This is a genomic window from Rhodococcus sp. IEGM 27, from assembly GCF_033142305.1.
GTDB lineage: Bacteria > Actinomycetota > Actinomycetes > Mycobacteriales > Mycobacteriaceae > Rhodococcus_F > Rhodococcus_F oxybenzonivorans.
This window is the reverse complement of sequence record NZ_JAWLSG010000004.1, coordinates 12,483-95,364: the sequence shown is the minus strand read 5'-3', so window position 1 is coordinate 95,364 and position 82,882 is coordinate 12,483. Positions and strand designations below refer to the sequence as shown.

The window sequence follows — 82,882 nt, the reverse complement described above, 5'->3', positions numbered from 1 at the left end:
GGTTACGCCCAGGCTCGTTCCTACGCCAAGGTGAGTGTCTCGACCGAGTCGGTCGATGGCACCGTCACCCTGTGGGGGCAGCCCTTCAGCCTCGGCTGACTTCTTCTGTCGCGCTGAGACGTCGGGCCCGTGCACTGGACTGTGCACGGGCCCGCGTCCGTGTGGTGACGGAACTTATTGTCGTGTCTTCTCCAGGTTTGCGGCCTTCTCTGCGGGCATGGAGTGCGCGCCGCCGGCAGTGGTTCCCGAGGAGTCGGTTTCGAGGCTCGCCTCGAGGATGTCGCGAATCTGAATCAACAGGTCGGCCTCGCTCGCCTTCTTGTCGGCGGGTTCGGTGATGAACCGTTTCTTCGCGGCGTTGGCAGGAACTATCAGAATGAAGTAGACCACCGCCGCGATGATCACGAAGTTGATGACGGCAGTGATCACGGCCCCGACATTGATGAAGGTTGCGGGGTTGTCCGAGAGGACCTGGTAGCCCCACCCGAGATCGTTGGCTCCACCCGCGACTGCGATGAGCGGGTTGATGACGTTGTTGGTGAACGAGGTCACGATGGCGGTGAACGCCGCCCCGACGACTACTGCGACGGCGAGGTCGAGGACGTTCCCCCGAAGCAGGAAGTCCTTGAATCCCTTGAGCATGTCGATGTCTCCTCCAGTGGGTGGCACGTCGGTCAGCACTCTTCGCGCAAAAGCCTAGATCAGAGGCGGCGCAGGTGGCGGATCACTGGAAGGTCACGGTGATCGCATTGGTGAGCGATGCAGCGGCCACCGTGGTGGCCTCGGTTGCCGGCAGGGCCAGCATCACCACGCGATCGCGCTGGTCACGGCCGTTCCCCGACGGAGTGACCAGCACGACGACGGCGTCGGAGGCCAACACGGTGGCATTCTGCGGCCGCCCCGAGTGTGCTGGTGTGTCCGAGTCGACGGTCAGGACATCGACGCGATCACCTTCCCTGAGAAGTTCCGCCACCGCCGGATCAGCGAGGCGAACCGGAACGATGCGTGCATCCTCGATACCCGCGGCCGTCGCTGCCAGGCGTGGTCCCAGCACTCGCACGTCCGTGAGCGTCTCGCCTGCGCGAGCTGGGCTGGCGAGTGTGCGACCACTGACATCCGACAGTGCGCTGACTGCTCCGTCGGGAAGGCTCCGCACTTCGAGTTGCCGTACCTCGAGATCGGTATCGACGAGGATTCGTCCCGGTTGAAGATCGCGCACAGCGACCACGACGGGAGAGTGAGCAGAGTCGGGGTCGCCTCGGATTCCGAGCGCGACGGCAAGGCACGCCAGACCGGCTGCTGCTACGCGTCGTGCGACGAGGGTGCGTGCCCAGCTCGGGTGGGTGAGGTCGGACAGGCGATCGAACCAGGAGGGACCGAGGCTTCGGTGCGCCCGGGTGACCCGATTCCGGGCGGGGTTGCGTGACATGATTCGACGCTAGGACCCCACCCGGCCCTCGAGGGGCAGCGAACGGCCTGCCTGTGGATAGGCGAGAAGTTGTGGATAAAGAGGTTCCGCGAGTGAAGTTAGCTGGCTGCAGCCTTGGCCGGCGCAGCGGTCGCGGTGCTCGTCGAGCTAGAAGACGCCGTTGACGAACTTTCCGCCTTCGCGGCGGGCGCGGACTCGGTCTTGGCGGGCTCGCTGGCGGCTCCCGAGGATCCGCGGCTGTCGGTGCGGTAGAAACCGCTGCCCTTGAAGACGATTCCGACGGAGTTGAACAGCTTGCGAAGCTTGCCCGAGCATGCAGGGCAGACGGTCAGCGAATTGTCGCTGAACGACTGAACGATGTCGAAGCGGTTATCGCATTCCGTGCACGCGTATGAATAAGTGGGCACTGGGGCTCCTCCGCACTGTGTAGTCAAACCGCAGGTGTTAGCACTCTACAGTCGACAGTGCCAACAACGCTAATCAGCACCTTATTCCGCGGCATTTCTGCGCGGGTAGGACTCGACGTCCTCGCCCAGGCGGACGAGTCCGGAACCTGGTGTGAGTGCCCAGCCCATCCGCACGTCATGAGGATCTTCAGGGAGTTCTGCCACCAGTTCTTCGTCGCGGACCACCGTGATCAGACGGGTCTGCGGTGTCGCGAGTCCGAGCGTGCGGTCGTAGAAGCCGGCTCCTCGCCCGAGGCGGACGCCCCGGAGGTCGACTGCCAGAGCGGGCACGAAAACGATCTCGGCCGTCCGGATTTCTTCGGGATCGAGGACGGCTCCGGTCGGCTCGAGCAGGCCGTATGGTGCATCGACCAGCTGCCCGGCCCCGGTGTATTCGGACCAGAACAGTGGCCCGGGACCGCGGGTGACCGGGACGAGGACGCGTCGAACGATGCCGGCGAGGGCGTCGAGCAGATCCACCGACCCCGGCTCGAGTGCCGTGGGAACGTACGCACAGACCACCGAATCGGCCGCGCAACCGACTGTGACCAGTTCGGCGAGTGCCCGATCCTCGGCCGCTCGCACGCCCGAGTCCAGTGCACGTCGGCCGGAAAGTACCTGTTCCCGCCACTCGGTCTTGCTTCGCGCCTGCATGCGACCACTGTAGGAGCACCCGAGCAGGCATTCTCGGCGGGTTCTCCGTGGCCGTTCGGGGCCGCTTGGTGACTGCTGAGTAGCTCTACACAGTTATGGTGTGGGGCATGACAGATGCCGTTCCGCCCACCAACAGCGCCTTTCGCACCGCGGTCGTGCCCGCAGCAGGAATGGGTACCCGATTCCTGCCGGCGACGAAGACCGTGCCGAAAGAGCTGCTCCCGGTGGTCGACACCCCGGGTATCGAGCTCGTCGCCGGTGAGGCTGCTGATTCCGGGGCCGGACGCCTCGTGATCGTGACGTCGCCGGGCAAGGACGGTGTGGTTGCCCACTTCGTCGAGGATCTCGTCCTCGAGAGCAAGCTGAAGGAGAGCGGCAAGTATCACCTTCTCGAGAAGGTTCGGAAGGCTCCGGGCCTCCTCGAAGTCGAATCCGTCGTCCAGGATCAGCCTCTCGGGCTCGGTCACGCCGTCAGCTGCGCAGAATCGGTTCTCGACGACGACGAGGACGCCATCGCCGTACTCCTGCCCGACGACCTGGTGATGCCCCGGGGCGTACTGGAGACCATGGCCCGGGTGCGCCACAAACGCGGCGGCACCGTCCTGTGCGCGATCGATGTACCCAAGGATCAGGTCAGCTCCTACGGCGTCTTCGAGGTCGAAACGGTGCCTGATGCCGTCAACCCGGACGTCCTCAAGGTCACCGGAATGGTGGAGAAGCCTGCCATCGAGGACGCGCCCTCGACCTTCGCGGCAGCCGGCCGCTACATCCTCGACCGGGACATCTTCGACGCCTTGCGCCGTATCGAACCGGGAGCGGGTGGTGAACTGCAACTCACCGACGCCATCGCCCTCCTCATCAAGGACGGCCATCCCGTGCACGTGGTCGTGCACCGCGGAACGAGACACGACCTCGGAAATCCCGGCGGGTACATCCGCGCTGCTGTTGACTTTGCCTTGAACAGCGACGAGTACGGCCCGTCGCTGCGTGAATGGCTGACCGACCGATTGAAGCGGGCGGATTCCTAGAAGCTCGGGAGGCACGAACTACATGCGGTCGGTCGAGGAGCAACAGACCATTGTGACCGCGGCTGCGGTGGCGCCGCGGCCGGTCCGGGTCGCGATCTCCGAAGCGCAGGGACTGCTGTGTGCCGAGGAAGTGGTCACCGAGCGGCCGCTTCCCGGTTTCGACCAGGCGGCCATCGACGGGTACGCCGTTCGTAGCGTCGATGTTCAGGCCGCCGGCACCGATCTTCGTGACGACGACGGCGCCCCCGTCGAGCTGACACTTCCCGTCGTGGGGGAAGTGTCAGCCGGCTCCCGGCAGCCCATCCGTCTCCAGCCGCGACAGGCGGTCAAGGTGGACACGGGGGCCCCGCTCCCGACGCTCGCCGACGCAGTGCTGCCGCTCGACCGCACCGACAGCGGCCGCGCACGCGTCAAGATCTACAAACCGGTCCGCTCCGGCGACTACGTGCGTCGAGCGGGCGACGATGTCCAGCCCGGAGATGTCGCCGTTCGGGCCGGCACGATCATCGGAGCGGCTCAGGTCGGACTACTTGCGGCAGTCGGTCGCGACAAGGTCTTGGTGCACCCACGGCCGCGGTTGTCCGTCATTTCCGTGGGCGGCGAACTCGTGGACGTCGATCGGACCCCCGGGCCCGGTCAGGTATACGACGTCAACTCTTATGCGCTTGCCGCCGCCGCGCGTGATGCGGGCGCCGACGTCAATCGCGTCGGCATCGCGAGCGCCGACGCGCGGCGCCTACGCGAGGTGGTCGAAGGGCAATTGATTCGCTCCGAGATCGTGGTGATCGCGGGTGCGGTCGGGGGAGGGGCCTCCGAGGATGTCCGCGACGCACTCGCCGATCTCGGCAATCTCGAGGTCGACCGGGTCGCGATGCATCCCGGGTCGGTGCAGGGATTCGGCCAGCTCGGCCGTGACGAGGTCCCGACCTTTCTTCTCCCGTCGAACCCGGTGAGTGCGCTGGTGGTCTTCGAGGTGATGGTCCGTCCCCTCATTCGGATCGCGCTGGGACGTCGGCAGCCGATGCGCCGCGTCGTCACCGCGCGCACAGTCGCACCCATCACGTCGATCGAGGACCGCAAGGGATTCCTGCGGGGCCAGCTCATGCGCGACGAAGCCACCGGTGAATACCTGGTCCAGGCGCTCGGCGGTGCGCCCGGAGCGTCCTCGCATCTTCTCGCCACGCTCGCCGAAGCCAACTGTCTCGTGCTGATCGACCCGGAAGTCACCGAGGTGCGTACCGGTGATCAGGTGGACGTGGCCTTCCTGGCGCAACGGGGATGACCCAGCATCCGGGCTGGCCGCCGCACCTCGGCCCACTCCGCGTCAACGGCGGAGTGGTGACCGTGCGTGCCATCAGACTGCGCGACGCCGCGGCGTGGAGTCGACTGCGCATTCGCGACCGTGCCCATCTCGAGCCGTGGGAACCGACCGGCGAAGCGCCATGGGATGCGCGGCACCATATTTCGGGGTGGCCGGGACTGTGCAGCAGCCTGCGCTCCGAGGCGCGTAAGGGTCGCATGTTGCCGATGGCGATCGAACTCGACGGAAACTTCTGCGGGCAGATCACGATCGGCAATGTGGTTCGCGGTGCTTTGCGTTCGGCGTGGATCGGGTACTGGGTGGCCAGCGACGTCAACGGACTCGGCGTGGCCACGGGAGCCCTCGCGCTGGGGCTGGATCACGCGTTCGGTCCGGTGGGACTGCATCGTATCGAGGCCACCGTGCGCCCGGAGAACCTGGCAAGCCAGGCGGTGCTCCGCAATGTCGGATTCCGTGAAGAGGGTCTTTTGAAGAGGTACCTCGACGTCGACGGCCAGTGGCGTGACCACATCCTGGTCGGCATGACGGTCGAGGACGTGATGGGCACTGTCGCCGACTCTCTCGTCCGCAGCGGCAAAGCGACATGGGCGTAATGGCCGCAAAAGCGTCTGGACAATCGTCCAGCTACACAGCAGTTATCTGACGGTATCAAACGTTGCCGGTCGAGGTCGCCGTTTCGGGCACTCCCGGCGGAAGAAGAATTCACGTCGCTTTCGAGCATGTCGAGCGCCACATTTTCGCGTTACGCATGTGACACCTGAGTATGGTGAGATCGGCGCGTCTGCGAAGATGTGCGTGTCCATGCGGTTAGCCTGGGAGTGTCAACAGCGGTATCCGTGCTGGTAGACGATTGGGAGGAGGCTGCCGTATGCCGAACTCTTTTCTTTGGATCGGGCTCGTCGTCGTGTGGCTCTTCGTCCTGGTCCCGATGCTGGTCAACAACCGCCCCCGGATCCGGCAAACCAGTGACGCTGCCCTCGCGACGCGCGTGCTGCACCGCGGTGACGAGCGCCCCGTGCAGCGCGGTCCCGCGGCAGGACACCGCAGCGACCCGTACTGGCAACCGGAACCGGACCACTACGGCTACGACGCGGAGGACCTTGTGGATACTCACGCAGACGAAGACGATTTCGACACCGGCCGGGCCCCGGTCGGTGACTACGTGCCGGTGCGACGTGGGCGTGGTGGCTTCGACCCGGAGGCCGATGCGATCGCGCGGGAGGCCCGATACGCCTTCCGCCAGCGCTCGGTGCTCGGCCTCGTGTTCGGCACGATCATGTCCGCGGCGCTCGCGCTGATCATTGCCCCGGTGATGTGGTGGATTTTCGTGGCCGGCGTCGTCGGCCTCGTCGGTTATCTCGCCTACCTCCGCCGTCAGGTCCAGATCGAGCAGGAGATCCGGAGGCGCAGAACCGCGCGGCTCAATCGCTCCCGGCTGGGGGTCGAGTCCCGTAGCGACGAGGAACTGCGTCTCATCCCCGCCCGGCTGCGGCGTCCGGGCGCCGTTGTGCTCGAAGTAGACGACGAGGACCCCGAGTTCGATCATCTCGAGCGCTTCGACGACGAGCGCATGCAGCACGCCACGATGCGTCGTGCCGCCGGTGAATAGTCCGTCGCCGGAGCCGAAAGCCGCAATCGGATAGGCGATTCGCCCCCTGTGTGGGTGGCCTGCTAGAGTTTGCCGAGCAGATCGCAGGGTCTGCATCAGGGGCTGTGGCGCAGTTGGTAGCGCGCTTCGTTCGCATCGAAGAGGTCAGGGGTTCGATTCCCCTCAGCTCCACCATCGCAAGAGCACTTCCTCCCTTCGGAGGGAGTGCTCTTTTGTGTGTTCGCACTCTTTGTGTTCGCACTCTTTGTGTATCGCAGTGCTTCTTCGTGTCGCCGTGCTCTTCCGTATCGGGGGAGCCGGTGTGCGCCAGAGCGTCGTGCGGCAGTGTGCCGCGTCACGTTTGGGACAGGTAAGTTGCTAAATAGTAACTGGGCAAGGTCTACTGATCACAGGTCATCGAGGGGTCAATCGATCGGGGTAAAGAACATGCAGGCAAGGCGGAGAATCTCGGATGCGCTCGCGTCAGCGACCGTGGTGGCGACGATTGCTGCGACGATGTTGCTGGTGAACGTGCTGTGAACGTGAGGCGCTCATCCGGTGCCGCCCGTGCTGCGCTCACTGCAGCGGCGAAAGCCGTCGTAATAGGCACGGCGGCGGCGGCCGTCGCAATGGGTGCGGGGGCGGCGATGATGGGCCACGCCAGCTCGTTCGCGACCGATGTCCAGCCGACACCGAACACTGCCGTGCAGCCGTCCGAGGTGACGGTCGCCGGGACGTTCTGACGTCGACGTTCCGGGGCGGCCGACCGACGCTGTCCCTGCGACGAACCATCCGACGCACGCGTGCCTTCGGTGGTTCACCGAGAAAGCCGCCCGAGTCCCACCTGGCTCGGGCATCGCTGGTGGTGCCGGCCCCCGACTCCGGCACCACCAGCACCCTCCGGACCGTCCGCTCGTTACCATGGCAGCGTCGACGCCGCCTGAGGTGTTGGATCGATACCAGAGGGGGGTGCGCAGTGGCAGCACGTCGTGTGATCCGGAACCTGATCATGCTGGGGCTCGCGCTGGCCTTTCTCTCCGTTCTCGGATGGGGCACTTTCTCGGTGTTCCCGTCGACAGCATCTGCAGATCCCGACGTCGGCGGCGGCTCGACGCATCCAGGTATGGGGTCACACCCGTGCGAGGGATATCACGACTGCGGCCATAACCCCCACACCACCGAGCCTTCCGAAACCACCGAGCCTTCCGAAACCACCGAGCCTTCCGAAACCACCGAGCCATCCGAAACCACCGATCCTCCGGAGACGACGGAGCCGTCCGAGACCAGTGAGCCGTCGACCCCTCCCGCTCCACAGGTGGTCGTTCCCCCGTACGGGCACCTACCGTCGGACCCGGTGCCGAGCATCACCCGTCCCGACACGTCGAGCGATCCCGAATCCGGCGACGGAGGTGGGGCAGTAGGGGTACCCCCTGCCTCGGGAAGTGGACCGGAAGGTCCCGGGCCTGGCACCTCGCCGGGAGGTCCCCAGGGCCCGCCGGTGGCGGACGCGCCACCACACTCCGATGGAACGAGCCTTCCCGGCGATGCGGCGGATGGGAACGTACCGTCGCAGGACCGAGTGCCGCCCGACGTGCGACCGGCACCCGCCGCAGTTCCGGACTCCGCACCGCCGGCAGTCGCGCCGGTCGTCCATAGTGGGCCACTACCTGCGTTTGCAGTGCTCGGCGGTGTGGGACTCCTTCTCGGCTGCGCGGGTGGGGCCGGTGCGCTGACCTTCAAGGGTGCGCGCGCACAGCAGGCGCGCATCGCGGCCGCCCGGGCGGAGTTCTTTCCGCCCGCACCTGCGGGAGGGATGTAGTCGTGGCAGGAAGCCGTTCTCATCGACGGGTGGCAGCAGCCGTGGATGCGGTCTGTGACGCTGCCGCCCGGGCAGAAGCGGTCTCACTCGGGGATGTCGTAGACGCAGTTGCCCGCGAACGGCAGCGTCCCATCGAACTCGACTTCACGACACCGATGGCACCGGGAGTCTGTGGTCAGCGACGCGCCTATCAGGACAGGGACGTCATCGTGCTCGCCCCGGGACTTCCCGACGTCGAACGAACTCTCGCACATGAACTGGGGCACATCGTGTTTCGGCATGAGGGTGCCGAGATTGTCGCGGCAACGCTCGAAGCCGGCGACGACTTGATCGCGTACATGCTCAGTCAGCGCTCGCGAATGCGTGGCGGCGAGCAGGCTTCCGGTGACGTGGCGGAGTGGGAGGCGGAGACCTTCGCGTCCATGTTGCTCCTGCAGCTCAGGACGATGAAGGGCAGGGGAACGCCGGTGTCGGTGCTCCGCTACGACGAGGCGATCGGCTGATGGGCTGGGTTGTCGCGCTCGTCGTCTGGATCGCAGCCGGCGCCCGCACAGGCAGGGTCGCGGCACGCCAGCCGACACCGCTGCGGATCGCAATGGTGATCGCGGTGTCCAGCGCCGCGTGCGCGTCTACGTTGGCCGTCCCGGATGTCGCCTTGCGTCTCGACGCGCTGGCGCCGACGGCCGGGCTGTCGGAGATCCTCCTCGAGTTGGCGTGGACCCTCTTCGCTGCCGCGAGCGCCGTAGGTGCGGTGTCGGTCTGGCCGATTTTGCCGCGCCGCGCCCTACGCGCTGTCGCCACCGTGATCTATGCGGCCGCGGTCCTGGTCGGAACGGCCCTGGCCGGTGGTTACCCCGTCCCGGCCTTGGTGTTCATCGTGCTCGCGCTGGCATCGGTGGTGATCACCGGTATCTGGCACGTCGCATGGACCCCTCTCGGCCGCGGCATCGCCCTTGTCGTGGTGGGATCGGCGATGGTTCTCGTCGCCGCGGTCGTGGGACTCGTCCGGGAGGTGGCGGGGGAGACGTGGATCATCGGATCCTCCGGTGCGTACACGACCGCCGCTGTGGTGGTTTCGGCCGGCACGGTGTGGGTGCTGGTGGAGACCTGGCTGCGCGCACGCCGCGATCTTCGCCGGATGAGCGCGTTGCATTCTGTGCTCGTCTCCCGATTCCCCGAAGTCGTGGAGGGCGACGGCAAGGGCAGCACCACCGTTCTGCGGGCGTCTGATTCGATCGCTCACGTCATGGACGCGCTGTATCTGCAGGCGGGCGCGGGCATGTTCGAGACGCGGGCGCAGAATCTGCCGGAGTCGACTACCGAGCGCAGCAGAATTCTGGCCCGCTGGATCGACGACCCAGCCGGTTCCGAGGTGCTCGACACCGAGTGGATAGCTCCACCGCAGGGGATGTCACCGCGCCGATGGGTGCTGCAACTCGCGGAGGTGTACGCCGAAATCCGTCACTCGCCCGTGCCGGTCGCGGCCACGGAGCCGGCATCGGAAGAGTCGGTGCCCTGACCGTTTCTACTGGAGGTAGTCCTCGACCTCCGACGCCGGACGGACCGAGGCGTCGTCCGGGTTCTGTCCTGCGTCGAGACGAGCCCGGCGTCGGCGCAGAAGGTCCCAGCACTGATCGAGTGAGGTTTCCAACGCGGCCAGCTGTGCGCGTTCCTCCTCGGGCGCCAGCTCGCTGTCCTGCAACTGCGCCCGCAGTTCGTGCTCCTGCTCGACGAGAGCCTGAATACGCTTTTCGATCTCTTCGTTGTCCATGTCGTCTCCTCTTCGGTCCGAGTCCACTTGTCGCGGAGGGCGGCTCATCCGGTCGACTGCGTGACCAGCCATCCACACGGCGAGGCGAGCTTGTCGGCCTCCGGCGGTCCCATGGATCCCCCCGGATACAGCTTGACGGCGGGCGGCCTGTTCAGCAACGGGTCGGCGACGTCCCAGACGTGGGCAAGTCCGTCCGGGCGGGTGAAGAGCGACCGGTCGCCGTGTAGCACGTCCAGGACGAGGCGCGAATACGGTGCGAGAGCATGGCCGAGTGGCACCGTGTCGAGAGGCAGACTCAGGTGGCCCACCGATAGTTCGTCGTCGGGCCCGGGCTCCTTGACCACCATCGACATGTCGATCTCGCCGTCCCCGGACAGATCGAAGGTCAGCACGGCGCCGTCCGGCGGGATGTCGGAAAGAGGGCCTTCCGGGCTCCGGAACACCAGGCTCACGCGTTGCTTCGCGACGCCCAGCATCTTGCCCGTCCGAAGCAGGAACGGCACACCCCGCCAGCGGTCGGTGTCGACCCACAACCGTGCGGCGACGAAAGTTTCCGTCTCCGAATCGTCGGCGACACCGTCGACGTCGCGGTAGCCCTCGTACTGGCCGAGGACCACTTCGGCGGGGTCGAGCGGGCGGAACGCTCCGATCACCGATTCGCGCGCAGACTGGAGGTCGTCGGGGCCCAGGCTCTGCGGCGGCTCCATCGCGATCTCCGCAGCGACCTGGAACAGGTGAGTCACGAGCATGTCGAGGACCGCACCGGTGGCATCGTAGAAGCGGGCGCGGTCGTCGATGTCCAGCGTTTCGGGGACGTCGATCTGGACCTGTTCGACGTGTTCGCGGTTCCAGACTCCCTCGATCAGCCCGTTGGCAAATCGCAGGATGTGCAGATTCTGGGTGCTTTCCTTGCCGAGGAAATGGTCGATGCGATAGATCTGCTTCTCGTCGAGAACCTCGTGTACTGCGGCGTCGAGTTCACGGAAAGCGGATTGTGAGGTACCGAATGGCTTTTCGTAGACGACCCGGGAACCGCGCGCCAGGTCGTGCGCGCCGAGAGCTCGTGTGGTGTCGGCGAAGGTGCTCGGGGGAAGTGCCAGATAGTGGACGAGTTGAGCGTCGGGAACGCCGAGCGAATCCCGCGCGTCCTGCACGGTGCTCGGTAGCGTCCCGGGGTCTTCGGGCGTGAAACCGCCACCGGCGAATCGCAGGCGCTGCGCGAAGTCGTCCCAGCCGTCGTCGGTGTGCCCGCCGCCGAACTGGGTGAGGGAGTCCCGCACGTGGGCGCGGAAGTGATCATCGGTGACCGTGCCCCGCCCGGTGCCGATCAACATCCACCGAGAACCGAGAAGACCTGATCGTGCGAGCTGGAAGAAGGCCGGGAGCACCATCCGTTTGGACAGGTCCCCGGTGGCGCCGAAGAGCACGAAAATCGTGGGACCGAGCTGCGGTCTGTCAGGCATTGCTCCATCATGCGCCAACGGGAGTCGCCGCGCGTGCGATTCCCGGGTGGGCTCAGCGCTCAGACAGGAAGGTCGGTACCCGGGCTCGGCTCGTCCAGTACGCTCGGCATACGAGCGGCGTGGTCATGTATAGCGCAGTGCCGGAAGAGGTTCCGTATCCGGCGCGAAAAATCGGTGCTACCGGGACGCGTCCGGCGGTACTTCGGGCAGACCCTCGCTGGCGCGAAGCTTCTCGGCCATCGTGGTAAGCAGATTCTGCGACTCCTCGGACAAGTCGAAGGCGCGGCTCGACAGTTTGCGTAGTCCGTAGCCCTGGAGCTGCGACAAGAGTTCAAGGTCGTGGTCGATCTTGGCTGCGTAGATGTCGTTGAAGAAATATTCGGGCTTCACCTTGAAGAAGCGGGCGAATGCCGCGACGGTTTCGTCCGAAGGATTTGTGCGCTGCCCGGAGCGGAGCTGCGAAATGTAGGGCTTCGAGATTTGATGCCCGTCGGCAATGAGCGCCGAAGCTACCTCTGCGTTGGTGTGCGGTTTACGTCCCGGAGGGTGGACCGTGTCGAAGAGCTTGTTCAACCGCGCAGCAAAATCTGCCATTGTGAGCCGCCGGGTCCTCTCTCGTGCGCGCGTCAGTCGTGTGAACGACACAGTACCATGATGATAACCGATTGATAACTCACAGCCAGACGTGCGAAACGGTGCGCTTTCGCTCGCTGACGGCGTCATGCAGGTTTCGACGACGGTCGGCGCATCGCGCACTTCTCGCTGCTCAGCCGTTCGGACTCCGTGCAAGTCATACCGGCGCGTCTCCTGGCGGTTCAAGGGCCGAGTGTCCAGTTGATCGTTCCAGCAGATGTGGCGGATCGGCTGCCCGGCCGCAAATGCTGATTGCTCTTTCAATCACTGGGAGTTTGCTGACGGCCTCGAGTCGCCGGCATCCGGCAGTGCGTGGGGCCTGTACTCGCAGTTCAGGGCCATTGTGTTGCGTTGTGCATTGCAACTACGGCAGGTCGCTCGGCCGCGACGGCGCCGTGAACACTACTGCGAATGGGGTGTGTCTGCACCGCCCGACCGCCGTGCGGCGGCGCCAGAAGCCTTCCGGTGTGGCCTCCGCAGGACGGCCGATCATGCGGTCTGACTGGTGCGCTCGCCGGCAGCGGCTCTACCTCGGTGTCTTCGGTGACCGCCCGCGATGCCTGGCCAAACCGGAAGTCGTCGGGAATGATTGTGATATGGAACACAGAATGAGTGACGCCGAGCTTCGGAAGGCGATTCGAGTTCTGCGCGAGCGCGCCGACGATGCCCGGCACAGGGGACGGGAAGAAGACGCCAACGGAATCGAACGGACGATCCGGACATATCAGGAAGAAATGGCGCAGCGGTTGTGAAGTGGGCCGGCTCGGGGAGAGCCGGCTCAGCTCTGTCGCGACGCTGCCGAGGACCCGGGTGATCCCGCCTCGGGGCGTGCGCGCAAACGTTGTGCGTGCGTAGACTTCCAGCCGACACGGATCGGTGAGGACGGGGGCTCGCACGACAATGGCGATCACGACGCTGGACGGCAAGAAGTGCCTGATCACAGGTGCTGGTAGTGGGATCGGGCACGCCACGGCGTTGGCGGCCGCCGCGGAAGGCGCCGAACTCTTTCTCACCGACATCAATGAAGTCGGCTTGGCTCACACGGTGGAGCAGGTCGGAAATCAGGGCGGAACCGTGAGCTTCTCACGAGCGCTCGACGTGTCTGATTACGACGCGGTGACGGCGTTCGCAGCAGATATTCACGATCAATTCGGCAGCCTCGACGTCGTGATGAACGTCGCCGGTATCTCCGCGTGGGGCACGGTCGAAAACCTCGAGCACCGCCACTGGAAGTCGATGATCGACGTCAACCTGATGGGGCCGATCCACATCATCGAAAGCTTCGTCCCTCCGATGGTGCGGGCGGGGCGGGGTGGTCACCTTGTCAACGTGTCCTCTGCTGCGGGACTGCTGGCGCTGCCCTGGCATGCTGCTTACAGCGCAAGCAAATTCGGGCTCCGCGGGGTGTCCGAGGTTCTGCGATTCGACCTGAAGCGGCACGGTATCGGCGTCAGTCTCGTGGTTCCGGGTGCCGTGAAGACTCCGCTGGTGGGCACTGTCGAGATCGCCGGGGTGGATCGGAACGACCCGCGGATCGAGAAGGCGATCCACCGATTCGAGAAGCGAGCGGTCAGCCCGGAGAAGGTGGCGTCCTGCATCCTCACGGGAATCAAGAAGAACCGCTATCTGGTGTACACCTCGCCCGACATCCGGTTCGGATACTGGTGGGCCCGTAAGTTCTCGCCGCCATACGACTTCGTGATGCAGAAGGCCAACGACCAGTTCAGCAAGTTCTTGTAGCGACTAGTTCTCGAGGCTGCTGCTCGGTGCCAGCACTGTGCCGTCCGTGAATCGAATGCCGTCGGTGCAGCGACACTCCACCTGGCCGCCGCCGAACTGTTCGGCATGCAGTCTCGCGTAGAGGCCTTGACGTGCAAGGAGTTCGGTGTGGGTGCCGCGTTCCACCAGGCGACCCTCGTCGATCACGAAAATGACGTCGGCATGCTGAATCGTGGATAGCCGGTGCGCGATCGCCAGTGTGGTTCGCCCGCGCATCACCTCGGCGAGTGCTCGCTGGACGAGCCGCTCGGACACGGTGTCGAGTGCCGAGGTGGCTTCGTCGAGAATGAGAACGCGCGGGTTCTTCAGCAGCACTCGTGCGATGGCCAGACGCTGCTTCTCGCCGCCGGAGAGCCGGAAGCCACGTTCGCCGACGAGCGTGTCGTAACCGTTGTCGAAAGCGAGAATGCGGTGGTGGATGTTGGCCGCGGTGGCCGCATCGTGCAGTTCGGCGTCGGTGGCATCCGGCTTGGCATACCGCAGGTTGTCTGCGATGGAGGCGTGGAACAGATACGGGTCCTGGGTGACCATCCCGACGGCGTCGGCAAGTGAACTCATGGTCAGGTCGCGTACGTCGTATCCGTCGACGAGGACGGCGCCGCGGTCCACTTCGTACAGCCGCGGTACCAGGTAGCAGAGGGTCGTTTTGCCCGCGCCCGATGGTCCGACGAAGGCGGCGAGTTGACCCGGCTCGATCTCGAGAGAGGTGCCCGCCACCGCCCAGCGTCGAGGGCGGCGCGGCTCGATCACCTCCTCGTCGGCCACTACGGGGGTGCGGGTGGTCGGTGCCGAGAAGCCGCGTACCCCGCCGCCGACTCCGCCGCGTCCGAGGCTTCGCAGAGCCACGGGATCCGGGTCGGCGGTGGCCAGGCGCACCGGAGTTGGGTAGGCGAAATAGACGTCGTCGAGTTCCACCTTGCCCGGGGAGTCGGCGGGTAGCGCGACGGCGCCGGGACGATCGACGATCGCCGGCTGCAGGTCGAGATACTCGAAGATGCGGCGGAACAACGCCATCGACGTCTGGACGTCGAGCGTGACCCGCATCAGGGACACGAGCGGCTGCAGCAGTCTGGCCTGCAGGGTCGAGAACGCGACAAGGGTCCCTGCCGAAATGGCCGGGCCGTACCCACCGCTGATCAGATAGCCGGCGAGCAGATACACGAGGGCCGGGGTGATGGCCATGAAGGTACCCACCACGGCGAAGAATCCCTGGCCTGCCATGGCCTGACGTACTTGGAGCTCGGTCTGCCGGGCGTTTTCCGCGCTGTAGCGCGCGAGTTCGGCCTGCGACTGGTTGAAGACCTTGGTCAGGAGAACACCGGAGACGCTCAGTGCTTCTTCCGTGATGGCGGTCATGTCCGACAGCGACTCCTGGGTTTTTCGGGCCAGCGCCCGCCGCCGCGCGCCGACGCGGCGCTGGAGGTAGACGAATCCGGGTAGCAGTGCCACGGCGAGAAGCGTCAACTGCCAGGACAACAGCACCATCGCGATGAGGGATGCTGCGACGGTGACCGCGTTGGACAGGATGCTCGATGCCGTGGAGGTGAGCACGGAGCGGACCCCGCCGACGTCGTTGGCCAGTCGCGATTGGATCGACCCGGTCTTGGTGGAGGTGAAGAAGGCCAGTTCCATCTTTTCGAGGTGCGCGAAGAGCCGCTCGCGCAGATCGGCCATCGACAGGTTGCCGACCTTGGTGGTGAGGTAGCTCTGGCCGACGCTGATGAGCGAGCTCACCAGTGTCACCCCGATCATCGCGAGAACAAGCCACATCAGCAGCGTGAGATGGACGCCGCTGCCGTCGGTGGGAAACAGTGCGCGGTCGAAGACTGCCCTGGTGAGGAACGGCGGGACGACGCCGAGGAGTGACGACACGACGATCGCCGCGCCGACAAGGACCAGCCAACCCCGATAGGGCCGCAGCAGCGCCCAGATCCGGGGCAGCAGCGAAGACTCGGAGTCGGAGATCTCCGGGGAGGACGTCGGTGGGGCGGAGCGCATTCGTCCATCGTGCCCACCTGTCGCGATTCTGGCGAGGCGATTCGGGTGGGCTGTGCGCGAGGGCTGTATGAAGTGCTGTCTCAGCCCGATTCAGTGACACCGAGCCGGGCCACCTGCGCGGCGAGGTACTGCTGCTCGGGGACGTTGGTGGTGCGCCGCGCCGCCGCACGGTAGTGCGCCGCCGCCGATCGAGTGTCCCCGGCCATGTCGAGGAGATGCGCGCGGACGGCATCGAGCCGGTAGTGCCCACGGAGTGGGCCGTCGAGCTCTTCGAGCATCGCCAGTCCGGTGGCCGGACCGTGCACCATGGCTGCAGCGACGGCGCGGTTCAATCGCACCATCGGATTGTCGGACATGCGCACGAGCAGTCCGTACAGCGCGAGGATCTGGGCCCAGTCGGTGTCCTCGACACGTTCCGCGTCGTCGTGGACGGCCGCGATTCCCGCCTGCAGCTGATACTGGCCCACCGCCCCTCCGGCCACGGCGTCCATCACCACCCGCTGGCCTTCGGCGATCAAGTCGCTGTTCCACAGGGTGCGATCCTGTTCGGTGAGCGGGATCAGCTCACCGTCCGGACCGGTGCGTGCCGGGCGGCGGGCATCGGTGAGCAGCATGAGCGCCAGCAGACCACCGACCTCGCCGTCGCCGGGCAGTATCGCGTGGACGGCGCGGGTGAGCCGGATCGCCTCCGAAGACAGCTCGGTGCGGTGCACATCGTTGCCGATGCTGCTCGCGTAGCCCTCGTTGAAAACGAGGTAGAGCACGTGGAGAACCGAGCGCAGCCGCTCCGTCCACTCTTCTTCCGTCGGCCGCCGGAAGGGGATGCCCGACGCGGTGATGCGTTGCTTCCCGCGGCTGATGCGTTGTGCCATGGTCGCTTCCGGGACCAGAAAGGCGTTCGCGATTTCGGCGGTGGTGAGTCCCCCGACGGCACGCAGGGTCAGCGCGATGGCCGACGCCGGCGTCAGCGCCCGGTGGCAGCACATGAAGAGCAATATCAGCGTGTCGTCGCTGTCGACGGTTTCTGCATCGGTCTGCGCCTGCCGGGCGACCGTGTGCTCCCTTGTGCGTCGGGCGATCTCGCTGCGGATGAAATCGGTCATCTTGCGCGTGGCGGTCTGGATCAGCCAGCCGCGGGGGTTCGCGGGCACGCCGTCGCGCGGCCAACGCTGCGCCGCGGCGAGTAGCGCCTCCTGAACGGCATCCTCGGCGGCGTCGAAGTTGCCGGTACGCCGGACGAGCACACCGAGGACCTGCGGCGCGAGTTCGCGCAGCAGGTCCTCGAGTGCGGCTCCGATCTCCATCGTCGGGTGGTCTCAGAAGTCGGTGTCCGGTGCGCCCATCACCTGACGAACCTCGATCGGCTGCTGGATGGGCACGCCGTTCGGTCCGGGTGAGGCCGAGGCCTTCGCGGCGATCTCGAGTGCGCGGGTTTCGGACTCCACATCGATCAAGCGATATCCCGCAAGCAGTTCCTTGGTTTCGGGGAACGGGCCGTCCGTCACCACAGGAACGCTTCTGCCGTCGAATGTGACACGCTTCGCGACGTCGGGCCCGGCGAGGCCCTGCGCGTCGACCAATTCACCGTTGGCGGCGAGTTCGGCATTGAGGTCGTGCTGGAATTGGATATGGGCTTTGATGTCGGCCGGATCCCAGTCGCTCATCGGCACCGTGCACCCGGGTCCGCCCTCGTAGTTCTGCAGCAGCATGAACTTCGGCATTGTTTTCTCCTCATCTCGTGGCGCCCATTGTGACGCCTTTCGCGAAGAGGACGGAGCACATTCCGGTTTCTCTACATCCAGCCGAAGTATTTCTGAAGAATCTTGTCAGCGGTGCCCGCCGTGCAGGCACTCGTCGAACAGGGAGCGGACTTCCTCGACGTGTTTGTCCAGGTCGGAGGTATCCCACCCGTCAGTGGGGACGGGTTCGAGCACGTCGACGTAGACGGTCCCGGAGTGTGCGACCAGCGAGTTGCGCCACATCAGCTCTCCGGCGTTGTGGATGACGATCGGCACGATCGGCACCCCAGCCGAGATCGCGAGATGGAACCCACCCTTCTTGAACTTGCCGAGACGAGGAGTGGGGGTGCGCGTGCCTTCGGGGGCGATGGCGATGGAGATGCCCGAGTGCAGCTTCTCCACCGCCGGTTGCAGCGCGGCCCTGGCCTTGGCGCTGTCCGACCGATCGATGTACGCGACGTCGAGCAGTGCACCGACGGGAAGAAATCGGGGGTCGCGTGCGGCCTCCTTCTTGGCGACACCGGTCACGTCGTGACGGATGACGCTGCCGACCACCAGCATGTCGAGTGAACTCTGGTGATTGAACATGAACACCGCAGGTCGTGCGGCTTCGGCGTTCTCCTTGCCACTCACCCGCAGCCCGATACCACAGATCGCCAGGGCGATATCGGGGCCGAAGCTACCGACCAGGTTGGCGGCGGTCTGGCGGTTCCTCGTGACCAGACCGGCCGAGACACCGAACGCGGCGGCGCCCATCAGCGCGCCGATTGCCGTGGTGGTGCGCGCGATCGACACCGGGTCGTTGCCGCTCTGCGGTGGCCGCAGATTCACCGAAGGCCACCCGTTCTGCCGGGCGGTGGCCGCCAGCTTCCGATCCGGATTCAGGGCCACCGGATGACCCACCGACGTCAGCATCGGAAGGTCCTCGGCACCGTTGGAATACGCGAAGCTGCTCTTCAGGTCTGCGCCGTGCTGTTCCGCGTACGTGCGCACGGCCTCAGCTTTCGCCGGACCCCACAGCGGAGGGGACGCCAGCTGACCGGTGAGCATGCCGTCGAGGACTTCGGGGCGAGTACACAGGACGTCCTCGATGGCGAGGTCCTCTGCCACCGACTGCGCCTGGTAGGGAGTAGCCGACGTGGCCATCACCACCTGGTGTCCCGCGTGCCGGTGCGCGGCGAGTAGCCCGCGGACCTCGGAGTAGATCATCCGGGCAATCTCCTGCCGGAAGAGGCGCTGCCCCCATTCCTGCATTTCGTCCTCCATGCGCCCGGCCAGACTCTGCACGCCGATACGCATCAGGCCGCTCACATCGGCGCCCCGAAATCGGGTCTCCATGGCGGCCCCGGTGGTGCGCAACAGTTCTGCGACACTGATGTCGAAGCGCCGCAGACGATCCCGGTAGACCACACTGGCCGAATACCCACTGATGAGAGTCCCGTCCAGGTCGAAGGCGGCAAGCGTTCCGGGTCCGGGCGGGGCGGCGGCGATGGCATCGTGGAGGCTGCGCAAATCAGTCATCTACTCACCCACCACCTGGTCGAGGGTGTCGTGAGCAAGGGTCCGGATGCGCAGGACCCGGTTGACCTGGGTGCGGATCTCGGCGTCGAACTCGATTCGCCGAGCCTCGAGATTCTCCGCACCCGGTTCGACGAGGCCCCGGTTACGCGCCAATTTCAGTGCGGTCGTGAAGAGTTCGGCAGAGATCGACTCCCGGCTTCCGATCTGCTGGCGTAACCGGCGCTGCTCGGCCAGCGAAAGGCACTCGGTGATGAATACTTTCTCGTCGAACCTTTCGTCGGTCGGTGTGCGTAACAGCTGATCGGACACCACCGCGTAGGCCTCGAGGAAGGGTTGCAGGACGCGGTGGGCCAAGTGGATCTGCGCTGTCGACAGTAGCTTCTCGGCATGCGCGGGGTCACGCATGTTCTCCCGCCACAGGGGGTCGATGATCTCGAGTTCGGTCCGGAGTTGGTCGCGGAAGGCGTCCTTGTCGCTGAAGAAGAATTCGAACTTCAGCAGGTCACGGATGCGCAACGCCTCCTCCCACCCGTCCTCGAGCGGATTACCGAACGGCTGGTCCGCCGCGGCGCGCAGAACCATTTCTGCGATGGCTCTCATCACCAGGAAGTGAATGGTGTTGTTGCGGTAGAACGCTGCGACGAGGTGCTGGTCCCGCCCGAGGTAGAACACACGCTCGCTGCCCCGGTCGAAACAGCGCAGCACGCCGGAGTCGAGGTGGGTGCGCAGCGCCGTGCGAATGACCTCGGGGTTGGTGAGGTCGACATCGCCTGCCGTCGGTAGCCGCCGGACGGTGATGTAGTCGACGAGCGGTCCGAGGATGGCGCGTAGTTCAGAAACGGTGAGCGCACGGTCCTCGATACCCAGGAACGCGAGCATCACCAGCGACGTGGCCGTCACCGGTGTCACTTCGTTGATGCGGTGCGACACCTCGAACGCGGTCTTCTGCACGGCCAGCCGCAGGTCGTCCTCCTGGCGGAGATACTCCGCCAGCGACATAGGTCTGCCGAAATTGACATGGGCCACCCCGTGCCGCTGCCCCTGGGCGCGCACATATCCGACGAGCCAGCGAAGTCCTTCCTTCGTCTTGGCCTCACCGTGGGCCTCGGCCGCCATCGCACCGACCTCGTACAGCTGGTCATAGGTGAGGGAGACCGGAATGAGGTAGACATCGGACATCCCACTGGACTGGAATGCCTTCGCCAAGTAGGTGAGGAGCCCGAAGCGGGGCGGCCGCAACTTTCCGGTACGGCTGCGGCCGCCCTCGATGTACCACTCGAGGTTGAACCGCTTGGTGAGCAGGTAGCGCATGTACTCGCGCAGCGACCACTTGTAGATTTCGTCGTCGTCGAACTTGCGCCGAATGAAGACGGTGCCACTGCGCTTGCTGATCGGACCGATCGGCCAGAAGCTGACGTTCAATCCCCCCATCACGTGATTGAGGGGGAGGTCGTTCGCGAGGAGAGCAGGACGCAGCACCAGAGGATCGAGATAGGAGCGATGGCTGGGCAGGAACACCAGAGAGTATTCCTTGTTCAGCTCGCGGAGTTCGTCGAGGCGCGAGGTGTCGACGTCGAGTCGGTACGCACGCGAGAAGTAGCGGCCAAGTTGATCCCACAACGCGATCGCGCGTCGGCTCTGGGCGGCAACCATCTCGTCGAGGGCGCCCCGAGCGCGACGTTCGACTTCCGCGGCGGGGAGGTCCAGGCGCGCAGCCAGTTCGTGGATGCCGGTGTGGAACCGGCTGGTGTCGGTCATCTCGTCGACCACGAACCGCGACACCTTGTATTGCGTTCCCAGCAAGGATCGTTCGGCACGCTCGAGGGTCAGCGCGGCCTGGCGGCGTACGAAATCGGGCAGCGATCCGCCACCCTTCTCGGCAAGCCGGCGACGGAGATCGCTCAAGGGGGCCGGGGCACCTTCGATCACCTCGCAACGGCCGGGTTCTCGACGCAGGATCTTGCGCTGCATGTTCGGGCCGGGATGAAGGGGATCACGCAGAAGTGACTCCCGGACCCGCTGCAGACCTTCGGGCTGATCGGTCCTCGGCCGCCACACCACCCGGAGCGGGACCAGAAGGGGATCGTCCTCGCGTCGGCACACGTCGGCGAATTCGTCACCCGAGACGCGGACGGCCTGCGGCGGACGCCCGTCGCTTCCATCCTGTCGTTCCAGCCACGCGCGCAGGGTCGTCTCCTCGATGTCGCTCATCGACTCGATGAGGTAGACGCGTGGCCGTGTCGTCTGCTCGTCCATTCGTGTGGTCCTTTCGTTCATCCACGGCCGAGTTCGACGATGTCGTCGAGGCTCTCCTGTAGGCACATCATGAAACGGGCCGGTTCGGTCACCGCGGCGGTGTCGAGATTGACGCCGATGCAGCACGTGCCGACGTGCGAGACCAGTGTGGCCATGACGGCACAACCGGGTGCGGGACCGAAGGGGAACATCCTCTCGATCCGGGCTCCTGCGAGGTAGACCGGCACCGGTACACCGGCGACGTTGCTGGCCTGCAGGTCGAGACCGCTCGACTGGGAGAGATACCAATTTGCCAGCACCACCGTCGGCATCCGAACCAGAATCGGCGCCGCCGAGTCGAGGAGGCCGAGCGCCGGCTCCTGCCGTAAGCCGAGGACGATCGCGCGTACCTTCTTGATCCGCTCGATCGGGTCGACCTCACCGACGGGTCCCGCAAAGCGTGCTGCGGCGAACCGATTCCCCCCGGTCGAATCCGACGCCACCCGCAGGCTGACCGGCATGCCGACCGGGATCGTGTCGATGTCGTGGCCGAAGGACTCGTGGTAACGCCGGAATCCACCCAGCAGGGCAGCGATATAGGCGTCGTTGAGTGATCCTTCCGCTCGGTGCGCAGCCGACCTCAGCTCGTCGACGCCTACCTCGAGCACGCCGAACCAGCGGCCGAGGCCCCGGTCTCGCAACAACGGTGAGCCGGTAGCCGGGGGAGGAGTGACCACCCGGCGGATCGAGTTGGCGTAACCGACGACGTCGGTGACCGCCCCGATCGGGTTCGTGACGGCGGTGATCGCCGTGCGGGTGGCGCCGCGTACCAGGCCACCGAGCCGACCCGGCGCCCGGCGAACGTTCCCGAGCGCCTGCTCGAAGAACGCACCGCCGCCCGACATCCGCTCCGGCAGAGGTGGCGGGCGGTCCGGCTTGTCCGGCGACGGCTCGGGACGTCTGCTGTGCAGCAGCGTCATCAATTGGATGCCGCCGAGACCGTCCGTGATGCTGTGATGCGTCTTCACCACGTAGATGGCGCGACCGTCGTCGAGCCCCTCGATCAGCATGGCGCTCCACGGCGGCCGGGCGCGATCGAAGGGTTCGGTTGCCATCCGCCGGCACATCCGCAGGGCGTGGTCGAAGGTCGCGGGTTCGGGTAGGCGCACCCGGGTGAGGTGATAGTCGAGGTCGAATTCCGGGTCGACCGACCACATCGGGTTACCCAGCCGCAGCGTGGGCTCGACCACGCGCATCCGGATCCGGGGCACCATGTGCGAGGCCCACTCGTGCGCGCGCACCAACCGGTCCCAGTCCGGCGGTCGGTCGAGTACATCCACCGCGACGATCGGCGAACGCAGCTTCGGTTGTACCTCCTCCATCCGCCACATCCCGGTCTCGAAGTCGGACATCGTACGGTCCGCTCCCCAGGCGATGTCGGAGAAATCGACGTCGACGGCACTCGGTGGTATCAGCGGTTCGCCATCGGCCATGCCCACCCTCATTCGGTTGATCGAGTTGCCTCAACTGGTGCTTTTCCAGTGTGGACCCGACGCGTAGTTCACACCCCTGATTCGACGGATTGGCCCGGACTCGGCGGGTGACGCCTTCACACCCCTGCTCGACGAGTGTGCTTGTCGTAGGCTGCCGTCATGGCGAAACGCTTCGAATATTCGGAAGACATCGGGTACCCCGTGGACCGCGTCCACGCGACGCTGACCGACCCGGTGTTCTGGCGGCACCGGTTCGAAGAGGCACCCGAGAAGCTGACCCTGGACGAGAGTGGCGGGCCCGGAACCCTGACGGCGACGATGCGCGACAGCATCAGTGCCTCTTCGCTTCCCGGGCTGGTCCGCAAAGTGGTCTCGGGCGAACTGAGGGTCGAACGCGCCGACGAATGGGGACCTCTCGACGGCAACCGGGCCGACGGACGGATTCGCGGCAGTTCCACCGGCATTCCGGTCCGCATCGAGTGTGCCTCGGTGCTCCGTGCGTCGGGGGAAGGCTCGGTGTTGGAGCTCATCGGGTCGGTCGAGGTGAAGATCCCTCTGGTCGGTGGTCAGATCGAGTCACTCATCAAAAAGCTCGTCCGCGACATGGTGGGTCAGGACCGCGATGCCGTCGAGAAGTGGCTCGGCGACAGCTGACCACGTCGACTAGGTACAGGTGTTCAGCTCGACGTCGAGCGTCCGCGCCCCGGGCCCTGCAGTACCGAGTCGATCGTGACTGTTGACGATCGCGCAACTGCCCAGCGAGAGGCATCCGCACCCGATGCACCCCGTCAGGTTGTCGCGTAGGCGGACCAGTTGCTCGATTCGCTGATCCAGGTCCGCATGCCACCGCGTCGACAACCTCTCCCAGTCCTTGCGGGTCGGCGTCCGGCCCTCCGGCAGAGTGGCAAGGGCGTCCCGGATCTCGGCGAGGGGTATTCCCACCCGCTGGGCGATGCGAATGAACGCGACCCGCCGGAGCGTGTCCCGACGGTACCGCCGCTGGTTGCCGCTGGTGCGGCGACTACTGATGAGGCCTTCACGCTCGTAGAAGTGCAGAGCGGACACCGCCACACCGCTGCGCTCCGACAGCTGGCCGGGTGTGAGCTCCTTGGCTTTCCATTCGGGCATCTCCACATCGGGCACCTTTCACCAGGAATACCCGAACAATACTCGAGGTCAGTCGAGGCGGAGGTGACCGTGCAGGTGGTGGGTGAGCGGAGTGGGACCGTGCGCCATCCACAGGTCGTACGTGAGGTCGCCACCGCGCACCGACAATTTCCTCCGCACACTGTGCACCGGCTTCGCGTCCGGAGACGCGCACAGCGACAACATCGACAACTCGATGGTCCCCTCCCGAATCTGGCCCCGATGAATCTCGACGAAACCGGTGGGCTGGGCAAGAAGCAGTTCTGCCTCGTCCTCGGCGACGAGCCGCAGGAAACCGGACTCGGAATGCAACGGACGCCCGTCGTCGGCCGCCCACGTCCGGGACCGATACGCGAGGAACGGCTTACCGCTCGCCGTGAACTCGATCTCCTCGGTGTAGCCGAAGTCGTCGATCGTGGGATAGGCACCTTCGCCGGCTCCCACCCACCGTCCCGCGAACGGGGCCAAGGCAGGTGGCACAGCCGGTCCGGCAGCGGTCGCCGAAACCGGTGGACCGGCCGTCGCAGTCGATCGCCTCGACTCTTCCTCCATGAGTTACCTCCGCCGTCTCACGCTACTCGCTCCGGCACGCTGTGACGTGCTCGGCGGCGGAGTGTTTGACGTGCCTACGGGGCCCTGCCGCATTACCGTCTAGGCATGAACGCGTCCGGTTCTGCGCCGTTGGGAGCCAACTCCGAAGTGGGGCAGCTTCGTGCCGTCCTTCTACACCGGCCCGGCGACGAACTGAAGCGGCTCACGCCCCGCAACAACGACCAACTGCTCTTCGACGGGCTGCCCTGGGTCGACCGCGCGCAGGAGGAACACGATGCGTTCGCCGACGTGCTGCGCAGCCGGGGTGTCGAGGTACTGCTGTTGTCCGAACTGCTCACCGAGACCCTCGCCGCCAGTGGAGCGGCGCGCATGCAAGGGATCGGTGCTGCGGTGGATCCCCGCAAGCTCGGGCACATGCTCGCCCAGGAACTGGCCGCCCACCTGCGCGGTGTGCCTGCCAAGGACCTGTCCACCATTCTCACCGCGGGCATGACCTTCGACGAACTACCGGTCGCGGCGAGCAGTGCGTCGCTGGTCCGGCGCATGCATCACGGCGGCGACTTCGTCATCGACCCGCTGCCCAATCTGCTGTTCACCCGGGATTCGTCGGTCTGGATCGGCCCGCGGGTGGCCATCACCTCGCTGGCGTTACCGGCACGTGTGCGGGAAACGTCGCTCACCGACATCATCTACGCGCACCACCCGCGGTTCCGTGGCGCCCGGCGCGCCTACGAATCCCACACCGCCCCCGTCGAAGGCGGCGACGTCCTGCTGCTCGCGCCCGGTGTCGTCGCCGTGGGGGTCGGGGAGCGCACCACCCCGGCCGGTGCGGAGGCACTGGCGCGCAGCGTATTCGAGGACGAGCTCGCCCATACGGTACTGGTGGTGCCGATCGCGCAGTCGAGGGCGTCGATGCATCTCGACACCGTCTGCACCATGGTGGACCACGACGCGGTCGTGATGTACCCCGTCATCCAGGACACGTTGTCGGCGTTCACCATTCATCGCGAAGACAAGGGTGTGTCCATCCGGGGGGCCGACCCCTTCCTCTTCGCTGCCGCCGATGCCATGGGCATCGGGAAGTTGCGGGTCATCGATACCGGCCTCGACAACGTCACCGCAGAACGCGAACAGTGGGACGACGGAAACAACACCCTCGCGCTCGCCCCCGGCGTCGTCGTCGCCTACGAGCGCAACGCCGAGACCAACGCCCGCCTCGAAGCGTCGGGCATCGAGGTGCTGCGGATCGCCGGCTCCGAACTGGGGTCGGGCCGCGGTGGGCCGCGCTGCATGTCCTGTCCCGTGGCCCGTGACCCGCTGTAGGCCCTCCGGGCTCGTGAGTGGTTAACGAGTCTCTGCACTCGCTAACCACGCACGGGCGCGCAGCGCCTACAGGACCTCGGTGACCTTCGTGGCCGGGCGAGCCAGGACAGTGCCCTTGTCCGTCACGACGATCGGACGCTCGATGAGGATGGGATGCTCCGTCATGGCATCGAGCAGTTCGTCATCCGACGCCTGAGCCAGCGACAACTCCTTGTAGATCGCTTCCTTCTTCCTGATCGCCTCGCTCGGCTTCAGCCCGGCGTCGTCGAGCAGCTTGCGCAAACCGTCCCGTGTGGGCGGCGTCTCGAGGTACTTCACGACGGTGGGTTCGATGCCGGCGTCCCGGATCAGTCCCAGGACGGTGCGGGAGGTGTTGCAGCGTTGGTTGTGGTAGATCGTCGCGGTGTTCGCCATGCAGAACATTCTGCACCCGGGAACAAATGAGCCGGTACCGTGCGCTGCACTGTGCGTCAATAGACACTGTGCGTCAGTGGAACAGTCGCATACGTGGATCAGTCGACGACAGAGGGAGATCGACCATGGCCGAGCACTCGAACAGCACACCCCGCCGCATCGTCATCGCGGGTGGGCACGGGAAGATCGCCCGCCACCTGACCAAGCTGCTGACCGCGAGAGGAGACCGCGCGGTGGCCCTGATCCGCAATCCGGATCACGAACACGCCGTGGCAGCGCTGGGCGCAGAGCCGGTAGTCATCGACCTCGAAAACTCGACCGTCGACGACGTCGCGAAGGTGCTGCTCGGCGCGGACGCCGCCGTGTTCGCGGCCGGCGCCGGCCCGGGCAGCGGAGCGGAGCGCAAGGACACCGTCGACCGCGGCGGCGCGGTGCTGCTCGCCGAAGCCGCCGAGAAGGCCGGGGTGCGCCGGTTCGTTCAGGTCAGCTCGTTCGGTGCCGGTGAGCCGATTCCGGAGGGCACCGACGACGTGTTCGCCGCCTACCTCGTCGCCAAGACCTCGGCCGAAGAAGATCTACGGGCGCGCACCTACCTGGACTGGACGATTCTGCGGCCCGGTGGGTTGACCGACGACGAACCGACGGGGCACGTCACCCTCGCCGCCCCACCGCTCGAACGTGGCACCGTGCCGCGTGCCGATGTCGCGGCCGTGGTCGTGGCGCTTCTCGACGATCCGACTACTGCGAGGAAGACCCTCATGTTGACGTCCGGGCCGACCCCGGTCGAGGACGCTGTCGCGGCGCTGTGACCGGTGGCGTTCGCCGCCAGCCATTGCGGCGCCGTGCCCTCCCCACTACGGTCTGATACAACGCCTGGAACAACGGAGGTGGCGGCGGCCGTGCACATCGACATCGATCCGGATTCGTCGACCGCCCCGTTCGACCAGTTGCGGCTACAGATCATCGAGCAGGTGCGCACCGGTCGGCTGATCGCCGGCACGAAGATCCCGACGGTCCGCGCCCTGGCCGTCGAGGTAGGGCTGGCCCCCAATACCGTCGCGAAGGCGTACCGCGAACTCGGTGAGCAGGGTGTGATCGAAAGCCGGGGCAAGCAGGGCACCTTCATCGCAGGCGGTGGCGACCCGATCCGTGTCGGTGCCGAGAAGGCGGCCACCCGATATGTGCAGGAACTGCGCAAGCTGGGCGTCTCCGACGACGAAATCCTCGACTTCGTGCAGTCGGCCCTCCGCGGCGCCGGTTGAGCTGGCTTCATCCAGAAGGAGCGATTCCAGAAAGGGGAACACTCAGTATGGCCTCCGCACTGTTCCGTGACCTCGCGATCCTGATCGCACGCATCGGTCTGGGCGTCGTTTTCGTCGCGCACGGCTGGCAGAAGTTCTTCGAATTCGGGGTGAACGCGACGCAGGAGTCGTTCGCCGACATGGGAGTACCGCTTCCCGACATCTCGGCGATAGCGGCAGCGACGATCGAACTTGCGGGCGGATTCGCGCTCATCGTGGGATTGGCCACACCGGTGGCCGGGTTTCTTCTGTTCCTCGACATGCTCGGTGCGCTGATCCTCGTGCACGCCGACAAGGGTGTCTTCGTTTCGGAGGGCGGTTACGAACTCGTGGTGGCATTAGGTGTGGGCTCGCTGCTTCTCGCCGTCATCGGCGCGGGGCGCCTCGGTATCGACGGCCTGATCGGGCGGGGTTCGGGATGGGGCAAAGCCGCGGTGTGACTGCACGCGCACGGCGGCTCTCGTTCAGGGGTCGGCGCGCACCCCAGCTTGCATTTACTTCCGTCAGTGACCAACGTAGTTGTTCATGGCGATGAATACTGATCTGCCGGATCAACCATCCGAGTCTCCGAATGTGCTTGCATCCGGTGGGCTGAAGCGGATCGGTGTTCGCACCGACTACGTCGTGTTTTCCGTCGCTGCCGCGGCGGTGGCGCTGATCGTCGTGTGGGGTCTCGCGGCCCCCGACAATCTCGATTCGACCACCGGCAAGGCCCTTTCGTGGTTGGTCACCGATCTCGGATGGCTGTTCGTTCTGTCGGCGTCCGGCTTCGTGCTCTTCTCGTTGTGGCTCGCATTCAGCCGATTCGGCCACATTCCGCTCGGCAAGGACGGCGAAAGGCCGGAGTTTCGGACGGTCAGTTGGATCGCGATGATGTTCAGCGCGGGCATGGGTATCGGGCTGATGTTCTTCGGTGTCGCCGAGCCGCTCGCGCACTATGTCACGCCGCCCCCCGGCAGCGACGGTGGAATCGGAACCGCGATGGCTACCACCATGTTTCATTGGAGCCTGCACCCCTGGGCGATGTACGCCGTGGTCGGCCTGTCGATCGCGTACGGTTCGTATCGGAAGGGTCGCAAGCAGCTGTTCAGCTCGGCGTTCATACCTCTGCTCGGTCGGCGCGCGGAAGGTCCGATCGGCAAGTTCATCGATGTGCTCGCGATCTTCGCGACACTGTTCGGTACCGCTGCCTCGCTGGGTCTGGGGGCCCTCCAGATCGGCTCTGGTTTTCAGGTCGTCGGGTGGATGTCGGAGGTGAGCACCTTCCTGCTCGTCGCGATCGTCGCACTGCTGACTTTGGCGTTCGTCGCCTCCGCGGTGTCGGGTGTCGCGAAGGGCATCCAGTGGCTGTCCAACACCAACATGGTGCTCGCCGTCGTGTTGGCGCTGTTCGTGTTCGTGGTGGGTCCGACGGTCCTGATCCTGAACCTGCTGCCGACGACGATCGGTGCCTACGCTGCCGAACTGGCGCAGATGTCGGCGCGAACCGGTGCGTCCTCCGATCCAGCGACCGGTGAGTGGTTGTCGTCGTGGACCATCTTCTACTGGGCGTGGTGGATTTCGTGGACCCCGTTCGTCGGCATGTTCCTGGCACGCATCAGCCGCGGCCGGACCATTCGCCAGTTCGTTTTCGGAGTCATTCTGGTTCCGAGTGTGGTCAGCCTCGTCTGGTTCGCCATCTTCGGCGGCGCTGGTATCGGTGAGCAGCGCGACGGTATCGACCTCGCCGGGCAGGACACCCAGGAAGGGCAGCTGTTCGGGATGCTCGACCACCTGCCGCTCACCGGCATCACCACCGTTCTGGTGATGGTGCTCGTCGCCATCTTCTTCGTGTCCGGCGCGGATGCCGCATCGATGGTGATGGGTACGCTCTCGCAGCGCGGTTCGCTCGATCCGCAGCGCTGGGTGGTCGTTTTCTGGGGTTCGCTGACCGGTGGGGTGGCTGCCCTGATCCTGTGGACCGGTGGTGATACCGCCCTCGACGGCCTGCAGACGATGACGATCATCGCGGCCGCACCGTTCGTGATCGTGATGATCGGTCTGTGCGTGTCGCTGTACAAGGATCTCTCGCGCGACCCGATCGTGGTCGACGCCAGGGAGATGCGGCGGGAACTCCGGAAAGCGGTGGCGAAGCGACGCCGCTCGCCCAGTTCCGTGAAGAACCGACGCGGGGGTTCCGGTTCAGCGCCAGCTGGGTAGCCAGAGCTGGTTTTGCCACACCTCGGGTGTGATCGGCAAACCGGTGAGGATGGGCCACAGCCAGATGAAGTTGGCCACCACCAGTCCCACGTAGAGGCAGACGGCGAGGAGACCGGTGCCGCGTCGTTCGTAGGACGACGTGGCCCTGCCGAGGATGTCGCCGAGAACGAGGGCGATACCCATCACCATGAACGGCGCAAGGGCTACTGCGTAGAAGTAGTACATCTGGCGGTCGAGGGTGGTGAGCCACGGGAGGAAGGCGGCGCCGTAGCCGGTGAGCACGGTGGCATATCGCCAGTCCTTGCGGATCACTGCTTGCCACAGCGCCCAGGCGAGCATCGGCACCGCCAGCCACCACATCGCGGGCGTGCCGACGAGCATGACCGCCTTGACGCAGCTGGACGCGCTGCATCCGGACACGTGGCCGCCCTCGGCGAAGTAGTAGAGCATCGGGCGAAGACCCATCGGCCACGTCCACGGTTTCGACTCCCACGGGTGATGGTTGCCCGCTGAGTTGGTGAGACCTTCGTGGAATTGAAGGACGTTGCCGCTGTAATACCACAGCGACCGCAGCGCGGACGGGAGGAACGACCAGGTTCCACCGGTTCCGATCTCGTTGCCCACTGCGTGCCGATCGACCCCGGTCTCGCTCACGAACCATGCCCAATAACTGCCGAGATAAACGAACAGTGGGACCACGACGAGCGCGTACAGTGCGGGGCCGACGTCGCGGAGAGCGGCGCCGAACCATGGCCGCTGCACCCCGTAGGTCCGTCGGGCCGCTACATCGAACAACACGCTGAGCAACCCGAAGAAGACGATGAAGTAGATGCCCGACCACTTGGTTCCGCACGCCAGGCCCAACATGATTCCGGCACCGAAACGCCACCACCGCACACCCAGACGCGGCCCCCAGTCGCTGTCGCCGATCCGTCCTTCGTCGTGCACGCGGGCCATTCGTTCGCGAACCTGGTCGCGGTCCACGACCAGACAACCGAGGGCGGCGACGGCAAACAGGGCCAGGAAGATGTCGAGCATGCCGAGCCGGGAGGACACGAAGGTGACACCGTCCGCGACGAGCAGGATGCCCGCGAGACCGCCGAGGAGTGTGGACCGGCTCAACCGCCTGACGATGCGAATGACGAGCAGAACCAGGATCGTGCCCGCCACCGCCGACGCGAACCGCCACCCCCAGCCGTTGTAGCCGAAGATCGCCTCGCCCATCGCGATCAGTTGTTTCCCGATCGGCGGATGCACCACCAGGCCGTACCCGGGGTTGTCTTCTATCCAGCCGCCGGTGAGAACCTGCCAGCCCTGTGGCGCGTAATGCTTCTCGTCGAACACGGGTGTGCCCGCGTCCGTGGGGTATCCCAGCATGGTGAACCGGGTGATCGCCGCGATCGCCGTGACGAACAGGGTCACTACCCAGCCGCGGGCCCGGTCCACGGGACCGAAGCTGCGGGGAGGGGTGAGGGGTGCCGGGCTGACCACCGCCGAGTGTCGTGCGGAGGGCGTCGGTCGCTCGTCCGTCAACATCGTCACGCGGCAATCGTAGGCTGTGGGGCATGACTGGTCGCCTCGTACTCGCCGCAACGCCGATGGGGGACGTGGGTGACGCCTCGCCCCGGCTGCGTACGGCGCTGGAAACCGCCGACGTCGTCGCCGCCGAGGACACCCGTCGCACCAAGGCTCTGGCTTCGGCTCTCGACGTGACCATCACGGGAAAGGTGGTCAGTTTCTACGACCAGGTGGAGGTGGCACGACTGCCTGCGCTCGTCGCCGATGTTGCGGCGGGTAAGACGGTGCTTCTCGTGACCGATGCGGGGATGCCCTCGGTGAGTGACCCCGGCTACCGGCTGGTGTCGGCGTGTGTCGCCGAGGACCTGGCAGTGACCTGCCTGCCGGGACCGTCGGCGGTGACGACGGCACTGGCCCTCTCCGGGCTGCCGGTGGAGCGCTTCTGTTTCGACGGCTTCCCGCCCCGCAAACAGGGCCAGCGCAAGACGTGGTTGCGGGAGTTGGTGAACGAGCCCCGGGCGTGCGTGTTCTTCGAGGCACCGCACCGGCTTGCCGACTGTCTCACCGACGCCGTCGAGGTTCTCGGCGGCACACGGCGAGCTGCCGTCTGCCGCGAACTGACCAAGACTTACGAGGAGGTACGCCGCGGCACCCTCTCGGAACTCGCCGAATGGGCGGCCGAGGGGGTGCGCGGCGAGATCACCGTAGTGGTGGAAGGCGCCACCATCGTGGCTTCGGATCCCGCAGACCTCGTCGTCGAGGTGGAACGACTGGTTGCCGACGGCACCCGGCTGAAGGACGCCTGCGCGTTGGTTGCGACCCCGGGTGTGTCGAAACGCGAGTTGTACGAAACCGTCCTGGCTTCGCGCAAGGAGTAGGGCTACCGGGACGGTGGCACTACCGCCGAAGTGCCCGCTCGCCGGGTGCGAGGGTGGCATCGTCGGCGGCCGCCTGCCCGGCGTACCAACCGTGCGCGTCCACCGCCCTTCCGCGGGCTTTGCGAGTACGCGGAAACAGGCGGTCGAACTCCGCGTCGACCGCTTCGGATTTCGTGGCGAGAATTGGCAGGAGGTCGCCGACCGGGATCGACGCCTCGTCCGCGGCCTCGGCTGTCGCTCTGCTGTCGGCGTCGCGTAACCGCTGACCGATCCGACTCGCGAACCCTGCGAGGAAACCTTTGCGAAACGACGTGGTGCGGGACCCGCTGCGACTCTGCGCATCAGCGAATTGCATTGCCCGCGTGGCCTGCACCAGCAGTGAAGTGAAGAGCATGTCGACCTGCTGTAGGTCGAGTGGTGTTCCCACCACTGTGGCGATGGCCAGCGAACTGAACCACACCGTCCGCACCCGGTTGGAGTCACCGATCTCGGTGAGCAGGTGCACCTTCTCCTTGACGTACGGATTTTCGAGATGGATCCGGCGACTGTGGACAGCGGTGTTTCCCGAGCCGTTCTGAGTGTGGAGGAGGGCGGCATTGATGGCGTAGCGGGTCATCAACTCCTGGGCCTTCGCGGTGAAAATTTCGGCTTCCTCGGCGAAGTCGGTGGCCTCTGCCTTGGCGAGCAATCCCCGAATCCTGTTGAGCACCTTGGCGTCGGCCTCGGTGTTCGCGACCGACCCGGTGACCTCGACCCGAACGCAGGGCCAGGTGGACGGCGGGGGAGTGAGGACGGTCCACCCGGGCAGATCGGTCCAGGCCAAGGAGAGGTCGGTCAACTGGTAGACCGAGTGGTAAGGGTCCTCGAAGAGCAACCCCGCGGCCAGGGCGCGCACGCCCGCGTCGCCGGACATGTCGTCCATCGCATCACCGACTCGATCCGAAATGCGCTGCGCCAGATCCGAAGCGGCGGGGTACTGCTCGGCGATGGAACGGAGTTGGTCGAGCCAGTCGTGGGGCGCCCGATCCTGGGCGCGGGTCCGCTCCGCCTCGTGCAGGACGAGTGCTGCGGCGAGCGGCGCGTCGGCCGGCTCCTTCGATCTCCGCGCCAGATGGAGGACGTCGGCAGGTTGCCAGCCGCGCTCGTACGCGGCCGACAACTCTCCCAGAAGGGTGTGGACGGCGGCCGCCGCCGGCGGACTCACTTCGTCGTCGAACACGCGCGCTCCCCTTCCGGATCCACTACTGCCGAATCCGCCGTGTAGAGATCGAATGTATGTTCTATTCGCCGTCATGGAGGAGAGTGTGCATGCAGGGTCCGACAACTCGGCCCTGCACGGCTCACTCGTCCACGTAACGAGGGAAAACGCCCGACGGTGCGGGCAGTGGCGTGCCCGCAACGATGCGGGTGGCGAGGTCGGTGAACTGGCGGGCCTCCGCTTTCTGGCCCAGCAGGTCCAGAATCTTCTCCGCCGCATCCGGCATCACCGGTTGCACCAGAATTCCGACGATGCGCACCACCTCGAGCGTCACGTACAGCACGGTGGCCATCCGCTCGGGGTCCGTCTTGCGCAGCACCCACGGTTCCTGCTTCGAGAAGTACCGGTTGGTCTCACCGAGAACCGACCAGATCGCCTCCAGCGCGAGATGCAACGCCTGGACGTCGTATTCGGCACGGCACTTGGCCAGCAGGGCGTCCGCCGAGGCGAGCATCGCCGAATCCTCGTCGGTCAGCTCACCCGGCACCGGAACCTGGGCGTCACAGTTCTTCGCCACCATCGACAGCGAGCGCTGCGCCAGGTTGCCCAGCTCGTTGGCCAGGTCGGCGTTGATGCGCGTGACGATGGCCTCGTGACTGTAGCTGCCGTCCTGCCCGTACGAGATCTCCCGCAGCAGGAAGAAACGGACGGCGTCGAGTCCGTACTGCTCGACCATGGCGACCGGGTCGACGACGTTGCCGACCGACTTCGACATCTTCTCGCCCTTGTTGTAGAGGAACCCGTGCACGAAGACCCGCTTCGGCAACTCGATTCCCGCCGACATGAGGAATGCCGGCCAGTACACGGTGTGGAACCGGGTGATGTCCTTGCCGATGATGTGGAGATTCGCGGGCCAGAACTTGCCGAACTGCTCCGACTCCGTGTCGGGGTAGCCCGCACCGGTGAGGTAGTTGGTGAGGGCGTCCACCCACACGTACATGACGTGCTCGGGGTGGCCGGGAACCGGGACACCCCAGTCGAAGGTGGTGCGTGAGATCGACAGGTCCTTCAGGCCGCCCTTGACGAAGCTCACGATCTCGTTGCGACGTGTCGCCGGCGCGATGAAGTCCGGGTTCTCCTCGTACAACCGCAGCAGCTTGTCCTGGTACTCGGACAGCTTGAAGAAGTAGGTCGACTCCTCCGTCCATTCGACCGGCGTCCCGGTCTCGGTGGACAACCGCGAGCCGTCCTCCTGAAGTGTCGTCTCGGCCTCGGTGTAGAAGGCCTCGTCGCGCACCGAGTACCAGCCCGAGTAGGTGTCGAGGTAGATGTCACCTCGCTCGAGCATCTTCTGCCAGATCGCCTTGCTGGCTTCTTCGTGATCGGTGTCCGTGGTCCGGATGAACCGGTCGTACGAGATGTTCAAGGTCTTGTCGAGAGCCTCGAACACGTCGGAGTTCCTGGCGGCGAGCTCGCGGACGTCGATACCTTCCTTGATCGCCGTCTGCTGCATCTTCAGGCCGTGCTCGTCGGTTCCGGTCAGGAAGAAGACGTCGAACCCGTCGAGGCGCTTGAACCGTGCCAGCGCGTCCGAGGAGATGTACTCGTACGCGTGACCGATGTGCGGGACGCCGTTGGGGTACGCGATCGCCGTCGTCAGATAGAAAGGTGGCCGCGAAGCGGTGGAGTCAGCAGCATTCATGGTGCGACCACTCTATCTGCGCCCCGCGGTTCCGCGACGCGCAGATTGGTGTAAACGCCGCTTCGACCGGCCGTGAGACGAGGGCGTTGGCGTTCGAGCGGTGTCGCCGTCGACAATGTGCGCATGAGCAAAGACCGTCCCGCACCCGAAGCGCCCCAGCCACTGTTTCCGCTCGTCGACGCTCACACTCATCTCGACGCATGCGGAGCATCGGACGCGGCGAGTGTCCGAAAGATCGTGGACCGGGCTGCCGCTGTCGGTGTGGAGCGCGTGGTCACCGTGGCCGACGACCTGGATGCCGCACGGTTCGCCGTCGATGCGGCCAACTGGGATGCGCGGGTGTATGCGGCCGTCGCCATTCATCCGACGAGGGCAAACGTCCTCGACGATGTCACGAAGGCGGAGATCGAGCGATTGGCCGGCGATCCGCGGGTGGTGGCGGTCGGGGAGACGGGCTTCGACTTCTACTGGCCCGGGAAGCTCGACGGCTGCGCCACCGTGCCGGAGCAGGAAGAGGGTTTCCGATGGCACATCGACCTGGCGAAGCGGCTCGGAAAAACGCTGATGATCCACAACAGGGACGCAGATCAGGCGCTGCTGGACGTGCTGCGCGCGGAGGGGGCGCCCGACACGGTGGTCTTCCATTGCTTCTCGTCGGATGCGGCCATGGCGCGTAAGTGCATCGACGCGGGGTACGTGCTCAGTTTCTCCGGCACCGTCAGCTTCAAGAACGCGAAGGCGTTGCGAGAGGCGGCTCCCCTCGTACCCGCCGACCAGCTCATCGTGGAGACGGACGCCCCGTTCCTCACCCCGCACCCGTTCCGGGGCGCGCCCAACGAGCCGTATTGCCTGCCCTACACGGTGCGTGCTTTGGCAGAGGTTCGCGGTGAGGAGCCGGAAGCGCTGGCACGGGCGTCGACGGTCACCGCCGAGCGGGTCTACGGCCTTCGGCCCGTGAGTGGTTGACGAGTCCCTGAACTCGTTAACCACTCACAGGGCCGCAGGCCCTATGTTGAAGTTTCAACTAAGACATTCTAGGCTGATGGCCGTCACGTAACGGTCGTCCCGATCCGCGGGGACGCCTCGATGAAAGGCACGGTCATGAACAACCCCGCAGTTCGCAATCTCGGAATTCTCATCGCCCGGGTGGGCATCGGAATCATCTTCCTCGCTCACGGCTGGCAGAAGGCCTTCACCAACGGGCTGGACAAGCAGACGGCCGGATTCGAAAGCATGGGTGTCCCACTCCCCGGTATCTCGGCGTTCGTTGTCACCTGGCTCGAGATCATCGGCGGTCTCGCACTGATCGTCGGCGCGGCGGTGCCGATCTTCGGCATCCTGCTGTTCCTCGACATGGTGGGCGCGTTCTTCATCGCGCACATCGACAAGGGCATTTTCGCCAGTGAGGGCGGATACGAACTGGTCCTCGCCCTCGGTGTCAGCTCTCTGCTTCTTGCAGTGGTCGGGTCCGGCGCGTACGGCGTCGACGGGCTCCTCGGTGCCAAGCTGCCCTGGGCGGCGAAGGACACCGCGCGCGTCTGACCTCGCTGGAAGTGGCAGAGGACCTTGTTCAAGAAGTCCTGGGTACGGGCCTCACGGGGACTCCCGAAGATCTGCTCGGGTGTGCCCTCCTCCACCACGTAACCGTCCGCCATGAAGATCACCCGATCCGCGACCTCCCGGGCGAAGCCCATCTCGTGCGTCACCACCACCATGGTCATGCCACCCTTCGCGAGGTCGCGGAGCACCTGCAGCACCTCCCCGACCATCTCCGGGTCGAGGGCGCTGGTGGCCTCGTCGAACAGCATGATGTCCGGGTTCATGGCGAGAGCGCGCGCAATCGCGACCCGCTGCTTCTGCCCGCCGGACAGGCTCGCGGGCTTGGCGTCCGCCTTCTCGGCGAGCCCGACCTGATCGAGCAGGCGGACCGCCGTTGCCCGTGCTTCCTCCTTGGTTGCCCGCTTTGTCTGGACGGGTCCCAGCATCACGTTCTCGATTGCCGTCATGTGCGGAAACAGATTGAAGTGCTGGAACACCATGCCGATGTGCTGACGCACCCGGTCGATGTCGATCTTCTTGTCGCTCACGTCGAAGTTGTCGACGACGACGCTGCCGCCGGTGATGTCCTCGAGCCGATTGAGGCAGCGCAGGAAGGTGCTCTTGCCGGAGCCGGACGGGCCGATCACGCAGACCACTTCGCCGCTCTGGATCTCGACGTCGATGCCTTTGAGTACCTCATTGTCACCGAACGACTTCTTCAGACCGCGCACGCGAATCTTCGGCTCGGTGGTGGCCGTCGGGGTCGGGTTCGATTCGGTCATCGATTGATCCTCTTCTCGAGGCGGTTCGACAGCTTGGTCAACGCCATGATGATGATGAAGTACATGACGCCGATGATCAGCCACATGTTGAAGGACTGGTAGTTGCGGGCGATGATGATGCGCCCGGTCTGCGTGAGCTCGGCGAGCCCGATCACGGACAAGATCGACGTATCTTTCAGGGTGATCACGAACTGATTGATGTACGACGGGATCATGGTGCGCACGGCCTGCGGCATCACCACCTTCTGCATCGACTTCAGATAACTGATTCCGAGGCTTCGCGACGCTTCCATCTGGCCCTTGTCGACCGACAGGATGCCGCCGCGCACGATCTCCGCCATGTAGGCGCCCGCGTTGAGACTCAGGGTGATGATGCCGGCGGTGAACGCCGACATCTGGAAGTCGAGTGCCGCCGGAATGCCGAAGTAGATGAAGAAGGCCTGCACCAGCAACGGCGTTCCGCGGAAGACGTCGACGTAGGTGGTGCCGATTCCGCGCAGCACGATGTTGGTCGACACCCGGAACAGGCCGAAGATCGCACCCAGCACGAGAGCGATCGCGATCGAGACCACGGTGAGGACGATCGTGAGCCACAGTCCCTCGAGCAACAGCGGGTAGGTGCTCTTGATCAATCCGAGAATGGAATTGTCGTCTGTGCTCGCGTCGGTGTCGAGGTACCGGGCGAGGATCTCGTCGTACTGGCCGCTGGCCTTCAGGTTGGCGAGCCCGGCGTTGAACTGCTGCAGCAGCTGCGCGTTCTGGCCCTTCGCCACGGCGAAGCCGTAACTTGCGCCCGGAACCTTGTCGGTGACGGTCTTGAATCCATTGCCCTGCTTGATGCCGTAGGCCAGTACGGGGTAGTCCTCGAACACGGCGGCCGAGTTACCGGTGCGCACCTCGTCGAACATGCTCGACGAGTCGGCGAAGTACTTGGTGGTGAAGCCGTACTGATTCTTGATGGACTCCGCATACGTGGCACCTTCGGTGCCGTTCTTGACTGCGACCGACTTGCCGCGCAGATCCTCGTACGAGGCGATCGAGTCGTCGTCCTCGAGCACGCCCATCTGGACGCCCGACTCGAAGTACGGGTCGGAGAAGTCGAATGTGGCCTTGCGGGCGTCGGTGATCGACATCCCGGCGATCATTCCGTTGGCCTGCCCGCCCGTGACCGCCTGTAGTGCGGCGTCGAATCCGACCGCGTTGACGGTGTAGTCGAATCCCTGGTCTTCGGCGATAGCTGCGAGCAGATCCATGTCGATGCCGACGAGCTTGCCGGACTCGTCCTGGAACTCGAACGGCGCGAACGTGATATCGGTGGCGATGATGTAGTTGTTGCCCGGGGCGGGCTGTTGCGCGCCATTCGGATCGGGCTGTTGCGCGCCCGCGAGGCCTGGCGCGACGAGTGTGACGAGCAGCGTCAGCGCGGCGATCACCGCGGGCACTCTCGGACGTCTGACGTGTCTCAGAAGTCGATCGGATCTGCTGTGCACGGAACCCCAGCTTTCTATGACAGGTGCCCGGTCGCTTCCGGGCTCTTGGTGCAGACGCAAGATACTGCGTCACCGCGGGTGGCCCGAATTCGATCGCGTTTTCGCGTCCCAGTCGAAAACCATGTCCGATCTCAATCTTTTTGTGATCTAGGTAGCAGGTGCAGGCTGCAAAGTTGCCATAGCAAAGCCGATTCGTTACCGTACTGTGATCAAACTTTCGCCAGCCTTTGGGACTTGATGTGTCAGTACTCGCCAGACTTAACAACGCCAAATCGCCCTTTCTCTACGTGGTGGTCGCCGCACTGCTTGCGACCCTCGTCGTCGGTGGCGCCCTGGCCGTAGCCCGGCACAAGACCGTCACCATCGACGTCGACGGCGAGAGCATGTCGCTCGGCACCATGGCTACCGATGTGAGCGGGGCCCTCGACGACGCCGGGTACACCCTCAACGAGCGTGACGCTGTCGCGCCTGCTGCCGGCGCCTCGATCTCCGAAGGTGACACCGTCGTGTTGCGGCGCGCCCGTGAGGTCACGCTCACCGTCGACGGCGAGCCGAAGAAGGTGTGGACCACGGCGCTCACCGTCGACGACGCCCTGAAGCAGTTCGAACTGGCCGACGACGTGCACGTCTCGGCGTCGCGTTCGCAGCGCCTTCCGCTCGAAGGTGCCGAGCTGGACGTCGTCGAACCCAAGCTCGTCAAGGTTGCCGACGGCGCCGCGCCGATCGCCGAGGTCCGCCTCGCCGCCCCCACAGTGGGCGATTTGCTGGCGGCCAAGGGTGCCCCGCTCGAGCAGGCCGACACCGTCGTACCTCCCGCCGACAGCCCCCTGGTCGACGGCGCCGAGATCCGCGTGACCCGCGACCGCACCGAGACCCGCACCGAGACCCTGCCGATCGCGCCCCCCGAGAACCGCGTGGACGATCCCGCGCTCGACAAGGGCAAGACCGTCGTCGAGAACCCGGGCGTACCCGGTGAGCGCACCGTGACGGCCGCAGTGAAGACCGTCAACGGGGTCGAGGCAGGCCGCCAGGAACTGAAGTCGGAGATCCTGCGTGAACCGGCGCCCGCAGTCGTCCGTGTCGGCGTGAAGGAGATCGCCATCTCCAACGCGTCGACCTGGGACTCCATTGCGCACTGCGAGGCCACCGGCAACTGGGCCATCAACACCGGGAACGGCTTCTACGGGGGACTCCAGTTCACGCAGAGCACCTGGGAAGCCTTCGGTGGCACCGCCTACGCCCCTCGCGCCGACCTCGCGTCGCGCGAGCAGCAGATCTCCGTTGCCGAAAAGGTCCAAGCGACGCAGGGCTGGGGTGCCTGGCCCGCCTGCACCAGCAAGCTCGGACTCCGCTGACCCGCTCGGCTCGAGTAAAGGAACACGATGTCGCCCTTCGCCAAGATCAACTCGGCCCGCTCGCCGCTGCTGTACACCGTGGTCGCGCTGCTTCTCGCCACACTGATCGCCGGCGGAGTGATGGCCGTGGTCCGGCACAAGACCGTCACACTCGACGTGGACGGTGAGAAGGTCTCGCTGAGCACCATGAGTACCAGTGTCGATGCCGCGCTGTCCGACGCCGGGTACTCGCTCGACGAGCGCGACGTGGTGGCACCCGAACGGGACGCGACCCTGTCCGACGGTGACACGGTGGTTCTGCGCCGCGCACGCGAGGTGTCCCTCACCGTGGACGGTCAGCCCAAGACCGTGTGGACCACGGCGCTCACCGTCGAGGATGCGTTGAAGCAGTTGGAACTCGCCGAGGACGTGCACGTGTCCGCGTCGCGTTCGCAGCGCCTGCCTCTCGACGGCGCCGCGCTGGAGGTACTCAACCCGATGGTGGTCAGGCTGACCGACGGCGCGTCGCCGGTGACGGATGTGCGGCTGGCGGCACCGACGGTCGGGGAGTTCCTCACCGCGCACGGTGCGCCTCTCGAACAGTCCGATACGGTCGTGCCCCCCGCGGACGCGCCGCTGGCGGAGGGTATGGGCGTCACGGTCACCCGCGACCGAGTCGAGACGAAGGTCGAGACCCTGCCGTTGGCACCGCCGGAGCAGCGGATCGAAGACCCCACGATGAACATGAGCCGCACCGTGGTGGAGAACCCGGGCATGCCGGGTGTGCAGGACGTCACCTTTGCGGTCAACACGGTCAACGGCAGGGAAGTGGGCCGCAACCAGGTGGCGGCCACGGTCACCACGCCCGCGCAGCCCAAGGTGATCAGAGTCGGCGCGAAACCGGGCACGGAGGTGCCTCCCGTCGAGAACGGCGCCGTCTGGGATGCGCTCGCGCAGTGTGAAGCCACCGGGAACTGGGCCATCAACACGGGCAACGGCTTTTTCGGCGGCGTTCAGTTCGATCAGAACACCTGGGAGCGTCAGGGCGGTCTCAGGTACGCACCGCGGGCCGACCTCGCCACCCGCGAGGAGCAGATCGCCATCGCTTCCCGAACGCAGCAGACGCAGGGCTGGGGAGCATGGCCGACGTGTTCGGGCAGGCTCGGAGTCCGTTAAAGTTCCCCTGGTGTCCGACGCCGAATCACCCCATGTCGAACGAGGCCAGTCTCCCCGAGGGCAGGCTGCTCTGCTCGGCCCCGCCGAAGTGCGTTCGCTAGCCGAGGAATTCGGTGTGCGCCCCACGAAGCAGCTGGGGCAGAACTTCGTTCACGACGCCAACACCGTTCGTCGTATCGTGGCCACCGCCGGCGTGGGGAGCAGCGACATAGTTCTCGAGGTCGGGCCCGGTCTAGGGTCGCTCACCCTGGCGCTACTCGACGTGGTGGACAAGGTGATTGCGGTCGAGATCGATCCCAACCTCGCTGCCCGGCTGCCGGTCACGGTCGCCGCCCGCGCTCCGGGGCTCGCGGACCGGTTGACCGTGGTCGGGGCGGATGCGATGCGCGTTCAGCCGTCCGAGATCCCCGGTGAACCCACCGCGCTCGTCGCCAACCTGCCCTACAACGTGGCCGTGCCGGTGCTACTGCACCTGTTTGCGGAATTGCCCAGTCTGCGAACGGCTCTGGTGATGGTGCAGGCAGAGGTGGCGGATCGCCTGGCGGCACCGCCCGGCAGCAAGACCTACGGAGTGCCGAGCGTGAAGGCCAACTTCTTCGGTTCGGTCCGCCGTGCGGGGTCCGTGGGCAAAGCGGTCTTCTGGCCTGTTCCCAAGGTGGAGTCGGGACTGGTGCGGATCGATCGTTACGCAGAACCTCCGTGGCCGATCGACGACGAGCACCGGCGACGAGTGTTTGCCGTGATCGACGCGGCATTTGCGCAGCGCCGCAAGACATTACGAGCGGCGCTCAGTGGCTGGGCCGGATCGCCGGCCGAAGCGGAGCGCAGGCTCGTCGAGGCAGGGATCGAGCCGTCCACGCGCGGGGAGAGGCTCGACGCTGCGGCATTCGTGCGTCTTGCTGCCACCCGTCCGTAGCCGCGGCTCCGCGTCCTGCGGAGGATGCCGGCAGTGGAGAAGTGGATCAGGCCGAGGCGGGTACCGGCACGAGAGGCCTCGAATCCCATCAGGTGGGCGCCGATCGACCCGGATCCCGGGGTGGGGGAGACAAGCGGGCGCCGATGTGGTTCACTATTGGAGGTCGTAAGTTTTGTGTTTGTGTTTCCCACGCTCGCAAATCGATGGTTGCGAGCGTTTGGACGTCCTCCACAGGAATTGTCATAAGCGGTCGTGTCAGATGACCCAGGTAACCGAGCCGGTTACCTGAAGAAGAAACTGTGTTAGAGGAGATTTACATGGCAGAGGGCATCGTGAAGTGGTTCAACTCCGAGAAGGGGTTCGGCTTCATCGCCCCCGAGGATGGCAGCGCTGACGTGTTCGTCCATTACTCGGAGATCCAGAGCGGCGGCTTCCGCACGCTCGAGGAGAACCAGCGTGTTTCGTTCGAGATCGGCCAGGGCAACAAGGGCCCGCAGGCCACCGGCGTCACCCTGGTCTGAGAACGGCTATGACTTCCCGGTTCGCCGGGACATGACGTTCGAGCAAGGCCCCACTCCGCAGGAGTGGGGCCTTGCCTCGTTTCCATCTCACACCGAACGTAGATGCGCAGCCTGATACGCGAGATTGATCGCGCACACCAGCCAGAGCTGAAGCGCAGAATTCGGGCCGAAGAGACCGACGACGGCGCAGATACCGAGGATCACGGCGACGAGGAAGGTTGCGGTGCCCAGTCCGCGTCGGCGTGCCGGCCGGAAGATCAGCACACCGGTGACGAGAAGTGCCCACACCGTCGAGGCGAGAATCGCCGCGCAGACATACCATGCCGACGAGTACCGTGCCGGCCAGGTCCACGGATCGTTTCCGTTGTCGAGTGTGCAGAGGAACGCCAGCGAGAACACCATGGTGACGACGGTTGCGGCGCCGAGCGCCACATGTGCCCCCACAAGCACTTTCGCGCTGTTTTCGGGCCCTGACGGCGCGCGAGCGCGCCCCTCCTCGGCAATCGTGTGCTGCATCCCCGACAACCCCGACCTTTCGTCTCGTCGCTGCTCGGACGCCGAACAACGGCCGTGTCGCTCCGTCGTTATCTGGGACACGGTGACCACCGCACGGCGTCTTGGTCAGGCGTTACCGTAGCGGTCGGCGAAGAGGCGATGGCGCTCGCCCACCCGTCGGCACTCTTCGCGCAGCTCAGGGGGATCGAGGACGGTGAAGTCGGTACCGAAAGCGCTGAGCCAGTGAGCGATCGACGCCAGGGAGTCGCCGCCGAGCGCGACCGCGCAGTGGCCGTCCGGCAGTTCCTCGAGAGTGCCCCAGTCTTCATGCACCATGGGTGCGATCTCACCGATCGGAGCGTGCAACAGCACTCGCGCGCGTACCCGGGTGACGGCGCGGGTGATTCCGCGGGCGACGAAATCGGCGGCGCCACCCGGTGGGAGCTCACGCGGCGTGAAGCGGGGTCCTGTCGGAATCTTCGGCGTCATCCGATCCACCCGGAACGAACGCCAGTCGGCACGCGTGAGATCCCATGCCACCAGATACCAGCGGACACCGGACCGAACGAGTCGATAGGGCTCCACCTCGCGACGACTCTCGGTGCCGTCGTGGGTGCTGTAGTCGAAGCGGAGACGCTCGTGGTTGTGGCACACAGATGCGACGCTGGAAAGCACCTGTGCGTCCACGGCGCTCCGTGCAGGTTCTCGGTGCACCACGTCGACCTGCAACGTCTCGAGGCGGTGCCGAAGCCGCGACGGCATCACCTGCCGGAGCTTGGCGAGGGCGCGCATCGACGCGTCGCCGATGCCCACCACCGAACCGGTGGAGCCGGATTGGAGTCCCAGTGCGACCGCCAGGACCTCCTCGTCGTCGAGTAGTAGAGGCGGCATCTCGGCGCCGGCACCGAGCTGATATCCGCCGCCGACGCCGACGGTCGCGTCGACCGGATAACCGAGGTCGCGAAGCTTGTCGATGTCCCGGCGAACGGTGCGCGCTGTGATTCCCAGTCGATCGGCCAGTTCGGCTCCCGACCACTCCTTCCGGGTCTGCAGGAGTGAGAGCATCCGGAGGAGTCGCGCCGAAGTTTCTCGCATGACGACAAGAATGCCACCGATTGCGGACGGGTCCTGTCCTGATTAGGGGAGCAAACCGCCGGGTACGAAATCCCGGCAGGGCCCCCGGGCGGGCCACTACACTGGCCGCCGACGCTCCACGGACCATCGCACGAGTCTTGTAGTGAAAATCCGACGGAAAGGTCCTCGTTGAGAATGCACACGCGTGTCCGGCCGTATCCGGCCAGAGCGGTACTGGCCGCTCTCCTGTCCACCCTCTTCATGTTCGTCCTCCTCGTCTCACCGACCGCGACGGCCTCGGCCTCGGCGGCGGATCTCTTCAACAGTGCCCAGGGAAAGTTTGCTGACGGGGACGCCCGAGGTGCGCTCGCCGACATCGGCGGAGCCGTCGCCCAGGACCCGGGCGACCCGAATGCGGTGGCTTTGCAAGCGATCTATGCCGATGCCGCCTCCGACCTGATCACCCGCGAGGCCGCGCTCGCGCGACTGGGAGCGATGGATGCAGGCATGCGGGCCGGCGTGCACGGCCTGCTCGACGCCGTCAGGACTGCGTCGTTCACGCCACCGAACCCGCTTCCGGCAATCCAAGGCCCGTCCACCGCCATCATCGTTCTCGGTTACGGACTGCTGCCCGACGGCAGCATGCGCCCGGAGTTGATCAACCGGCTACAGGCCACGGTGATCCAGTCGTTCGTGTCGCCGTTCTCGCCCATCATCGTCACCGGCGGCAACCCACAGAACGGCATCACCGAGGCAGCCGCCATGCAGGGGTGGCTGCAAGCCAACGGTGTTGCACCCCAGCGGATCCACGCCGAGCACCGTGCCGGATCGACGGTGGCCAACGCGCTGAACTCGGTTCCGCTGGCGCGCTCGCTCGGTGCGGGTGGCGCGATCATTGTGACGTCGGCCAACCATATCCGTAGGGCAACGGTCGATTTCAACGTTGCCGGGCTTCCGGTGGTCGGCGCAATGAGCGCCGTTACCAGTGCGGGGCAGCTGATCGCCGAAGTCGCGCCCTTGACCAAGGACCAGCAACTCGGCATGTACCGAGATGCGATCCGGGTCTTCGGCATCCCCGCCGGTTACTAGGTGTGCGGCCCGATAGGGCAGTGCTGTGACGATTTCGTGTCATCGGTGTTTCCGCGACGAGAACGGTAGTCGGCGCAGGCGTGGGAGGTGCCACACTGCAGATCGTGGCAGTATTGCGACGCACCGACCGCAGGAGGACACATGCGCTTGTCGCCCCACGAGCAGGAGCGTCTGCTTCTGAGCTACGCCGCCGAACTCGCGCGCCGGCGGCAGCAGCGGGGCCTGACGCTCAATCATCCGGAGGCCGTCGCGATCATCACCGACCACATCCTCGAGGGGGCGCGGGACGGACGTTCGGTGGCAGAGCTGATGGTATCCGGGCGTGAAGTGCTCACCCGGTCGGACGTGATGGAAGGCGTCCCCGAGATGCTGCACGACGTGCAGGTCGAGGCGACCTTTCCGGACGGCACCAAGCTCGTCACCGTCCACGATCCGATTGCATAGGAGACACCGTGATTCCAGGTGAGGTGTTCTGCGCCGACGGCGTGATAGCGCTCAACGAGGGCGCGCCCCGCACGCGGCTCGAGGTCGTGAACGCCGGCGACCGACCCGTACAGGTCGGTAGCCATGTCCATTTCCCGCAAGCAAACTCCGCTCTGCACTTCGACCGCGTGGCCGCGCACGGCTTGCGGCTCGACATCCCCGCAGGCACGGCAGTGCGGTTCGAACCGGGCATCGCGCAGACTGTTTCGTTGGTGCCCCTCGGTGGCAGGCGCGAAGTGCACGGGCTGAACCTGACGCCTCCCGGAAAGCTGGACCCGTCTTGACCGAACTCAGCCGTGCCCGATACGCCGAGCTGTTCGGCCCCACCACCGGCGATCGTATCCGGCTCGCCGATACCGACCTCCTGATCGAGATCACCGAGGACCGCAGCGGGGGACCAGGCCTCGCCGGTGAGGAAGCGGTGTTCGGTGGCGGAAAAGTGTTGCGGGAGTCGATGGGGCAGGGCCGTGCGACGCGGGCCGACGGTGCCCCCGACACCGTGATCACCGGAGTGGTGATCGTCGATCACTGGGGAATCATCAAAGCAGACATCGGTATTCGCGACGGCCGCATCGTGGCTCTCGGGAAAGCCGGCAACCCCGACACGATGTCCGGGGTGCACCCCGACCTGGTGGTGGGTCCCTCCACGGAGATCATTGCCGGGAACGGCAAGATCCTCACTGCCGGCGGGATCGACTGCCACGTGCACTTCATCGCACCGCAGATCCTGGAAGAGGCGCTCGGCGGCGGCATCACCACGCTCGTCGGCGGCGGCACCGGACCGGCCGAGGGCAGCAAGGCCACCACCGTCACACCGGGGTCGTGGCATACCGCACGGATGCTCGAGGCGCTCGACGGCTGGCCGATGAACATTGCCCTGCTGGGCAAGGGAAACACCGTCAGTTCCGAGTCGATGTGGGAACAGTTGCGCGGCGGAGTGTCCGGTTTCAAGCTGCACGAGGACTGGGGTTCGACGCCCGCCGCGATCGATGCGTGTCTCACGGTGGCCGACGCCGCCGGAGTGCAGGTGGCCCTGCATTCGGACACGCTCAACGAAGCGGGTTTCGTGGAGGACACCCTCGCCGCCATCGCGGGCCGAGCGATCCACGCCTATCACACCGAGGGTGCGGGCGGCGGGCACGCGCCGGACATCATCACGGTGGCCGCACACCCGAACGTCCTGCCGAGTTCCACCAATCCGACTCGGCCACATACCGTCAACACACTGGACGAGCACCTCGACATGCTGATGGTGTGCCACCATCTCAATCCCAAGATCCCCGAAGACCTGGCATTCGCGGAGAGCCGCATCCGGCCGTCGACCATTGCAGCGGAGGATCTGCTCCACGATCTGGGTGCGATCTCGATGATAGGCAGCGACTCGCAGGCGATGGGGCGCATCGGGGAGGTGGTGATGCGTACCTGGCAGACCGCCCACGTGATGAAACGGCGCCGGGGCTTTCTTCCCGGCGACAACGGGGCAGACAACCAACGCGTCCAGCGTTACGTCGCGAAGTACACCATCTGTCCGGCAGTCGCGCACGGGCTGGAAGAGGAGATCGGCTCCGTCGAGGTGGGCAAACTGGCCGACCTGGTGCTGTGGGAGCCGGCGTTCTTCGGAGTGCGGCCGCACGCGGTGATCAAGGGCGGCATGATCGCGTGGGCGGCGATGGGTGATGCCAACGCCTCTATTCCGACGCCGCAACCGGTGCTGCCGCGGCCCATGTTCGGGGCGGCGCCCAGGGCCGCCGCGGCGACCTCGGTGCACTTCGTCGCACCCCACGCACTCGAGGACGGTCTGGCCGATCGGCTCGCGCTCGGCCGGCGGCTGGTTCCGGTCGCGAACGTGCGGTCCAGAGGTAAGGCCGACATGCCCCGTAACGACGCGCAACCCCGCATCGAGGTAGATCCGGATACGTTCACCGTCCGTATCGACGGTGAGGTGTGGGAGGAACAGCCGGCATCGGAATTGCCGATGGCACAACGTTATTTCCTGTTCTGATGCGCCTCGCCCATCTGTTCACGCTGGCCGACTCCAGGTTGCCGACCGGCGGGCATGTGCACTCGGGCGGGATGGAAGAGGCCGTCACCAGTGGTCTGGTCCGCGACATCCCCACGATGGACGCGTTCCTCCGCAGGCGAATCCGGGCGTCCGGGCTGGTCGCCGGGTCGATCGCCGCGGCTGTGTGCGACGGCCGGCTCTCCATCGACCAGGGCGACCTAGAGATGGATGCACGCACCCCGTCGCCGGCGGCGCGTACCTCGTCCCGCGCACAGGGAAGGGGCCTGCTGCGGTTGTCCCGCACCACCTGGCCCGAACAGAACTGGTCGCTGCTGGGAACGCGTCCGCACCTGCCGGTGGTGACCGGAGTGGTCGGGCGTCTCACCGGTGTCTCGGCCCGTGAGGCGGCGCTTGTCGTCGTCTACACCACCATGACCGGATCCGCGATCGCCGCGCAACGGCTGCTCGCGCTCGATCCCGCGCAGGTCGCCGCCTGCACCTTCACCTTGGCGGATCTGTGCGATGCCGTCGCCGATGACTGCGCGACCGGGCTGGCGAGCGTGTCCGATCCGCTTCTCGATGTCGTCGCCCAGCGCCACATGGAACGAGACCGACCACTGTTCGCGTCCTGACGAGTAAGCCTGACAAATACACTGAACGAGCCCTGAGTAAGGAGAGCAACCATGCCACCGCATGTCATCGACGGTGAGCCGCACGATCATCTACACGATCGGCCGAAGCGGACACGAGTAGCGGGTGAGCCGGTCCGGATCGGCATCGGCGGGCCGGTGGGGTCGGGCAAAACGGCTCTGGTGGCAGCACTGTGCAGGCAACTGCGCGACGAACTGTCCCTCGCCGTTCTGACCAACGACATCTACACCACCGAGGACGCGGACTTCCTGCGTCGCCACGCCGTGCTTCCGGACGAGCGGATCGCCGCCGTGCAGACCGGTGGCTGCCCGCACACAGCCATCCGCGACGACATCACCGCCAATCTCGACGCCATCGACGACTTGATCGACACCAACCCACCGCTCGACTTGATTCTCGTCGAGTCGGGCGGCGACAACCTGACGGCCACGTTCTCGTCCGGCCTCATCGACGTGCAGATTTTCGTCGTCGATGTCGCCGGTGGCGACAAGGTTCCGCGCAAGGGCGGTCCGGGGGTGACGTTCTCGGACCTGCTGGTCATCAACAAGACCGATCTGGCGCCGATGGTCGGTGCCGATCTGTCGGTCATGCAGCGGGACGCCGAGCAGGTTCGTGAGGGCAGGCCCACCGTGCTGATCTCGCTGACCGAGGACCCGTCGTCCGGGCCGGCTCTGGAGTGGGTGCGCGAGCAGGTACGCACGCTCGCCGACGTGCACGGGTAGTGCGCACCGAGCTGACCATCGTGGCGACTCCCGGCCGGAGCCCCCGGATCTCCGCCGTCGGCGGGCTCGCTGCCCGGATCACCGGGCGCGACACGGTACACGTGATCGGCACGGCCGCCACCCCGCTCGGCGGTGACCACTGGGACATCACCGTTCGGGTGCTGTCGGGGGCGCGGTTGTCGCTCCGCAGCGTCGCTGCGTCCCTGGCGCTGCCCGGCCGGGGATGCACGGTGTCGACGGCGCACTGGTCGGTCGATGTGGAAGACGACGCCGCCCTCGATTGCGCCCTGGAGCCGACCGTCGTGGCCGGCGCGGCCGAGCACCGGGTGGAATCGACCGTGCTCCTCGCACCGACGTCGACGCTGGTCTTGCGTGAGCGGGTACAGATCGGCCGCACGGGGGAACGCGCCGGAATCTGGATCGGGACGACCGACGCCGATCTGGGGCATGTTCCGCTGCTCCGGCACCGGCTGGAGTTGGGCGCCGGCACCGTCTCCCACGACGTTCTCGACGCACCCGCCGCCCTCACCAGCGAGCTCCGCTATCCCGACGATCGTCCCGCCGAGGTGTCGGGCGACGCCCGCACAGCCCGAACACGTCTTCCGCTCGCACGAGGAGGCAGCCTCACGACGCAGCTCGGCCCGCGACTGTGAGCTGAGGGCGGGGGTGCCACGCATTTCCACCCCCGTACTGCGAGCGCCTAAGCTCTATCCTTGTGCTTTCCGTCGTTCCTCGCCCCGTCGTCGTCCGGGCCCCGTCCAAGGTCAATCTCCACCTGGCCGTCGGGGACCAACGTGCCGACGGCTACCACGAGCTGAACACGGTCTTCCAGGCGCTCTCCCTCGGCGACACCGTGTCGGTCGCGCCTGCGGATGCGCTGACGGTGAAGGTCCGCGGTGAGGATGCCCGTGTGGTTCCCACCGACAGCCGCAACCTCGTCTGGAAAGCCGCCGAGATGCTTGCGGTCGAGGCCGACCGGCGTCCCGACATCGAGATCTCGATCGACAAGGGCATCCCGGTTGCCGGTGGCATGGCGGGCGGCAGCGCCGACGCCGCCGCGACGCTGGTGGCCCTGAACGCGCTGTGGCATCTCGACCTCTCTCGTGAGGACCTCCATTCTTTCGCAGCGAAACTGGGTAGTGACGTGCCGTTTGCGCTGCACGGTGGTACCGCCTTCGGAACCGGACGCGGCGAGAGACTCCTGCCGGTTCTCTCGCGCAGCACCTTCCATTGGGTACTCGCGCTCGCGAAAGGTGGGTTGAGCACCCCCACGGTGTTCCGGGAACTCGACCGCCTGCGCGCCGCCGGCACACCACCGAAGCTCGGCGGTGCGGACGACCTCATGCATGCGCTCACGACGGGCGACGCTGCAACGCTCGCGCCGCTGCTGGGCAACGATCTGCAGGCCGCTGCACTGTCCCTCGAGCCACGACTGCGGCGGACGTTGCGCGCCGGAGTCGCCGCGGGCGCGCTCGCCGGCATCGTCTCCGGGTCGGGGCCGACCTGTGCCTTTCTGTGCGCTGACGCGGATGCCGCGGTCCGTGTCAGCGCAGAACTCGCAGGTGCGGGAGTGTGTCGCACCGTGCGGGTCGCGAGCGGACCGGTGCCGGGCGCCCGAATAATCAATGACGCGGCGGAGGGATCGCACTGATGGCGAATCTGATCAATCTCGAACAGGTATCGAAGTCGTTCGGCATCAAGCCGTTGCTCGATTCGGTGTCGCTCGGCGTACAGGAAGGCGAACGCATCGGCGTCGTCGGCCTCAACGGTGGCGGCAAGACCACGATGCTCGAGGTGCTCGCCGGTGTGGAGGCGCCCGACTCCGGACGCGTCAGCCGGGTCGGCGGCCTGCGGATGGCGGTGGTGACGCAACGCGGCGTCCTGCCGCCCGGCTCCAGTGTCGGCGACGTGGTTCTCGGACCGCTCGGCGTCGCCGCTCACGAATGGGCCGGTGACGCCCGCATCCGCTCCGTCCTCGCGGGCATCGGAATCGACAACCTCGGCTTGGAAGTCACCGTCGACGGACTGTCCGGTGGCGAGCGACGGCGTGTCGCGCTGGCGGCGGCGCTGGTGCAGGACCTCGACCTCCTGGTACTCGACGAACCCACCAACCACCTCGACGTCGAGGGGGTGCAGTGGCTGGCCGAGCACCTGGTGTCCCGCCGTAGCGCCCTCGTGGTCGTCACCCACGACCGCTGGTTCCTCGACACCGTCGCCAACCGCACGTGGGAAGTGGTGGGCGGCAGGGTCGAAAGCTACGAGGGTGGTTACAACGACTGGGTTTTCGCACGGGCGGAGCGGTCCCGGCAGGCGGACGCGTCCGAGGAGCGCCGGCGTAACCTGGCCCGCAAGGAGTTGGCGTGGCTGCGGCGCGGTGCTCCGGCCCGCACGTCGAAGCCCAAGTACCGGATCGAGGCCGCGGAGGCGTTGATCGCCGACGTGCCGCCGCCCCGCGACAACGTGGCCTTGGCGTCGTTCGCGCAGCGCCGGCTCGGCAAGGTGGTCATCGAACTCGAGGATGCCCGTCTCGAGACGCCCGACGGCCGGGTGCTCGTCGACGACCTCACGTGGCGGCTCGCGCCCGGTGAACGTGTCGGTCTGGTCGGGGTCAACGGTTCCGGCAAGACGACGTTGCTCCGCACGCTCGCCGGGGAAATCGAACCCGCGGCGGGCAAACGCATCCAGGGACAGACGGTCCACATCGGATGGTTGCGCCAGGAACTCGACGACCTCCCCATCGGCATGCGGGTCCTCGAGGCCGTCAAGGACGTCGCGGAGCGAATCACTCTGGGCGACAAGGAGGTCTCGGCCGGACAACTGGCCGAGCGGCTGGGCTTCACGCCGGCTCGCCAGCGAACACCGGTCGGTGACCTGTCGGGCGGTGAGCGGCGCCGCCTCCAGCTCACGCGAGTGCTGATGGCCGAGCCCAACGTCCTTCTTCTCGACGAGCCGACCAACGACCTCGACATCGACACCCTGCAGCAGCTCGAGGACATCCTCGACGGCTGGGCGGGCACGATGGTCGTCATCAGCCACGACCGCTACCTGATCGAGCGTATCTGTGACACGACGTGGGCACTGTTCGGTGACGGGAAGCTGACCAACCTCCCCGGTGGCATCGAGGACTACCTGCGACGCCGTGCGGTGATGGGTGACGTCGGCGCACCGTCCGTCGCGTCGACGGCGACGGGTGCGTCGGCGCCCAAACAGGCGCGTGACGGTGCGGCGGAACGTGCTGCGCGGAAAGAACTTTCTCGCCTCGAGCGTGCGGTCGCCAAGCTGGACGAGCGCGAGCGGAAGCTGCACGAGAAGCTGGCCGAGGCGGCGACGGATCCGGACAAGCTGCAGAAGCTCGACGTCGAGCTCAAGCAAGTGGTGGCCGAGAAGGAAGCGGCTGAGGAGCAGTGGATGGAACTGGCCGCCGATCTGGACTAGCCGGTCGGAAACCGAACGGTCAGCACACCGTCCCGGTCGGTGACATGGACCGTCCGGCCGATCACCGACCGCGGGGGAGTGCGGGTGTACGCCGACAGGGCTGCTGCGTCCTCGGGTCCGGTGCGTCCGGCGAGACGCCGTCCGTCGGACGTGTGTGCGACGACGAATCCGGTGGCGGGGACACCGTCGCGGCCGTACTCCACAGTGGTCGTGAGAATCTCGGCTTCGCCGGCGTATCCGGCGACGAGTTCGGGAGCGTCCGAACCGAGCTGTTCCGGCTCGGGGGTGCCGATGTAGCCGTTCCGGTGCGGCGTGCCCGAGAGCAGGACGACGTGCTGGTACGTCAGATATCCGCCGTTGCCGTGGACGAGGGCCGGGCCGGCGCCCTCACGAACGCGGCGGGTCACTTCGGCGATGGCGTGCAGGGTGTAGCTGTTGAGCGGGCCGCCGAAGAACGAGTGCCCACCGGTCACGCTGGGGACGGTGTCCTCGGGTAGGCAGAGTGCGCGAATCAACAATTTCGGGACCACCGGGAAGCAACTGTAGGCGTCGACGACGTCGAGGGCGGACGCCTCGAGGGAGGCCTGGGCCAGTGCCCGGCCGACGGCCCGGTTCATCGCCGCGGAGGTCCCGAAGCTGTTGCGGGCAAGCACATCCACCGGGTCGGTCGCTCCGGCGCCACCCCACAGATAGACCACTCGGTCGTCGGCGATGCCGTGTTCGCGGGCGAGCGCCAGGGAGCACACCACGACCGCTGCCGCCTGATCCACGAACGGCATGGCGTTGAGCATCAGGGGATACGGTTCACAGACCATGCGATTGCCCGGTCCGGTGGTCGCGATGTCTTCGGGGGAATACACCGTCGACGTCCACGACGCCGGATTCTTCGCCGCCAGCTCCGAGAAGGCCGAGTACATGCGGGCCGACCACGCCGAGGACTGCTCGGGTGTGCGGCCCGAGTCGTAGGTGAAGCGATTCTCGAACAAGGGATAGACGCGGGTCGGCACGATGAGCCCAGCCCGCTGCATGCCGGGGCTTCCGAGATCGGAGGCATCGAAGGCCGGTGGCCCACCCGGTGCCGCTACCCAGCCGAGCGACACCGGATCGGTGCCCGACTTCTGTAGCGCCGTCATGGTCGCCTGCGCCTCACCGCCCACCAGCAGTGCCACCGACGTTCGACCTCCGGCGATGTCATCACCGATGCGGTCGAGAAGAGCAGCAGGCCAATGGCCGCCGATCGGCGAGGTGCTCGCGGTGATGGGCGCCGGCACCGTCAGCCGGGCCGCGAGCAATCCCGGAAGATCGTCGTAGGACCAGCTGACGGTCTTGACCGCGTGTATCGCGTCGATCCGGGACCGCAGCGCTGCGACACCGCAGTCGGCAATCGCTGACTGCGCGGCCTCCGAGATGAGATCGAGTGGCTCCCGCGGGCCCGCAGGAACCCCACTTCGTCCGGACCGTACGTCACCGACACCGACGATGACGGGTATGCGCGCTGGATCGAGCATGGAAACCCCTTCGGTGTCCGGACGGTCGAGAACCTCGTCAGCGACACCCTAGTGTTGAACGCGTTATATGTAGATGTCGGGTCACATTCACCCTGGGCGGGATCGGAGAACGAGTGTGGCCGGGAAGTCGATCGGCGCTTTGTCGACGGGTGCGGGTGGGAAGTCGATTCGTGACCTTTTCGTGTCCCGAATCACGGCGCAAATATGCATGATCCGGGCAAAAGGGGGGAATCCAAGGCGAGCCCGCAGATGTTCGGACTAATCTGCAGTCCAGGGCATGCATGTCGCTGCACAGGAGGCGGGGGTCATGGATCTCGAAGCAATCAAACAGATCGAGCAGCTCAAGCACCGTTACTCTCGTGCACTCGATACCAAGTCGTGGGAAGAATTCGCCGACACCATGGTTCCCGAAGTCAAGGCCACGTACAGCGAATACCTGACGTTCGATTCCCGTGACTCCTTCGTGTCCTTTCTGGAGAACACGTTGGGCACCCATGTGATCACCGAGCACCAGTGCGGGCAGCCCGAGATCACCGTCACCGGTGACACGGCTGTCGGCGTGTGGTTTCTTGCAGACACCACGCTCATCCCCGAGGACGGCATGTTGCTGCGGGGGTCGGCCTACTATCACGACAGTTACGTCCGGTGCCCGGACGGTGCGTGGCGGATCACTTCCACCGGGTACGAGCGCACTTGGGAATCGGTGGCTGCGCTGTCGGACTTCCCGAGTTTCCGGCTGACTTCCAACAAATGGGCGATGTTGCAACCCCCCGCCTCGGCCTGACCGAGCACCGGAGGTTGCCACGACGAGGCGGGAGGTGACGATGTCGTCTGCAGTGCCCGTTCCCGGTGCGGTGCCGTACCTCACGGTGCGAAGAGGCACCGAAGCTGTCGAGTGGTATTCGGCGGTGTTCGGCGCGCGAGTGGTCGGGGAGCCGATCGTTTTGGACGACGGCAGGATCGGCCACGTGGAGTTGCAGCTCCCCACCGGGATGATCTACCTCGCCGAGGAGTTCCCGGAAATGGGTTTGACTGCGCCGGAGGCAGGTTCGACATCGGTCAGCTTGATGCTCGCCGTCGACGATCCCGACGCCGTCCTGTTGAGTGCCCGCGATGCCGGAGGGACCGTGGAGCGGTGGATCTCCGAGGGGCACGGGCATCGCAACGCCACCCTCATCGATCCGTTCGGGCACCGCTGGATGCTCGTCGGGCCGTAGGCCACACCGGCCCGCTACTGTCGGCACATGCCGATCGCACCGGACCCGTCGTCGTTCCCGGACACCCGGGCGTGGATACGGGCTTTGCCCGCGCTCACCGTCGTCGACCCAGCGCCTCCCGAACCACTGCCCGTCGATGCGTTGCCGGACGCGCCGCAGGTCCTCTTTCTCGACTGGCTCGCCGAGGCGGCGGCGGCCGGTGTTCCAGAACCGCACGCCGCCGCGTTGTCGACGGTGGACCCGGGCGGTCGGCCCGACGCTCGGTTCCTTCTACTCAAGGACGTCACGGAGCGAGGTTTCTGGTTTTCCGGCGACACGCGTTCGCCGAAGGGGCGTGATCTGACGTCGAACGCTGTTGCTGCGCTGACGTTCTACTGGCGGGAACGAGGGCGTCAGATCCGGGTGCGCGGAACCGTGGTCGACGGCGGTCCGGACGTGTCGGCCCGCGATTTCCGGGAGCGGTCGGTGACCGCCCGCGCCGTCGCGACTGCGAGTCGCCAGAGCGAGGTGCTCACCGATCCCGCGGAGTACGAACGGGTTGTCACGGCGGCGGCCGCGAGCATCGAGGCCGACCCCGACTTCGTGTCGAGCACGTGGCGAGCCTGGTGCCTAGTGCCCGACAGTGTCGAATTCTGGCAGGCCGATCCCGGACGCCGGCATCAGCGCTGGAGCTACCGAAGAGAGCCCTCGGGCGAAGGGTGGACGCGCGCGATTCTGTGGCCGTAGGCGCCTGCCGGATACGGGACGGTCAGCGAAGGGTAGTGGAGGGGGAGCGCAGGTCCACGACGATCGACTGGCCGTTCAGCTGGGCGTGAATCTCCGGCCGTTCGAATCCGGCCGCCACGAGGTACTCACCGAGCAGCTCGAGCAGTTCGTCGGCGTCCACGGTGGGGTCGGCGGAGTGGCTGCTCGCGGACGCGAGGTGGTCCTCGAGGAGTTCGGTGTGTGCAAGACGGCCCGCGACCCGCACGGCTGCCACTCCCATCGCGTTGCGTCGCTTCACGGTGCGTCCACGGGACTCGAGGGACGAGGTGGTGTCAACCGGCTCGGCTGCCTCCTCGGTGCTGTGGGAGCCCGAGCTGCGCGTCGGCAACGGAAAGGTGAACGTCTCGGCGGAGCTGGGCGTCGACGCGCCGTTGCCGGTCAGTGCTCCGCTGCTCGGTTCCGCGAAGGGTGATTCGGCGGTCGAGCCGTTGCCCCTGGAGCCGTTGCTGCCCGATCCATTGGTAGAAATGCCGTTCTCCATCGTGTCGCTTCCTGCTCGTAGACAAACGGGTTCTCGCACCAGCCCGCCAGTTTGCTCGATACGAACGTGAAAGCTACCAGCACCCGAGGTTCCGCCGCGGATCCGGCGGGCGGCCGACTTCAGTCGGCGGCGGCTACCAGCGGCTCGAGCGTGAGGTCAGGCAACTCCTTCTGAATGTACTGCAGTCGCCACTTGTCACTCACGAGCGCCAGTAGAACGCCGTCGGATCGGGTGAACACCTCGACGCCGCGCTGACGGTTCAGCTCGTCGACGGACTGCGGATCTGTCCGTCGGGCCAACGCGTAGGCAAGCGGCTCCATCCGGGCCTCGACGTTGAACTCGGCCTTCATCCGGGCCGCAACCACCTCGAACTGCATGGGACCGACCGCCGCCATGACGGGTGACGCGTCGCCGCGAAGGTCGTTGCGCAGAATCTGCACGACACCTTCGGAGTCGAGCTGATCCACCGCGCGGCGGAACTGCTTGTACTTGCCAGCGCTCTCTGCCCGCAGGATGGAGAAGTGCTCGGGAGCGAACGACGGGATCGGCGGGAACTCCACCTTCTTCTCGAAATAGAGAGTGTGCCCGGGGGCGAGGGCCGTGGCGTTGACCAGTCCCACCACATCGCCCGGGTAGGCGGATTCGACGGTGGACCGTTCACGACCGAACACCGTCTGCGCGTACTTGGTGGTGAAGGGCTTACCTGTCTGGGCGTGGGTGACCACCATGCCGCGCTCGAAGACGCCGGAGACGATCCGCATGAACGCGAGGCGGTCGCGGTGGGCTGTATCCATCCCGGCCTGCACTTTGAACACGACGGCACTGAACGGGTCCGTGACCTCGCGGGGAGTGCCGGTGACGTCCTCACGGGCGCGGGGCGGCGGCGCAAGCTCCACCAGAGTGTCGAGGATCTGCCGCACGCCGAAGTTGAGCATCGCCGACGCGAAGATCACCGGCGAGGTCTGACCGCCGAGGAACAATTCCTGATCGTGGTCCTGGCCGGTGGCCGAGAGCAGCTCGCTCTCCTCCGCGGCGGTGACCCACTCGCTGCCCTCCTTCGCGAGAGCGGCGTCCGCGTCCATCACCTCTTCCGGGGCGATCTTGGCGCCGCCCGCGGTGCGGGTGAACCGGATGTACTCGCGGGGGGCGCCGTCCTCGCCGCGGCGCAGCAGTCCTCGGAAGTCACCCGCGATGCCCACGGGCCAGTACAGGGGAGTCGGGGTGAGGCCGATCCGCTCATGGATCTCGTCGAGCAGTTCCAGCGGCGTCTGACCCGGGCGGTCCCACTTGTTGATGACCGTGATCACGGGGATCCCCCGGTGACGACATACCTGGAACAGCTTGAGCGTCTGCGGTTCGAGACCCTTCGCGGCGTCGATGAGCATGACGGCGGCGTCGACAGCGGTCAGGACTCGGTAAGTGTCCTCCGAGAAGTCAGAGTGACCGGGAGTGTCGACCAGGTTGATGACGTTGTCGGTGAGGTCGTCCGGCGACGCCTCGGTGGAACGGTAGTTGAACTGGAGGGCCGTGGAGCTGACCGAGATACCGCGGGCCTTCTCCATCTCCATCCAGTCGGACACCGTCGACTTGCGCCCTGCCTTCCCGTGCACGGCGCCCGCCTCGGAGATCACCTTCGCGTGCAAGGCGAGAGCTTCGGTCAACGTCGACTTACCGGCATCGGGGTGTGAGATCACAGCGAAGGTCCGGCGACGCTGAGCCTCCGCGCGGACGCCCTTGTCGAGCTTGTCCTGCGACGAGGCAGTGGTGGCGACAGACTCCGCCTCGGCTGGGATGATGTCGGCCGAGTCGGACGGGGTAGTCAACGAAGAACCTCTCGGGGGACTGGATGCGGAAAGGCCAGGTGGCCGCATACCAGGTTACCCGGGGGCCGAGGAGGGATTTACAGCACATCCGGCGAGAGGTAACACTGACCTGACGTAACACTCAGCTCGGGTTCGGATATTTAATCAGCGTGAGTCGTCGGGGCGCTCCGGAGTTACGTCTACTGCGTTCGGACACCCGTATCTGCACGAGGAGAAATCTTGAGCAAGTTCACCGACGAGATGTATGCCACCGCTGTCACCAGCAACCGCGGGTTGGTCACCGGTGAGCCGGATGCGCCGTTGCGACAGCCATGGGGCGAAATTCATCGGGCGGCGCGGCGGATGGCGGGTGCGCTCGCGGCGGCGGGTATCGGCCACGGCGACGCCATCGGCATCCTGGCCGGTCAGCCCGTCGACATCGCGCCGTCCTGTCAGGGAATCTGGATGCGTGGCGCCTCCGTCACGATGCTGCATCAGCCCACCCCGCGGACCGATCTGGCGGTATGGGCCGAAGACACCGAAACCGTGATCAGGATGATCGATGCGAAGGCAGTGATCCTCGGTGCGCCATTCGACGCGGCCAAGCCGCTACTCGAGGAACGCGGCATCACAGTGGTGACGGTGGCCGAACTGAACGAAGGTCCGGAGACCGAACCGGTCGAGACCTTTGAGAACGACATTGCCTTGCAGCAGCTCACCTCCGGCTCCACCGGGTCGCCGAAAGCCGTGCAGATCACCCACGAGAACTTCTACACCAACGCCTACGCGATGATCGATCGCATCAAGTTCTCCCTCGACGACGACGTGATGGTCAGCTGGTTGCCGCTGTTCCACGATATGGGGATGGTGGGCTTCCTCAGTGTGCCCATGCAGGTCGGTGCCGAGGTCGTCAGCATCACCCCGATGGACTTCCTTCGCACCCCGCTGTTGTGGGCGCAGCTGATGGGCAAGTACAAGGGCACGGTCACGGCGGCGCCCAACTTCGCGTACTCGCTGCTGGCCCGTCGTCTTCGGCAAGCCGAGGACGGTGCGGTCGATCTGTCCAGCGTGCGGTACATGTGGAACGGGGCCGAACCGGTCGACCCCGACACCATGACGGCGCTCGCCGAGGCCGGCGCCCGGTTCGGACTGAATCCGTCCGCACTCGCCCCCGTCTACGGGATGGCGGAAACCACCCTCGCGGTGTCGATTCCCGACCCGGATCAGGGTCAGGTACTCGACTTCGTCGACCCGGACATTCTGGAGGCGATGTCCCGGGCTGTCCCGTCGAGCAAGCCGAATGCGCGTCCCCTCGCCACCCTCGGGAAGATGGTTCCGAACCTCGAAGGCCGGGTCGTCGACGGCGACGGGGAACTGCTCCCCACCCGTGGAGTCGGGATCATCGAGGTGCGCGGCAAGGCTGTGACCCCCGGATACGTCACTCTCGAGGGCCACAAGCCGGCGCAGGATCCGGACGGCTGGCTCAACACCGGTGATATCGGCTACTTCACCGAGGAGGGTCTCGTCGTGGTGTGCGGTCGCATCAAGGACGTGATCATCATGGGTGGCCGCAACATTTATCCCACCGACATCGAGCGGGCAGCCGGCACCGTGTCCGGTGTCCGCCCGGGCAACGCGGTCGCGGTGCGACTCGACGCCGGCCAGAAGCGGGAAAGCTTCGCGGTCGCGGTCGAAACCAACAACTATCAAGACCCGGACGAGGTCAAGCGGATCGAACACGAGGTCGTGCACGCGGTGGTCTCGGAAGTGGGAGTGCGTCCGCGTACCGTCGCGGTCCTCGGACCCGGCAGCATCCCCAAGACGTCGTCCGGCAAGTTGCGCCGGACCACCTCGGCGTCGCTGGTCCGCGACTGAGGCGCCTTCGGCGTCCGTGCGCCTTTCTGGGACAACCAGGAAGGCGCACGGGCGCGGAGCGCCTAGTGCAGGCGATTCTGCGCAGCCTCGAGGCCGACCTTCAGCAGGAGTTCGACGGCGTCCGCCGCTTCCTCGCAGAGGATGTCGAGCTCCTTGCGTTCCACCGAGGAGAAGGGCTTGAGCACATACGACGCGGGGTCCATCCGTCCGGGCGGTCGTCCGATCCCGATGCGGGTGCGGAGGTAATCCTTGGTGCCCAGTGAACTGGAGATTGACCGTAAACCGTTGTGGCCGCCTTCGCCGCCGCCCTGCTTGAAGCGGACGGTCCCGAAGTCGAGGTCGAGCTCGTCGTGGATCACTACGATGTTGTCGGGGTCGACGGAGAAGAATCGCGCCAACCCGGCTACGGCGCCTCCCGACAGGTTCATGTACGAACGCGGCTTCGCCAGGATCGTCGAGCGCCCTTCGAGCCGCCCTTGAATGATGTCGGCGCCACTCTTCTTGTGTGCGCTGAACTTTGCTCCCATGCGACCGGCCAGCACACCGGCCACCATGAAGCCGATGTTGTGCCGCGTCTTCTCGTACTGCGGTCCCGGATTTCCCAGGCCGACCACCAGAGCCGTGTCTTCACTCACCGACAGGTCCTTCCCTATGGCAGGTTCTCGTCACACGAGAGCGGCGCGTCACCCCGGAATTGTCCGGGACGACGCGCCGCCGAGTTCAGTGCGGTTGCGAGAGGATCAGCTCTCGGCGCCCTCTTCGGCAGGGGTGCCGGCTGCTTCGCCGGTCTCTTCCTCGAGGTCGGCTGCGGTGGGGGCAGGGACGACGTTGACGATGAGCAGCTCGGGGTCGGCCTGCAGGGTCGAACCCTTGGGCAGCTCGAGCTGGTTGGCCAGGATCTGCGTGCCGGCCTCGAGGCCCTCGACCGAAACCTCGATCTGCTCGGGGATGTGCAGCGCGTCGGCTTCCAGGGCGATGGTGGCGGCGTCCTGGGCGACCAGGGTGCCGGACGCTGCCTCACCGGTGACGACGACGGGGACCTCGACCGTGACCTTCTCGCCCTTCTTGATGACGAGGAGGTCGGCGTGCTCGATGTAGTTGCGGATCGGGTGGATCACGACCGACTTGGTGAGGGCGACCTGGGGGGTGCCGTCGATGTCGAGGTTCAGGATGGCGTTGGTGCCGTGCGCACGCAGAATCGCGGCGAAGTCGCGCGACGGCAGGTTCAGGTGGCGGGGATCCTCACCGTGGCCGTACAGAACAGCGGGAACCTGACCATCGCGTCGGGCGCGGCGGGCGGCGCCCTTGCCGAACTCGGTGCGTACGGCGGCTACGAGGGTGTTTTCGTCAGACATGGTGAAACGGCTCCTACAACTCACGGTGGTTACTGGCTGGCGTCTTGTCGTCGGTGAGGGACGAACGGGCGCACGGGCCAGGAGCGAAACGCTCGAGCTGAGCCGTAGCCGCGTCGATCACGGTAATCCAGCGTATCGAACAAGCCGGTTCACCCTCGCCGAGACAACTTACGGAACTCTACCGGATGGCTGCCGGGCCTGCTAATCGGGTCGTCGTTTCGATGACGCCTCACCATGTCGGGCCCAGTCCTGCCGCCGGCCCACCAATGGACTAGTGGTGTGGCTCACATGGCCGGGGGTAGCCTCGGCGTTGTGAGCACAGAACCCCGGAGCGCCGACCGGTTGACCGCGGTGGCCAGCGGCGTGGATCTGTCACGGCACGCCCGATTGCTGAGCAGGGTGCACGACGCGGTGCTGTCCGGGCAACAGCCGCCGGTGATGCCGCGGGACGTGGTGGCACGTTCGTGGTCGCGACTGCAGGCAGGTGGGGTGACCCCCGACCATTGTGCCGACGTGGAACCGGCCGACTTCGCGGAGATCGAGGAGCGCCGGACGCGCACCGCGCTGAGGTCCGTTCTCCCCGAGCTGCGCAACACGCTGACGCAGGTGGCCGACGACGCCAACTTCATCGTGGTCATCGCCGATGCCGACGGCGTGCTGCTGTGGCGTGAGGGATCACGCGGAGTGCGCAAAGCAGCTGATGCGCTCGGGTTCACGGAGGGCGCGCGCTGGGCGGAGCAGGCGGTGGGCACCAACGCGATTGGTACGGCTCTCGTCGAAGATGCCGCGGTACAACTCTTTTCAGCGGAGCACTATGCGCCGTCGCATCACGGGTGGTCGTGCACAGGATCGCCGGTCCACGATCCGCGCACGGGGGACATTCTCGGCGTGGTGGATATCAGCGGTTCGGCAATGTCGGTTCATCCGACCACGGTCGCACTCGTGCGCACCGCGGTTCGCCTCGCCGAGGCCACCCTGTGGCGTGAGCACACCGCGCAACTCGAGAAGCTGCGCGGACGGGCCGCCCCGTTGCTGGCGTCGGCGGGTGGTCCGGCTCTCGTAGTCGATCAGCACGGCTGGGTGGCGGGCGCGACGGGGATCGCTGCACCCGAGCGGCTGGCTACGCCGAGTCAGGGCAAACCGCTCCTCGTCCCCGGGCTCGGGATCTGCGTGCCCGAACCGCTGGGCGACGGATGGCTGGTGCGTCGCCGGGTCGACGGCGCGGGACTGCAGGTGGAACTCGACCTCGGCGCGTCACCGCGGGTGACGGTGTGCGGAGATGCGAACTGGACGCAAGCCCTCTCGCCGCGGCATGCGCAGATACTCCGGGTGTTGGCGGTGGCGGGAACTGGGGGTGTCGATGCTGCTTCCCTCAGCGAGGCACTGTTCGGCGACCGAGAGCACGTGGTGGCCGTCCGCGCCGAAGTCTCGCGTCTGCGCAAGACTCTCGGCGCGGTGCTGAGCACGCAGCCCTACCGTTTCGCGGACGGCGTGAGCGTGCGGGTGCTCGACTAGCTCTGCTTCGCGGCGGCCACGCCCGCCCGGCGACCGTAGAAGCTGCCGTCGCCGAGCGATGTCCCGCTGGCGTATCCGCCCGCGCACACACCCGACGTGCAGCGGCCGGCTGCGAAGAGTCCGGGAATGGGCTCCCCGGAGACGTGTAGTACCTCGGAGTCGAGGGTGGTCCGCAGCCCGCCCAGAGTGAAGCCCAGCGTGAACCCGCGCAGGTCGAGTGCGGCGACGGGGGAGCCGATCGGCTTCACCCATTCGGACTTCTTGTGCAGCAGGGGATCGGTGCCGTCGGCGGCGTGCTTGTTGTAGACCTCGACGGTCGATCGGAGCGCACCCTCGGGCAGCCCCATGTCCGACTCGAGTTCCTCGACGGTCTCGGCAACCCACTTGGGTTGTACGCGCAGGAAGGGGGTGGCGGTGGTGGCGGCAACACCTTCGTCGTAGGCCGCTTCGTCGATGACGAGGAACGCCTGATTGTCCTGGTGGAACAACGTCATCTGACCGATGCGCCCCGAATAGGTGTCTTCCGGGACGTACCGCTGTCCGCGACCGTTCACCAGAATGCCTCGCACTATCAATTGGGGATCGCACACGAAGGCCACTTCGGTGGCGTCCATGTGGGCCAGGTCGGCGCCGAGAGCCTGGGCCATCAGGATCGACCGGCCGTCGTGTTCCTCGATCGCAGCACCGGGCCGGCCGATGAGGCGAGGAGCGTAGGCCTGAATCATCTTGTCGTTGTATGCAAAGCTCCCGGTGGCGAGGACCACGCCGCGTCGGGCCCGGACGGCGACTTCTTTGCCGTACTGCTTGGCGATGATCCCGACGACCCGACCGGTGTCGTCCGTGATCAGAGTCTGCACGCGCATGTCGTATTCGGCCCGTACACCCAGCTTTTCGGCGGCCTCCACCAGTGGCTTCATCAGCATGTAGCCACCACCCTTCTCGCCGGTGCGCTTGCCGTCCATCTGCGGAACGTGTCCGCGAGGTGCAGGTGTGGCGATTTCGTTGAACGGTGCCGCGTTCTCACCACCCGAGTACATGAGGCCGTCGTCGAACGGCGGTTCCCAGCCCGGCTCTCCCCAGAAGCTCGCCTTGAACGGCACGCCGCACTCGACGAGCCAGTTGTAGTGCTCGACGCTGCCGTCGCAGTAGTCGGCTATCTTCTCCTCGTCGGCGCCGGGGCCGAGGGCTGCCACCATGAACTTCTTCATGTTCTCGGGCGAGTCCTCGAAGCCACAGGCCTTCTGAAGGGGTGTACCGCCGCCGAGGTAGATGAATCCCCCCGCCAGCGAGGCGGCACCACCCCAGCCGCTGGTGCGCTCGAGGACCAGCACTTCGGCGCCCGCCCGTGCCGCCTCGATCGACGCGGACACACCGGCGATCCCGTACCCCGCGACGACGACGTCGGCCTCGTAGTCCCACGCGGCGATCTCGGAAATGGGTCGCGGGCGGATCGGAGTCGGTTCGGCCATGGGTGGTCCTCTCGGGCGCTCGGATGTGACGATGCACGGCTATCCGAACTGTAACCTGTTATAGCCGGGAGTCGACCTGCCGTCTCGCTGAGTGGGAGGCGATTTTCACGTTGTGCCTATAGCTCCAGATCACGCACATCGGTCAGCTCGTAATGAAGCGTTTCCGTCCGCATCAGCCGGTGGGCGAGATGAACGAAAACTCGTTGCAGAACCGGATACCGCTTATCGATGAGCACGCCGGCGGCGCGGGACTCCTCGCCGCTGAGCAGACGAGCCGTTGCCCGGGCCGGAGGCCCGGTCGGCTTCCCGGCCCAGGTACACGGGCGGATCCGGACTTCGGGGAAGTTGCGGAGCCGTTTGTTCTTCGACGCCTTGCCCGGAGTGCGGAAAACGGCACGTTCGCCGTCCACCACCAGATTGACCGGAGTGTCTACCCAGGTCCCATCCCGCTTGCGGGTCTGCAGCTGCACGACCTTCTCTGCGGCGAAGCGGGGCAACGCCGTCGATGCCGGATTCGTCATTTTTCTCGCGTCCTGGCTTGTCGGTGCTCCCAGATTACGTCGCAGCCCCAGCCGGAACCACTACTTCGCCAGCGCTGCCACTTCCGCCAGTGCCCGATCGAGATCGTCCCGCGAACAGAAATAGTGCGGGGAGGCGCGCACGACGGCGTCCAGATCGCGGGCGCTCATGTCGAGCAAGGTCGATCCGCGCAGGCTGGCGGTGACGGTCACCCGGCGATTCGCCAATTGCGCACGCACATCCCGCGGATCGAGACCGTCGACGGTGAACGACACGATCCCGCAGCGGCGGGTCCCGAGGTCGCGCACCGTGACGCCGTCGATCTCGGACAGCCCCGAACGCAGGTACTCGGCGCCGTCGACCACAGCCGCCTCGACCTGGTCCACACCGAGGTCGAGGAGATAGTCCACTGCCGCACCCAGGCCCAGCCGGGCCGCGACGTCGCATTCCCAGAACTCGAACCGACTCGCGTCCGCAGCCATCCGGTAGTCCTCGGCCCCGGTCCATTCGGCACTGTGCAGGTCGAGTGCCGCCGGCTCGAGGGTCGTGGTCAGTTCATCGGCGATGTACAGGAACCCGGTGCCTCGAGGGCCGCGCAACCACTTGCGGCCGGTTGCGGACAATGCGTCAACGCCGAGCTCGGCCACGTCCAGTGCGATCTGTCCGACGGACTGGCACGCATCGAGAAGCACGAGAGCTCCCCGGGCGTGTGCCAGGTCGACCACCTCGCGGACCGGGTTGACCAACCCGCCGTTGGTGGGCACGTGCACCAAGGACACGAGACGGACGCGGTCGTCGAGAAGCTTTTCGAGAGCGACGAGGTCGATCTGGCCGGACGGGTCACTCGGAATCACGTCGACGGTGGCGCCCGTGGACCGTGCCCGTTGAAGAACCGCGATCGCGTTGCTGGCGTACTCGACTTCGGAGAGAAGGACCCGGTCACCCGGCTTCAACGGGACGGCCTGGAAGAAGTCGTTCCATGCGGTGGTGGCGCTGTCGACGAGTGCGATGGTATCTGCGCTCGCGCCGATCAACCGGCCGATGGAGGTCTTCACCGAGGCGAGGTCACCAGCGCGTTCCGCGGCCGCGACGTATCCGCCGACGTCGGCCTCGCGGCGCAGATGAGCGAAGACCGCGTCGAGTACCGGAGTGGGCGGAAGCGAAGACCCGGCGCTGTCCAGAAACACCTTGTCGAGGCAGCCGGGGGTGTCCCTGCGCGCGCGCTCGAGGTCGAGCATGTCGGATACCTCCTGTTCAATGCGAATGGTGTCGAACGTACCGCGGCGGACTGACGAAAAGTATTGCCGTTCGCACGTGCATAGGTGGGCCCGGCGCTCTATCGTCGATAACGACGTTCAGGCGGCGCCCGAAAGGGAGGGTGGAATGGGTACTGCGATCCAGTCCGTCGAGGGAGTCGGTGTCACGTCTCGACCTGCCGCGGAGGCCTACATAGGCGGCGTCTGCTTCAAATTGGGTCCCCCGCAGCTGATCGGCGCGGAGTTGGAGTGGCTCACCGCGCAGGTGCCCGAATTCGTGCGTCCCGATCTGGCAGCTCTTGCGGACGCCCTCGGGCCGCACACTCCACGAACCATCGACCCTTCGTCACCAGCCGAGCCCCTCCCCGGCGGCAGCGCCGTCACTGTCGAACCGGGCGGACAGATCGAACTGTCCAGCGCTCCCTGCCGCTCCGCTCGCGAACTGTGTGACTACCTCTCCGCGGACTACGCCGTTCTCACCGATCTGCTGTCTACCCGGGCAATTCTCATGTCCTCCGAGGCGGCGGACACGCGCCGTCCTGCCCACCGGCTCCTTCAATTGCCGCGCTACTGCGCGATGGAGTCGCGCTTCCGGGAAATCGGCCCCTACGGGAAACTCATGATGTGCAATACCGCGGCCACGCAGGTCAGCGTCGACGCAGGCGCAGACTCAGCGGGCGTGGAGCAGCGTTGGCAGCTACTGCACGCTATCGGGCCTGCACTCATCGCGGCCTTCGCGTGCTCCCCTCGGTTGTATGGGGTGCCGGACGGGCAGTGGGCGTCGCAGCGGATGCGAACGTGGCTCGAACTCGATTCGCCTCGGACCGCCGGAACGCGGAACAGCGGCGACTACGCCCGCTGGGTGCTGGATGTACCGCTGCTGTGTGTCCGGGGCGACGGCGCCGACTGGACGGCGCCGCCGGAGGCGACATTCGGCGACTGGGTGGACGGGGCCCTGGACGACGTGATCGGACGCTCCCCGACTTTCGCGGATCTCGACTACCACCTCACGACCTTGTTCCCTCCTGTCCGGGCCGCCGGTTACCTCGAGGTGCGCTACCTCGACGCGCAGCCAGGAAATCTGTGGCGGGTGCCGGTCGCGGCAATCGACGCGTTGCTCTCGGGTCCGGGTGTCATGGCCGAGGCGCTTGCCGCCGCTCTTCCGACGTCGGAGCGTTGGCGCGATGCCGCCGAGTTCGGCCTGGCCGACCTCGAATTGCGCGCAGCGGCAACGGCTCTGTTGTCGCTGGCGGCGTCGTATTCGCCGGACCCGGAGTTCGTCCGACTTCTCGATGCCGCCGCCGAACGATGTTGCCGGGGCCACGCTCCGGGCGAGGAGAGCTGATGGGAACCCGCGAGAAGGTCGAGGCTGTGCTCACCCGTGCACGTCGGCGAACCGCCGGACTGACGGACTGCCTGGACGACTCCGACCTCGTCGCGCAGCATTCGCCGCTGATGAGCCCACTGGTCTGGGACCTCGCCCACATCGGTAATCAAGAGGAATTGTGGCTCGTGCGCGATGTCGGAGGCCGTGAACCGGTCCGTAGTGACATCGACGAGTTGTACGACGCGTTCAAGCATTCCCGGCGCTCCCGCCCCTCGTTGCCACTGCTGAATCCGGCCGAAGCGCGGCACTATGTCCGTACAGTCCGGGACAAGGCCTGGGATGTCCTCGACAGCAGCACCTTTCGGGGTAGGCCGCTCGAGGAACACGGATTCGCCTTCGGCATGATCGCCCAGCACGAGCAGCAGCACGCCGAGACGATGCTCGCCACCCACCAACTGCGTTCCGGAGCGCCGGTTCTCACTGCGGACGCCGCGCCGCGTGTCGGGGTGCCGGTGACCGAGAACGAAATCATCATCCCAGCTGGAATATTCACGATGGGCGCGTCGGACGACCCCTGGGCGCTGGACAACGAGCGCCCGGCACACTCGGTGTACGTGCCGGCCTTCGAAATCGACGCCGTTCCCGTCACCAACGGTCGTTACCTCGAGTTCATGGACGACGGCGGATATCGTCGCCCCGAACTGTGGAGTGAGCGTGGGTGGGCGCACCGCTGTGAGGCGGCACTCGAAGCGCCGCAGTTCTGGGAGAGCGACGGCCGGGGCGCTTGGTGGCGCCGGGTGTTCGGGGTGCCCGAACCACTTCACCCGCAGGAACCGGTGGTACATGTCTGCTTCTTCGAGGCCGAGGCGTTCGCACGGTGGGACGGCAAGCGACTGCCTACCGAGGCCGAGTGGGAAAAAGCTGCTCGATGGGATCCCACCACGGGACGCTCCCGCCGGTTTCCGTGGGGTGACAGCGATCCGGACGACTCGTCGGCCAATCTCGGACAGCGATTCCTCGGACCGGCTGTGGTGGGAGCGTACCCGTCGGGGGCGTCGCCTCTCGGTGTCCACCAACTCGTCGGTGACGTCTGGGAATGGACGTCCTCACCCTTCGAGCCGTATCCCGGATTCACGGCGTTCCCGTACCGCGAGTACTCGGAGGTGTTCTACGGCGGGGATTACCGGGTACTGCGTGGTGGTTCGTTCGGTACCGATCCTGTGGCATGCCGCGGCACGTTCCGGAACTGGGACCACCCGATCCGACGGCAGATCTTCTCTGGTTTCCGGTGTGCACGCGATATTTCGGGAGACGAACGCTGATATGTGCCGCCACCTGGGATATCTGGGACCGGATGTATCCGTCGGCGAGCTCATCGGCTGGGGTGAGAACTCGCTGCTGCGCCAGTCATGGGTGCCTCGGGACATGCGCCACGGCGGAACGATCAACGCGGACGGATTCGGTGTCGGGTGGTGGGGACAGGACGCCTTCTCCCGCTACCGCAGCCAGCAGCCGCTGTGGTCCGATCCGGTACTACGGGAGACGCTGCCCCAGATACGGTCCGGCGCAGTGGTGGCCGCGACCAGGTCGGCAACGGTGGGTATGCCCGTGCAGGCCACGGCTTGCGCGCCGTTCACCGATCGGACGTGGGCGTTCAGCCACAACGGTCTGGTGAAGGGGTGGCCCGAGACACTCGGACCGCTCGCCGAGCAGCTTCCGGTGACAGACCTCCTGCAACTCGAGGCGCCGACCGATTCGGCTGCGCTGTGGTTACTGCTGCAACGAGCGCTCGCGGAGCAGGGACCGGAGAAGGCACTCACCACGCTGGTTCGTGCCGTCGACGCGGCCGCACCGAAGTCGCGCCTGAATTTTCTGCTCGGTGACGGCCGCGAGCTGTGGGCCACCACCTGGGATCACTCACTGTCAGTGCTCGTCGACGACGACAGGGCAATCGTCATGTCCGAACCCTTCGACGACGATCCCGGGTGGCAGCCGGTACCGGATCGGCACATCGTGTACGCCCGCCCAGGACATCTGATGATCACGCCGCTCGAGATGGGAGTCTGATGACCACCGCACCGACCCTCGAGGTGTATCTGGAACCGGATCAGCTGAAGGACGCACTCCGCAAGGATGCGACCGTGGGGCTGACGTCGAATCCGAAGTGGCTGCCGCCCAAGTGGTTCTACGACGCGCGCGGAAGTGAGCTGTTCGAACAGATCACCGCGTTGCCGGAATACTTCCCGACGCGCACCGAGCGAGAACTGCTCCGGCAACGGTCGGGGGAGATCGCCGAGGTGGCGGCACCGGAAATTCTGGTGGAGCTCGGCTCCGGCTCCTCCGAGAAGACGCGGTTGCTACTCGAAGCAGGAACCCGACACGGAACCCTCCATACGTATGTGCCGCAGGATGTCTCGGTGTCGGCGCTGCAGGGCGCCGCCGAGCAGATCGGGACCGAATTCCCCCGCCTTACCGTCCACGGCGTGGTCAGCGACTTCACCGAGTCGCTGCATCACCTTCCGCGGGGCGGTCGCCGCATGATCGCCTTTCTCGGGGGCACACTCGGTAACATGGTCCCGGGCGAGCGGGCCGAGTTTCTCGCCGGAATCGCCGACGTGCTCGAGCCAGGGGAACATCTGCTCCTCGGAGTCGGACTGGTCACCGACCCTGCAGTCCTGGTCCCGGCGTACGACGACGCGGCCGGTGTGACGGCGCAGTTCAACCTCAATGTGCTGCGGGTCCTGAACGGTCAGCTCGACGCAGACTTCCCGTTGGACGCGTTTCGGCACATAGCGCTGTGGGACGCCGGTAACGAGTGGATCGAGATGAGGCTCGAAGCTCAGCGCGCCCTGTCCGTCCGGGTTGCGGCACTCGACCTGGACGTCGAGTTCGCTCGCGGCGAGCAGATGCGCACGGAGATTTCCGCGAAGTTCACGCTCCCCGGAATCACGGGGGAACTGGCCGCGGCCGGTTTCGAGGTCGAACGCACGTGGAGCGACCCGGACGACCGCTTCGCCCTGGTGTGCGCAACACGGTCCTGACCGACAAGATCAACTTCGGGTCTCTGCACGCCTATAGTGACCGGCATACCGCAGTCGACCCGAGGAGTATCCGTGCGTCAGTCCAAGCTCGCCGCCCTCGCTCTCGCTACCACAGCCGTTCTCGGTCTTCCGGCAGCGCAGGCTTCGGCGCAGCCGTCGCCGTTCCCGTTCGACACGGGCAGCCTCGGGTCCGGCAGTGGCGACCCTGAAATTCCGACGGAGGACACCCTCCCGGACCTGACCGTCACCCCGCTCCTCGAGGGACTCGATCATCCCTGGGATGCGGTGCAGGCCCCGGACGGTGCCGTGCTCACAGGCCAGCGGTCGGGTGGTTTCTTCGTCCGTCGCGCCGACGGATCGACCGGTCCGGTCGCCGCGGACCTCGCCGACCTGTACGTGCAGAGTGAGACGGGATTGATGGGGATCGCGCTGGCTGCGGATTTCGCGCAGTCCCGAAGGCTGTACACCTGCCAGGGATTCCAGGGTGGCGGGGTCACCGACATCCGGATCCAATCGTGGACCGTCGACTCGGCATGGACGGAGTTGACCCGCGGTGCCGCGGTGCTCACCGGTATACCCGTCCAGGACGGGCGCCATGGGGGATGCCGAATTCTGACTGCCGCCGACGGCACCCTTTTCGTGGGCACGGGAGATACCGCAGCACCGGGCGTGCCTCAGGACCCGAACTCGTTAGGCGGTAAAACCCTTCACATCAACCCGGACGGGACACCGGCCGCGGGAAATCCGAATGCCGACAGTCCCGTCTACACACTCGGTCATCGCAATGCCCAAGGTCTCGCGCAGCAACCCGGCACGGGCCGTGTCTATGCCGTCGACCAGGGCACAACTCGGGACGACGAGGTCAACTTGCTCGTCGCCGGTGGCAATTACGGATACAAGCCGGACCGCATCCCCGGCATCTACGACGAATCCGTACCCATGACCGACCCGGTCCGGGTACCGGGTGCGATTGCCGCGGTGTGGAGTTCGGGCAGCACGACGCTGGCTACGGGGAGTGGCGCATTCGTCTCCGGTTCGGGTTGGGGACCGTGGAACGGCGCATTCGTCATGGGCGGGCTCAAGACGAAGCAGCTGATTTTCCTTCGCCTGGCCGCCGACGGCCAGTCGGTGACGGCTCAGACGTTCGGACTGCAGGATCAGTACGGTCGGCTCCGCTCCGTCACCCCCACTCCGGACGGCTCGCTGCTCGTCACCACCGACAACGGTGACACCGACCAGGTACTCCGGGTGACACCGCAAGGGTGACGGCGGGGTTCAGATCCAGGCGAGGACTCGGCACGGTCCACCCGACCCACCGGCATGAGTAGGTGCGCCGACCATGACGGTGGCGCCCGCCGGCGGTATCTGTGACAGATTTGCGAGCACTTCCACCGCGTACTTGCCGGCGCCCAGCGCGCCGAGGTGAGCGCCGAACGTGGTGCTGCGCCCGGCGTCGATGCTCAGGGTGTCTGAGCCGAGCCCGACGATGTCGCGCTCGCGGAGCAGGAAGTCGACGGCGTCCGGGTCGAATCCGGGTGTGCGCTGGACGCCTGCGGCGTCTACATTGACGAATGCTCCTGGTTGTCCTACGCGATCCGCCCACCCCGAGTGATCGCCACGAGGCAGCGGTCGGGCAGCGTTCCGTGGTCGGACTCCCAGTCCACAATGTCCTGCCGGGTCAGCAGGGCGTCGTTGTCGGTGTGTGCACGCGCAGCGATGTCGATGACAGCGATCGGTGCCACCAGGTCGCGGGGCGGAATCTGTTCGACCGTGATGCCGTCCGCGTTCGCATGGGCTGGAGCGTCGATGTGGGTGCCGGTGTGCTCGTCGAGGCGTAGTTCGTTCTTGTAGAACACGCTTGTGGCTCCGGGGGCGAGAGACCCCAGTGATCCCGTGCCACCGCCGATCTGCGCCAGACTTCGCATCTCGAGGCCCTGCGAGCCAGGCCAGACCGGGAAGCCGGCACGGAGTACGTGCGTGAGATCGACGATCGGCCCCTCAGGCGGCGCCACCTGAGGCACGGGCGCAGCGGACACCGAACCTGCCGTGGACGCTGCGAGCGCCGCCGCACCCAACGCCCCGAACATGGCACGACGAGTCATCTGTGGGCCGCGGCCCTCGATCGCTCCGTACACGTGGTTCATGATCCGTGGTGAGCACATCACGGCTCCTTCAGTGGGGGACGCGCTTCCGACGCATCATAAGCGCTGGTGCGCAGGTTCCCTCCGATTCCGCGTCAGTCCACCCAAGGCCTGCCCTGCCCTGCCCCCCATCCCGACCGCACGAACGGGACGTTCGTTGCGTCAGATCGAACGAACGTCCCGTTCGTGTGGGCCGGCGATGACGGGCGCGACGAACTGCTCGATCATGGCGCGCTCGTCGTCGTCGTCGACTCCGGGAACGGTGAGCAGCGAGACGATGACGCGCACGAGCCACCGCGCTCGGCGTGACGTCTCCTCGCCACCCACTCCCGTCTGCCCGAGGAAGGCGGCGCCCAGCGACTCGATGACCTCCGAGGAGTGCGCAATCTGTGCGGCAAGTCCCGAGTCGCCCAACTGGAACCATGCGGCCAAGGTGGGGTCGCGGCGGACGAGCCGGATCGCCGTGAGCATCGCCTCGACGATCACGGTCTGCGGGTCGGCGGTGCCCGAGACGTCTTGTGCGATCAGCGCACCGATGCGGCGGGCCTCGCGATGGACGAAGGCGAGTTGCAAAGCCTGACGGCTGTCGAAGTAACGGTAGAGGGTGGCGCGCGAACACCCTGCGGCCCGGGCAACCTCGGCCATCCCGACGGCGTTGATGCCGTTCTCGACGTACAACTGGGCCGCGACATCGAGGATGCGTTCGGCGGCGACGCGGGGACGTTCGTCGCGCATCCAGTCCCCGGTCACGATCCGCGCACCGTGAACGGGATACTCGTCGGGCGGCGCACGTAGTTGCCTTCCGCGTAGACGACGGCATCGATGTCGACGGTGAAGTCGGGGCAGCGGGCGAGCAGCTCCTCCAGGGCGATGCGTGCCTGCATTCGGGCAGCGGCTGCCCCGAGGCAGTGGTGGGCCCCGTGACTGAACGTCAGAATCTGCTTCGGTCGTCGTTGCACGTCGACCTCTTCGGCGTCGGATCCGAACTGGCGCGGGTCGCGGTTCGCTGCACCGTACAGCAGCAACGTCTTTCGCCCCTCCGGGATGACGGTGCCCTCGATCTCGACGTCCCTCGTGGTGGTGCGGGCGAGGCCTTGCACCGGCGACGTCAGACGCAGGAGTTCTTCGACGGCATCGCCGATGAGTTCGGGGCGGTCGATGAGCAGTTGCCGTTCGTCGCGGCGCTCCGTCAGCAATTGCACTGCTCCGCCGAGCATTCCGGTGGTGGTGTCGTTGCCGCCCGTCACCATCGTGAAGGCGAATCCGAGGACCGAGAGCAAACCTTCCACGTCGCCGTCGGCGCCCATCCCGCCGGCGACGAGGTGGGAGATCGTATCGTCTTCGGGTTCGGTGCGACGACGCTCGATCAGCGTGGAGAAGTACGTCATCAACTCAGTGATTGCATCGGTCGCGTTCAGGGTGCCGCCCTGGGCGTTGGCCGCCACGATCGCCTCGGTCCAGCCGTCGAACCGGTCCCGGTCTTCTTCGGGAAACCCGAGGTAGTGGGCGACGACCATGCTGGGCAAGGGTTTGAACAGCTCCTTCACCACGTCGTCCTCGCCGATCTCGCGGAGCCGCTCGATCCGCTGCACCACGAATTCCCGGACGGCGGGCTCCACGGCGGTGACCTGGCGTGGTGTGAAACCTTTCGACACCAGCCGCCGGAACGCGGTGTGATCGGGCGGGTCGAGCATCACCAGGGGAGGGTTGTCCTGCAGCCCGATTTTCTCCAGCTCGCCGTAGGTGGTGGTGAGTCCGGAAGCGGAAGAGAACGTGTCCGAGTCCCGCGCGGCAGCGTAGACATCCGCGTACCGCGACAGCACCCAGTAGTCGTGCCCCGGGTCGTCCGAGGGGACGACGTGGTGCACAGGATCGTGATCGCGCAACTGCGCGTACATCTGCCACGGGTCGCGCCACGAGTCGCCCGACCTCGGCACGAAGGACACGCTGTTCGACACATTTGTGGTCATGTATCGATAGTGAGACACATGGGGAAATGTGTCAACCGTCACGATGCGTCGAGGAATGGCTCGGTTGTGCGTGTAGGCCCTTCCGATGTCGGATGACGCACCCGGCACCAGGTGCCACCGGCCGCGTCCACGCGCCGATCGCGATGGCTTAAGTGAGGATGACCGGGATGGTCGCGCAGACGGACCGGAGTGACTCGGCATTGCGGGTGGACAGCGCCACCACGAACGCGCCCTGAATCAGGGCGAGGAGTGCGTCGGCCAGTTCCTGGGGACTCCGATCGGCCCGGACATCTCCGTCGGCTTGGCCTCGAGTGAGGATGTCGCAGAGGCTGGAGTGCCAGATTCGAAGGTCTTCGTCGAGGTGGTGCCGAAAGGACTCGGAAGTGGCGGCTACTTCGGTGGAGAATTTGCCGACCAAGCACGCCCGTTGAAACCCGGAGCCGATGAAACCGTCGGCCATTGCGTCGAAATAGCCGGTCAGTTTCTCCACCGTGCCGAGTCCGGGGCGAACTGCCCAGGAGGCGAGCAAGTCCATCTGGAAGGAACAGTATCGCTCCAGTACAGCTCGGCCGAACGCCTCTTTGGACCCGAAGTGGTGGTAGAACGATCCCTTCGGAACGCCGGTCGAATGGAGTAGGGCATCGACGGTCGTGCCGCTGAAACCCTGGGCATAGAACTCGGTCATGCCCTGTCGGAGCAGTCGCTCTTTGTGTGGGAGGTCTTTGTGGTTGCGCCGCTCGCCGTCAGGTTTCCGGCTGTCGTGCTTTGTCGTCGACTCCCGCATGGTGGCACCCGCCTGTCCCGATCGAAAAGATCTAGACCATCCAGTCTAGACAAGGATGGTTCAGGTCCTCGTGGTCGGTGTGAAAATCACGTTCCCGACCTTCCCGTACTGAGGAAAGCGCGGGACTTGGGTTCGCGGCGATCCGGCGGGTCGACAGCCGGATCGCCGCAAGACTCGGTGCGGCCAGTGAGCCGACTTCGAAATCAGGCTGTGCCGATTACAGGGCAACCTCGAACAGACCGGCACCACCCAGGCCGGTCGCGGCGCACATCGTCACGACGACGTACTTCGCGCCGCGCCGCTTGCCTTCGATCAGGGCGTGTCCCGCCATGCGGGCTCCGCTCATGCCGTAGGGGTGGCCGATCGAAATGGCGCCACCGTTCACGTTGAGAAGTTCGTCGGGGATGCCCAGCTTGTCACGGCAGTAGACCGCCTGAACCGCGAAGGCCTCGTTGAGCTCCCACAGACCGATATCGTTGACGCTCAGGCCGAAACGGTCCAGCAACGCCGGTACCGCGTACACGGGCGCGATGCCCATCTCGTCGGGTTCGACGCCGACACTGGTGTAGCCACGGAAGTATCCGAGCGGCTCGATACCTTCTTTTTCCGCGGTGTCGCGATTCATCACGATGACCGCCGACGCACCATCGGAGAGCTGGCTTGCGTTACCCGCCGTGACACACCCATCGGCACGCATCACCGGCTTCAGGGACTGCAGGCCTTCCAACGTGGTGCTGGGCCGGTTGCCTTCATCGTGTGTGAGGGTCACGGTACTGAACGATTCCTCGCCAGTTTCCTTGTTGACGACTCGCTTGACCGATTCCATCGGAACGATCTCGTTGTCCAGCAGACCTGCGGCCTGGGCGGCGGCCGTACGCTGCTGGCTCTGGAACGAAAACTCGTCCTGAGACTCCCGGCTCACGCCGTAGCGATCGTAGACCACCTCGGCCGTTTCAATCATGTGCATGTAGTAGTCGGGCTTGTTCTGCCTGATCCACGGCTCTTCGATCATGAAGTCGTAGCCCGGGACCTGAATCATGCTGATCGATTCGACGCCGCCGGCGGCGACCACATCGAGCCCCTCTTGGAGCACGCGATAGGAACCCGCGACAATCGCTTCCAACCCCGACGTGCAGAACTTACTGACGGTGATTGCCGGTGTCGTGACAGGGATTCCGGCGCGGATCGCGATCTGACGCGCGATGTCACCGCTTTGCACTCCGGTCGTGAGCGCCGCTCCCATCACGACGTCCTGGACGCGGGACGGCTCGAGTCCGGCCTTCTTCAGCGCGTGCTCGACGGCGTGCCCGCCGAGAGTCGCACTATGCGTATTGTTGAACGCGCCGCGGTAGGCTTTCCCGATCGGGGTGCGCGCCGTCGAGACGATTGCTGCTTCTCTCATGATTCTTCTGTCCTTCGATGGTGGATGTCGAGCTGTTCTTTTCGGTGCGTGCCGACTCAGCTGCCGGTGTAAACGCCGGCCCGGCGCTCCTTGAACGAAACGATGCCTTCGGCGGCATCGCTGGTTCCGATGATTTCGGTGCGGAGTGGGGGAATCATCTCGAAAGCGGCGGCCAACCCCTCCTCGGCGGCACGACGGGAAACGGCCAGCGAATGACGCACGCCCCTGGGCGCCGCGGCCGCGATCTCGTTGGCCAGCTCCAGGGCTCGATCGAAGAGCTGCTCCGCCGGAACGACCTCCTGCACCAGGCCGATCCGGTGCGCCTCTGTCGCATCCAGGTGGTGGCCGGTGAGCAGGTATCGCTGAGCGTTCGCGTAGCCGACACTCGCCGCCCACCGGGCCGCGCCGCCCTCGAAGGCGAACACGCCACGCAGAACCTCTGGCTGACCGAACAGCGTGCCCTCGGCGGCGACGATGAACTCGCCCGCGAGCGCGAGCTCGAGCCCACCTGCGAAGCACATGCCGTGCACAGCGGTGATCAGCGGCTTCGATAACCGGGCACCCTCGAGACCGAACGGGTCGTACTGCCCTTCGCCGTAGGAGAGTGAGTCACTTTCGATAAGTTCCTTCAACTGCGTCAAATCAGCGCCGGCGCAGTACGATCCGCCCTCCCCGTACAACACGGCGCAGCGCAGATCGTCGTCGTTGTCGTAGCGCTTGTATGCCTCGGCCAGGGCGTCGAGCATCTCTCCGGTCAGCGCGTTCCGCTTGTCCGGTCGATTCAGACCGATCAACAACACGTTTCCGCGTACCTCGGTCGTGATGGTGCTGGACTTCACGCCAGCTGCGATCGTAGATTCAGGCATTCTTTACGCTCCTTCTGTTGGACAAACTGCAGCCCACCCAAGGGCGAGCTCTTGTTGGCGGGACGAACGTCGCCGGTTCGGTTCTTCCGATATCGGCAACGCGGCTAACTGAAAATAGAGATCGGCCATGACGCGGCCCGTCAGCTCTGCGCCGCCGCCAGAGTGTTGGGTCCGACAGGCCTTTGTTTATCGCCGCCGGGGGAGCCGGCCACAACTCAATTGAGAAAATGCGCAATCGCGGCCTTGGCTTCTGTTGAATGGCAACGTTTTCGGAAAAACTCTGCTTCCTCGTCGATTACCTGGAGGATTTCGAGTCGGTCGCGATGGAGAAGGCGTTTGGTGATCCGCACCGATTCGGTGGGCAGTTCCTGAAGAGAGCTTGCGGTCTCGAGGGCAGCAGCGAGTGCGGTCCCGTCGGCGACTGCGCGGTTGATGAGACCGGCCTCTTCTGCCCGCTTCGAGGTGAATTTCTTTCCAAGCATCAGCAACTCGGTGGCCAGTTTGACACCGGCGATACGGGGCAACACAAGTGTTGTGGCGCCTTCAGGGGTCAGGCCTAGAGTGACAAACGGCAGCGAGAAGACGGTCGAACTGCCCGCGAAAGCTAAGTCGCAGTGCAGGAGCATGCTCGCCCCGATGCCGACCGCAAATCCCTCGACTGCCGCGACAATCGGTTTCTCTGTCGCGACCAAGGTACGCAGAAGATCGAATGCAGCCATCGAATCGGGCTGATCCCGAAAATCGACAAGATCATTGCCGGCGGTGAAAACGCCACCACTACCCGTAATGACGATGACGCGTACTTCGTGGTCGCGGTCGGCCTCCACAATGCCCTCGGCCAGTGCAACATAGGTTTCGATATCGAAGGCGTTGCGTTTGGCTGGTCTGTCGATTGTCAACAGGCGAATGCCGGGTTCCACGGTATCGGTAATGAGGGACATCTTGTTCCTTCGAGGTTTGGTGCCCAAATATGGTGCGGCCAGCGGCGGACCTACACATTTGCCGAAAATGCGGCCGCGCGGCCGATGAAGTGCACTGAGCCGGTGTCGATGGCCACGCGTTCGGCATTCGAAGTGCGCCGCCGCGCGGGCGACGATGCACTGCAATCCCCGCCCGACCGCGCTTTAGACTATGTCGTCTAGACCAGACCGTCAAGAGCGGAGGCTGAAAAAGCGTCGGCTCGATGGGTATCGAACGAGTGACCTAACCGATTACAGTCATGTCAATGGAACACAAGCCCGGAGAAGGCTCAGCCGTGACTTGGTCTGCCTGTGCGCGGTACGAGATTGCGCCGGCGCCGGCCGGGTTGGCGCTGGTGCACGACTTCGTCAACACGATCTCGACCGGACGCCCGCGAGAGATCGACCTACTCGGCAGGCTTCCTGACGCACAGGCCTGGCTCGATCGAGCGCTGGCGACCTGGGCGGCGCGATCAGGGCAGTCGGCTGCGCCGGTCCGTCTCGCCGCCCATGACCTGGAGGAACTTGTCGGGCTGCGCTCCGAATTGCTGCAGCTACTCGAGCCGCGCGTTGGCGGCGGTGGTCACGATGCACCGGCAGTTCATGTCGCGGCGGCGGCCATACGGCTCGATCGCGGTGGACAGGCGGTTCTCGAGCCCCGCGGCCAAGGGTGGCGGTACTTCGCCGCCGTGGTCTTGCTCGAGGTCTTCCAGGCCCAACAGGCGGGCGCGTGGCGCCGACTCAAGATCTGCCGAAATACGCGCTGCGGTGCGGCTTTCTACGATTCCTCGCGCAATAACAGTGCGGTGTGGCATTCCGCCAAGCTGTGCGGAAACCCGGAGAACCTGCGTGCGCACAGGGCCCGTCAGCGCGCCCGAACCTCCGAATCGTAGTGCGCCGAGACAGCGAGTGTGCATAGTCGCTCGTGAGGTGGGGCGATGAAATGGTGCCATGGTGTGAAATGACCAAAACTGATACGGTCATTTCTTGCTTGCTTAGCCGGCATCTTCGGATCCTCAGGAGGAAACACGTGACCACAACCCCAGGTGTCGTGCGGACAGCGCAGGTTCTCGGGCGCCCCTTCAGTGTTGGTGACCTGGTAGTACCCAACCGCATCGTCATGGCGCCGCTGACGCGGTACTTTTCGCCGGGCGGAGTCCCCGGCGATGACGTGGCCCAGTATTACGCGCGTCGCGCTGCCGCGGACGTCGGCCTGATCATCACCGAGGGGACGTTGGTGCAGCACGCCTCATCAGGCACCAGCGAGCGGGTCCCACGCTTCTGGGGCGGCGAAGCCCTCGCCGGTTGGCGGAATGTGGTGTCGGCTGTGCACCAGGCCGGAGGAAAGATAATTCCCCAACTTTGGCACGTGGGCTCTACTCGCACCGAAGGGGCGGGACCCATCAGTGCAGCGCCGCCCGTGGGTCCTTCCGGTTTGGCCCTCGATGGTGTGCCCCACGGAATTGCACTCAGTGCCGCTGACATCGATGACGTCATCGGAAGCTTCGCCACCGCGGCTGCGGCCGCCCAGGACCTGGGATTCGACGGTCTGGAACTGCACGGTGCCCACGGCTACCTCGTTGACCAATTCCTCTGGGAACGGACCAATCGGCGTACCGATGCCTATGGCGGTGACCTCGCATCCAGGGTTCGCTTCGCCGCCGAGGTCGTCGAGGCCGTCCGGGCGGCAGTCACACCCGGATTCCCTATCTTCTTCCGGCTGTCGCAGTGGAAGTCGGGACAGTTCGACGCGCGTATCGCCCACACGCCCACGGAACTGGAGGCAATCTTGGCCCCGCTGGCCGACGCCGGTGTCGATGTTTTCCACGCTTCTACTCGCCGCTACTGGCTTCCGGAGTTCGAAGGCAGCGACCTGAATCTTGCCGGCTGGGCCAAGAAAGTCACTGGTAAAGCATCGGTTACGGTCGGATCCGTCGGTCTGGACAAGGAATTCGCCGGGCCTGATGGCAGACCAACGAAGTCTGCGGTCGCGGACATCGCTGAACTGCTCGACCGTGCTGAACGCGATGAATTCGACCTCGTTGCAGTCGGCCGCGCGCTGATCGCCGACCCCGAGTGGGCGCGCAAAGCGCTCGCGGGTCGCCTGAACGATGCCGATCCCTACGACGCCGCGCTCCTCGAGTCTCTCGACTGACTTCCGCGTCGAGGTGACTCTCGATCCAAGCCTGCACCGCAAGCCTTCTCGACACGACAAGGTTTGCATGATCGAGTTGGCGGTATCACTCTCTCGCGCAGCATGAATCAACGAGACGCCGGCCACATTGCCGACGTGCTTACATCGAAACAATAAACGGTTCTTCGACGGCCGGATCCGGGCAAGTTCGCCTGGACCGGCCGTTGTGCGCGTTATTGGCATACCTCGTCGGCGCGGTTCCCGGGCGTAGAAATACCGTCACCCGTCGCCCTGGTCCTATTGACGGGGACGTGGCGTTCGTAATCTTGGTTGTGGCTTAGACCACACCGATGGCCAGGATGCCAGCTTCGAAGGACAGGGAGAACGACATGCCGATGTGGAAGATTTACGTGCCCGAAGGTGCGTACAGCAAGGAACAGAAGAAGGCGTTCACGGATGCGATCACCGACACCTACGTGGACTTCGCGGGGCTGCCGCGGTTCTACGTCGTGGTTGTGTTCCACGACCAGCCGGCCGACTCCATCTGGGTCGGCGGGGAACCGGCGAACGATTTCGTCCGCATCACGATCGATCACATTGCCCGCCGTATGCCGGATTCGGACGATTTCCGGGATATGACCATGGCCGCTTTCGAGGACACAATCGCGCCCCACGTCAAGGACCGCGGTTTCCGCTGGGAGATCCATATGGATGAAACCCCGATCCAACTGTGGCGGACCAATGGGATCAAGCCGCCGCCCGCAGATTCGGACGCGGAGCGGGAATGGGTGCGCCTGAACGCCGCCGCCGAGTGGGAGATGGTCTAGCGGCTCGAGCCGCATCAAGGGTGGGCGTCTGCGTAGATACGCGCCGGACATTTCGACTACCCGACCGCGTCAACACATCCGAACCTTTCACTATGAGTTCACAGGCAACGTCGTTGCCGCCCGGTCGTGCCACGGCCGTCACGAGAGGAATCAAGAGAATGTCCCCATCGCCCAGCGCCGAGGACCTGTACAAGTTCATCGGACTGACGTTCGAACAGGCCAAGAGCGACCCGAAAATCGTCGAGAAGCTTTCGAGCACCAAGGGAGTGCTCAAGGTGCTCACCACCGAGCCCAACGGCGTCGTGATCATCGACATCTCGGGCATGACCGCCGTCCAGGGCAGCGCCGACGCTGAGTCGGACTGCACCCTCCGCATGACCGGTGAATACGCGAACCGTTTCTGGCAGGGCGACCTGAATCTCCTCTTGTCCGTGACGTCGGGCGCGATCGGCATCGAAGGGAAGATGGCCACCTTGGCCAAGGCCATTCCGGCAGCCAAGGAACTCTTCCCGACGTACATCAAGCTGCTGACGGACGCCGGCCGAGCGGACCTTCTCGTGTGATGATGCTTTTCGAACGATGGAACACCGCGTCGTGATGGACGATTCGGTCTCGGGGGGGGGGCGGCCGCCCGGGGGCGGGCGCCCCCGCCCCCGCGGCGCGGGGGGGGGGCGGTCGGGGGGGGGGGGGGGGCCCGGGGGGGGGCGGCGGGGCCGGGCGCGGTGCGCCCCGCGGCCGCGGCGCCCCCGCCGCGCCCGCGCCCCACGGCACACCCCCCCCCCCCCCCCCCACCAGGCTCACACACCCACCCC

At 65.9% G+C, this 82,882-nt stretch carries 83 protein-coding genes, 1 tRNA gene and 2 pseudogenes; 48 read left to right on the top strand and 38 right to left on the bottom strand.

Annotation, left to right across the window (positions count from 1 at the left end; translation table 11 throughout):
- Positions 1-99 (top strand): MspA family porin (locus R4P95_RS15340; RefSeq protein WP_317746117.1); only part of this gene is annotated, 99 nt, incomplete at its 5' end.
- Between the two features lie 75 nt (positions 100-174).
- Here R4P95_RS15340 and mscL read toward each other — a convergent pair.
- The 4 genes from mscL to R4P95_RS15320 all read right to left on the bottom strand — a co-directional run bounded on the left by mscL (position 175) and on the right by R4P95_RS15320 (position 2,529).
- Positions 175-642, bottom strand: a complete 468-nt coding sequence (mscL, locus tag R4P95_RS15335) for a large conductance mechanosensitive channel protein MscL (RefSeq protein WP_213576849.1) — start codon at positions 640-642, stop codon at positions 175-177.
- Positions 643-724: 82 nt separating this feature from the next.
- On the bottom strand, positions 725-1,429 hold the full coding sequence (locus R4P95_RS15330; RefSeq protein WP_317746052.1) for an SAF domain-containing protein: 705 nt from the start codon (positions 1,427-1,429) through the stop codon (positions 725-727).
- 98 nt (positions 1,430-1,527) lie between these two features.
- Positions 1,528-1,836 carry an FmdB family zinc ribbon protein gene (locus R4P95_RS15325; protein WP_109332591.1) on the bottom strand — a complete coding sequence of 103 codons (309 nt, stop codon included), beginning with the start codon at positions 1,834-1,836 and terminating at the stop codon, positions 1,528-1,530.
- An 81-nt stretch (positions 1,837-1,917) separates the two neighbouring features.
- Entirely contained in the window at positions 1,918-2,529 is a 612-nt protein-coding gene (locus tag R4P95_RS15320; RefSeq protein WP_317746053.1) for a 5-formyltetrahydrofolate cyclo-ligase, read from the bottom strand.
- Positions 2,530-2,636: 107 nt separating this feature from the next.
- Between R4P95_RS15320 and R4P95_RS15315 the strand changes: the two genes are divergently transcribed.
- The 9 genes from R4P95_RS15315 (at position 2,637) to R4P95_RS15275 (ending at position 9,804) form a co-directional block, all read left to right on the top strand.
- Positions 2,637-3,557 (top strand): UTP--glucose-1-phosphate uridylyltransferase, encoded by a 921-nt coding sequence (locus R4P95_RS15315; RefSeq protein WP_213576852.1) that lies wholly within the window; start codon positions 2,637-2,639, stop codon positions 3,555-3,557.
- Between the two features lie 22 nt (positions 3,558-3,579).
- The gene (glp, locus tag R4P95_RS15310) at positions 3,580-4,839 is read left to right on the top strand and encodes a gephyrin-like molybdotransferase Glp (RefSeq protein WP_109332586.1); all 1,260 of its coding nucleotides are present in this window, start codon (positions 3,580-3,582) and stop codon (positions 4,837-4,839) included.
- A complete protein-coding gene (locus tag R4P95_RS15305; RefSeq protein ID WP_109332585.1) occupies positions 4,836-5,471 on the top strand; it encodes a GNAT family N-acetyltransferase in 636 nt (211 codons plus the stop codon). Before glp ends, R4P95_RS15305 begins: the two co-directional genes overlap by 4 nt.
- A gap of 275 nt (positions 5,472-5,746) precedes the next feature.
- Entirely contained in the window at positions 5,747-6,487 is a 741-nt protein-coding gene (gene glpR / locus R4P95_RS15300) for a gephyrin-like molybdotransferase receptor GlpR (RefSeq protein WP_317746054.1), read from the top strand.
- A gap of 98 nt (positions 6,488-6,585) precedes the next feature.
- A tRNA-Ala gene (locus R4P95_RS15295) sits at positions 6,586-6,661 on the top strand.
- Positions 6,662-7,008: 347 nt separating this feature from the next.
- A complete protein-coding gene (locus tag R4P95_RS15290) occupies positions 7,009-7,209 on the top strand; it encodes a hypothetical protein (protein ID WP_213576855.1) in 201 nt (66 codons plus the stop codon).
- A gap of 233 nt (positions 7,210-7,442) precedes the next feature.
- The gene (locus R4P95_RS15285; RefSeq protein WP_317746055.1) at positions 7,443-8,285 is read left to right on the top strand and encodes a cell surface protein; all 843 of its coding nucleotides are present in this window, start codon (positions 7,443-7,445) and stop codon (positions 8,283-8,285) included.
- 2 nt (positions 8,286-8,287) lie between these two features.
- Complete coding sequence (locus R4P95_RS15280) at positions 8,288-8,788, top strand: ImmA/IrrE family metallo-endopeptidase (RefSeq protein WP_317746056.1); 501 nt, start codon at positions 8,288-8,290, stop codon at positions 8,786-8,788.
- Complete coding sequence (locus R4P95_RS15275; protein WP_317746057.1) at positions 8,788-9,804, top strand: hypothetical protein; 1,017 nt, start codon at positions 8,788-8,790, stop codon at positions 9,802-9,804. Before R4P95_RS15280 ends, R4P95_RS15275 begins: the two co-directional genes overlap by 1 nt.
- A 6-nt stretch (positions 9,805-9,810) precedes the next feature.
- Here the strand turns inward: R4P95_RS15275 and R4P95_RS15270 are convergent, their stop codons facing one another.
- The 3 genes from R4P95_RS15270 to R4P95_RS15260 form a co-directional block, all read right to left on the bottom strand.
- Positions 9,811-10,056: a DUF2630 family protein gene (locus R4P95_RS15270; protein WP_317746058.1), complete on the bottom strand. Its 246-nt coding sequence runs from the start codon at positions 10,054-10,056 to the stop codon at positions 9,811-9,813.
- 44 nt (positions 10,057-10,100) lie between these two features.
- Positions 10,101-11,519, bottom strand: coding sequence for a glucose-6-phosphate dehydrogenase (NADP(+)) (locus R4P95_RS15265; RefSeq protein WP_317746059.1), 1,419 nt, complete (start codon positions 11,517-11,519; stop codon positions 10,101-10,103).
- Between the two features lie 177 nt (positions 11,520-11,696).
- Positions 11,697-12,113, bottom strand: coding sequence for a helix-turn-helix domain-containing protein (locus R4P95_RS15260; protein WP_109332570.1), 417 nt, complete (start codon positions 12,111-12,113; stop codon positions 11,697-11,699).
- 647 nt (positions 12,114-12,760) lie between these two features.
- Here R4P95_RS15260 and R4P95_RS15255 point away from each other — a divergent pair.
- Together R4P95_RS15255 and R4P95_RS15250 are read left to right on the top strand one after the other, a co-directional pair.
- Positions 12,761-12,904 carry a hypothetical protein gene (locus tag R4P95_RS15255; protein ID WP_201453670.1) on the top strand — a complete coding sequence of 48 codons (144 nt, stop codon included), beginning with the start codon at positions 12,761-12,763 and terminating at the stop codon, positions 12,902-12,904.
- A gap of 148 nt (positions 12,905-13,052) precedes the next feature.
- On the top strand, positions 13,053-13,892 hold the full coding sequence (locus R4P95_RS15250) for an SDR family oxidoreductase (protein WP_109332569.1): 840 nt from the start codon (positions 13,053-13,055) through the stop codon (positions 13,890-13,892).
- Positions 13,893-13,895: 3 nt separating this feature from the next.
- Here the strand turns inward: R4P95_RS15250 and R4P95_RS15245 are convergent, their stop codons facing one another.
- The 6 genes from R4P95_RS15245 to R4P95_RS15220 all read right to left on the bottom strand — a co-directional run bounded on the left by R4P95_RS15245 (position 13,896) and on the right by R4P95_RS15220 (position 22,917).
- A complete protein-coding gene (locus R4P95_RS15245) occupies positions 13,896-15,929 on the bottom strand; it encodes an ABC transporter ATP-binding protein (protein ID WP_317746060.1) in 2,034 nt (677 codons plus the stop codon).
- 80 nt (positions 15,930-16,009) lie between these two features.
- Positions 16,010-17,233, bottom strand: a complete 1,224-nt coding sequence (locus tag R4P95_RS15240) for an RNA polymerase sigma factor (protein ID WP_317746061.1) — start codon at positions 17,231-17,233, stop codon at positions 16,010-16,012.
- A gap of 12 nt (positions 17,234-17,245) precedes the next feature.
- Entirely contained in the window at positions 17,246-17,650 is a 405-nt protein-coding gene (locus R4P95_RS15235; protein ID WP_159925025.1) for a YciI family protein, read from the bottom strand.
- A gap of 105 nt (positions 17,651-17,755) precedes the next feature.
- Positions 17,756-19,189, bottom strand: a complete 1,434-nt coding sequence (locus R4P95_RS15230) for an HAD-IB family hydrolase (RefSeq protein WP_208960808.1) — start codon at positions 19,187-19,189, stop codon at positions 17,756-17,758.
- A complete protein-coding gene (locus R4P95_RS15225) occupies positions 19,190-21,445 on the bottom strand; it encodes a glycerol-3-phosphate 1-O-acyltransferase (protein ID WP_213576863.1) in 2,256 nt (751 codons plus the stop codon).
- Between the two features lie 17 nt (positions 21,446-21,462).
- Positions 21,463-22,917 (bottom strand): wax ester/triacylglycerol synthase domain-containing protein, encoded by a 1,455-nt coding sequence (locus R4P95_RS15220; RefSeq protein ID WP_317746062.1) that lies wholly within the window; start codon positions 22,915-22,917, stop codon positions 21,463-21,465.
- Positions 22,918-23,076: 159 nt separating this feature from the next.
- Between R4P95_RS15220 and R4P95_RS15215 the strand changes: the two genes are divergently transcribed.
- Complete coding sequence (locus R4P95_RS15215; RefSeq protein ID WP_159925029.1) at positions 23,077-23,571, top strand: DUF2505 domain-containing protein; 495 nt, start codon at positions 23,077-23,079, stop codon at positions 23,569-23,571.
- A gap of 9 nt (positions 23,572-23,580) precedes the next feature.
- On the opposite strand, the gene soxR is transcribed toward R4P95_RS15215, so the two are convergent.
- Positions 23,581-24,051 (bottom strand): redox-sensitive transcriptional activator SoxR, encoded by a 471-nt coding sequence (gene soxR, locus R4P95_RS15210; RefSeq protein WP_317746063.1) that lies wholly within the window; start codon positions 24,049-24,051, stop codon positions 23,581-23,583.
- Between the two features lie 42 nt (positions 24,052-24,093).
- Positions 24,094-24,615 (bottom strand): FABP family protein, encoded by a 522-nt coding sequence (locus tag R4P95_RS15205; protein ID WP_109332531.1) that lies wholly within the window; start codon positions 24,613-24,615, stop codon positions 24,094-24,096.
- A gap of 105 nt (positions 24,616-24,720) precedes the next feature.
- On the opposite strand from R4P95_RS15205, the gene arcA reads away from it, so the two are divergent.
- Entirely contained in the window at positions 24,721-25,938 is a 1,218-nt protein-coding gene (gene arcA, locus R4P95_RS15200; RefSeq protein ID WP_317746064.1) for an arginine deiminase, read from the top strand.
- Positions 25,939-26,004: 66 nt separating this feature from the next.
- Here the strand turns inward: arcA and arsC are convergent, their stop codons facing one another.
- On the bottom strand, positions 26,005-26,352 hold the full coding sequence (arsC, locus tag R4P95_RS15195; RefSeq protein ID WP_397517713.1) for an arsenate reductase (glutaredoxin): 348 nt from the start codon (positions 26,350-26,352) through the stop codon (positions 26,005-26,007).
- A gap of 125 nt (positions 26,353-26,477) precedes the next feature.
- On the opposite strand from arsC, the gene R4P95_RS15190 reads away from it, so the two are divergent.
- From R4P95_RS15190 to R4P95_RS15175, 4 genes are all read left to right on the top strand, one after another.
- A complete protein-coding gene (locus R4P95_RS15190) occupies positions 26,478-27,161 on the top strand; it encodes an NAD(P)H-binding protein (protein WP_317746066.1) in 684 nt (227 codons plus the stop codon).
- 78 nt (positions 27,162-27,239) lie between these two features.
- On the top strand, positions 27,240-27,614 hold the full coding sequence (locus tag R4P95_RS15185; RefSeq protein ID WP_159925034.1) for a GntR family transcriptional regulator: 375 nt from the start codon (positions 27,240-27,242) through the stop codon (positions 27,612-27,614).
- A 47-nt stretch (positions 27,615-27,661) separates the two neighbouring features.
- Positions 27,662-28,093: a DoxX family protein gene (locus R4P95_RS15180; protein ID WP_208960814.1), complete on the top strand. Its 432-nt coding sequence runs from the start codon at positions 27,662-27,664 to the stop codon at positions 28,091-28,093.
- Positions 28,094-28,178: 85 nt separating this feature from the next.
- Positions 28,179-29,852: a BCCT family transporter gene (locus R4P95_RS15175; protein WP_213576867.1), complete on the top strand. Its 1,674-nt coding sequence runs from the start codon at positions 28,179-28,181 to the stop codon at positions 29,850-29,852.
- Here the strand turns inward: R4P95_RS15175 and R4P95_RS15170 are convergent.
- The gene (locus tag R4P95_RS15170) at positions 29,835-31,388 is read right to left on the bottom strand and encodes a dolichyl-phosphate-mannose--protein mannosyltransferase (RefSeq protein WP_317746118.1); all 1,554 of its coding nucleotides are present in this window, start codon (positions 31,386-31,388) and stop codon (positions 29,835-29,837) included. The genes R4P95_RS15175 and R4P95_RS15170 overlap by 18 nt on opposite strands.
- 29 nt (positions 31,389-31,417) lie before the next feature.
- Between R4P95_RS15170 and rsmI the strand changes: the two genes are divergently transcribed.
- Entirely contained in the window at positions 31,418-32,248 is an 831-nt protein-coding gene (gene rsmI / locus R4P95_RS15165) for a 16S rRNA (cytidine(1402)-2'-O)-methyltransferase (protein WP_213576868.1), read from the top strand.
- Between the two features lie 19 nt (positions 32,249-32,267).
- On the opposite strand, the gene R4P95_RS15160 is transcribed toward rsmI, so the two are convergent.
- The gene (locus R4P95_RS15160; RefSeq protein ID WP_317746068.1) at positions 32,268-33,467 is read right to left on the bottom strand and encodes a DUF2786 domain-containing protein; all 1,200 of its coding nucleotides are present in this window, start codon (positions 33,465-33,467) and stop codon (positions 32,268-32,270) included.
- Positions 33,468-33,588: 121 nt separating this feature from the next.
- A complete protein-coding gene (metG, locus tag R4P95_RS15155; RefSeq protein ID WP_213576870.1) occupies positions 33,589-35,148 on the bottom strand; it encodes a methionine--tRNA ligase in 1,560 nt (519 codons plus the stop codon).
- Positions 35,149-35,271: 123 nt separating this feature from the next.
- On the opposite strand from metG, the gene R4P95_RS15150 reads away from it, so the two are divergent.
- Together R4P95_RS15150 and R4P95_RS15145 are read left to right on the top strand one after the other, a co-directional pair.
- Complete coding sequence (locus R4P95_RS15150) at positions 35,272-36,114, top strand: TatD family hydrolase (RefSeq protein WP_213576871.1); 843 nt, start codon at positions 35,272-35,274, stop codon at positions 36,112-36,114.
- A gap of 135 nt (positions 36,115-36,249) precedes the next feature.
- Complete coding sequence (locus tag R4P95_RS15145; protein ID WP_159925049.1) at positions 36,250-36,690, top strand: DoxX family protein; 441 nt, start codon at positions 36,250-36,252, stop codon at positions 36,688-36,690.
- Positions 36,691-36,707: 17 nt separating this feature from the next.
- On the opposite strand, the pseudogene R4P95_RS15140 reads toward R4P95_RS15145, so the two are convergent.
- Positions 36,708-37,469 (bottom strand): annotated as a pseudogene (locus R4P95_RS15140) (amino acid ABC transporter ATP-binding protein); the annotation flags it as partial.
- A complete protein-coding gene (locus R4P95_RS15135; protein WP_213576872.1) occupies positions 37,466-38,911 on the bottom strand; it encodes an amino acid ABC transporter substrate-binding protein/permease in 1,446 nt (481 codons plus the stop codon). The gene R4P95_RS15135 and the pseudogene R4P95_RS15140, both read right to left, overlap by 4 nt.
- A 287-nt stretch (positions 38,912-39,198) precedes the next feature.
- On the opposite strand from R4P95_RS15135, the gene R4P95_RS15130 reads away from it, so the two are divergent.
- From R4P95_RS15130 to R4P95_RS15115, 4 genes are all read left to right on the top strand, one after another.
- Entirely contained in the window at positions 39,199-40,314 is a 1,116-nt protein-coding gene (locus R4P95_RS15130) for a resuscitation-promoting factor (RefSeq protein ID WP_213576873.1), read from the top strand.
- 27 nt (positions 40,315-40,341) lie between these two features.
- A complete protein-coding gene (locus R4P95_RS15125) occupies positions 40,342-41,469 on the top strand; it encodes a transglycosylase family protein (RefSeq protein ID WP_317746069.1) in 1,128 nt (375 codons plus the stop codon).
- 10 nt (positions 41,470-41,479) lie between these two features.
- Positions 41,480-42,385, top strand: a complete 906-nt coding sequence (rsmA, locus tag R4P95_RS15120; protein WP_159925059.1) for a 16S rRNA (adenine(1518)-N(6)/adenine(1519)-N(6))-dimethyltransferase RsmA — start codon at positions 41,480-41,482, stop codon at positions 42,383-42,385.
- A gap of 317 nt (positions 42,386-42,702) precedes the next feature.
- Entirely contained in the window at positions 42,703-42,906 is a 204-nt protein-coding gene (locus R4P95_RS15115; protein WP_109332503.1) for a cold-shock protein, read from the top strand.
- 87 nt (positions 42,907-42,993) lie between these two features.
- On the opposite strand, the gene R4P95_RS15110 is transcribed toward R4P95_RS15115, so the two are convergent.
- The gene (locus R4P95_RS15110; RefSeq protein ID WP_213576875.1) at positions 42,994-43,422 is read right to left on the bottom strand and encodes a hypothetical protein; all 429 of its coding nucleotides are present in this window, start codon (positions 43,420-43,422) and stop codon (positions 42,994-42,996) included.
- A gap of 105 nt (positions 43,423-43,527) precedes the next feature.
- Positions 43,528-44,496 (bottom strand): YafY family protein, encoded by a 969-nt coding sequence (locus R4P95_RS15105; RefSeq protein WP_317746070.1) that lies wholly within the window; start codon positions 44,494-44,496, stop codon positions 43,528-43,530.
- A gap of 240 nt (positions 44,497-44,736) precedes the next feature.
- Between R4P95_RS15105 and R4P95_RS15100 the strand changes: the two genes are divergently transcribed.
- From R4P95_RS15100 to R4P95_RS15060, 9 genes are all read left to right on the top strand, one after another.
- Entirely contained in the window at positions 44,737-45,564 is an 828-nt protein-coding gene (locus tag R4P95_RS15100) for a YdcF family protein (RefSeq protein WP_397517725.1), read from the top strand.
- 141 nt (positions 45,565-45,705) lie between these two features.
- Entirely contained in the window at positions 45,706-46,008 is a 303-nt protein-coding gene (locus R4P95_RS15095) for an urease subunit gamma (RefSeq protein WP_159925067.1), read from the top strand.
- A gap of 8 nt (positions 46,009-46,016) precedes the next feature.
- Positions 46,017-46,331 carry an urease subunit beta gene (locus tag R4P95_RS15090; RefSeq protein WP_109332442.1) on the top strand — a complete coding sequence of 105 codons (315 nt, stop codon included), beginning with the start codon at positions 46,017-46,019 and terminating at the stop codon, positions 46,329-46,331.
- Positions 46,328-48,049, top strand: a complete 1,722-nt coding sequence (locus tag R4P95_RS15085; RefSeq protein ID WP_213576878.1) for an urease subunit alpha — start codon at positions 46,328-46,330, stop codon at positions 48,047-48,049. Before R4P95_RS15090 ends, R4P95_RS15085 begins: the two co-directional genes overlap by 4 nt.
- Positions 48,049-48,681, top strand: a complete 633-nt coding sequence (locus tag R4P95_RS15080) for an urease accessory protein UreF (RefSeq protein WP_213576879.1) — start codon at positions 48,049-48,051, stop codon at positions 48,679-48,681. The genes R4P95_RS15085 and R4P95_RS15080 overlap by 1 nt, the downstream gene beginning before the upstream one ends.
- Before the next feature lie 51 nt (positions 48,682-48,732).
- Entirely contained in the window at positions 48,733-49,422 is a 690-nt protein-coding gene (gene ureG / locus R4P95_RS15075) for an urease accessory protein UreG (protein WP_213576880.1), read from the top strand.
- Positions 49,422-50,075, top strand: coding sequence for an urease accessory protein UreD (locus tag R4P95_RS15070; RefSeq protein ID WP_317746072.1), 654 nt, complete (start codon positions 49,422-49,424; stop codon positions 50,073-50,075). The genes ureG and R4P95_RS15070 overlap by 1 nt, the downstream gene beginning before the upstream one ends.
- Before the next feature lie 62 nt (positions 50,076-50,137).
- Complete coding sequence (locus R4P95_RS15065; RefSeq protein ID WP_213576882.1) at positions 50,138-51,073, top strand: 4-(cytidine 5'-diphospho)-2-C-methyl-D-erythritol kinase; 936 nt, start codon at positions 50,138-50,140, stop codon at positions 51,071-51,073.
- Positions 51,073-52,857: an ABC-F family ATP-binding cassette domain-containing protein gene (locus R4P95_RS15060; RefSeq protein WP_317746073.1), complete on the top strand. Its 1,785-nt coding sequence runs from the start codon at positions 51,073-51,075 to the stop codon at positions 52,855-52,857. The genes R4P95_RS15065 and R4P95_RS15060 overlap by 1 nt, the downstream gene beginning before the upstream one ends.
- Here the strand turns inward: R4P95_RS15060 and R4P95_RS15055 are convergent.
- A complete protein-coding gene (locus tag R4P95_RS15055; protein WP_317746074.1) occupies positions 52,854-54,365 on the bottom strand; it encodes an acetyl-CoA acetyltransferase in 1,512 nt (503 codons plus the stop codon). The genes R4P95_RS15060 and R4P95_RS15055 overlap by 4 nt on opposite strands.
- A 307-nt stretch (positions 54,366-54,672) precedes the next feature.
- Between R4P95_RS15055 and R4P95_RS15050 the strand changes: the two genes are divergently transcribed.
- The 3 genes from R4P95_RS15050 to R4P95_RS15040 are packed head-to-tail and all read left to right on the top strand — an operon-like array spanning position 54,673 to position 56,308.
- A complete protein-coding gene (locus tag R4P95_RS15050) occupies positions 54,673-55,149 on the top strand; it encodes a nuclear transport factor 2 family protein (protein ID WP_213576885.1) in 477 nt (158 codons plus the stop codon).
- Positions 55,150-55,189: 40 nt separating this feature from the next.
- Positions 55,190-55,582: a VOC family protein gene (locus R4P95_RS15045; RefSeq protein WP_213576886.1), complete on the top strand. Its 393-nt coding sequence runs from the start codon at positions 55,190-55,192 to the stop codon at positions 55,580-55,582.
- Between the two features lie 27 nt (positions 55,583-55,609).
- Positions 55,610-56,308, top strand: a complete 699-nt coding sequence (locus tag R4P95_RS15040; protein ID WP_317746075.1) for a pyridoxal 5'-phosphate synthase — start codon at positions 55,610-55,612, stop codon at positions 56,306-56,308.
- A 22-nt stretch (positions 56,309-56,330) separates the two neighbouring features.
- Here R4P95_RS15040 and R4P95_RS15035 read toward each other — a convergent pair whose 3' ends face one another.
- Both R4P95_RS15035 and R4P95_RS15030 read right to left on the bottom strand, forming a co-directional pair.
- Positions 56,331-56,828: a hypothetical protein gene (locus tag R4P95_RS15035; protein ID WP_317746076.1), complete on the bottom strand. Its 498-nt coding sequence runs from the start codon at positions 56,826-56,828 to the stop codon at positions 56,331-56,333.
- Positions 56,829-56,947: 119 nt separating this feature from the next.
- Positions 56,948-58,651: a peptide chain release factor 3 gene (locus R4P95_RS15030; protein WP_109332431.1), complete on the bottom strand. Its 1,704-nt coding sequence runs from the start codon at positions 58,649-58,651 to the stop codon at positions 56,948-56,950.
- Between the two features lie 219 nt (positions 58,652-58,870).
- Between R4P95_RS15030 and R4P95_RS15025 the strand changes: the two genes are divergently transcribed.
- Positions 58,871-60,505: a fatty acyl-AMP ligase gene (locus tag R4P95_RS15025; RefSeq protein ID WP_213576889.1), complete on the top strand. Its 1,635-nt coding sequence runs from the start codon at positions 58,871-58,873 to the stop codon at positions 60,503-60,505.
- 62 nt (positions 60,506-60,567) lie between these two features.
- Here the strand turns inward: R4P95_RS15025 and pth are convergent, their stop codons facing one another.
- Together pth and R4P95_RS15015 are read right to left on the bottom strand one after the other, a co-directional pair.
- A complete protein-coding gene (gene pth / locus R4P95_RS15020) occupies positions 60,568-61,140 on the bottom strand; it encodes an aminoacyl-tRNA hydrolase (RefSeq protein WP_317746077.1) in 573 nt (190 codons plus the stop codon).
- A 105-nt stretch (positions 61,141-61,245) separates the two neighbouring features.
- Positions 61,246-61,860, bottom strand: a complete 615-nt coding sequence (locus tag R4P95_RS15015) for a 50S ribosomal protein L25/general stress protein Ctc (protein WP_109332428.1) — start codon at positions 61,858-61,860, stop codon at positions 61,246-61,248.
- Between the two features lie 288 nt (positions 61,861-62,148).
- Here R4P95_RS15015 and R4P95_RS15010 point away from each other — a divergent pair, with 288 nt between their 5' ends.
- Positions 62,149-63,375: a GAF domain-containing protein gene (locus R4P95_RS15010; protein ID WP_208960883.1), complete on the top strand. Its 1,227-nt coding sequence runs from the start codon at positions 62,149-62,151 to the stop codon at positions 63,373-63,375.
- On the opposite strand, the gene R4P95_RS15005 is transcribed toward R4P95_RS15010, so the two are convergent.
- The 3 genes from R4P95_RS15005 to R4P95_RS14995 form a co-directional block, all read right to left on the bottom strand.
- Entirely contained in the window at positions 63,372-64,844 is a 1,473-nt protein-coding gene (locus R4P95_RS15005; protein ID WP_317746078.1) for an FAD-dependent oxidoreductase, read from the bottom strand. The two genes, R4P95_RS15010 and R4P95_RS15005, sit on opposite strands and share 4 nt — an antisense overlap.
- A 116-nt stretch (positions 64,845-64,960) precedes the next feature.
- On the bottom strand, positions 64,961-65,365 hold the full coding sequence (locus R4P95_RS15000; protein WP_109332424.1) for a PPOX class F420-dependent oxidoreductase: 405 nt from the start codon (positions 65,363-65,365) through the stop codon (positions 64,961-64,963).
- A 60-nt stretch (positions 65,366-65,425) separates the two neighbouring features.
- Complete coding sequence (locus R4P95_RS14995; protein WP_317746079.1) at positions 65,426-66,601, bottom strand: aminotransferase class V-fold PLP-dependent enzyme; 1,176 nt, start codon at positions 66,599-66,601, stop codon at positions 65,426-65,428.
- Positions 66,602-66,746: 145 nt separating this feature from the next.
- Here R4P95_RS14995 and egtA point away from each other — a divergent pair, with 145 nt between their 5' ends.
- The 5 genes from egtA (at position 66,747) to R4P95_RS14970 (ending at position 72,253) form a co-directional block, all read left to right on the top strand.
- Positions 66,747-67,964: an ergothioneine biosynthesis glutamate--cysteine ligase EgtA gene (gene egtA, locus R4P95_RS14990; protein ID WP_213576892.1), complete on the top strand. Its 1,218-nt coding sequence runs from the start codon at positions 66,747-66,749 to the stop codon at positions 67,962-67,964.
- Entirely contained in the window at positions 67,964-69,268 is a 1,305-nt protein-coding gene (egtB, locus tag R4P95_RS14985; RefSeq protein ID WP_317746080.1) for an ergothioneine biosynthesis protein EgtB, read from the top strand. The genes egtA and egtB overlap by 1 nt, the downstream gene beginning before the upstream one ends.
- Before the next feature lies 1 nt (position 69,269).
- The gene (egtC, locus tag R4P95_RS14980) at positions 69,270-70,013 is read left to right on the top strand and encodes an ergothioneine biosynthesis protein EgtC (RefSeq protein ID WP_317746081.1); all 744 of its coding nucleotides are present in this window, start codon (positions 69,270-69,272) and stop codon (positions 70,011-70,013) included.
- Positions 70,013-70,987: an L-histidine N(alpha)-methyltransferase gene (gene egtD, locus R4P95_RS14975; protein ID WP_213576895.1), complete on the top strand. Its 975-nt coding sequence runs from the start codon at positions 70,013-70,015 to the stop codon at positions 70,985-70,987. The genes egtC and egtD overlap by 1 nt, the downstream gene beginning before the upstream one ends.
- Positions 70,988-71,059: 72 nt before the next feature.
- On the top strand, positions 71,060-72,253 hold the full coding sequence (locus tag R4P95_RS14970; protein WP_213576896.1) for a PQQ-dependent sugar dehydrogenase: 1,194 nt from the start codon (positions 71,060-71,062) through the stop codon (positions 72,251-72,253).
- A gap of 9 nt (positions 72,254-72,262) precedes the next feature.
- Here the strand turns inward: R4P95_RS14970 and R4P95_RS14965 are convergent.
- The 7 genes and pseudogenes from R4P95_RS14965 to R4P95_RS14935 form a co-directional block, all read right to left on the bottom strand.
- A pseudogene (locus R4P95_RS14965) lies at positions 72,263-73,149 on the bottom strand (cyclase family protein).
- 141 nt (positions 73,150-73,290) lie between these two features.
- The gene (locus R4P95_RS14960) at positions 73,291-73,878 is read right to left on the bottom strand and encodes a TetR/AcrR family transcriptional regulator (protein ID WP_317746082.1); all 588 of its coding nucleotides are present in this window, start codon (positions 73,876-73,878) and stop codon (positions 73,291-73,293) included.
- Positions 73,875-75,098: a cytochrome P450 gene (locus tag R4P95_RS14955; protein ID WP_317746083.1), complete on the bottom strand. Its 1,224-nt coding sequence runs from the start codon at positions 75,096-75,098 to the stop codon at positions 73,875-73,877. Before R4P95_RS14955 ends, R4P95_RS14960 begins: the two co-directional genes overlap by 4 nt.
- A gap of 148 nt (positions 75,099-75,246) precedes the next feature.
- Positions 75,247-75,798 carry a TetR/AcrR family transcriptional regulator gene (locus tag R4P95_RS14950; protein WP_397517724.1) on the bottom strand — a complete coding sequence of 184 codons (552 nt, stop codon included), beginning with the start codon at positions 75,796-75,798 and terminating at the stop codon, positions 75,247-75,249.
- Between the two features lie 301 nt (positions 75,799-76,099).
- Positions 76,100-77,284 (bottom strand): acetyl-CoA C-acyltransferase, encoded by a 1,185-nt coding sequence (locus R4P95_RS14945; RefSeq protein WP_213576901.1) that lies wholly within the window; start codon positions 77,282-77,284, stop codon positions 76,100-76,102.
- A 56-nt stretch (positions 77,285-77,340) separates the two neighbouring features.
- Positions 77,341-78,150 (bottom strand): crotonase/enoyl-CoA hydratase family protein, encoded by an 810-nt coding sequence (locus tag R4P95_RS14940; RefSeq protein ID WP_317746085.1) that lies wholly within the window; start codon positions 78,148-78,150, stop codon positions 77,341-77,343.
- A gap of 215 nt (positions 78,151-78,365) precedes the next feature.
- Positions 78,366-79,091, bottom strand: a complete 726-nt coding sequence (locus R4P95_RS14935; protein WP_213576903.1) for an enoyl-CoA hydratase/isomerase family protein — start codon at positions 79,089-79,091, stop codon at positions 78,366-78,368.
- A gap of 314 nt (positions 79,092-79,405) precedes the next feature.
- On the opposite strand from R4P95_RS14935, the gene R4P95_RS14930 reads away from it, so the two are divergent.
- The 4 genes from R4P95_RS14930 to R4P95_RS14915 all read left to right on the top strand — a co-directional run bounded on the left by R4P95_RS14930 (position 79,406) and on the right by R4P95_RS14915 (position 82,633).
- Positions 79,406-80,002, top strand: a complete 597-nt coding sequence (locus R4P95_RS14930) for a CGNR zinc finger domain-containing protein (protein ID WP_317746086.1) — start codon at positions 79,406-79,408, stop codon at positions 80,000-80,002.
- A gap of 137 nt (positions 80,003-80,139) precedes the next feature.
- Positions 80,140-81,264: an NADH:flavin oxidoreductase gene (locus R4P95_RS14925; protein ID WP_317746087.1), complete on the top strand. Its 1,125-nt coding sequence runs from the start codon at positions 80,140-80,142 to the stop codon at positions 81,262-81,264.
- Positions 81,265-81,602: 338 nt separating this feature from the next.
- Complete coding sequence (locus R4P95_RS14920) at positions 81,603-82,070, top strand: tautomerase family protein (RefSeq protein ID WP_317746088.1); 468 nt, start codon at positions 81,603-81,605, stop codon at positions 82,068-82,070.
- 158 nt (positions 82,071-82,228) lie between these two features.
- A complete protein-coding gene (locus tag R4P95_RS14915; protein ID WP_213576906.1) occupies positions 82,229-82,633 on the top strand; it encodes an SCP2 sterol-binding domain-containing protein in 405 nt (134 codons plus the stop codon).
- The last annotated feature ends 249 nt before the right edge of the window (positions 82,634-82,882 follow it).

Excerpts from the sequence above, each read along its gene's own strand:
- mscL (WP_213576849.1), bottom strand. The coding sequence starts at position 642 with ATGCTCAAGGGATTCAAGGACTTCCTGCTTCGGGGGAACGTCCTCGAC.
- R4P95_RS15330 (WP_317746052.1), bottom strand. The coding sequence starts at position 1,429 with ATGTCACGCAACCCCGCCCGGAATCGGGTCACCCGGGCGCACCGAAGC.
- R4P95_RS15320 (WP_317746053.1), bottom strand. The coding sequence starts at position 2,529 with ATGCAGGCGCGAAGCAAGACCGAGTGGCGGGAACAGGTACTTTCCGGC.
- R4P95_RS15315 (WP_213576852.1), top strand. The coding sequence starts at position 2,637 with ATGACAGATGCCGTTCCGCCCACCAACAGCGCCTTTCGCACCGCGGTC.
- glp (WP_109332586.1), top strand. The coding sequence starts at position 3,580 with ATGCGGTCGGTCGAGGAGCAACAGACCATTGTGACCGCGGCTGCGGTG.
- R4P95_RS15305 (WP_109332585.1), top strand. The coding sequence starts at position 4,836 with ATGACCCAGCATCCGGGCTGGCCGCCGCACCTCGGCCCACTCCGCGTC.
- glpR (WP_317746054.1), top strand. The coding sequence starts at position 5,747 with ATGCCGAACTCTTTTCTTTGGATCGGGCTCGTCGTCGTGTGGCTCTTC.
- R4P95_RS15275 (WP_317746057.1), top strand. The coding sequence starts at position 8,788 with ATGGGCTGGGTTGTCGCGCTCGTCGTCTGGATCGCAGCCGGCGCCCGC.
- R4P95_RS15270 (WP_317746058.1), bottom strand. The coding sequence starts at position 10,056 with ATGGACAACGAAGAGATCGAAAAGCGTATTCAGGCTCTCGTCGAGCAG.
- R4P95_RS15265 (WP_317746059.1), bottom strand. The coding sequence starts at position 11,519 with ATGCCTGACAGACCGCAGCTCGGTCCCACGATTTTCGTGCTCTTCGGC.
- R4P95_RS15260 (WP_109332570.1), bottom strand. The coding sequence starts at position 12,113 with ATGGCAGATTTTGCTGCGCGGTTGAACAAGCTCTTCGACACGGTCCAC.
- R4P95_RS15255 (WP_201453670.1), top strand. The coding sequence starts at position 12,761 with ATGAGTGACGCCGAGCTTCGGAAGGCGATTCGAGTTCTGCGCGAGCGC.
- R4P95_RS15250 (WP_109332569.1), top strand. The coding sequence starts at position 13,053 with ATGGCGATCACGACGCTGGACGGCAAGAAGTGCCTGATCACAGGTGCT.
- R4P95_RS15245 (WP_317746060.1), bottom strand. The coding sequence starts at position 15,929 with ATGCGCTCCGCCCCACCGACGTCCTCCCCGGAGATCTCCGACTCCGAG.
- R4P95_RS15240 (WP_317746061.1), bottom strand. The coding sequence starts at position 17,233 with ATGGAGATCGGAGCCGCACTCGAGGACCTGCTGCGCGAACTCGCGCCG.
- R4P95_RS15235 (WP_159925025.1), bottom strand. The coding sequence starts at position 17,650 with ATGCCGAAGTTCATGCTGCTGCAGAACTACGAGGGCGGACCCGGGTGC.
- R4P95_RS15230 (WP_208960808.1), bottom strand. The coding sequence starts at position 19,189 with ATGACTGATTTGCGCAGCCTCCACGATGCCATCGCCGCCGCCCCGCCC.
- R4P95_RS15225 (WP_213576863.1), bottom strand. The coding sequence starts at position 21,445 with ATGGACGAGCAGACGACACGGCCACGCGTCTACCTCATCGAGTCGATG.
- R4P95_RS15220 (WP_317746062.1), bottom strand. The coding sequence starts at position 22,917 with ATGGCCGATGGCGAACCGCTGATACCACCGAGTGCCGTCGACGTCGAT.
- R4P95_RS15215 (WP_159925029.1), top strand. The coding sequence starts at position 23,077 with ATGGCGAAACGCTTCGAATATTCGGAAGACATCGGGTACCCCGTGGAC.
- R4P95_RS15205 (WP_109332531.1), bottom strand. The coding sequence starts at position 24,615 with ATGGAGGAAGAGTCGAGGCGATCGACTGCGACGGCCGGTCCACCGGTT.
- arcA (WP_317746064.1), top strand. The coding sequence starts at position 24,721 with ATGAACGCGTCCGGTTCTGCGCCGTTGGGAGCCAACTCCGAAGTGGGG.
- arsC (WP_397517713.1), bottom strand. The coding sequence starts at position 26,352 with ATGGCGAACACCGCGACGATCTACCACAACCAACGCTGCAACACCTCC.
- R4P95_RS15190 (WP_317746066.1), top strand. The coding sequence starts at position 26,478 with ATGGCCGAGCACTCGAACAGCACACCCCGCCGCATCGTCATCGCGGGT.
- R4P95_RS15180 (WP_208960814.1), top strand. The coding sequence starts at position 27,662 with ATGGCCTCCGCACTGTTCCGTGACCTCGCGATCCTGATCGCACGCATC.
- R4P95_RS15175 (WP_213576867.1), top strand. The coding sequence starts at position 28,179 with ATGGCGATGAATACTGATCTGCCGGATCAACCATCCGAGTCTCCGAAT.
- R4P95_RS15170 (WP_317746118.1), bottom strand. The coding sequence starts at position 31,388 with ATGTTGACGGACGAGCGACCGACGCCCTCCGCACGACACTCGGCGGTG.
- rsmI (WP_213576868.1), top strand. The coding sequence starts at position 31,418 with ATGACTGGTCGCCTCGTACTCGCCGCAACGCCGATGGGGGACGTGGGT.
- metG (WP_213576870.1), bottom strand. The coding sequence starts at position 35,148 with ATGAATGCTGCTGACTCCACCGCTTCGCGGCCACCTTTCTATCTGACG.
- R4P95_RS15150 (WP_213576871.1), top strand. The coding sequence starts at position 35,272 with ATGAGCAAAGACCGTCCCGCACCCGAAGCGCCCCAGCCACTGTTTCCG.
- R4P95_RS15145 (WP_159925049.1), top strand. The coding sequence starts at position 36,250 with ATGAACAACCCCGCAGTTCGCAATCTCGGAATTCTCATCGCCCGGGTG.
- R4P95_RS15125 (WP_317746069.1), top strand. The coding sequence starts at position 40,342 with ATGTCGCCCTTCGCCAAGATCAACTCGGCCCGCTCGCCGCTGCTGTAC.
- R4P95_RS15115 (WP_109332503.1), top strand. The coding sequence starts at position 42,703 with ATGGCAGAGGGCATCGTGAAGTGGTTCAACTCCGAGAAGGGGTTCGGC.
- R4P95_RS15110 (WP_213576875.1), bottom strand. The coding sequence starts at position 43,422 with ATGCAGCACACGATTGCCGAGGAGGGGCGCGCTCGCGCGCCGTCAGGG.
- R4P95_RS15105 (WP_317746070.1), bottom strand. The coding sequence starts at position 44,496 with ATGCGAGAAACTTCGGCGCGACTCCTCCGGATGCTCTCACTCCTGCAG.
- R4P95_RS15100 (WP_397517725.1), top strand. The coding sequence starts at position 44,737 with ATGTTCGTCCTCCTCGTCTCACCGACCGCGACGGCCTCGGCCTCGGCG.
- R4P95_RS15095 (WP_159925067.1), top strand. The coding sequence starts at position 45,706 with ATGCGCTTGTCGCCCCACGAGCAGGAGCGTCTGCTTCTGAGCTACGCC.
- R4P95_RS15080 (WP_213576879.1), top strand. The coding sequence starts at position 48,049 with ATGCGCCTCGCCCATCTGTTCACGCTGGCCGACTCCAGGTTGCCGACC.
- ureG (WP_213576880.1), top strand. The coding sequence starts at position 48,733 with ATGCCACCGCATGTCATCGACGGTGAGCCGCACGATCATCTACACGAT.
- R4P95_RS15060 (WP_317746073.1), top strand. The coding sequence starts at position 51,073 with ATGGCGAATCTGATCAATCTCGAACAGGTATCGAAGTCGTTCGGCATC.
- R4P95_RS15055 (WP_317746074.1), bottom strand. The coding sequence starts at position 54,365 with ATGCTCGATCCAGCGCGCATACCCGTCATCGTCGGTGTCGGTGACGTA.
- R4P95_RS15050 (WP_213576885.1), top strand. The coding sequence starts at position 54,673 with ATGGATCTCGAAGCAATCAAACAGATCGAGCAGCTCAAGCACCGTTAC.
- R4P95_RS15045 (WP_213576886.1), top strand. The coding sequence starts at position 55,190 with ATGTCGTCTGCAGTGCCCGTTCCCGGTGCGGTGCCGTACCTCACGGTG.
- R4P95_RS15040 (WP_317746075.1), top strand. The coding sequence starts at position 55,610 with ATGCCGATCGCACCGGACCCGTCGTCGTTCCCGGACACCCGGGCGTGG.
- R4P95_RS15035 (WP_317746076.1), bottom strand. The coding sequence starts at position 56,828 with ATGGAGAACGGCATTTCTACCAATGGATCGGGCAGCAACGGCTCCAGG.
- R4P95_RS15015 (WP_109332428.1), bottom strand. The coding sequence starts at position 61,860 with ATGTCTGACGAAAACACCCTCGTAGCCGCCGTACGCACCGAGTTCGGC.
- R4P95_RS15010 (WP_208960883.1), top strand. The coding sequence starts at position 62,149 with ATGGCCGGGGGTAGCCTCGGCGTTGTGAGCACAGAACCCCGGAGCGCC.
- R4P95_RS15005 (WP_317746078.1), bottom strand. The coding sequence starts at position 64,844 with ATGGCCGAACCGACTCCGATCCGCCCGCGACCCATTTCCGAGATCGCC.
- R4P95_RS15000 (WP_109332424.1), bottom strand. The coding sequence starts at position 65,365 with ATGACGAATCCGGCATCGACGGCGTTGCCCCGCTTCGCCGCAGAGAAG.
- R4P95_RS14995 (WP_317746079.1), bottom strand. The coding sequence starts at position 66,601 with ATGCTCGACCTCGAGCGCGCGCGCAGGGACACCCCCGGCTGCCTCGAC.
- egtA (WP_213576892.1), top strand. The coding sequence starts at position 66,747 with ATGGGTACTGCGATCCAGTCCGTCGAGGGAGTCGGTGTCACGTCTCGA.
- egtB (WP_317746080.1), top strand. The coding sequence starts at position 67,964 with ATGGGAACCCGCGAGAAGGTCGAGGCTGTGCTCACCCGTGCACGTCGG.
- egtC (WP_317746081.1), top strand. The coding sequence starts at position 69,270 with ATGTGCCGCCACCTGGGATATCTGGGACCGGATGTATCCGTCGGCGAG.
- egtD (WP_213576895.1), top strand. The coding sequence starts at position 70,013 with ATGACCACCGCACCGACCCTCGAGGTGTATCTGGAACCGGATCAGCTG.
- R4P95_RS14955 (WP_317746083.1), bottom strand. The coding sequence starts at position 75,098 with ATGACCACAAATGTGTCGAACAGCGTGTCCTTCGTGCCGAGGTCGGGC.
- R4P95_RS14945 (WP_213576901.1), bottom strand. The coding sequence starts at position 77,284 with ATGAGAGAAGCAGCAATCGTCTCGACGGCGCGCACCCCGATCGGGAAA.
- R4P95_RS14940 (WP_317746085.1), bottom strand. The coding sequence starts at position 78,150 with ATGCCTGAATCTACGATCGCAGCTGGCGTGAAGTCCAGCACCATCACG.
- R4P95_RS14935 (WP_213576903.1), bottom strand. The coding sequence starts at position 79,091 with ATGTCCCTCATTACCGATACCGTGGAACCCGGCATTCGCCTGTTGACA.
- R4P95_RS14920 (WP_317746088.1), top strand. The coding sequence starts at position 81,603 with ATGCCAGCTTCGAAGGACAGGGAGAACGACATGCCGATGTGGAAGATT.
- R4P95_RS14915 (WP_213576906.1), top strand. The coding sequence starts at position 82,229 with ATGTCCCCATCGCCCAGCGCCGAGGACCTGTACAAGTTCATCGGACTG.